Below are 96,409 nucleotides of genomic sequence, written 5' to 3' on the forward strand. Positions count from 1 at the left end.
AGCGGAGCGGACACCGTAGGTAGGCCCGAACGGGCCGGACGAGGTGAGCGAACGCGGTGTCCGGCGCCCGCGCGCCGGACCGCCAACGTGAAGCCCCCACGCAGCCACTGCCCCGCATCGACGTCCATAAATACTCAACTTCTCCCCCGACCGCAGCCCCTCATCTGCGCCTCTTGACTCCCAGCATGCCGATCAAAGTTCGCCCGCCAGCAAAGTAGCCGCCAGCAAGCCGCCGAGTTCTTCGCAGCGGGAGAGTGCGTCTTGAGGCACGGTCTTGGGGGCCAGGATGGCTGACGGCGTCTGGGCGCCGTTGCGTTCTATGAGGGGCGGCGCGATGGCCCTCAGGCGCCAGCCGGTGCAGATGCGTTCGAGTTGGCGTGCGGCGCCTGTGCCGTCCGTGCCGGCGCTGACGGCAGCCGCGTAGGGACGGCCTTGGATATGGTCGAGGACACCGTAGTAGCAGCGGTCCAGGCATTCCTTCATTTCGCCCGTGAGGCTGGCGAGGTTTTCAGGGGCGCAGAATAGATATCCGTCTGCATTGAGCAGATCGTCAGGGGACGTGTCCTGTGCACGTTGGAGATGTACTTGCAAGCTTGCGGCTTGTTCCAGCGCCTGGGCGGCGCCCCCGGCGCCACGTGCCAACGCCCGGGCCATTTGTTCGGCATAGCCAGTACGGGAATGCCAGATGATGAGGAGGTGTTTCATGGCAGGGCTCTGTGTGTAGCGATAGCGGGCGCTCTATGAAATGAAAGGCGAATGGTCTGGTATCAGGAACGTCCGGGCTGCTCAGTGCGCGCGTCAGGCGATTGGGGTTCCCCTTGTGTCGCCCGCGCTAACGGGTCTTGGCGATAGTAAGCCCGCAGCAATTCGTACCAATCAGGCAAGGCCAGGGCCAACGGCGCGGGATCGACGAAAAAATGCTCGGAACTGACGGCGAAGAATTCCGCCTCGTCGGTGGCGGCGTAGGGATCCAGGGGCAGTTGGCTGTACCAGGGAGCAGCTGCTTCGCTTTCGGGATCGATGTCGCCGGGGATGGCGGCCTCGATCGTGTCCAGGGCGACGGTGAACTGGTCCAGGCTGCTGCTCAGGATACGGCGCCAAGTGCGCTGGGACAGGCCGGGATGAGCGCTCAGATCGGGAATGCCATCAGCGTCCCCCGAGGAGAGGTCCAGTTTATGGGCGAACTCGTGAATGATGACGTTAAAGGCTGTGTCGCCAGGCAAGGTGTCCGCCCAGGAAAGGATGACGGGGCCTCCTTCCCAGGCCTCGCCCGCGGCTTCTTCGTCGTATTCGTGGACGACGCCGGCATCGTCCTGGTGGACGCGAGGGATGCTGAAACCTTCAGGGTAGACAATGATTTCGTCCCAGCCTTCGTAGAGGGTGGGCGATAAATTCAAAATAGGCAGGGCGGCCTGGGCGGCAATAGACAAGCGCATGAAGTCGCTGAGCATCTGGCCGCGTGCCCCGTTCATGGTCTTGCTGGCCAGAAGCCAGGCCGCGCGCGCTTGCAACTGTTCGGCTTCTTCGGCACCGAGCGTTGCCAGGAAGGGATAGGCTTGCAGAACGTCGCGCCACAGTTCTGGCGTAATGCGAGCTTGCATCTGGGCGACTGCCGAGGCGGCTGCGCCCCGGCCTTTGAGCCATCGCAACATGAGTCAAAATTCCTTATCTACCGCGTGGGAGAGCCGTCACCACGGCTGGGCTTAGTGTAGAGTGTAGGAAATTTCCGCTTCTTAGCTTGCTGGTCCGTTTCGTTTGCGATGTCCGTGATTCCTGATTCTGATGCGTTCTCGCCTTTTGACGACGCGTGGCACCAGATGGCTGGGGCCGGCCTTGACGCCGACGCGTCCGCGCGCATCGAGCATGCCGTCGCTTGGGCCTTGCCTCAGTTCGCTGATCAGCGCGCTGTGTCCGGTGAGCCCCTGGCTGCTCACGGGGCGGGCGTGGTGCGCATTTTGGCAGGGCTGCAGACGGATGTCGCAACACGTATTGCGGCGCTGGTGGCAGCGTTGCCTGCCGATTTGTCGGCGCCGGCTCCGCCTTTGCGCAATGATCCGCTGGCAACCGAGTTCGGCCCTGAGGTCGCCCGTCTCGTACAAGGGGCGCGTGCGCTGTTGCGTCTGGGGCTGGTGGCCCGTCACGCGAGCGACAGCGAAGCCGACACCGGCGACCAAAAAGAAATGCAGCGCAAAATGCTGCTGGCCATGGCCGCCGACTTGCGCATTGTGCTGATGCGCCTGGCCTCGCGGTTGCAGACTTTACGGTGGCATGCCGCCTCGAAAGAACCCTGTTCGGTGGCGTTCGCGCGAGAAACCATGGATCTGTATGCGCCGCTGGCCAATCGCCTGGGCATTTGGCAGGTCAAATGGGAAATGGAGGATTTGTCGTTCCGTTTTCTCGAGCCCGATCGTTATAAGCAAATCGCAAAGCTTCTCGAAGAAAAACGGGTCGAACGCGAGGCCTTTATCGAGGCGGCGATCGAGCGTTTGCAGTCGGCGTTGGCCAAGGCCGGCATCACCGCCGACGTGAGCGGGCGGCCCAAGCATATTTACAGTATCTGGAACAAGATGCGCCTGAAAGGGCTGGAGTTTTCACAACTCTATGACCTGCGGGCGTTGCGTGTGATCGTGGACGATGTGCGCGATTGCTATACGGCACTGGGTATGATCCACGATATGTGGACGCCGCTGTCCGAGGAATTCGACGACTACATTTCGCGCCCCAAGCCTAACGGTTATCGTTCACTGCATACGGTGGTGACGGACGATGACGGCCGGCCGTTCGAGGTGCAGATCCGCACCCGCGAGATGCATCAGTTTGCCGAATATGGGATGGCGGCGCACTGGCGCTATAAAGAGGCAGGAGCCAAGGGCGGCCAAGTCTCGGCGTCCAGCGATTATGACCGGCAGTTGTCGTGGATGCGGCAATTGTTGGCCTGGAATACCGATATCGAGGCAGGCGACGCCAATCAAGCCTCGGCTATACAGAACCCGCAGGCAGGCGCGGGCGGTAACGCGCGTGGCGCTCAAACGCCTGGCCTGGCCAATCGGGTGCGCGACGAGCGTATTTACGTGCTGACTCCACAGGCTCGCGTGATCGAATTGCCCGAGGGAGCGACGCCCGTGGACTTTGCCTATCATTTGCATACCGATCTGGGGCATCGCTGCCGAGGCGCACGCGTTGATGGCCAGATGGTGCCGTTGCAGACGCGTTTGGCGACGGGCCAGACGGTGGAGATTATTTCTGCCAAATCCGGCGGCCCGTCACGCGATTGGCTGAATCCGCAGTTGGGCTTTCTGGCCAGCCCGCGCTCGCGCGCCAAAGTGCGCATGTGGTTCAACGCCATTGAGCTGCAGCAGCGCATCAATACCGGCCAGGCGTTGGTGGAAAAGGAATTGCAGCGCCTGGGCAAGACGGCGGTCAATCTGGAACAATTGGCGCAGAGTCTGGGGTTTGCGCGGGCCGACGACCTGTATGTGGCCGCAGCAAAAGAGGAATTCAGTCTGCGCCAGATCGATGCGGTATTTCAGGAGCCCACGCCTGAGGCCGAGCCCGACGCGGCGGATCTGGCTCATGCGCATAGTGCGGATAGCGCGGCCCGCAGCGGGAAAAGCGGGGTGCTGGTCGTAGGCGTGGGGTCGCTGCTCACGCAGTTGGCGCGCTGCTGCCGCCCGGCGCCGCCGGACGAGATCGCCGGGTTCGTGACCCGTGGGCGCGGCGTGTCGATTCATCGCAAGGGTTGCCGTAGTTATCAGGCGTTGGCCGAACGCGAACCGGAGCGGATCATCGACGTCGCCTGGGGCGACACTTCCGAGACGTTTTATCCCGTGGATATCAGCGTGCACGCCCGTGATCGCTCCGGGCTTCTCAGGGATCTGTCCGAGGTGTTTGCGCGTCTCAGGCTGAATGTGGTGGGCGTGAATACGCAAAGCCGCCAGTCATTGGCGCACATGATTTTCACGGTCGAGGTGCGCGGCGGCGAGTCGTTGAACAAGGCATTGGCTGCACTGTCCGAGGTGTCCGGAGTCAGTTCTGCAGTTCGATGTTAGGCGCGGGCCGGGCGGCCGGCTGGAAATCTTCGATTTCTGGCCTACACTGATGCTTTACACATGAAGGGCCATCACATGGATACGCGCACTTGGCTTGAAACCTTGGTGGGGATCGATACCACCAGCCGCAATTCGAATCTGGGTTTGATCGAAACCGTGAGGGACAACCTCAAGGCGCAAGGGGTGCAAGCGTGGTTGGCGCATAACAGCGATGGCAGCAAGGCCAATCTCTTTGCCACTTTACCGGCCAGTGACGGAGGCGAGCAGGGGGGCATTGTGCTGTCGGGGCATACTGATGTGGTGCCGGTAGACGGACAAAATTGGTCTACCGATCCTTTCACGCTGTCGGAATCCAACGGCCTGGTGTACGGCCGCGGCACCTGCGATATGAAAGGTTTTATCGCTGCGTCGCTGGCGCTGGTGCCCGAGTTCCTGGCCATGCCGCGCAAAAAACCCATTCATCTGGCGTTTTCCTATGACGAAGAAGTCGGCTGCGTAGGTGCTCCCGTCATGTTGGCGGAGCTGCGCGATCGCGGTATTCGGCCCGATGGGTGTGTGGTGGGCGAACCCACTGGAATGCAGGTCGTGGTGGCGCACAAAGGGATCAATCTGTTTCGCTGCTGCGTTCAGGGCAAGGCCGCACATTCTTCGTTGACCCCGCGCGGTTGCAATGCTATCGAATACGCGGCCCGATTGATTTGCCGGATTCGCGAGGTGGCCGACGCCTTCAAGGCCAAAGGCCCGTACGATGAGTTTTACGACGTGCCGTATTCCACGCTGACGACCAATCTGATTCAGGGCGGGATTGCCGTGAACACGATTCCGGAGCGTTGCGAGTTTTCCTATGAGTTTCGCAATTTGCCGGGCACCCCGGCTGACGAGATTCAGGCTGAAATCGAACGCTATGTGCAAGACACGCTCCTGCCCGCCATGCGTGCGGAGTTTGACGGGGCTCGTATTGACATTCAGTCGGGTGCCCAGGCTCCCGGGCTGGATGCTTCCGAGGCGGCAGCAATTACGCAACTGGTGCGTGCGCTGACTGATGACCGTGCCACGCGCAAGGTTGCCTATGGCACCGAGGCCGGCCTGTTTCAAGGGTTGGGGATTCCCACGGTGGTCTGCGGTCCCGGACATATCGAGCAGGCCCATAAGCCGGATGAGTTCGTAGCGTTGGACCAGTTGGCCGCCTGCGAGAATTTCCTGCGTCGTTTGGGACAATCGCTGGCTTAGCCTGCACAGCGGTGATTGTGGCGACGCGGGCGTGATTGACGGCTCGGCCTGCCATGGTTCCGATCCGCGTGGCTCGGCCACGAGCAGGCGCGGTTGACAATTTCCGCCCGCTGAGGGGTACTGGCCGGACGCTGGGATGGGCAATTCTGCCGAAGCAGCCCGCCCGCGTACGGACGCTATCGCGCCCTCGATGGCGGGCAGGTCTCCATCGTTTCGGCGTCTATGGTGCGCTCGGGTAAAATAATGGGTTGCGAAGCGGGTTGAGCGGCGAATGCGGTGTTCGCCTCCTGCCCAGGAGAAACTTGGTGAATTCTTACGATCTTCCGGATGCCCAGGGCCATTTTGGCCCCTATGGCGGCGTGTTCGTAGCTGAAACGCTGATGCATGCGCTCGACGAGCTGCGTGCGGCGTACGACAGCTGCCGCGTCGATCCTGCGTTCATTGAGGCGTTCAACTACGAGCTCAAGCACTTTGTCGGACGCCCCAGCCCGGTCTACCATGCTGAGCGCTGGTCGCGCGAGCTGGGCGGCGCGCAGATCTGGTTCAAACGCGAGGATCTCAACCATACCGGCGCCCATAAGGTCAATAATTGCATTGGTCAGGCGCTCTTGGCTCGCCGCATGGGCAAGCCGCGCGTCATCGCCGAGACCGGCGCCGGCCAGCACGGCGTGGCGACGGCCACCGTCGCGGCCCGCTACGGCATGGAATGCGTCGTGTACATGGGCAGCGAGGACGTCCGGCGCCAGGCTTCCAACGTCTATCGCATGAAACTCCTGGGCGCGACCGTCGTGCCGGTCGAGTCGGGGTCGCGCACACTGAAAGACGCCCTGAACGAAGCCATGCGCGACTGGGTGACCAACATTGAAAACACGTTCTACATCATCGGCACGGTGGCAGGGCCTGATCCCTATCCGCGCATGGTGCGTGATTTCCAGACGGTAATCGGCAACGAATGCCTGCAACAAATGCCTCAGGACGCTGGCCGCCAGCCGGACTACGTGCTGGCCTCGGTGGGCGGTGGTTCGAATGCCATGGGCATTTTCCATCCCTATATTCCCTACGAAGACGTCAAGCTGATTGGCGTCGAGGCGGCCGGTGACGGCATGGAAACGGGCCGTCATGCGGCATCGCTGGCTGCAGGGCAGGTCGGGGTATTGCACGGCAACCGCACGTACATTATTCAGAACGAAGACGGCCAGATCCTGGACACGCATTCTGTCTCGGCGGGCCTGGATTATCCGGGCGTCGGCCCCGAGCATGCCTGGCTGAAAGACAGCGGCCGTGCCGAGTATGTCGGAATTACCGACGACGAGGCCTTGGCGGCGTTCCATGATTGCTGCCGCATTGAAGGCATCATGCCGGCGCTGGAGTCCTCGCACGCCATTGCGCAGGCCGTGAAAATGGCGCCTACGCTCTCGAAAGACAAAATCATTCTGGTCAATTTGTCGGGCCGTGGCGACAAAGACATGCACACCGTCGCAGAGCGCGCGGGCATTCAGTTCTGACACCATGACTAGCCGAACCGACCGTATCGCAGCAGCATTTTCCCGTGTGGCCGAATCCGGCCGCGCCGCTGCGTTGATTCCCTATATTGCCGCGGGCGATCCTTCACCCAGCGCCACAGTGCCTCTGATGCATGCCCTGACGAAAGCGGGGGCCGACGTCATCGAGTTGGGCGTACCGTTTTCCGATCCCATGGCCGATGGGCCAGTGATCCAACGTGCTGCTGAGCGCGCAATTGCCCAAGGTGTGGGACTGCGCCGGACCCTGGAACTGGTTGCCGAATTTAGGCGCGATGATGCCGAGACGCCGGTTGTGTTGATGGGCTACGCCAATCCGATCGAACGCATGGGCCAGCAGGCTTTTGCCCAAGCCGCTCAGGCTGCCGGTGTCGATGGCGTACTGGTCGTCGATTATCCCCCCGAAGAGGTCGATGCCTTTGCCGGCCAACTCGAGGCCTGCAACGTCGCGCCGATTTTCCTGTTGGCGCCGACGTCGACCGAGGAACGCATCAAAGCCGTGGCGCGTGTCGCGCGTGGCTATGTTTACTATGTTTCGCTCAAGGGCGTGACAGGGGCAGGCAGCCTGAACACAGATGATGTGGCCGAACGCGTGGCGTTGATCAAGCAGCACGTTCGCATTCCGGTGGGGGTGGGCTTCGGCATTCGCGATGCGGAGAGTGCCCAGCGTATCGCCCGCAAGGCCGACGCTGTGGTCATCGGTTCCAAACTGATCGAAACCCTGGAACAGGCGGTTGCCTCTGCGCCCGCCGGCCAACAGACCGAGTCTGCCGTTACCGCCGCCAGCCAGTGGCTGGCCGGTATCCGTCAGGCACTCGACCAAGTCAAACGAGACCGCGCGCCGGCCTGAGGCCGGCGCGCGGTTTCCTCATGGAAAAAGACAATGAGCTGGATTGATAAACTCCTGCCTCCTCGTATCAACAAGACGAATGACACCGGTGCACGCCGCGTGCCCGAAGGCCTCTGGGTCAAATGTCCGTCTTGCGAGTCAGTGCTCTACAGCGAAGACCTCGCTGCCAACCTGCATGTGTGCCCCAAGTGCGACCATCACATGCGCATTGGCTCGCGTGCACGTCTCGATTCCTTGCTGGACGTCGAAGGGCGGGTCGAGATCGGCCAGACCACGCGTTCGGTAGACTCGCTCAAATTCAAAGACACGCGCAAATATCCTGAGCGTGTCCAAGAGGCCATGAAGCAAACCGGCGAGACTGATGCGCTGGTCGTCATGAGCGGCGCCATTCGCGGCGTGCCGGCAGTGGTGGCTTGCTTTGAGTTTGAGTTCATGGGCGGCTCGATGGGCTCGGTCGTGGGCGAGCGCTTTGCGCGCGGCGCCCAGGCGGCGCTGGACAACAAGACCCCGTTTGTTTGTGTGGCGGCCTCGGGCGGCGCACGGATGCAGGAAAGTCTGCTGTCCCTGATGCAGATGGCCAAGACCAACGCCATGTTGACGCGTCTGTCGGCGGCGGGGTTGCCATTCATCAGTGTCTTGACCGACCCGACCATGGGCGGCGTATCGGCCAGTTTTGCCTTTATGGGCGATGTCGTTATTGCAGAACCCAAGGCGTTGATCGGTTTTGCCGGTCCGCGCGTGATCGAGCAGACCGTCCGCGAGAAACTGCCCGAGGGTTTTCAGCGAGCCGAGTTCTTGTTGCAAAAGGGCGCCATCGACATGGTGGTCGACCGGCGCCAGTTGCGCGAGGAAATCGCCCGTCTGTTGGCGCTGCTCACGGATCAGCCCGCAGACGTCGTCGCCGCTTGACGCTTTGTTTGTGCGAGATAGGTGCTGCTGGTGGCGCGAGATGCCTGGGCGATATTTCCATATTGAGCAGGAATGCGCCCGGTATTCACCACGAGATGTCGGATTTTCCTAGAGAACTGTTGTCTGGGTCATACATAGACTGCAGCCAATTGCCGAATTTCTGATAACTTAATCGGCGCACCCCATTCAGGAGCTTTCATGCTGAGTTTCAATAATAAAAACATGCTGGCAGCTGCGGCTGCCTTGTCGTTAGCTGGCCTGGCGTGCTCGGCCCAGGCTCAAAGCCAGGGCGGCATTGGCCTGCATTATGGCGTGGGCGACCATTATTCGCGCGCCGAGTTGGTCTATGAAACCCCCTCCCTCGAGCTGTATCGATTTGGCGGTAATTGGGGTCATATTGCGCTGAACGGCGAATTCGGCGCGGCCTATTGGTCTGCCAATGGTTCGCGTAATCCCAGCCACGTCTGGCAATTCAATGCGATTCCGATGTTCCGTTGGTGGATGAGCGATCGTTTCTATGTCGAGGCTGGTATTGGCGCGACAGTATTCACGCACACCAGATTTGCCGACGAGAATATCAGTACCGCATACCAATTTGGCGATCACCTCGGCTTGGGCTTCCTGGTCACGCCGAACAACCGCTTGGGTCTGCGTTATTCGCACTTTTCCAATGCCAGCATCAAACGCCCGAACCCGGGTCTGGACATCTTGCAGTTGACATACACGTATCAGTTCTGATGTTTGGTGAAGCAGGGTAGTTCCCTGCCTCGTTCAACGCGCTTGCCGCCGTCTGTGCGGGCTATGCCGCGACGGACCTGATAACGCGACCCCGGCCTCGGCCGGGGTTTTGTTTTTTTGCGTCGTTTCCGAATGAGCTGATGGCGGTCAGCAATAAAAAACGCCGGCATTGCTGCCGGCGTTTTGGGCCTCGCGTGACGCTGGTTTACTGGCGCTGCGTTTCTACTTGCACCAAGGGGGCGTTGGAGACCGGTGCTACCGGCTTGCGTTCGCGGCCTAGACGGACCGGGACATGGCCGGCAGCGATGCGTTGCTGCGTTTGCGCATGGCGCTCCGGATCGGTTTCCACCCATTTCAGACCCGCTGCGTGCACGACGTCGTGCAAAGACTGGGTCGACGACGTAGCAGGTGCTGCCGGTACGACGATGGGCTGCGAAGCCGCCGACGTTGCGGCAGCAGCCGTAGCAGGGGCTTGAGCGACGACGGGCGCAGCGGCCGCCGGAGCGGGCGTTGCAGCGGCTTCGCTCGCCGCGGATGCCGAGGTGGCTGTCGGGGCCTGGGGAACAGCGGCGCTGGCGAGAGTCTCTGTTGCAGTCGTATCCGCGATGGCTGCCGGGGCCGTCACCGGGGCGACAGACTCGGACGCGGCGGAAGCTGCTTCAGGGCTCACAGGCTCCTGGACGGGGGCCGGTGTCGAAGGCGCCGAGGTCACAGCGGCTTCGGTCGCTGTCGACACGCTTGCCACAGGAGCGGTGGGAATCGGCGTCGTCGTGTCGGGCTCCGTCGATGGTGCGGCGGTAGCGGACTCCACCTTGGCCGGCGTCGTTTGGACGGGCGCTTCGGTCGTTCCGGCTTGGTCTGCTGCTGCGGTAACCGCGGTTTCGCGTGCCACAGCTGGTTGAGCCGGTGCTACGTTCGCCGTGGCAGGTTCGGTCGTCTCCAGTTGCTCCGCAGTCGCCGCGCGGTCCGCGGAGCCGGGGGCGATGTCAACGGGTTTGGCCGTCTCGGCAGCGGCGACGTTGCGCACGGCAGCAGCGGCTGCCGCGGTCGTTGCAGCGGCTGCTGCCGTTGCAGCAGCCGCGGCTGCTGTCGCTGCGGTCAGCGGCTGCACGGCGGATTCCGACGGAGCCGTAGCCTGCGGAGCCGGTTGAGCGGCGGATGGTACGTCTTGCGTTGCAGTCACGGCCTGAGCGGCGTCGGCTGCTGCCGTGGCGGCGTCAGCCGCAGACGAGGCTTGCGTAGCCAGTGCTTCCGAGGATTCAACGGGATCGGCTTGGTCGTTACCTTGATCGTCGGCGCTCTGCAGGGCCTGATCCTCTTGGCTGCGACGGCCACGACGGCTGCGGCGGCGGCGGCGCTTGCGTTCCGGATCTCCCGTGCCTTCGGTATCGCTACCTTCGGTGGCGGCCTCGATCCCTTGGCTGTCCGTTACGACGGCGTCCGTTGCACTTTCGGGGACGGTCACCTTCGGAGCTTGAGCTGCGTCGGCCACGCGTTGCGTGTTGGCTGCGATGGCTTGGTCAGCCGCAGCGACGGCGCCCGTGGCAACGGCTGCACCGGCTGCCAGCGCGTTGTCCTGATCGTTCAAGGAGACGTCTTGCTGGTTGCTGTCGTCGCGACGGTTGCGGCCACGGCCGCGGCGATTACGGTTGCCGCGAGGTGCTTCATCTGCCGAGACGTCAGAGCCCTGAGCGCGATCCTGACGGGCGTTGTCACGATCGGCGCGTTCTGCGCGTGCAGTGGACTCGGCTTCTACGCGAGCATTGTCGCGCTCGGCACGGGCCGGGCGGTCTGCACGGTCGTCATGACGGCGATTGCCGCGCACGTGATGGCGGGCTGCGCCTTCGGAGGCCTCGCTGGCGTCCGTGCCTTGGCGAGCGTCGTTGTTACGGCGTTGGCGGTTGCGATCCGAGCCCTGGCGGTCGCCACGGCGTTCCTGGCCGTCCTGGCCGCGTTTGCCGCGAGCCTGGTTGCCACGCTTCGGTTCGTCTTTCGTTTCGGTCGGAGCCGGGGTCGAGCTGCCGCTCAGCCAGCCAAACAGGCGTTTGAACAGGCCGCCCAGGCTGAAGCCGGACGATGCCGCAGCAGGCGCCGCGGCGGGCGTCGACACGGGAGCGGGCTGCGAGGGCGTGATGCCCTTGACCAAGGCTTCGGGACGCGCCTTGATTTCTTGGTCTTTCGGGGCCCATGTCACGTCGGTCGACGGGGCCTCGGCCAGCTCGAAACTGGTTTTGACTTCTTCGAGGCGCGGATCGTCGTGACGCAGGCGCTCGATATGGTGGTGCGGGGTTTCCAGGTGCTTGTTGGGGATCAGCACCAGATTGACCTTGAGGCGGGCCTCCATCTTGGTGATGTCGGAACGCTTTTCGTTGAGCAGGAAGGTGGCCACGTCGACCGGCACCTGGGCGTGGACCGCCGCGGTGTTTTCCTTCATTGCTTCTTCTTGCAGCAGGCGCAGCACATGCAGCGCGCTGGATTCTGCGTCGCGGATCACGCCAGTGCCGTTGCAGCGCGGGCAAGTGATGTGCGAGCCTTCGTTCAGGGCGGGACGCAGTCGCTGGCGCGACAGCTCCATCAGGCCAAAGCGCGAGATCTTGCCCATTTGCACGCGGGCACGGTCGAAATGCAGAGCATCACGCAGGCGCTGTTCGACGGCGCGCTGGTTCTTGCTGTCCTCCATATCGATAAAGTCGATGACGATCAGGCCACCCAGGTCGCGCAGGCGCAACTGGCGGGCGACTTCGTCGGCGGCTTCGACGTTGGTGCGCAGCGCGGTTTCTTCGATATCCGCGCCCCGGGTCGAACGCGCCGAGTTCACGTCCACCGCGACCAAGGCCTCGGTATGGTCGATCACGACGGCGCCGCCTGAGGGCAACTGCACCGTACGCGAGTAGGCGGTTTCGATCTGGTGTTCGATCTGGAAACGCGAGAACAGCGGAATGTCGTCGCGGTAGCGTTTGACGCGCTGGACGTTGTCCGGCATCACCACGCTCATAAAGGCGGTGGCCTGGTCGGCGATCTCGTCGGTATCGATCAGGATTTCGCCGATTTCGGGCGAGAAATAGTCGCGGATGGCCCGGATGACCAGGCTGGACTCGAGATAAATCAGGATGGGGGCGGCGTTGTCGCGGGCGGCCGAATCAATCGCCGTCCAGAGCTGCATCAAATAGGACAGGTCCCATTGGAGCTCGTCGACATTGCGGCCGATACCGGCGGTGCGGGCGATGATGCTCATGCCTTGCGGCACTTGCAGTTGCTCCATCGTATCGCGCAGCTCTTGGCGGTCTTCGCCTTCGACGCGGCGGGAAACGCCGCCACCGCGCGGGTTGTTGGGCATCAGGACCAGATAACGGCCGGCCAGCGAGATGAAGGTGGTCAGGGCGGCGCCCTTGTTGCCGCGTTCTTCTTTTTCGACCTGAACGATCAGTTCCTGGCCTTCGCGCAGGGCGTCCTGGATCCGGGCGCTGCGAACGTCGACGCCTTCTTTGAAGTAACTGCGGGCGACTTCCTTGAAGGGCAAAAAGCCGTGGCGGTCTTCGCCGTAGTTGACGAAGCAGGCCTCCAGGCCGGGTTCGATGCGGGTGATGACGCCTTTATAAATGTTGCCTTTGCGCTGTTCGCGGCCGGCGGTTTCGATGTCGAGGTCGATGAGTTTTTGCCCATCGACGATGGCAACGCGCAGTTCTTCCTGGTGCGTTGCATTGAACAGCATGCGCTTCATGAGTGGTGTTCTCCGTTGTCATGACGCGCCGATATCGGCGCGTGACCCCGGGCCACTCGGGCTGCGGACTGAAGCAGGGCAAGAAAATCAAACGTCAAACGGCCGCCGGGCTGCGCCCAGGCAAGACCGCCGCCGGTCAGGCGGGCACATCGTGCCAGAGGGCACGGGGTTCTGTCAGCAGGGGAGTCAGTTTCACTAAGTGGTTGACGGAAAGGGTTGCTGTGAACGACAGATGCGGCGAACGATCAGCCTGCGCGCACCTGGTGCTTTAAATTACGCGATGATTCTTGCAGTGCTTCAGAGCCGCTTGCGGCATGCAACGACTCAGCCAGGACGGCGGGCAAAAAGTGCCACACCACCGTCCGGCAGAGCGCGGTTGCGCCGGCGACCGAGAGGCCCCGGAGCTGAACCAGCAGGCAGCGGTACAATGACGGCCCGCGCGCTCGACGGAGACGCGTTGTTGCATCTCTACGCCGGGCGGCTTGTTCAGCCCCGTTGTTCAGCCCCCGATGTTCAGCCCCTCAAGGCTGTCCCGATTATATGTCGCTTTCCGTAATGCGCAAAGAAACCCCTGTCTCGACCTCGTCTGCACCCGCTGTCCGCCTTGTCGAGGTGGACGCGGAGCACGACGGCCAGCGTATCGATAATTTTCTGCTCCGCCTGTGCAAGGGGGTGCCCAAAAGCCATATCTACAAGGCGATCCGTGGCGGGGAGGTCCGAGTAAATAAGGGACGCATTCAGGCGGACTACCGTGTCGTAGCCGGAGATCTGGTCCGCGTACCGCCGCTGCGGTTGCCGGCGGCGGGTGAGGCCAGGCCAGTTCCGGGGAGCGAATTCCCCGTGGTGTTCGAGGACGATGCTTTACTTGTCATCGACAAGCCCGCTGGCGTAGCGGTCCACGGGGGCAGCGGCGTCTCATTCGGCGTCATCGAGCAATTGCGGGCGGCCCGGCCTCAGGCGCGCTTCCTGGAATTGGTGCATCGCCTGGATCGTGAAACGTCCGGCTTGCTGATGGTGGCCAAGAAGCGCAGCGCGCTTTTGGCGCTGCACGCCATGCTGCGCGAAGGCAAAGGCGACAAGCATTACCTCGCCCTGGTCGAGGGGGACTGGGTCAATGACCGCCAGCATATTCGGCTGGCGCTGACTAAATGGACCACGCAGTCCGGCGAGCGCCGTGTGCGCCCCGATCCTGACGGACAATCTGCCCATACCATCGTCACGCTGCGGCAACGCTTCGGCCGTTACAGTCTGGTCGATGCGGAACTGCGCAGTGGGCGTACGCATCAAATCCGTGTGCACTTGGCGGCCAGCGGTTTCCCGATTATTGGCGACGATAAATACGGGACGGATGAGACGAGGGCACAATTTGCCCGTCAGGGCTTTAATCGCATGTTTCTGCATGCCCATCAATTGACTTTGCCGCATCCCTTGACCGGCGAGATCCTCAGGTTGACGGCCGAATTGCCGCCAGTCTGCCGTAAGCTGTTGCAGCAGTTGGAGAATCAATAACCATGTCGTCGTATTCGCTGGTGGTGTTCGACTGGGACGGAACCTTGATGGATTCCACCAACGGCATTGTTTCCGCCATTCAGGGCGCGTGCCGCGATCTGGATCTGCCCGTGCCGTCCGCCTCGGAGGCCAGTTGGGTGATTGGCTTGTCGCTGGAAAGCGCCTTGCGTCGGGCGGTGCCCGAGTTGACCCAGGCCATGTTGCCGCGATTCCTCGAGCGTTATCGTATTCATTATTTATTGCGCGACCCCGATTTGCAGTTATTCGAGGGGATCGAGCCTCTGCTGGGCGAGCTGGCCAACCAGAAAATTCGCTTGGCCGTTGCGACCGGGAAAAGCCGCGTCGGGCTCAATCGTGTGTTGGCCGCTACTGGCTTGCGCGATATCTTTGATGCGACGCGCACGGCCGACGAAACATTCAGCAAACCGCACCCGGCTATGTTGCATGAACTCATGCAGGAATTGGATGTCGAACCCGAACGCGTGATCATGGTGGGCGACACCTCGCATGACTTGAATATGGCGGCTAATGCCGGCGTGCATGGTCTGGGGGTCGCCTATGGTGCTCATAGCCCACAAGAGTTGCTGGGGTGTACGCCCCAGGCTGTAGTCGATACCGTGCCTGCCTTGCGAGAGTGGCTATTGTCTCGCGTAGGGGCTTGATCGGGGTCTGACGCGCATCCTGGCGCCGTTTGCTTGCAGTGGTGGTTAGTCTGTTGTCATCTGTCGCGTCGTGTGGAACGACGCCAGGAGATCTGGTCATGCTGATACGTAAGCCCCGTCACGAGCCCGCATCGTCCGAAATCACGCCCGAGGCGGTTTGGCAGTCGCGTCGCGAATGGATGGCACGCGCTGCCATGGCGGCAGCGGCCGCGGGTTTGCCGGCCTGGGCATCGCGCAGCGCGTTTGCCCAGAGCGGCGCCGAATTGCCAGGCCGGCCAAACCCCGCCTATTCGGTCATGGACAAGCCGACCGAATGGAAAGACGTCACCACGTACAACAACTACTACGAGTTCGGCGTCGACAAAGACGAGCCGGCAAAATATGCGGACAAGCTGCAAACCCGCCCCTGGACGGTGTCGGTCGAGGGCGAGGTGCTGCGTCCGCAAACCTTTGATATCGATACCTTGCTGAAACTGGCCCCTCTCGAGGATCGCGTCTATCGCCTGCGCTGTGTCGAGGGATGGTCCATGGTGATACCGTGGGTTGGGTATTCGCTGTCGACCTTGCTCAAACAGGTCGAGCCTACAGGTAATGCCAAATATGTAGAGTTCACCACGGTCGAGCAGCGGGAAAATATGCCCGGATTGCGTTATCCCGTCCTGGAATGGCCCTATGTCGAAGCGCTGAGGCTGGACGAAGCCATGCATCCGTTGGCGTTGCTGGTCTTTGGCTTATACGGAAAAGTCCTGCCGAATCAAAACGGCGCACCAATGCGCCTGGCCGTACCCTGGAAATATGGCTTCAAGTCGGCCAAATCGATTGTGCGTATTCGTCTGGTCGAGCGTCAGCCGACGAGCTCGTGGATGCAGGCGGCTGCCAACGAATATGGCTTTTATGCCAACGTGAACCCCGATGTGCCTCACCCGCGCTGGAGCCAGGCGACCGAGCGGCGGATCGGCGAGGGCGGTTTTTTCACGCCCAAGCGCAAGACACTGTTGTTTAACGGTTATGCCGACCAGGTCGCCTCGTTGTATCAGGGGATGGATTTGGCGGCGAACTATTGACGGCAAAATGGGTGTCTATGACTAAAGGCACTGCATCCATGGCTGAGCCCGCTGCGCGTCGGGCGCAATGGTCCGCGGCAGCGGTGGCGCGATTCAAGCCGCTCTTATTTATAGCGGGCTTGTTGCCATTTGCGCGCTGGTTCTGGCTCGGGTTCAACGATGGCCTGACCGCCAATCCGATTGAGTTTTTGACGCGTTCGTCAGGCACGTGGGCGCTGGTGTGTCTGCTGGTCACGCTGTCGATCACGCCTTTGCGCCGCTTGCTCAGGCAACCGGCGCTGGTGCGCTTGCGCCGGCCCTGTGGGCTGTTTGCCTTTTTCTACGGCGCTTTGCACTTCGTCGCCTGGGTATGGTGGGATCGTGGTCTGGATGTCGGGGCGATGCTGCAAGACGTATGGGAGCGGCCCTTCATCACGGCCGGCTTTGCGGCGTTCGTGTGCATGACCGCGTTGGCGCTCACCTCGACGCAGTGGGCTATCCGCAAGTTAGGCCGGCGATGGCAAACGCTGCATCGACTGGTGTATCTGATAGGCATCCTGGCCGTTGTGCATCTGTGGTGGCACAAGTCCGGCAAGAATGATTTTGAGCAACCCCTGATCTACGGCGCGATCCTGGCGGTGTTACTGGGCTGGCGCCTAGCGCTGCGGCTCAAGTAGCGCCATGATGATGGCCCCCGTTTCCGCGTCGGGTTTGCCGTCGTAGTTGCTGGGACGATAGTGCATCTGAAAGGCCGACAGCACGTTCTGGGTCTCGCGATCGAGTCGGCCGTGCTGGGGGCAGGCGTAGCCTAATTTGGCCAGCCGTTCCTGGAACCAGGCCACGTCGGGTGTGCCTTGGCGTTGCAGAGTGACCCAGTTCGTCGCAGCCTGCGCCTCGTTGTACCAACGCCCGATGCCAGCCTCGGCCAGTCGCTTCCATGGAAACAACGGACCGGGGTCGGTTTTGCGCTGCGGGGCGATATCACTGTGTCCCACCACGTTTTCCGCACGGATGCCGTACCGTTTGGTCAGATCTTTTAACAGCAGAATCAAAGTCTGGATCTGGTGTTCGGAATAGGGCGCCCAACGGGTCTGCCCGCGTGCCAGGTCGGTACGGCCGATATTGACCAGCTCGATGCCGATGGACACGGGGTTCAGCGACACCTGGTTGTACCACCGGCTTTCACCAGCGTGCCAGGCGCTCTGGGTTTCGTCGACCAGGCGATAGATGCGGGGGCGCGTGTCGTCCGTGATCAGGTAATGGGTACTGACTTTGCCCTGTGCCAATAGCCTCAGCGAGTTCTCGGTGTCCGTCGAGGTGTAGTGCAGCACGATATACCGCACCCGGCTGTCATGGCTGACGGCTTTGATCGAATCGTCGACGTCCAGGCGGGTGGGCACGGGCTGGGGCCCTGCACAGCCCGCCAAGGCGAGTGCCGCACTCGCCCACATCAGTCCCATATGGAGTCGAGGGCGTGCGTGGCGGGAACCTAGGGATATCGGCATAGGGCGGACGTACGTGCGTTGAGCAAGCGGCGATGGTTACGGGTAGCAGGGCCGTCGGTCGTCCCCTGGGACGAGTTTACGCGCGCTGAGCAAGATACAGGAATAAGGTCGGCTGTTTGTCCAGTTCTGGCGCGGGCTGTTTTTTCCAGTCGGCGATGCTGTAGGTGCGCACCCATTCCTCGTCTGTCGTCAGAGATCGGGCGACGCATAGCCGCGTGTCGCCGCGCAGTGTGGAGAGCAGGGTCGCGAACATGGCGGCGTTGCGGTACGGGGTTTCGATCAGCAGTTGGGTCTGGTGATGGCGGGCGGAGTGCTGCTCCCAGGCTTTCAGTTGCTTGGCGCGTTCGCCCGGGTCGACAGGGGCGTAGCCATGAAATGCAAAGCGTTGACCGTCCAGTCCGCTCGCCATCAAGCCCAGCAGAATCGACGAAGGGCCGACCCAGGGGCGCACCGGTATGCCGAGTCGGTGCGCCGCGGCGACCACCGTGGCGCCGGGGTCCGCGACGGCAGGGCAGCCGGCCTCCGATACGAGGCCGATGTCCTGTCCTTGGCGCACGGGGGCTAGCCACTGTTGTATCTGGCCCGCATCCGTTTTGGGGCTGAGGGTGTGGATGGTGATTTCCTGCAGCGGCCGTACCGTGCCGATCTGTTTGAGAAACGCCCGCGCGGTTTTGGCGTTTTCGGCGATATAGGTGTCCAGGCTACCGGCCAGGGCCCGGGCGTCCGCCGGTAACCAACGCTCGGGGCGCGCCGGTCCCAGTCCCACAGGGATGAGGTGTAGCGTGCCGCTCATGCTGCTTGCCCCGCGGGTTGCGCGTGCGTCAGTGGGTCCAGGCCAAAGGTGGCCAACATGCTGGTCAGTGTGATCAGGGGCAGACCGATGATGGCGGTAGGGTCATCGCTGCGGATATATTCCATCAATGCAATTCCCAGGCTTTCCGCTTTGGCGCTGCCTGCCGTGTCAAAGGGAGCTTCGGCACGCAGGTACGCGTCGATGGCCGCATCCGAAAGGGCGCGAAACCGGCATTGCGTGACGACATCGGCTTTTTCCACGCGCTGGCCATCGGTGACCGCCAGGGCGCTGTGGAACTCTACCGTTTGTCCGGCCAGCATCCGTAGTTGGGCTTGGGCCCGGCTAAAATCACCAGGTTTTCCGATAGGATTGCCATCGATGGTGGCGACCTGATCAGAGCCGATGACGATGCAACCCGGTCGTTGGCTTGCTATGGCCATGGCTTTGTCGACAGATAGGCGCAGCGCCAGTGCCGCAGGGGGCTCGTTGTCGTGCGGAGTTTCGTCCACATTTGGGGAAATTGCCTCAAAGGGCAGACGCAACCGGGACAGCAGTTCACGGCGGTATGGCGAGCTCGAAGCCAGGATCAGGCTAGGTGTGGAAATGGGCATGCGTTGTTTGACGGTTAGGCGTAAGTCACGGTATTATCTAACGTTTTGCGGGATTTTTGCACGGCGCCCGGGTTTCGGGCGCTGCGGGATGTCTGCGCTGCTATCGCGAAAATATGTTTTGCGATGCGTGCAGCACAGCTAAAACGACAGGGTTACGGAGTTCGCATGAATGACAAGCAACGGGCAGAAGCGGCATCGCCGCGCGCGTCCGTGTCGGCGGATACTGTGATCGATGCGTTTGCGCTGGCGAGGCAAGGCGATTTTGTTCAGGGCGAGATACCACTGGTACGTTTGACCCGGGCTGTGGAGGGGTTACCCGAGCAGCCCAGTGGCGAGGCGGGATTGGTCCGGTGGTCGGTCCAGGGCGAAATCGGCAAGGGTGTGATTGGAACAGGCTTTGCGTCCGGTCAGCCGCTCTTGCGCTTGCATGTGCAGGCGCATCCTGTGCTGATTTGTCAGCGATGCAATGCCCCGTTTGCTTTTGCAGTAGATTCCCAGGCAGTATTGCAGTTGGTCAAGTCCGAGGACGAGCTCGACGACGATCTGTCCTTTGATGCGCAAGACCCGGATGTTGCAGATTCGCTACCCGAAAAGGTTGTGGGTTCGCATCGTTTTGATCTGTTGGCCCAGGTCGAAGACGAGCTCATTTTGAGTATTCCATATGTGCCCAAGCATCCTGTATGCCCGGGCGCACAGGCCAAAGACGGCGACGCGCAGCAGGCGCCCGCCACCCAGCGTCCGTCGCCGTTCGCGGTGCTCGAACAATTAAAGCGTAAAGATTAGGTCAACATCGGGCGTGCATCGCGTACAATGCGCCCCGTTTCTAGGAGTCATCATGGCTGTTCAACAAAACAAAAAGTCCCCGTCCAAGCGTGGCATGCATCGCTCGCACGACTTTCTGGTCAACCCGCCCACCGCGATCGAGCCCACCACTGGCGAAAACCATCTGCGTCACCACATCAGCCCCAACGGCTTTTATCGTGGCCGCAAGGTCCTCAAGACCAAGGCTGACGAATAAGCCGCTGTAAAAGCGCTTTCGCACTCACGGCAGCAGCTGTACTGCACCTGTGATACGTATCGCCATTGACTGCATGGGCGGCGACTTCGGTCTGCCCGTTACGATTCCGGCCGCGATCGAGTTCGCCCGGCAGTTCCCCGATTCAAGGCTATTGCTGGTCGGGCTGCCTGACGCTATCGAAGCGGCTTTGAACGAACACAAGGCCGCCCCGCGCGATCGCCTGGAAATCGTCCCCGCGACCGAGGTCGTCACGATGGACGACCCAGTCGAGGTCGCGTTGCGTCGTAAAAAAGATTCGTCCATGCGCCTGGCGGCCCAAGCCGTCAAGGACGGGCGTGCCGACGCTTGCGTGTCGGCAGGTAATACCGGCGCGTGGATGGCGATCTCGCGCTATGTACTAAAGACCCTGGATGGCATCGATCGTCCAGCGATTGCCACGTCCATTCCCAACCAGACCGGCCGGGCTACGACCGTGCTCGATCTGGGGGCTAACGTCGATTGCTCGGCGCAACACCTGTTGCAGTTTGCCATCATGGGTGCGGCGTTGACCCAGGCTGTCGATCATCGAGACAACCCATCGGTGGGTTTGCTCAATATCGGCGAAGAAGTCATCAAGGGCAACGAGGTCGTCAAAGAAGCCGCCGAGCTTTTGCGGCGCAGTCCGCTGAATTTCTACGGAAACGTCGAGGGCAACGATATTTTCAAGGGCACCGTCGATGTGGTGGTTTGCGACGGTTTCGTTGGCAATGTCGTACTCAAGTCCGTCGAAGGGCTGGCGAAAATGCTCTCCAGCGTGATCCGCGAGGAATTCAAGCGCAATTTGGTCACCCTGCTGGCCGGAGCCATCGCCAAACCCGTGCTCAATCGCCTGCGCGGCCGCGTCGACAATCGCCGTTACAACGGGGCTGCCTTGCTGGGCTTGCGTGGCGTCGTGATCAAAAGCCACGGCTCGGCCGACGTGTATGCATACGGGTTCGCCTTGCAGCGTGCACGCGAGGCCGTGGTGAGTAAACTGCAAGAACGTACCGCCCAGGCCGTGGCGCTGATCACTCAGCGCGTCCAGATGGGCGAAGCAGCCTCCGGCGCGTCCGAAACGGCCGGAGATACCGTTTGATGGGTAATGCAATGACATATGCCGTGATCGCGGGCTCTGGCAGTTTCCTGCCCGAGCGGGTCGTTTCCAACGACGAGCTGGCTGCCGAGCTGGCTACGCGCAATATTTCCACGTCCGACGAATGGATCGTCGAGCGGACGGGGATACGCCAACGTCACTTGGCCGAGCGTGGTGTGACTACCAGCCACTTGGCAACCGAGGCTGCCAAGCGTGCATTGGCGGACGCGGGCGTTCAAGCGGCGGATGTCGACCTGATCATCGTCGCGACGTCGACGCCGGATTTCGTCTTTCCCAGCACCGCCTGTCTGGTTCAGGCCAATCTGGGCGCTAAAGGCGGGGCCGCATTTGATGTGCAGGCCGTCTGCAGCGGGTTTGTTTATGCGCTCAGTACGGCCGATGCCTTTGTGCGGGCAGGCCGGGCGCATTGTGCGCTCGTGATTGGCGCCGAGGTGTTTTCCAGCATCCTCGACTGGAACGACCGCAGTACATGCGTGTTGTTCGGCGATGGGGCGGGGGCGGTGGTTCTCAAGGCCTCGGATCAGCCGGGCATCCTGGCTGCTCAGTTGCATGCCGATGGCTCTCAAACCAAAATCCTGTGCGCCGCGGGCAACGTCGCCTATGGCAGCGTCGTCGGCGACCCGTTCCTGCGCATGGACGGCCAGGCCGTGTTCAAGCAAGCCGTGACGGTACTCGATCGCTCCGCCCGGGATGTATGTGCAGAGGCAGGCGTGGACGTATCGGATGTCGACTGGCTCATTCCCCATCAGGCCAACGTCCGTATTTTAAATTTCCTGGCTCGTAAATTGCACGTGCCGACTGAAAAGGTCGTCATTACGGTCGATTCCCATGCCAATACTTCTGCCGCCAGCGTTCCGTTGGCGCTGGATGCTGCGCGCCGTGATGGGCGAGTCAAACCGGGTCAGCTGGTGTTGATGCAGGGCGTGGGGGGCGGTTTTACCTGGGGCTCGGTGCTGGCGCGCATGTAGTGCGGCACGTTCCGGAGTTGCCGGCGCCGCGAGGGCGGTGGCAACCTCAGTCGTCGCCCGATGTCGGGTATTCTCCCAAATCTGAAATCTGTTGATACTTCCATCATGAAAATCGCGTTTGTCTTTCCTGGCCAGGGTTCGCAGTCGGTCGGCATGCTCGATGCCTGGGCCGGTAATGCGGCCGTGGCTGATGTCATTGCCCGCGCGGGTCAGGCGCTCGGCCAGGATATCGGTGCCTTGATCGCACAAGGCCCTGCGGATCAGCTCAATCTGACCACCAATACCCAGCCCGCCATGTTGACGGCAGGCGTTGCCGTATTCGCTGCCTGGCGTGCTGCCGGCGGTCCGCTGCCGGCGCTGATGGCCGGCCATAGCCTGGGCGAATATGCCGCCTTGACGGCTGCCGGTGCATTGACTCTCGAAGACGCCGTGCGCCTGGTGCGTGTGCGGGCCGATGCAATGCAAGCCGCTGTGCCCGTTGGCACGGGAGGCATGGCCGCGATCCTGGGCCTGGATGACGATGCTGTGCGTGCCGCTTGCGCTCAGGCGGCCCAGGGTGAAATCGTCGAAGCTGTGAATTTCAATGCGCCTGCTCAAGTCGTGATTGCCGGTCACAAGGCCGCCGTCGAACGTGCCTGCGAGGCTGCCAAGGCTGCCGGCGCCAAACGTGCCTTGCCGTTGCCTGTATCGGCGCCATTTCACTCCAGCTTGCTAAAGCCCGCTGCCGATGTGCTGGCCGGCGCGTTGTCGCAAGCCTCCGTATTGGCGCCGCAGGTGCCCGTCATCAACAACGTCGATGTCGCTGCGCCTGGCGAGCCGGACGCCATCCGGGATGCGCTGGTGCGCCAGGCATGGCATCCTGTGCGCTGGGTAGAAACCTTGCGCGCCATGAAAGCGCAAGGCGTGACTCACGTAGTCGAATGCGGCCCCGGTAAAGTACTGGCAGGGCTGACCAAGCGTATAGACAGCGAGCTCGTCGGGCTTTCAATCACCGATCCGGCCTCTCTCGAGGCCGCTCTGGCGACGTTGGGACAGGCCTGAGGCCGTTCGCGGCATCTTGCGCACTGACCGCCAGTCATTACGGAAACGGATATGGAAAAACAAACAGCAGAATTGCAGGGCAAGGTGGCATTGGTCACTGGCGCCACACGCGGCATCGGCAAGGCCATTGCTCTAGAGCTGGCACAGCGCGGCGCCATCGTCGTCGGCACAGCCACCAGCGAGTCCGGCGCCCAGGCTATCGGCGAAGCACTTGCTCCGCTGGGCGGGCGCGGCGTCGTGCTGGATGTTACGGACGCGCAGGCTTGCGATGCGCTGATCGATACCTTGAGCAAGGCGCCCGAGGGCGGCCCTCACATCCTGGTCAATAACGCCGGCATCACGCGCGACAACCTCGCCATGCGGATGAAGGACGAGGAGTGGTCTGCGGTGATCGATACCAACCTGGCTTCGGTGTTCCGTCTGTCGCGCGCCGTATTGCGCGGCATGATGAAAGCCCGTTGGGGCCGGATCATCAATGTGACCTCGGTGGTCGGCTCCAGCGGCAACCCTGGTCAGGCCAACTACGCGGCGGCCAAAGCCGGTGTTGCCGGGATGTCGCGTGCATTGGCACGCGAGCTCGGCAGCCGCAACGTGACCGTCAATTGCGTGGCGCCCGGCTTCATTGATACCGACATGACTCGCGCTCTGGGTGAAACCCAGACGGCGGCACTGTTGCAGCAGATTCCGCTGGGCCGTTTAGGCTCGCCGGCAGACGTTGCGCATGCCGTGGCCTTTTTGTCCGGCCCGCAGGCAGGTTACATTACGGGAACAACGCTGCACGTAAACGGCGGAATGTACATGTAAAGTCGGCCTTAAAGAGGGCGATTTTGGGGTGCGTCTCAGGGCGTACAGTTACTTTTATCACGGCCAGGCGTTTGCATTCCTCTACGCTTGGCTATAATTCGCGGGATTTTTCCCACTTGGAGATCTGCATGGAAAGCATCGAACAGCGCGTCAAGAAGATCGTCGCTGAACAACTTGGCGTTAACGAAGCCGAGATCAAAAACGAGTCCTCCTTCCTTGACGACCTCGGTGCCGATTCGCTCGATATGGTTGAACTGGTCATGGCGCTCGAAGACGAATTCGAGACCGAGATCCCCGACGAAGAGGCCGAAAAGATCACCACCGTGCAGCAGGCGATTGATTACATCAATTCGCACGGTAAGCAGTAAGCGCAGCCTATATTGTTCCCGGCGTTACCCCGTACAGGGGTGGCGATCGGGAGTCGGGGCGGTTTCAGAGGTGTCGTGCGGTTCGCATGCAAGAGTATTGTTACGATATTCTTGCTTGTCTGCCGTTCGCACGGCGCATCCGAAAGCCGCCTTTCTTTTGTCTTTTAGGAGTCCTCCGTGAAGCGACGAGTCGTCATTACCGGCCTGGGTATCGTATCGCCCGTGGGCAACGATATCTCCAGCGCCTGGGACAATATCGTCAACGGACGTTCTGGCATCAGCCGCATCTCCCGTTTCGATCCTTCAGCCATCACTACGCATATCGCGGGTGAGGTCAAAGATTTCGACGTCACGCAGTACATGCCCGTCAAAGAAGCCCGCCAGATGGATACTTTCATCCATTACGGCATGGCTGCGGGCATTCAGGCCTGGCAAGACAGCGGGTTGGACGTTACCGAAGCCAACGCTGACCGAATCGGCGTGATCGTGGGATCCGGCATTGGCGGTCTTCCCCGTATCGAAGAAACGCAGACCGAGCTGCTCGCCAAAGGTCCGCGACGTATTTCCCCCTTTTTCGTACCTGGCTCCCTGATCAACCTGATCTCAGGCCAGTTATCGATTCGATTCGGCATGAAGGGCCCGAGCTATGCCGTGGTGTCCGCATGTACGACGGGCTTGCATTGCATCGGTGATGCTGCGCGCCTGATCGAATACGGCGATGCCGACGTCATGCTGGCAGGCGGCGCCGAGTCCACGGTATCGCCTCTGGGCATCGGCGGTTTTGCTGCCATGCGTGCATTGTCCACTCGCAACGATGATCCGACGACGGCATCGCGCCCCTGGGACCGCGATCGCGATGGTTTCGTGCTGGGCGAGGGCGCTGGCGTCCTGGTCCTCGAGGAATACGAGCACGCCAAAAAACGCGGTGCTCGCATTTACGGCGAGTTTGCGGGCTATGGCATGAGCTCGGATGCGCATCACATCACCGCTCCCGACAAGGACGGTCCGCGCCGTGGCGTGATCAACGCTTTGCGTAATGGCGGCATCAACCTCGACGAGGTGGACTACGTCAATGCCCATGGCACCTCGACGCCGTTGGGCGACAAAAACGAATCCGATGCGCTGAAACTGGCCTTCGGTGATCACGCCAAAAAGCTGGTGGTGAATTCCACCAAATCGATGACGGGTCACTTGCTCGGGGCCGCCGGCGGTATCGAGGCCGTGTTCACCACGCTCGCGGTGTACCACCAGAAATCGCCACCCACCATCAACATCTTCAACCAGGATCCCGAGTGCGACCTGGATTACTGCGCCAACGAGGCCCGGGACATGAAGATCGATGTGGGGCTTTCCAATTCCTTTGGTTTTGGCGGCACCAACGGCTCCATGGCCGTTCGCCGGGTTTAATTTGGCCGACCTCTGGGAACCCGGCCTGCGGACGCTGTGCGTGCCGGTGCGCGCGACGCGTCACGCGGCCGTGCGCGCGATCCGCGCGGTCGCAGGCAGCCGCCGCTGGCAGATCCGCCAGGGGCGGCGCTGGATTCCAGCCGAGTTGCAAGATAGCCATCGCGGTCCGTGCTGGCTGAGTCTGCACCTGCAGGCCGATGCGTCCGCTGCCGGGCCTCGTGCGCACTATCGCGTTTCAATCTGGCAGCCGCGCATCTCTGCAACAGCCTGGCGTCGGCTTTGCCTGCTGGCTGGGGCTGCTCAGCGCCTGCGGGCGTCACCCGTGCAGGGGGCGTCATGAGCGAGCGCGATGTCGACGCCGAATTGGTCGCCCGCGTACAGCGGGGCGACAAAAAAGCATTTGATCTGCTGGTGCTCAAATACCAGCGCAAAATCCTGCGGCTATTGGGTCGCATGATCCGCGATCCCGCCGAAATCGAAGACGTCGCTCAGGAAGCCTTTATCAAGGCCTACCGGGCGCTGCCACAATTTCGCGGCGAGAGCGCCTTTTATACCTGGCTTTACCGCATTGCCGTCAATACGGCCCGCAATTGGCTGGCTTCTGCCGGGCGTCGTCCGAGCGCGCCAAATGCAATTGAAACCGAAGACGGTGAAACTTTTAACGAAACAGACAACCTAACCGATATCAGCACACCGGAATCCATGGTGGCTAGCCGGGAAATCGCCGAGACAGTGAACGCCGTCATCGAGGATTTGCCCGAAGAGCTCCGGACCGCTATCGTGCTGCGTGAAATCGAAGGTATGAGTTACGAAGACATCGCCCAAAGCATGGACTGCCCCATTGGCACGGTACGTTCGCGCATTTTTCGTGCGCGCGAAGCCATCGCCACCCGGTTGCGTCCATTGCTGGACACCGATGCCGAGCGTCGTTGGTAAGGAGCGGCAGTCATGCAGTCAACAGCAAAATCAGTGGTAGAGACCGAAGTTTCCCTCGAGGAATCGGTGTCGGCCTGGATGGACGGTGAGTCGTCCGATTTCAATTTTCCCGACCTTTCCACTGAGCAAGGCCGCCGAACCTGGGACACCTATCACCTGATAGGCGATGCCTTGCGCAATGCCGATCTGGCCGTCAGTCCTAGTGCAAATTTCCATGCGCGTCTGTCTCGTGCACTGGATGCCGAGCTGCCGATTGTTGCGCCGCAGCGACGCCGTTCTCCGTTACGTTTCGGGCTCTCCAGTCTGGCTGTTGCCGCCGCCGTTGCTACGGTGGCTTGGGTGGCGCAGCCTTACATCATGGGCGGCAGCAGCCGGCCGGCCGATACCCGTACGTTGGCGGATGCGTCCATCAACGAAACGCCGGCGCTACGTGACTACCTCGAGGCTCATCGCCAAATGGCGGGCCCCAGCGCGGTACGCCAGGTGTCGTTCGATGCCGGAGCTGGACGTTGATCGCGCAGTTACAACATTTCTGTCGCCCCGCATGGCATCGTGCCGGCCTATTCCGCCGGCCGATACAAGGGGCAGGGTGGGCGTTGACTGCCGTTTTCCTGGTCGCGCTTTCCTCTTTGCATGACGCCGCCCGGGCTGCTGAGACTGCGGCGCCGGACTCAGCAGTACAACTGCTCTACGATATCCAGCAGGCTGCACGCAAGCAGGACTATGCGGGCGTATTCATGTACCAGCAGGGCGAGGCCATCCAGTCATCTCGGCTCGTTCATGTCATTGATGGCACGGGCGAGCGTGAGCGTCTGGAAATCCTGGACGGCCAGCCTCGCGAATACCTGCGCCACAACGACGAAATTCAATGCCTCATTCCCGAGCGCAAGACCGTGTTGATGGAGCCGCGTCGCGGTGATCGCTTCCCTGGCTTGCTGCTGGGCAATCCGACCGAGTTGGCGCAACATTACGACATTCGGGTGCAAGACAAGCTGCACCGTGTCGCGGACCGCCAATGCCGGATCATCACGATTCAGCCGCGCGACGGGCAGCGCTATGGCTACCGGTTGTGTGCAGATGTGGCCACCAATTTACTGCTCCGCGCGCAGACGGTAGACAGCGACCAGCGCGTGGTCGAGCAGGTCTCGTTCAGCTCTATCCGCTTGGGCGACAAGGTCGATGCGAATGAGTTGACATCGCCGTGGAACACGCGAGACTGGAAGGTCTTGCAGCCCAAGATCGAGACCATCGATCTGGCGGCCCAAGGATGGCGTATTCCTGCGCCGGCCGGGTTTGTCTCGGTCATGCAGGTAGTGCGTTCGATGGGGCGCAGCAACGTCAGCCAACTGGTGCTGTCTGATGGGCTGGCCGCCATTTCCGTCTTTATTGAGCCCTATGATGATCAACGCGACCATCCCATGTCCAACGGAGCGGTGCGGCGCGGTGCGATCAATATCTATAGCACGCGCATCGCTGATTTTTGGCTGACCGCGCTGGGCGAGGTCCCGGCCGAGACGCTGGAGCAGCTTGCCACCTCTACTGAATACGTGCCTGTATCTTCTCAATAACAATAAAGCCTGCAAAAGGTATGGGGAGTTTTCGGAGTTCTCTCATGGAATCACTTTCAGTGTCGAAACCTTTTATCCGGCGCTTTGCCCCCGCAGTCATGTCAGCCGTTTTGCTGGCCGGCGCCTACGGGCCTGTTGCACAGGCGCAGACGCAAGCACCGGCCGCGGCTAGTCCCGCGGTAGTGCTGCCTGATTTCAGCGACGTCATTGCCAAAGCCGATCCTGCTGTGGTCAATATCCGCACGACGGCGAACGTGCCCGTGCGTTCGCCAGGCGGCAGCGGCGACCCCTACGAATTATTCCGCTGGTTCTTCGGCCCGGATTTCCAAGGTCCAGGCGTCCCGCAGCAACCGCATCCCACGCCCCGCCAAGCTCCCGAGGAGCGCAAAGTCCCCCGTGGTGTCGGTTCTGGGTTCTTTATCTCGGCCGATGGCTACATCCTGACCAACAATCATGTTGTCAGCGACGCGGCCGATATCTACGTCACGCTGACTGATGGGCGCGAGTTCAAGGCCAAGGTCATCGGGACGGACGAACGCACCGATGTGGCGCTGATCAAGATCGACGCCAAGGATATGACTCCGCTGGCGATCGGCGACCCCAAACAGCTCAAAAAGGGCCAATGGGTGCTGGCAATCGGCTCGCCATTTGGACTGGACTCTACTGCTACGGCAGGTATTGTCAGCGCCATGAGCCGCGATACGGGTGAATACCTGCCTTTCATTCAGACTGATGTGGCGGTCAACCCCGGCAACTCGGGCGGCCCGCTGATCAACTTGAAAGGCGAGGTCGTCGGGATCAACTCGCAGATCGTCTCGCGTAGTGGCGGTTTCATGGGTATTTCCCTGGCCATTCCAATTGACGAGGCCATGCGCGTTGCCGACCAGCTGCGTGCCAGCGGCAAGGTGACTCGTGGCCGGATCGGCGTACAGATCGGTGAGGTCGGCAAGGACGTTGCCAGCGCCATTGGCTTGCCCAAGGCCGAAGGCGCGCTGGTCAGCAATGTCGAAACCGACGGCCCCGCTGGGGATGCTGGCGTCAAGGCGGGCGACGTGATTACCTCATTCAACGGTGAAACCATCAAGCGCTGGTCCGATTTGCCTCGTATCGTCGGAGAAACCAAGCCGGGCACCCGTGCCGACATGGAAGTCTGGCGCCGCGGCAAAACCGTGACGCTGTCGGTCAAAGTGGGCGAACTCACTGCCAAGGCGGATGATTCCGAGGCGACCCCTCAGGAAGAGGCCCAGCCTGCCGGCAACGCCCTGGGATTGGGCGTAGTGAATGTTCCCAATGACGTTCAGCGCAAACTGGGCATCAAAGGTGGCGTTCAAGTGCGCACAGCCACCGGCCCGGCGGACGCTGCCGGTCTGCAGCCTGGGGATATCGTCCTGGCGGTCAATAACACCGATGTGACGGATGCGAGCCAGTTCAACAGCCTGGTCAGCAAGCTTCCCAAGGGCAAAGCGGCCGGTTTATTGGTCCGCCGTGGCGATCAAGCGCAGTGGGTGGCGGTCGAGCCGTCCAAATAAACGCCAAGACCGGCTAAAATGGCTGGTTGCCACAAAAGTGGCCGCCACGCCGTATCTGAGGTTTGTTGCTCTCGCAGGGGCTGCACATACCGCGGAACGGCCAGGCGGCACAGCAGGGGGCGCGATGCGCCCCCTCGTTTTTGGCTGGTTCTTTTCTCGTGACCCGAGTGATATCGGGCTCGGTATGGTGACCGCGGTCTTGTATGGCTTGCGTTTGTGTCTCTGTCGCGCACCGGCTTTACGTGCGTTTTGTCCCTAATAAATCCACTCTATGCAGCATATTCGCAATTTTTCCATCATCGCCCACATCGATCACGGCAAATCGACCCTGGCCGATCGCCTGATCCAACGTTGCGGCGGGCTGGCAGCGCGCGAGATGTCCGCTCAAGTGCTGGATTCGATGGACATCGAACGCGAGCGGGGCATCACCATCAAAGCGCAGACCGCCGCGCTGGAATACCGTGCCCAGGACGGAAAGGTCTACAACCTGAACCTGATCGACACCCCGGGGCACGTCGATTTTTCGTACGAAGTCAGCCGTTCGTTGTCTGCCTGCGAGGGCGCATTGCTGGTCGTGGATGCCTCCCAGGGCGTTGAGGCACAAACGGTCGCCAACTGCTATACCGCCATCGAGCTGGGCGTCGAGGTCTTGCCCGTACTCAACAAAATGGACTTGCCGCAAGCCGACCCGGATGCAGCTCGCCAAGAGGTTGAGGATGTCATCGGTATCGATGCGAGTCAGGCAGTGCTGGCTAGCGCAAAAACCGGGATGGGGATCGATGAAATCCTCGAAACCATCGTCTCGCGCGTGCCGGCCCCAGTCGGCGATCCGGACGCACCGCTACAGGCGCTGATCATCGATTCCTGGTTCGACAACTATGTCGGCGTGGTGATGCTGGTGCGTATTGTCAACGGTACGCTCAATCCTAAAGACAAAATCCTGCTGATGGCCTCGGGCGCCACGCATTTGTGCGAGCAACTGGGCGTTTTTACGCCAAAATCACAGCCGCGTACCAAATTGTCGGCCGGCGAAGTGGGTTTCATCATCGCGGGCATCAAAGAACTCGCCAACGCCAAGGTCGGCGATACCATCACGCTCGCGGGCAAGCCTGCTCCCACCCCGCTGCCCGGTTTTAAAGAGGTCAAGCCGCAGGTGTTCGCCGGCCTGTATCCGGTCGAAAGCTCCGAATACGATCAGCTGCGCGACTCGCTCGAAAAACTCAAGCTCAACGACGCGGCCCTGATGTTCGAACCCGAAGTCTCCCAGGCCTTGGGTTTTGGGTTCCGTTGCGGCTTTTTGGGACTCTTGCACATGGAAATTGTGCAAGAGCGCCTGGAGCGCGAGTTCGACATGGACATCATCACCACTGCGCCGTCGGTGGTGTACGAGGTCGAACAGCGCGATGGCTCGCTGGAGATCATCGACAGCCCGGCGCGCATGCCCGAGGTTGGCAAGATCACCGATATACGCGAGCCCATCGTCAAGGTGACCCTATTCATGCCCCAGGAATACGTGGGGCCGGTCATGACACTGTGCAATCAAAAGCGCGGCGTGCAGATCAACATGAGCTATCACGGCCGCCAGGTCCACCTGACGTACGAGATCCCTCTGGCTGAAATCGTGCTCGACTTCTTCGACAAGCTGAAATCCGTGTCGCGCGGCTATGCGTCGATGGACTATGAGTTTCTCGAATACCGCTCGGCAGATGTGGTCAAGGTCGATCTGCTGATCAACGGCGACCGCGTGGATGCCCTGGCCATGATCGTGCACCGGGCCAACGCCCGCTATCGCGCGCGCGACGTCGTGACGCGGATGCGTGGCCTGATTCCTCGCCAGATGTTCGATGTCGCGATTCAGGCGGCCATTGGCGCCGAAGTGATTGCACGCGAAAACGTCAAGGCCTTGCGCAAGAACGTGCTGGCCAAGTGCTACGGCGGCGACATTACCCGCAAGAAAAAACTGCTAGAAAAGCAGAAGGCGGGCAAAAAGCGCATGAAGCAAGTGGGTAGCGTGGAAATCCCCCAAGAAGCGTTCCTCGCTATTTTGCAGGTCGAAGACAAGTAGTAAGAAAAAGGCGGCAACCCTATGAGTTGGAATTTTGCACTGATACTTTTTGTGCTGTTGGTGGTGACCGGCATTATCTGGGCGCTGGATGTGTCGATGCTGCGCCGCAAGCGCGCTCAACGCGGCCGCGAGGCCGCCGACGCCGTCGATACCAGCTATGTGACGGATCCCCAGGAGGCCACTCGCATGCGCCAGGCCGCACTGGAGTCCGCGACGCGTGTGCCATGGTGGATCGAGTATGCAGTCAGCTTTTTCCCGGTCATTTTGTTCGTGTTCGTGCTGCGTTCTTTTGTGGTCGAACCTTTTCGCATTCCGTCGGGTTCCATGCTGCCCACGCTGCAATCGGGCGATTTGATCCTGGTGAACAAATTCAGCTATGGCGTGCGTCTGCCTATCGTTGACAAAAAAGTCGTCGACACCGGCTCGCCTCAGCGCGGTGATGTGGTCGTTTTCCGCTACCCCGTGGATCCCAGCGTGGACTACATCAAGCGTATTGTCGGCCTGCCGGGTGACGAGGTCGCCTATCTGGACAAAAAGCTCTACGTCAATGGCCAGTTGGTGCCCCACGTCCAGGACGGCGAATATTTCGAGCCGGATCGGGTGTCGTATATTGCTCAATACAAGGAAAAATTGGGCAATGTTGAGCACCAGATCCTGCTAGATGAGGGAAAAACACAGATGTACGGGCCAATTTGGCAGTTTCCCAACATGGGTAACTGCCAGTATGCCCGTAATGGAGTACGCTGCAAGGTGCCGGAAGGACAATATTTCGCCATGGGCGACAACCGGGATAACAGCGCCGATAGCCGTTACTGGGGGTTTGTCCCTGATGCCAATATCGTCGGAAAGGCGTTCTTTATCTGGATGAACTTCAGCGACTTAGGCCGTATCGGCAGCTTTCACTGACATGTCTCTCGCCACGCTGGAAACCCGCCTCGATCATCGCTTCAGCGATGCGGGCCTGCTTGAGCAGGCGCTGACGCATCGCAGCCATAGCGCGCGGCACAACGAGCGCCTGGAGTTTCTCGGGGACTCGGTGTTGAATTTCGTCGTGGCGGCACTGCTTTTCGAGCGGTTTCCAAAGCTGGACGAGGGCGATTTGTCCCGCCTGCGCGCCAATTTGGTCAAACAAGCTTCCTTGGCCGAAATCGGCCAGCGTCTCGAGCTTTCCCAGCATCTGCGTCTGGGCGAAGGCGAGCTCAAAAGCGGCGGCTTTCGCCGTCCGTCCATTCTGGCTGATGCGGTCGAGGCCATTTTTGGCGCAGCCTTTCTGGACGGTGGTTTTGAGGTGGCTCGCAAGGTTATCGCACGGCAATATCAGCCGGTGCTGGCCAGCGTAGATCCCAAAACCCTGGGTAAAGACGCCAAAACCCTGTTGCAGGAGTTTCTGCAGGGCCGGAAACTGGCTCTGCCGCTCTATACGGTTGTCGCCACGCATGGTGCGGCGCACAGCCAGCAATTCGAGGTCGAGTGTTCCATCCCGGCCCTGGAAATCAAAATCGTAGCCGCCGGCGCCAGCCGCCGTGCCGCCGAACAATCCGCCGCCAAGCTGGCCCTGGAGGCCGCCCAGGTCGCGAGTCCGCCAGGACGCCCGGCCCGTAAATCGGGCAAAGCCCGTAAAACAGCGCAATTGTCACTGCCCGTGGCAGTGGCTCAAGAGGTCAAATGAGCGATACCCCTTTCCGAACCGGTTTCGTGGCTGTGGTGGGCCGCCCCAACGTGGGCAAGTCCACCCTGACCAATGCCTTGATCGGCTCGAAAATCTCCATCGTCTCGCGCAAGGCGCAGACGACGCGTCACCGTATTCACGGCGTGCTCACGCGCGAGCATGAGCAATTCGTTTTTGTCGATACCCCCGGTTTTCAGACGCGCCATGGCGGGGCGATGAACCGCATGATGAATCGTGTCGTGACGCAGGCACTGGCTGACGTGGACGTTGTGGTGCATGTCGTCGAGGCCGGCAAATGGACTGACGGCGATGCCAAGCTGCTGCCTCTGTTGCCCGATGCCAAGCGCACCATTCTGGTCGTGAGCAAGATCGACGCGATCAAAAAGCGCGATGACTTGTTTGCCTTTGTCTCCAAGATCGTGGCCCTGCATCCCTATGATGCCGTGGTGCCGGTCAGCGCGCTCAAGGCTCAGCAACTCGATCAGTTGCTGCAGGAAATCGCCGCTCGCTTGCCCGAAGGCGAGCCCATGTTCGAGGAAGACACGCTCACCGATCGGCCCGTGCGCTTCATCGCGGCCGAATTGCTCCGCGAAAAGATCTTTCGTCTGGTGGGTGACGAATTGCCGTATGCGTGCACCGTCGTCATCGAGCAATGGGAAGAAAACGATCAGGCGCTGCGCATAGCGGCCTGCGTAGTGGTCGAACGCGAGAGTCATCGGCCTATCCTGCTGGGCGCCGGCGGCGAACATATGAAGCGCATCGCGACCGAGGCGCGCCAAGATATCGCCAAGCTGGTCGACAAGCCTGTGCATCTCGAGGTCTATATCAAGGTGCGCAAAGGCTGGTCCGACCGCGAAGGTGCGTTGCGCGATTTAGGCTATGAGTAAAAGGGCGCATCGCGTCCAGGATTGCCCTGCCTTTATGCTCCACGCCACGCCGTGGCGCGAAACCTCTCTTATCGTTCAGAGTTTCTCCCGCGATCACGGCTGTGTGGCCTTGGTCGCCAAGGGGGCAAAGCGGCCGTATTCGGTGTTACGGCCGGTGTTATCCGCGTTTCAACCACTGCTGTTGTCGTGGAGCGGTGCGGGCGAAGTCAAAACCCTGACTCGTGCCGAGGTCGTAGGCCTGCGGCCGTTGAAAGGCACGGCACTCATGTCCGCCTGGTACATGAACGAGCTGCTGCTGCGCCTGCTGCCGCGCGAGGACGCGCATCCTGCCTTGTTCGATGCCTACGACACGGCATTGCAGCAATTGGCGGGCGGAACACGGGCAGCCGGTGCGTTGCGGCGCTTTGAATGGACCTTGCTCAGTGAAACCGGCTATGGCATCGACGAGGCCGCGCCGGATTTCGATGACCCAGCGATTGAGCCTGCATTACGGCGAGATCTCCGTGAGCGCTTGGCCGCCAATTTGGTCGGCCGTCCCTTGTCCACGCGCCGCGTATTACTGGATTTGCAGCGCTTGTAACCATCGCGCTTGTCACACGATTCGTAAAACGGATCTGGCAAATCGAGCCGCCGCCCTGCTATGACTGCCTGAGGGGCTTGTGTCCCGCGGGAATGGATCTTGCGCAATCATGGCGTCTGCCTACGGAGGACGCGTCATGGCTCTTTCAGCGATTGCCATTAATTGCACACTCAAAAAATCTCCTGCCGCCTCATCGTGTGAAAAGCTGCTTGGCCAGGTCGTCGAGGCGCTTCGCAAGCAGGATGTTCAATGTGACGACGTGGTACGTGCCGTCGACTTGACCATTTCACCCGGCGTCACGTCGGACGAAGGCGCGGGCGACCAATGGCCGGATCTGCGGCGGCGCATTCTCGCGGCCGACATTCTGATATTGGGAACACCGATTTGGCTCGGCCATCCTTCCAGCGTATGCCAGCGCATTCTCGAACGTATGGACGCTTTTTTAGGCGAGTTGGATGACGCCGGGCGTATGGTGACTTACGGCCGAGTAGCTGGGGTCGTCGTCGTAGGTAATGAGGATGGTGCACACCATGTCAGTGCCGAGCTGTTTCAGGCCTTGAATGATGTGGGTTTCACATTGCCGGCGAGCGCAGTGACCTATTGGGTCGGCGAAGCTATGCAAAAAACGAACTTTGACGACTTGCCTGTTACGCCGCAAAAGACGGCTCAGACGACGACAGAGCTGGCGCTCAACTGTGCGCACCTGGCGAATCTCTTGCGTGTATCGCCTTATCCGCCTCGTTAATGAGCCGCTGCGGGAGGGGCTTCTGAGCGCCGCGCTACTGTCTCAGGCCGATCGATACGCCGTTCGGCGACGTGTGGTCGGACAGACAGAAAAATTTGCTCGTTACGAGAAAATATACCTATATCCGTATGCAGCAGAGCAGCTTGCATGCAGCCGCGCGATCGTGAGCAGCACTCCCTCGGGCACAGCCAGCCAGGCTTAAGACTTGCGGGCTCCTGAGACGCCGGACGGGGCGTATATAGCCCGCCCAGGCGACTCATTCAAGACGACTTAACCGAGGAGGCCGATATGGCGAAGTGTGATTCATGTGGAAATGAATATGACAAATCTTTTGAAATAGCTATCCAAGGAAAGTCATATACGTTCGATAGCTTTGAATGCGCCATTAAAACGCTGGCGCCCACTTGCGAACATTGCGGCGTCCGGATCATTGGGCACGGGCTTGAGAAAGAGGGAAGCATGTATTGCTGCGCGCACTGTGCCGAGGCGATGGGTGTGCCCGAATTGAAAGACCGCGCGAGTTAAAGGGCGGTCGTCGCGCTTACAGCGGTTATAGGCCGTAGCGCTTGTAACGCCTTTGCCAAGGTTTTTCGGCGCCATGGTGCTGGCGCTGGTGGTATCGTTGGCCCCGGAATCTGGGGGCGATGAGCATCGCCCCCTCTGACGGAGGCGAATCTTGAACGGCGCAGCATCGACGTATAAAACCCGCTTGGCGACACGCCGATGGCTAGGGTTGGCCGTCTGCTGCGTCTTGCTGTCGCCTCTCGCTGTCAAAAGCGCCGATGTTCCAACACTGGCCGCAAAAAGGGACTTCTGGACGGCGGAGGATCTATATACGGATTTTCTCTCCGAGTTTGGGGAGTCTGCCGATGCCTGCTATTCAGACTATCGCCTGCATGCGGGGCCGCCCCTGCCGGATGCACCTCAGACACTGGGACAACAGTGGAACCAAGCCGTCATCGCCCTTGACGCCTCGGGCTCGATGCGAGGCCGCGCGGGTGGCAAGCGCAAGTTGGACGCTGCCAAAACCGCTACGCGCGCGTTTCTGCAGACGGTCCCGAGCGATGCCGAGGTGGGTTTATTAGCGTTTGGCCATCGCGGTAGCAATGACGAACGAGACAAGGCGATGTCGTGTGCGGCAGTAGAGATGCTTTCGGATTCGGCTCGCGTGGATGGGCCGAAACTCGACAAGGCATTAGATGGCTTGCAAGCCAAAGGCTGGACGCCTTTAGCTGCAGCGATTACCCAGGCAGGAGCTGCGTTCAAACCCGACACGAATAAGAAAAAAGGCCATAGGGTCGTCTTCGTCGTGTCGGACGGGCTGGAAACGTGTGGCGGAGACCCGATTGCCGCTGCACAGGCGCTGCATAATTCCAATGTGAAAGCGGTGGTGAACATCATCGGCTTCGACGTTTCCAAAAAGGATCGCCACACGCTCGAGCAAGTCGCTCACGCAGGCGGCGGTGTATATGTGCACGCCGCGAATCAGCGCGAACTGGAAAAGCACCTGCGTGTCAGGTATTCCAACCCGGAAAAAAAGGCCGCGTACGAAACAGCGGCCCTGCATGTGAAGGACGAAAATACGCAGCAAGCGCTACACGCCTCAAATCACGCCAACACGTGTGTCTCAAATATCATCAATCGCGAGTCGGCCCAGTTTCTGGACATGACACACCGCATGATTGAGGACGGACAAACTGATGCTCAGTCCGCGCGCGACGCGTATAACGAATTGAAGATACATCATGATGACCTGCACGCCGACATGCAGGCGTTTCGTGACCAGGCCAAGGCAGAGCTTGCCGAGATGAATGCGCGTATTGATGCAGACAGAGCTCGCGTCAACGCGGCCTATAGCGACCATTCGCACTGACCGCTCACGCGCTAAATCCGCCGTCCACGTCGATTTCGGCGCCCGTGATATAGCGTCCGCTCTCACCTGCCAGATGAACCACCGTGGCAGCAATGTCATTGACATGGCCATAGGCGGGCAGGGCCAATGCCGCTGCTGCCGAGGCCGCTGAGGCTCCATCGGCAGGGTTCATGTCGGTATCGATCGGCCCAGGATGGATCACGTTGACCGTAATGCCACGCTTGCCCAAGTCACGTGCCACGCCTTTGGTCAGGCCGACCAAGGCCGACTTGCTCGCAGCATAGAGACTGATCCCGCTGCGCCCCGCACGCCGCGCGAGACAACTGCCAATAGAAATAATGCGTCCGCCATCGGGCAGGTATTTTGCCGCCTGTAGTGTGGCTGCGAACACCGCGCGCAGATTCACCGACATGGTGCGATCAAAGTCATCGAGCGAGAGCTGATCGATGGTGCCGGTCAGAAAGTTGCCGGCATTGTTGACCAGGATGTCGAGCTTGCCGAGCTTTGCAACCGTCGTGTCCACCGCTGCGACGACCTGCGCTGCATCGGAGGCATCTGCGGCGATGACCTCGGCACGGCGGCCTAGCGCCCGAATCTCCATGGCGACAGCTTCCGCTTTGTCGCGCGATACGCCATAGGTAATGGCGACGTCTGCGCCTTGCTCCGCCAGGGCTCTGGCAATAGCAGCCCCGATACCGCGGCTGCCGCCGGTGACCAGAGCCGTCTTGCCTGCGAGTGCATTCTTCATAACAAAACTCCTTTTATATCGATCGGTATAAATGTAGATGGGATCGTCGTGCCTGGTCAATGGGTTTTGTATCGATTAGTATGTATATGGTCAAACAAAGGAATCCGATATGGCACAGATGGGTCGTCCGCGTACGTTTGATCGGGACGCGGCCATCGAACAGGCCATGCATCTGTTTTGGGAGCATGGCTACGAATCTACTTCCCTGGCTTTGCTGAAAGCCGGTATAGGCGGGGGGATTACCGCGCCGAGTTTCTATGCGGCCTTTGCTTCGAAAGAAGCATTGTTTCGAGAGGTCGTGCAGCGTTATGCCGCCACGCATGGCCAGGTCAACGCTTGCTTATGGGATGACGCTCTCTCCCCGCGTGATGCTGTTGAGTTGGCGCTACGCCGCTCCGCGGCAATGCAGACGGAACGCGGTCATCCCAAAGGCTGCTTGCTCGTGTTTGCGGCAAGTACATGCGGACCTGAGAATGGCCATATGCAGAAGGCGCTGGCAAAGCAGCGCGCACGAACACGCGAAGGCTACGAGCGTTGCGTGCGGCGAGCGGTCGACGCCGGCGAACTTCCCTCGGACACCGATGTCCGCGCTTTTGCTGCGGTCTTTCACGGTTTTCTTGTTGGCCTGTCTGTGCAGGCTCGAGACGGTGTGCCTGTCGGCGTATTGGACAGGGCGATTACCAGTCTGATGACGGTCTGGGATCAAGCCGCCGCCCGATCCTCGCCACAGCTGAATCAACCCTAAAAAAGCCTGCAATGAAAAAGGCCCGCACAAGGCGGGCCTCAGGATGCCGAGCTGCGGACGGTTTATTCGCGATTACCGCCAAAGATGCCCAACAGCATCAGCAGGTTCGAGAAGACGTTGTAGACGTCCAGATAGATGGCCAAGGTCGCCGACACGTAGTTGGTCTCGCCGCCATTGACCACACGCTGCAGGTCCACCAGCATGAAGGCCGAGAAAATCACGATGGCCAGGACCGAGATGGTCAGCATCAGTGCCGGCATCTGCAGGAAGATGTTGGCTAGTGCGGCGACCAGAATGACCACCGCGCCGGTAAACAGCCATTTCTGCATGCTGGACAGGTCGCGCTTGATGGTGGTGGCCAGCGTTGCCATGGTACCGAACACCACGGCCGTACCGCCGAAGGCGGTCATGACCAGCTGAGCGCCATTACCCATGCCGAGCACAAACCCCAGCAGGCGCGACAGCATCACACCCATAAAGAACGTAAAGGCCAGCAGCAGGACGACGCCCAGCGAGCTGTTTTTGTTCTTTTCGATGGCGAACATCAGGCCAAAGGCGCCGACCAGAAAGATGATGGCCGACATGCCCGGGCTGGCCATCATGACCTGGTTGATGCCGCTATACAGGCCTACCGCCGCGCCCAGCACGGTGGGGATCAGCGACAGCGCCAGCAGCCAATAGGTGTTGCGCAGGACTTTATTGCGGACGACTTCACCCGGCGCGCCAGCATAGGCGCCAGAGCGGTTGAAAGGGGAAGGACGGTAATCGTTCATGGACGGCTCCTGTGTACGGCAAACGGGGGTTGCCCAACGTATTAGAGGGATAGGATACCTTACAGTTCCCTGAAAAATCTACTTCTAGGCAAGATTTGTCGGTATCAGGGTTGCCTTGAGCCCAATATATGGGGGCCATATAGCACGAAACAAGGGGTAAATACCGGCGTCCAGGCTCGCACGTTGCCCAGCCAGGGCAGACTTTGCCATGGCTGTGATACACCGCCTGTTCCGGTCGAAAGGCTTTCTGACCTCACCCCGGCCGGACTTTGCTCAGCGCGCGTGTGATCAACGTGGGCAATTCCGCTTCCAGGCGGGCGCGCACGCCTGCCGCTGCGTCGTCCAGTGCCTCTTGCAGGGCTTGTTCGAGTTCGGCCTGCAGGGCCGCTCTGAGGACAGCCGTGTTGGCATCTGTGCCGCCGGCCGTGGTGCTGAAGGCCGCCTGCGGCAGGCCGACGCCGCCAGCAGCTCCGGCCGTGGTTTCCGATGCGGAATATCCTGCATCATCGTCGTTTGCGATTTCGGTCAACACAGGGAGCTCGTCTCGGTCCTGACGCTCGGATGCGGGCGGGCGGGGCGTGGCCGTCACAGGTGTTGAGCGGGCGATGTCAGTCAAGACCGGAAGGTCGTTGTCGTCCTGTCGTACGTCCGGTGTTGTCCGGGAAGGGGGCGACGCCGGGGTCAAATCGGCGACATCGGTCAGGACTGGCAAATCAGCGTGATGATCTGGCGTGGTTTGGCCCTTGTCCGGCTGCGCAGGAGTCAAAGTCGGCTCGACGCGTTGCGTCAAAGTAGGGATGCCAGGGTCTGAATAGTGGGGCATAAGGGCTCCTGAATCAGCCCTTATGCTAAACGACCGGCGAGATCGTGGCCGTGCAGATCGTGTCCGGCAGCCTGATAAGTCCGCCAGCGCTGGCGCGCTGCCTGACGGTCGTCGGGCTCTCCAGACACAATCTCCAGCACTCGGGGGAATGCTTCGTAGCCGGGCGGGCAATCATCATCGAGATTCATCAGCCACGGTCCCTCGTCATTATCCGAGGAGGGCGGGGCCGGCGGAGATGCCGTCAGGATCACGGGCGTGCTGGCAGCCAAGGGGTCGCTTGCCAGCACGTGCGGCACGAAAGAAATATCGTCAAACGCCCAAAGCAGACGATCGAACGCGGACAGGCGGGATCCGTTGGCGCAGTACACCACCAGCCGCTGGCCTGCCAGATAACGCTTGCGCGCTACCTGGCAGGCGGCACGCAATCTGTCGTTGGCCCCAAAAGCAAAATCGATGCGCGTCATGAATGAACGCAGTTCTGAAGTCTGCGCCAGGGCAGGGCAAGGCCCTGCCGCCCCTCCATGAGGAGGAAGCCGTCTCGAGAATGGCCGGCTTCTCCTGGCGCGGGAATGTTAATAAGCATGCAGCAGACTCAGGCCTGATCCAGCAGGTACTGCATCAACAAGGGCACGGGGCGGCCGGTGGCTCCCTTGTCCTTGCCGCTGCGCCATGCGGTGCCGGCGATGTCCAGGTGCGCCCAGGGATAGGCCTTGGTAAAGCGCGACAGGAAGCACGCCGCCGTGACCGCACCCGCAGGTGGGCCGCCAATGTTGGCAATGTCGGCGAAGTTCGATTTCAACTGGTCTTGGTAGGCGTCATCCATCGGCATGCGCCATGCCGTATCGAGCGACTGTTTGCCTGCCGACAACAAGGCACTGGCCAGGCTGTCGTCGGGCGAGAATAGCCCGGTGTTGACATGGCCCAGGGCGACCACGCAAGCGCCGGTCAAGGTGGCGATATCGATGACAGCCGAGGGTTTGAAGCGTTCGGCGTAGGTCAAGGCATCGCACAGCACCAGACGGCCTTCGGCATCCGTGTTCAGGATTTCGATGGTCTGGCCCGACATGCTGGTTACGACGTCGCCAGGCTTGTTGGCTTTGCCGCTGGGCAGGTTTTCGCAGGCGGGAATCAGGCCGACGACTTCGACCGGCAGCTCCAGTTCGGCCAGGGCGCGGAACGTTCCGAGCACGCTGGCTGCGCCGCACATGTCGTATTTCATTTCGTCCATGGTGGCCGCCGGCTTGAGCGAGATGCCGCCCGCGTCGAACGTGATGCCCTTGCCGACCAGCACGACCGGTCCGGATTTTGATTTCTTGGCGTTCTTGATCTGATGGCGCAGCACGATGAAGCGCAGCGGTTCCTCGGATCCACGGGCAACCGACAGGAACGAACCCATGCCGAGCGCCTCGACTTGTTTGCGATCCAGGACTTCGGCCTTGAGCGACTGGAACTCGCGCGCCAGTTTTTTGGCGGTTTCACCCAAGTAGGTTGGTGTGCAAACGTTACCGGGCAGGTTGCCCAGCGTGCGAGTCAATTCCATCCCGTGGGCAATGGCGGCGCCTTCGCGCAAGCCTTGCTGAGCCGCTGCGGCGTCGGCGCGCTCGACGACCTGCACGATTTTTTTCAGTTTTGGACGGTTCTCCCGGTCAGGCGAGCCGAACGTGGTGTCATAGTGATAAGTAGCTGCGCCGGCGGCAATGGCCGCGGCACGCGCACGGGCGCGCAGATCGACCTCGGCGATCGGGTTGGCGGCCAGGGTGGATACCCCCTCGGTCAGGCGGGCAGCGACGCAGGCCGCGGCAAAGCCTTGCTCAGCCGATGCATGTGCGCGGGCGTTGTATTCGCTTTGCTTGCCCAGGCCGACCAGCACGACGCGTTGCGCGCTGACACCCGGCAAGGCCCGCAAGACCAGCGTAGCGCCTGCACGCCCACGGAACTCGGTTTTGACGACATTGCGCACGGCGTGATTGCTCGCGCGGTCGATGACGTCGGCGGCGGGACTGAGCTCGCCGTCAGCATAGACGCCTATCGCCAGTGCGGCTGTCTTGATTTGGTGCAAAGAGGCGGTGGTCTGTGTGCTAAATTCCATGGAGGATTCCCGTGTGCGTGGTGCAGTGCGGTTGATTATCCCGCATATTCTCACATGTCTCTATTCAAACGGTCTGTCGTTGCTGAGATCACCAGCCATGCTGGGGTCGTGTTTTCCACGTTGGTCGTGGTGTGGCTTAGCGTCCTCTTGGTACGCCTGTTGGGCGAAGCCGCGGGCGGAACTATCGGCGCAGATGTCGTCCTGGGGCTGGCCGCGTTTTCCACCATTACTGCGTTGCCTACCGTATTGGCGGTATCCCTGTTCATCGCTGTGTTGACGACGGTGACCCGCAATTATCGCGAATCCGAAATGGTGGTCTGGTTCGCCAGCGGGTTGTCACTGGCCGATTGGCTGCGTCCCGTCTTGCGCGTGGCGATACCAGTGTCGATTCTTGTCGCGGTCCTGACGCTAGGCGCCTCTCCGTGGGCGTATCGCCAGATTGCGGAATATCGCGAGCGCTTCGAACAGCGTTCTGACCTGTCGAAAGTCGCGGCCGGCCAGTTTGCCGAATCCAACGGCGGAGAAAGAGTCTTTTTTGCTGAAGAACCCACTCAGGCCAGTGATGAGCTGGGCGCCGTATTCGCTCGCGAAACCGGCCCCGAATGGCACAGCGTCATGACCGCCAGCAGTGCACGTATCGAGACCGAACCCAATGGCGATCGTTTCCTGGTCCTGGGTAAAGGCCATCGTTATGATCTGAAGCCGGGTACCCCCGAAATTCGCCTGGTGGACTTTGAGGGATATGGTTTTCGCCTGGAGAGCAAGTCCGGCGATCCGGTCGCCGAGGCGCGAGCTGCGGCAGAGCGTTCGAGCAAGGCGCGCCCGACGTTGCAGTTGGTGGCCGATGACACGGATAGTTCATGGTCACAGATCATGTGGCGGATTTCCCTGCCCATCGCGGCCCTGAATCTGGCGCTGCTGGCGATTCCGCTGGGCGCTGTGAATCCGCGCCTGGGCCGTTCGGGCGATCTGCTGATTGCGGGTCTTGTCGGCTTGCTCTACATGAATCTGATCAACCTGTCGCGAGCCTGGATCAGCAGCGGCAAACTGCCATTCGGTGTCGGGGTGTGGGTCATCCATGCCGTTGTCGCCGGCTTGGCGCTGTATTTGCTGATGCGCCGTTTACGGGTCAAGGCGCCAAAAGGCGCGTGAGCTGCCAGGGCTCAGGGCAGATAACGCATTACCCCTTGTTTGCCCGCTAATAGCTTGGCATTGCGCATCACGGATTTGCGCATGAAATCCCACAAAATCGCCATTCGTTTGAGTTTGTGCAGGTCTTCGTGGCAGTACATCCAAAAGCTGCGCGTGATGGCGATGTCATTTTCCAGCACGGGCACCAGCCGTGGATCTTGGGCGGCGATAAAGCAGGGCAAAATAGCCAGCGACCTGCCTTGCAGCGCGGCGTGATATTGGGCAATCACGCTTGTGCTGCGCAAGACGACCCGGCTCTCGGGCAGCAGGTCTTCCAGATATCGCAGCCGCTCGCTGAACAGCAATTCATCCACATAGCCGATGAACGTATGCTCGGTCAGATCCGCGCGGCGCGTGATCGGCGCGTGATCGGCCAGATATCCCGGCGTGCCATATAGCCGCAAGGTGTAGTCGCACAGTTTGGTGCACACATACGGTCCGCGTTGCGGCCGTTCAATGGTGATGGCCAGATCCGCTTCGCGTTTGGACAGGCTGACAAAACGCGGCACCGGCAGGATGTCCAGCGTGATATGGGGATAGCGCCGCTGAAAGTCCGCCGCCAGTGGCGTCAACACATAGCTGCCAAAGCCCTCGGTCGCCCCGATGCGCAGATGGCCCGATAGGGCTTGTCCGATTCCCGACAAATTTTCTCGCGCCGTATGCACTGCGCTTTCCATTTGCTCGGCGTAGACGAATAGCCGATGACCGTCTTCGGTCAGCAGGAATCCCGTGTTGCGCGATTTTTCGAACAGCAGAGAGTCGAGTTCGGCCTCCAGTGCGCGTATGCGCCGCGACACCGTCGTGTGCTCCACACCCAATTTGCGTGCGGCAGCGCTGACGCGCTGCGTGCGGGCGACCTCCAGAAAATAGCGCAGACTGTCCCAATCCAGCATCGTGCCTTCCTTGTGTATTCATGCACAACGAATGTGCAATTTGTGCTGTTGCTGGATGATTTTTACACATCTACACTAGACCGGCAGGTCCGAACGGTGCATCGGCCTGCAAACAAGATAAATAATCACCGGAGACAATCATCATGACACTGCATGCGCGCGGCCTGGCCGCTAGTTTGTGCCTGGGCGCCATCTTGACCGCCCCAGCCTTAGCCGCGGACAAGCCGCCCGTCAAAATCGGGGTGCTGACAGATATGTCGGGTACCTATGCCGCAATGGGCGGCCCCGGCTCGGTGGCCGCGGCACAGATGGCGATTGACGACTGTCTGGCCGCCGAATGCAAGGGCATGAAGATCGAACTGGTGTCGGCCGACAATCAAAACAAGGCTGACGTCGGCGCCGCCCGTGCCCGTGAATGGTTCGACCGCGAAGGCGTCACCGCGATCGCCGACCTGACCAATTCCGCCGTCGCCCTGGCCGTACAGGGTATTGCCCGCGAAAAAGACAAGGTCGTGATGTTCTCCGGGCCGGCGACGACCGCGCTGACCAATAAAGAATGTTCGCCGGTCGGTTTCCACTGGATGTTCGATACCTATTCGCAATCGGCGGGCGGGGCCAAAGCCACGGTACGGGCGGGCGGCAAGTCCTGGTATTTCATCACCGTGGACTATGCCTTCGGCCATTCCCTCGAGGCCGACACCGCCAAGGCCGTGAAAGCCCTGGGCGGCACCGTGGCGGGCTCGGTGCGTCATCCCTTGAATGCGCCCGATTTTGCCTCCTATCTATTGCAGGCGCAGAGCTCCAAAGCCCAAGTCGTGGCCTTGGCCAATGGCGGCCAGGACACCGTCAATGCCGTCAAGCAGGCTCGCGAATTCGGCATTGTGGCGGGTGGCCAACGGCTGGTGTCGTTGTTGATATTCCTCTCGGATCTGCGCGCCTTGGGTCTGGATAACGCGCAAGGCCTGTCCTATGTCGACGGCTTTTATTGGGACTACGACGACGCGACACGCGAATGGTCAGCTCGATTCGAAAAAGCGTTTCGCGGGTTAAAGCCGACGATGACGCAGGCAGGCGTGTATTCCAGCGTCTTGCATTATCTGCGAGCAGTCGCCGCCACAGGCAGCACCGAAGGGCGCGCAGTGGCCGACAAGATGCGCGAGCTACCCATCAAAGATCCGATCATGCGCAACGCCAGCATCCGGCCCGACGGTCGCGTGATTCACGACATGTACTTGTATGAGGTCAAAAAACCGGACGAATCCAAAGGCGGTTGGGACTATTCCAAGTTGATCGCCACGATCCCGGCCGACGAAGCCTTTCAGCCGTTGGCGGACTCCAGCTGCCCGCTGCTCAAGAAATAGCTTTTATTTTTATCCCAGGCCCGCCATGCAGGAACAGTGCCAGTTCAGGCGCAGCATCCCAACGTAGCGGCGGGCGTGGAGTCTTTTCAAATCACGGGCTGCGCGGGAGCGCAGCGGATTTTTTCGGAATAAGGAGTCATCATGAGTGAAGTTCCCAACGTCCCGCTACTGATCGGCGGCAAGCTCGTGCAGTCCAAGACGACAGAATGGCGCGACGTCATTGACCCCGCCACGCAGAAAGTTGTCGCCCGCGTCCCCTTTGCGACGCGTGACGAGCTGGATCTCGCGGTAGCCAATGCCAAAGAGGCCTTTCAGACCTGGCGTAATGCCGGGCAGGGCGCACGCATGCGCGTCATGCTGAAGCTGCAGCAACTGCTGCGTGAAAACACAGGCAAGCTCGCCGAAATGATCACGCGCGAGCACGGCAAAACCCTGCCTGACGCCGAGGGCGAAGTAGGCCGCGGCCTGGAGGTCGTAGAGCACGCATGCTCGATCGCCAACCTGCAACTGGGCGAATACGCCGAGAATGCAGCGGGCGGCATCGACGTCTATACCCTGATTCAACCGCTGGGCGTGTGCGCCGGCATCACAGCGTTCAACTTCCCCGTGATGTTGCCGTGCTTCATGTTCCCCATCGCGGTGGCGTGCGGCAATACCTTTGTGCTCAAGCCCTCGGAACAAGACCCAACGTCATCACTGTTCCTCGCCCAATTGGCCCTGGAGGCAGGCTTGCCGCCGGGCGTACTGAACGTTGTGCACGGCGGCCCTGAAATCGCCAACGGCCTGTGCGAACACCCCGACATCAAAGCCGTATCCTTCATCGGCTCGACCCGGGTAGGTTCAGAGATCTATCAACGAGCCTCCAACGCCGGCAAGCGTTGCCAGGCCATGATGGGCGCCAAGAACCACTGCGTGATCTTGCCGGACGCCGATCCCGAAGTCGCGCTCAACCAACTGATCGGCGCCGCGTTCGGCGCAGCTGGTCAGCGCTGCATGGCCGCATCGGTTGCCGTGCTGGTGGGCGAGGCCCGCAACTGGCTGCCTGACTTCGTCGAGCGCGCCAAACGCCTGAAAGTCAACGCCGGTACCGACCGCGAGGCCGATCTGGGCCCGCTGGTATCGCCCAATGCCAAAAAACGCGTCGAGAGCCTGATCCAGAAAGGCGTGGACGAAGGAGCCAAACTGTTGCTCGATGGCCGTAACCTGAAAGTCGCCGGCTTTGAAGAAGGCAACTTTGTCGGCCCGACCGTGTTCGACGGCGTGACCGAAAACATGACCATCTACACCGAGGAAATCTTTGGCCCCGTGCTATGCGTGGTAGGCGTCGAAACCCTAGAGGACGCCGTAGCGTTCATCAACCGCAATCCCAACGGCAACGGTGTCGCGCTATTCACCCAAGACGGCGGCGCCGCCCGTTATTTCCAAAACAATATCGACGTAGGCCAAGTCGGGATCAACATCCCCATCCCTGTACCCGTAGCATGGTTCAGTTTCACAGGCTCTCGCGGCTCAAAACTGGGCGACCTGGGCCCGAACGGAAAACAGGCAGTCCAGTTCTGGACCCAAACCAAAACAGTCACAGCCCGCTGGTCCGCGCACGGAAGAACGGTAAACACCACGATCTCAATGCGCTGACTCCCAGTTTGGTCACAGGGCGGGCTCCACCCCATGGAGCCCAACCAGCCACAGGAAACCTCCGCGAGCCCTCTAACGCGAGTTTGCCGCAGCCGGGCAAGAGGGGTGGGCGGGCCTGTTGGGAGCTGCCGAGTCCGCGAAGGATCGGCGGGGGAAGTCCGGGGGCCATGTCTGAGCGAAGCGAGTTTGGCCCCCGGCCCGCCGATCCTTCGCGGACGTAGGCCGAGTCCCCGTTCAGGGGACGAGTCAGCGGACCAGGCCCGCCCATCCCTCTTGCCCGGCTGCGGTAAACGTCTTAAGAACGCCGACTAATGCCCCGCAACAGCCAAACCCCATGCACCAATGCAGGGACACATCCGCCTCTAAGTTTATAAATACAAGTAATATAAAACACCTTCTATATAACCTATAATGCCCCAATCTATCCGGGGCCATTATGAACCTGCAACAATTCCGTTTCGTCCGCGAGACCATCCGCCGCGACTTCAACCTAACCGAAGCAGCCCGGATGCTATACACCTCACAACCGGGTGTATCAAAGGCCATCATCGAGTTCGAAGACGAACTCGGCATCAAGATCTTCGAACGCCATGGCAAGCGCATCAAAGGCCTGACCAAGCCCGGCCTGGCAGTGTCCCAAGTCATCGACCGCATCATGCGCGAAGTCGACAACCTGAAAAAAGTCAGCGACGAGTTCGCCCGCCGCGACGAGGGCGGCCTGGTCATTGCATGCACCCATACCCAGGCCCGCTACCTGTTGCCGCGCGTAATCCCGGACTTTCGCAAACAATTCCCCAAAGTGCACCTATCCTTGGCCGAAGGCAGCCCCGCCCAATTGGCCGAAATGGTGTTGCACGAACAGGCCGACCTGGCACTGGCGACTGAATCATTGGCGCTGACGCCAGGCTTGGCGACCTTGCCCGTCTACGCCTGGGAACACACCGTCGTCGTCCGGCCGGATCATCCCCTGGCTGAACTGACCTCCAGCGCCGCAAAAAACCTGACCCTGGCGCAATTGGCCGAATATCCCATCGTGACCTACGACCGCGCCTTTACCGGCCGCAGCACGATCGACGAAGTATTCGCCAGCCAAAGCATCCATCCCGATATCGTGCTCGAGGCTATTGACGCCGACGTGATCAAAACCTACGTCGACGTCGGCCTGGGCATAGGCATCATTGCCGGGGTCGCCTACGATCCACGCCGCGACGGCAATCTGGTCGGCCTGCCGGTAGGGCACCTGTTTGGTACACACACCACGCGCGTAGGCGTCAAAGCGGGCGTATTCCTGCGCGACTACGTCTACACCTTCCTGGAAATGATGGCGCCTGCGCTGACGCGTCAGGTCGTCACCGACGCAGTGCAGGGCAGTCGCGAATAAACGCGGATTTCCTTGTGTTGCAGATATACCGGCCCGGCTTCATGCCGGGTTTTTTTATCGCATTTCCTGTCATTTCCGGCTTAGCTTATTACCGATTTATGTGACTTCTTATCACGTTTGAGAGCCTTGCTATGCCAGATCAAAAGCCGATAAAAATATTAAATAAGAACCGATCTCATTTGTGTTGACTAAAAAATAGGAATCATTATCATTAACTCCACTTCCTCAACGATCTGGAGTACACATCATGACAGCAGCGCTTAGCGCAGTGGTAGTAGGCGCCGACAGGCTGGGCAATATTCCAGACCTGCTGAAAGGGCACAACATATCGATCACGCATCACATCAGTGGTCGCGATCCGTCTCACCAGAAAAAAACCCTGCAACTGCCTTCGGGCACCCAGCTGGTCATTTTGCTGACAGATTTTCTGGGGCACAACGTAATGAAGACCTTCCGGAACGCGGCCCAGCGCGGTGGTATCCGGGTGGTGGCATGCCGCCGTTCGGTCTGCAGCATGCAGCAGGCTTTGCAGCAGTGCGGCCTGTGCGGCCTGCATTGATGGCGCGCCTATTCGGGCCCGATGTCAGCTGTTGCCGATCGGGCCTGTTTTCGTTTGATGGCACGTAGCGTGCCGAGCGGTATTCACGCAACAGATGGCGGGGCCTGACACTCCCGCTTGGTTTGTACCAGCGCTTTCTATGGCGCGATGATTCACCGAGATGGAGTCATCAACGCCGTGTATTACCGGCTGCCGCCACCAGATTGCCATCGAGACGCCGGGCCCCGTTATAGCGTTTGGCCCAATATTTCATAGTCATTTTCTCGATGCGAACCACGCCGCCTGCGCTGGGCGAGTGCACGAAACGGTCATCGCCCAGATAGATTCCTACATGCGAATAGCGCCGCCCTAGAGTATTGAAAAACACCAGATCACCGGGCCGCAGTTCTTGTTTGTCGATCGACGTGCCTACCAACGCAATGGCCGATGCGTTGCGGGGCAGTTTCAACCCTAAACCGTGTTCGGCACTGTAGGCCACCAAGCCGCTGCAATCAAAGCCCGTGTCGGGCGATGAGCCACCGAAGCGATAGCGTATGCCAAGCTGATCCAAAGCTGTGTCGATCAATGGATTGGCAATAGCCTGCTGCCGTTCGGCACTGATGGTACGGCGAGTGGTGGTGGAAGTGGCCAGCGCCCCGATGGGATCGCTCGACAATGACGCGAGTTCGATATCCTGTTCATCCAGGATGCCTGCGTCAGCATTGTGGCGAGTGGTGCTCGCGCAACCCGCTAGCACCACGCAAAGCGCAGCAATCAGTAAACCCGGAATACGATAAGTAAAGCGGTCGCTTTGCGTGTGGTGCGCGCGCGTCATGAGTGCCGGTGTGGGCCGCCCCGCAGAAGGGCATCGCCGTAAAAATGTGGGATGCCGCGATTCTAGCAAATGCTTGGTTTCAAATTGGGTAAATACTTACACCAAATAGCCTATTTATTTTCTATTTCCCGCAGAGCAGCGCCAAATCAGCCCGATATCTACGGGAATACCCCAGGTTCAGCGGCAAGTCTGATGCAAGCTTTGACCGCGACAATAGCGCAAACGAGACCAAAGCGTCCGCATATCACCGGAGACAGGTATGCAAAGAACCCGCGATTTTCACCGCCGTTCCATTGACGACCGCGATGCCTTCTGGCGTGCCGAGGCCGAGCGCATTCATTGGGAAACGCCTTTCGAACAAGTGCTGGATTTTTCCCGTCCGCCTTTTGCCCGCTGGTTTGTCGGGGGGCAGACCAATCTTTGCTACAACGCCGTTGATCGTTGGGTGCCGCAGCAGGCCGACCAGCCCGCACTGATCTGGGTGTCTACCGAGGTCGATAAAGAAATCACGTACACGCGCCGGCAACTGTATGACGAGGTCAATGCCGTGGCCGCCATGCTGCGCGAGCAGGGCGTGGGCCGTGGCGATCGCGTGCTGCTTTATATGCCGATGGTGCCCGAGGCCGTGTTTACGATGCTCGCCTGCGCGCGTCTGGGGGCGGTGCATTCGGTGGTGTTTGGCGGGTTTGCCTCGGTGAATCTGGCACAGCGCATCGATGACGCGACGCCGAAAGTCATCGTCTCGACCGATGCCGGCTCTCGGGCAGGCAAGGTCGTGCCGTACAAGCCTTTGCTCGACAAAGCGCTCAGCCTGTGTACGCATCCGCCGGGCGCGGTGATCGTGCTGGATCGCGGCTTGGCGCCGTGCGATCGTCAGCCGGGCCGCGACCTGGATTATGCCGAGCTGAGGCAGCGTCACGACGACGCCCAGGTGCCGGTGCAATGGCTGGAGTCTTCCGAGCCCAGCTATATCTTGTACACCTCGGGTACGACCGGCAAGCCTAAGGGCGTGCAACGCGACGTGGGTGGTTATGCCGTGGCGCTGGCGTCGTCCATGGAATATCTGTTCGATGGCAAGCCGGGCGACACCTATTTTTGCACCAGCGACATAGGCTGGGTCGTCGGGCATTCCTATATTGTGTATGGGCCGCTGATCGGCGGACAGGCGACGGTCCTGTACGAAGGCACGCCAGTACGTCCCGATGGGGCAATATTGTGGAAGCTGGTCGAGCGCTTTGGCGTCAATACTCTGTTTTCGGCCCCGACGGCGGTGCGCGTGCTAAAGCGCCAGGCGCCCGAGTTGCTGTCGCGGCACGATCTGTCGTCGCTGCGTGCGGTCTATCTGGCCGGCGAGCCGCTCGATGAGCCGACGGCACAATGGATTTCGCAAGGGCTGGGCAAGCCTATCATCGACAATTATTGGCAAACGGAGTCGGGGTGGCCAATCCTGTCGGCCCAGCCTGGGGTTGAGCGGGTACCGACGCGCTTTGGCAGCCCTTCATTCCCCGTGTACGGCTTTGATGCCCGCATTGTCAGCGAGCAAACGGGTGAGGATCTGGGCCCGGGCGAAAAGGGCGTCGTTGCGATAGCGCCGCCTCTGCCGCCCGGTGCGATGTCGACGATCTGGGGCGATGACGAACGGTTCGTGCAGACCTATTTCACCTCGATTCCCGGCCGGCAGTTGTATTCGACCTTTGACTGGGGGCGGGTCGATGAAGACGGTTATTGGTTCATCCTGGGCCGTACCGATGATGTGATCAATGTGGCGGGTCATCGCTTGGGGACGCGAGAGATCGAAGAGTCCATCAATAGCCATGCGGGGATTGCCGAGTGTGCAGTCGTCGGCGTCGCGGATTCCTTGAAAGGCCAGGTGGCGATGGCCTTTGCTGTACTGAAAAATCCCGCGGCCGCAGAACGGCCCGACGATGCACGCGCGCTGGAAGGCGATATCATGCGTGTGGTAGAGGATCAGTTGGGCGCGGTGGCGCGCCCGGCCCGTATCCGGTTCGTGTCTGCATTGCCGAAAACGCGCTCGGGCAAAGTCCTGCGCCGCGCGATCGTCGCGGTGTGCGAGGGCCGGGACCCGGGCGATCTCACTACGATCGAAGACCCGACCTCTCTTGAACAAATAAAGGATTCGTTGCAATGAAAAGCAAACCCGTATTGACCGCCGAAGACGTCAAGAAAATCCTGGCGGCCGCCGAAGCGCATGCCGTCAAGAACGGCTGGGCGGTGACCATCTCCGTGGTGGACGACGGTGGGCATACATTGGGTCTGCTGCGTCTGGACGGCGCCGCGCCGATTTCCAGCTACATTTCGCCGGCCAAGGGCAAAACCGCTGCGTTGGGCCGCCGCGAGTCCGCCGGCTATGAGGACATCATCAACAATGGCCGCTATGCCTTTCTGTCGGTTCCGCAACTCGAAGGCCTGTTGGAGGGCGGTGTGCCCGTGATCGTCGACGGCGAAGTCGTAGGTGCGGTGGGCGTGTCCGGGGTGAAATCCTCCGAAGACGTCGAAATCGCTCGCGCAGGTATCGCCGCGCTGGGTCTGTGACACAGCCTTTACCGCCACAGGCTGGCGCAACCGAGAGCACGCCGGGTAAGGTCTCGAGCGCGTTGAATCCTGGCGTGGCGCGCCGCGAGGTATGGGCCTGGGCGATGTATGACTTCGCCAATTCGGGCTATACCACCGTGATATTGACCACGGTGTTCAGCACGTATTTCGTCAGCGTGGTGGGCCAGCGCGCCCATTGGGCCACGCTGGCGTGGACGGCAGCGTTGTCGTTGTCATATTTGTTGATCATGTTGACCATGCCGCGGTTGGGCGCCCGTGCCGATGCACGGGCCGCCAAGCGGCGATTGCTCTATACCAGCACCATTGGCTGCGTCGTGGCCACTCTGGTGCTGACCCAGGCCGGACCGGGCGACGTGTGGCTGGCACTCGCAGCGCTGGCCGTGTCCAACTACTGCTATTGCATCGGCGAGTCCGTCGTCGCCGCCTTCTTGCCGGAGCTGGCGCGGCCCGATGCGCTCGGCCGCGTGTCGGGATGGGGCTGGAGCTTTGGCTATTGCGGCGGCATGCTCACGTTGGGCCTGTCCCTGGCTGCGGTCACCGTAGGCGAATCGCGCGGATTGACCGCGTCCGAGTACGTGCCGTGGGTCATCGTCATCACTGCGGCGGTCTTTGCCCTGGCTGCTTTGCCCTCGTTTTTCCTGTTGCGCGAGCGGGCCAGGCCGCAGGGCATGGCGCTCAATGCGCCGGGGATGCTGAGCCAGCTGGCCGCCGTCTGGCGCGATACCGGCATCCACTATCCCGAATTTCGCCGATTGCTGATGTGCGGCGCCTGCTATCAGGCCGGCATCGCCGTCGTCGTCACCCTGGCTGCCGTGTATGCGGACCAAGTCATGGGCTTTACCATGCCGCAGATCATGCTGCTGGTATTCACCGTCAACATCGGCGCCGCCGTCGGCGCTTTCAGTTTTGGCTACGTACAAGACCGTATAGGCCACAAACGAGCGTTGGCCATCACCCTCGTCGGCTGGATCATCATGGTGTTGGTGGCCTATGCCGCCGTGACCGTTGCCGTATTCTGGGTCGCTGCCATCCTGGCTGGCCTGTGCATGGGCACAAGCCAGAGCGCCGGCCGCGCGATGGTAGGCGCACTCGCACCCGGCAAACGCCTGGCCGAATTCTTTGCCCTCTGGACCTTCGCCGTACAACTGGCCGCCGTCGTCGGACCATTGACGTATGGCCTGGTCACCTGGTTGACGATGGGCAATCATCGCCTGGCCATCCTGGTCACAGGCATCTTCTTTGTCGGCGGCCTGTTGCTACTGACCCGCGTCGACGTACGCCGCGGCCTGGCACGCCGCGCCCAAGAACCCGCGTAAATCGTCACTGCACAAACATCCGCGAACAGCAGAAATCGCGAGCCAGAGGCTGCCGTGTAAAAGCCCCACCGGCCCGTAGAGCGGCGATTCAGCCTCGCGCAGCGAGGCCGAGGCCCCTGCTCACGGGCCGAGTCGCCGCGATAGGGCCGGTGGGGCTTTTACACGGCGGCCTCTGGCGCCAAAAGAACTCTACAGGCTGCAGTAACGCAATCCCGACCCCCCCTCAAATCCACCCCACGCGTTCTCATCCCATGCTGCACCGCCATAAAACAGCCCTCACCAGACTGTTATCCTTACACCAACAGCCGTGCCCCACGCATCCGCGCAGGCTCGAAAGCCCCAAGCGATCCGCACCATCGTAAGGTGCCCGTAAGAGCACGGCGATACGGTTAGGTATAGCCAGCATCGCCATACCTAAAACACCATGCATTCGGAGACAGAACCATGTCCAACACTATCGAGTCCGTCCTGGTCGAAACGCGCGTATTCCCGCCGCCCGAGCGGGCAACAAAAGGCGCCCGCATCGACAGCCTCGATGCCTATCGGGCCCTGTGCCAGGAAGTCGAACAGGATTTCGACGGGTTCTGGACCCGCCATGCGCGCGAACATCTGACCTGGACCAAGCCCTTTACCGAGGTCCTGGACGAATCCAACGCACCGTTTTACCGCTGGTTCGGCGACGGCGAACTCAACGTGTCCGCCAACTGCCTCGACGTGCACCTGACCAATGGCAATGCCGATAAAACCGCCATTATTTTCGAGGCCGACGACGGCAAAGTCACCAAAGTCACCTATCGCGAACTGCTGGCGCGAGTCAGCCGTTTTGCCAATGGCCTGAAATCTCTCGGCTACAAGACTGGCGACCGCGCCATCATCTACATGCCCATGTCGATCGAGGCCGTCGTCGCCATGCAGGCCTGCGCACGCCTGGGCGTCACCCACTCCGTCGTGTTCGGCGGTTTCTCCGCCAAGAGCCTGCAAGAGCGCATCGGCGATGTGGGCGCATCGGTCGTGATCACTGCCGACGAACAGGTGCGTGGCGGCAAGACCATCCCGCTCAAGCCCGCCGTCGATGAAGCCATTGCCATGGGCGGCTGCGACGCCGTGACCAAGATCGTCGTCTATCGCCGTACCGGCGGCAACATCCCCTGGACCGAAGGGCGCGACCTGTGGATGCATGACGTCGAATCCGGCCAGTCCGACACCTGCGAGCCCGTGCCGGTCAACGCCGAACATCCGCTCTTCATCCTGTATACCTCCGGCTCTACCGGCAAACCCAAGGGCGTGCAGCACTCGTCGGCCGGTTATCTGTTGTGGGCCTTGCTGACCGTCAAATGGACCTTCGATGCGCGTAAAGACGACGTCTATTGGTGCACCGCTGACGTAGGCTGGGTCACCGGCCATACCTACATTACCTACGGGCCGTTGGCCGCGGGCCTGACGCAAATCGTCTTCGAGGGCGTGCCCACCTATCCGGATGCGGGCCGTTTCTGGGACATGATTGCGCGGCACAAGGTCACGACCTTCTATACGGCGCCGACGGCCATCCGTTCGCTGATCAAGGCCTCCGAGGCCACGCCATCCACGCATCCGAGCAACTACGATTTGAACAGCCTGCGCATCATCGGGACAGTCGGCGAACCGATCAATCCCGAGGCCTGGATGTGGTACCACAAGAATGTGGGCCAGGAGCGTTGCCCCATCGTGGATACCTGGTGGCAAACCGAGACAGGCGGTCATATGATCAATCCGTTGCCAGGCGCCACGCCTACCAAGCCGGGTTCGTGCACTTTGCCGTTGCCGGGGATTGCTGCGGCGGTCGTGGATGAGACCGGCAACGATGTCGAGCCGGGCAATGGCGGATTCCTGGCGATCAAGCGCCCGTGGCCATCGATGATCCGCACGATCTGGGGCGACCCCGAGCGCTTCAAGAAAAGCTATTTCCCGCCTGAGCTCAACGGCTGCTATCTGGCGGGCGACGGCGCGCAGCGCGATGCCGATGGTTATTTCTGGATCATGGGCCGTATCGACGACGTGCTGAACGTGTCAGGCCATCGCCTGGGGACAATGGAGGTCGAGTCTGCGCTGGTCGCGCATGAGTTGGTCGCCGAGGCCGCTGTCGTCGGCCGTCCCGACGACACGACCGGCGAGGCCGTCGTGGCCTTTGTCGTGCTCAAAGGCGCACGCCCCGAGGGCGATCAGGCGCAAGCGATTGCCAAGCAATTGCGCGACTGGGTTGGCAAGGAAATCGGCCCCATCGCCAAACCGAAGGACATCCGTTTCGGCGACAACCTACCCAAGACCCGCTCGGGCAAGATCATGCGCCGTTTGTTGCGTGTCGTGGCCAAGGGCGAGGAAATCACGCAGGACGTTTCCACGCTGGAGAACCCCGCCATTCTGGGTCAGCTGTCGAAATCCGTGTGACTGTGACGCCAGCGCCTCATCCGGCGCTTTCTCCGACAGGAGTATCATCGAGTGCGCTCGATCCGATTGACATCGGACCGAGCGCTTTTTATTTTCTTTGACGAGTTTTCCAGTGAGTAGCAGCAATTTCGATAGGGCCGGCCTGGTTTTGATGTTCACCACGATTGTGGTGTGGGCGGGAAGTTGGATATCGATGAAGCTGCTGGTCGCGTACATGGGGCCATTTCAAGTCGTGGCCGCACGGTATTTGATTGGCGCGGCGGTGTTGTTCGCCTTGCTGATCGTGTTGCGGCGGCCGTTGGCGATGACGCCATGGAAATTGACCTTGCTCACGGGGTTGACGCAAACGGCAGGATTTCAGACATTGGTTCAATTGGCCTTGCTCAGCGGCGGTGTAGGCAAGGTCTCGGTATTGGCGTACACCATGCCGTTCTGGGTAATTCCGTTTGCATGGCTTATTCTGAAGGAGCGGCCGACGGCGCGTCACGGCGTGGCAATTGCGTTGGCCGCGGCGGGCTTGGTTTGTTTTCTGCAGCCGTGGAGTGGGATGGGGGATTGGGCTTCGGCTGTCCTCGCGCTCGCCGGGGGCCTGAGCTGGGGATTGGGAACCGTGCTGTCCAAACGCATGTTCGATCTGCACGCACCGGATTTGATGACCTTTACGACGTGGCAGATGTTGCTGGGAGGATTGCTGACAGTGCCTGCCGCGATCTGGGTGCCTCATGCGCCGGTGGTGTGGGGATGGGAGGTCGCTCTGGGACTGCTTTATACCGGCCTGATTGCCACCGCAGCGGGATGGCTGCTGTGGTTGTCGGTGGTGCGCCGTGTGCCCGCATCGATCGCGGGCTTGTCCAGTCTGGGCGTGCCCATCGTGGCGACACTGCTGGCCTGGCTGCTGCTGGGCGAGCAGCCGGCGATGGTGGAAATAATGGGAATGGCGCTGGTCATGGTGGGTTTGGTCGTAGTGAGCCGAGCGCCTCGTAGTAAAACCAAGTAAACGATCGGCGGCCTGGTGGCCTCGCCTCTTTTTCCTGGCGCAGTGACGCTGGGGTATATCGGGAGCTCTTGATGATTGATCTGCGTAGCGATACCGTCACCCGTCCGACCGCAGCCATGCTGCAGGCGATGGCCAATGCACCGGTGGGTGATGATGTGATGGGGGCGGATCCTACCGTTCAACGGCTGCAGCAAACGCTGGCCGAACGCGTAGGCAAGGAAGCGGGATTGTTTTTTCCGTCGGGCACGCAGAGCAATCTTGCGGCGTTGATGGCTCATTGCGGGCGAGGCGACGAATATTTGGTGGGCCAGTTGGCGCACACCTACAAATACGAAGGCGGCGGGGCCGCGGTGTTGGGCAGTATCCAGCCGCAGCCGATCGAGCATGCCTCTGATGGCAGTCTGCCGTTGGAAAAGTTGGCAGCAGCGGTCAAACCCAAAGGCGATCCGCACTACGCGCGTACGCGCTTGTTGGCGCTGGAAAATACCTTTCAAGGCAAAGTGATTCCCGCGGCCTATATCGACGAGGCCGCTCAGTTTGCGCGTGAGCATGGATTGGGGTTGCATCTGGATGGCGCGCGTGTTTTCAACGCGGCGGTTGCGTCGGGCCGTACTGCGCAGGAAGTGTGTGCGCCTTTCGATAGTGTGTCGATCTGTTTTTCCAAAGGCCTGGGCGCGCCCGTGGGGTCTGTGCTGGTGGGCAGCAAGGCCCTGATCGATGAGGCACGCCGTTGGCGCAAAGTGCTGGGCGGCGGAATGCGGCAGTCTGGCTTTCTGGCGGCGGCGTGTTTGCATGCCCTGGATCATCATGTCGAGCGTCTGGTGCAAGACCACGAGAACGCTGCGTTGCTGGCAGAGGGGTTGCGCGGCATTGAGGGGGTCAAGGTGCTGGCCCAGAATACCAACATGGTGTTTGCCGAGTTCGCGCCCGAGCACACCGAAAAGCTATCGCTAGCCTTGCAGGAGCAGGACATCATCATCCGCGCGGTCTATCGCGGTCCAACACGTATGGTGACGCACTTGGATGTGTCGCAAGATGATATCCGCAAAGTCGTCCATGCTGTCCGGGCGTATTTTGGTTGATGTGATCAATTGGGGCGTGGTGGAGAAAACACCACGCACCCGTTAGCAGGTTGATGTGGATTGACGCGATCGATCATGCACGCGGCGCAGAAAACCCAAGACCCGTTCATTGAATTCGGCCGGCTTTTCAAAATAAGCAGAATGCCCGGCTGCCTCGACCACAAATAGATCACTGCCGTTGATCTGCTGCTGGACCTCTTGCATCACGGCAACAGGCACCAAAGGATCGACACTGCCGACAACGAGCAGGGTGGGGCAGGCGACCTCTCGCAGGCGGTCTACGGCGAGCAGATACTCCGGCTTCATCAGATTCATCATTGCTGCGCCCCAGGCCTCTCGAGAGTATGTGTGCGCACTGGGGTTGAAGTGATTGATCTGCGCGTACAGGGCAGCCCTGTCCGGATGATGGGCCAGAAACCAGGCGCCTAATGATCGTTGTTCGACGGTCAGCGCTTGTGTGGTGGTGACGCGTTTGGCCAAAAGGTCCAACAGGACAGGATGATCAATGGCCAAGGTCGTATCGCAGGCGACAAAAGCCGAGATGCGTTCTGCATGGTCCAGCGCCAAGCGCAGGCCCACCATGCCGCCCAGCGATTGGCCCACGATACTGACGCGTTCAATGTTCTCCGCATCGAGGATGGTCAATACATCGTCGACAAACAGATGGAACTGGAATTCCTCCAGCGGCGCGACGGAGCGGCCAAAGCATCGCTGATCGAGTGTGATGCAAGTGAATTCAGTCGAGAAAACTGGCAACTGCTGCCACCATGTGGCGGCGTTCGAGCCGGCACCGTGGCAAAACATCACGGCAGGGCCGTTGCCGTGAAGCTCATAGTAAATCTCGCGGCCGTGGGAAACAACGAAAGGCATGATGGGCTCGTGAACGTGAACGTGAAGGGACGAGGGTGGCGGCTCGTTGGCCGCCAAGCATGAGAAACGCAATGGCCTAGTTGGCCTTGATGTTCAGGCTGTGGGTCAACTGCCCCCAGCGTTCGGTGTCGCTGCGTACCAACTCGGCGTATTGCGCGGGGCTCATCGTCATCGGGACCATGCCCAGGGCAATCAACTGCGATTTCAGCTCGGGGTCTTGCATGGCTGTTGCAATGGCCGCATTGATTTTATTGACGATCTCGATGGGCGTGCCTTTGGGAGCCGACAGCCCGACCCATGCGCTGACCGTAAGCTGGGGATAGTTCAGTTCTTTGAATGTCGGGACGTCGGGCAGCGCGGGATCTCGTTCGGCCGATGAAATCGCCAGAACCTTCAGCGTGCCTTGTTTCACATAAGGTATCGCGGTATTGGGCGGGACCACAATGGCGGGGACGACGCCGCCGAGCACGTCCTGCAGGGCTGGCGCGCCGCCTTTGTAGGGGACATGGGTGAGCGAGATGCCAGCCGTTCGTTGCAGCGATTCCATCAACAGATGTGCGGTGCTGCCTACCCCCGAACTGGCGTAATTGATTTTGCCGGGCGACTGTCGTGCCTGTTCGATCAGGGCCTGCAGGCTGCCAATGCCGGCATCGGCGCGGACGACGAGCCATTGCGGGCCCGCGCCGATCGAACCGATATGAGTGAAATCCTCGTTGATATCGAAGGTCAAGTTGTCGTAGATGCCCGCCGAAATCGTGTTGACCATGCCCGTCATCGTCAGGGTGTAGCCGTCGGGTGCGGCGCGCGCGCCAGCTTGTGTGCCTATGATGTTGCCGCCACTGGCTTTGTTTTCGATCACGACAGGCTGTTGCAGCGTCTGGGACAAGGAGCGCGCCACGGGGCGAATGGTGGCGTCGTAAGCGCCGCCCGGCGGCGAGGGGACGATGATGCGGATGGTTTGAGTGGGCCAGTCGCCGGTTTGGGCTGCAGCGGCCATTTGCGTCCATAGCAGACCGGCAGCCAGCAGGCAGGCTGCGCGGCGGATGCGCGAGTGCATTGAATGTCTCCGTCTCGGTTTTATGTGTGTCGCTTGCCCAAAGGCGTGCGGTCTATTGTGTTTTGCGATTTGCAGGCTATCTTGCCTTTGCCAGGCTATAAACGATAATTAAAATTTTGCCGAAGATATTAGTGTGACTAACCCATCAGCCAGCTCAGCCTCGATCCTGCTCAACCGGCTGCTGGCGCGGGGCAAGTTTCGCCACATCCAGATCTTGATCCGGCTGGCAGAGCTGGGCAGCCTCGGGCGTGCGGCAGAGGCGATAGGCGTGACTCAATCGTCGGTCACGCAGACGTTGGCGCATCTCGAGGATCTGTTGGAGACGCCGCTATTTCATCGTCATGCCCGGGGAGTGCACCCCACCGATGCTTGCCGCGATCTGCTGCCGCTGGCCACACAGGTGTTGCTCGGCGTGACCGAAAGCGCCGAGGCTATCGCGGCGCGCCACCGTCATGGCGATGGCCGGGTGAGGCTGTTGGCGTCGCTTGCCGCGATCAACGGGCTGTTGATGAAAGCGATGGGTGAATTCAATCGCCAATGGCCGGGGATTCAGATTCATCTGCAAGAGGGGGAGCGCGATGAGCAGCTCAATGCGATTGCGCGCGCCGAGGTGGATCTGATTGTCTGCCGGCGGCCGCCCGTCATTCCGGGAGGCTGGGAGTTTCATCCCTTGTTGGCGGATCACTTCGTCATCGTATGCCGCGCCCAGCATCCGTTGGCGCACCTCGCCGCCAGGGGCGAGACGCCGTCACGGACCGCCTTGCAGCAAGCGGTATGGCTGGCGCTGCCAGCCGGCTCGGCTGCACGTGTACATCTGGATGAGTTCGCCGCGTCACGCGGCGGTGATTTCCGGATACACCCGCTCGTGACTCGCACCCCTACGATGATGTGGTGGCTGTTGTTGCAACATGACCTGCTGGCGATTTTGCCCTACACCCTGGTGTCGCCACTGTTGCAATCCGGGGAAATGAAGGCTTTGCCGATGGAGGGGCAGACGGCGTTGGAGCCTCTGGGATTGCTGCAGCCAGAAAATGAACTGGTGCCGTCGGCGGAAGTGTTCAGCGCCTTCATGCGGGGCAGGCGCTTTGATTCGGAGGCCTGAGCCATGCAGCGATGGCCGATAGATTCAGCGCAATAGTGCCGCGTAGCCAGCGCGCGAGTCGGGCCATTGCGGCGTCCAGCCGCTGGCTTTGAGCCGCGCATTGCTGAGTTTTTTGCTGCCCACATTGGCGGGCGCGGGGCCTTCGCCAGGAGGCTGTGCATGAATCAACGCTGCCAGATGCTCGTAAAGCTCATGCAATGGCAACGGCGTATCGTCGCCGCCCAGATATAGCGCCTCCGGATGTGGCAGTGCCAGCAGATGCACCACTGCCGCGGCAGCATCGTCGATGTGCATTCGATTGGCCCAGTGCGGCGGATGCCGGGGTGCGCGCGCCGATCCTGCGCGGATCCGTTCGATCAACTGCAGACGGCCCGGGCCATACAATCCGGCCAGACGCAGGCTGACCGAGGATACGGACTGCGCGCCCAGCCAGCGTTCCGTGTCGAGCAAAATGCGACCGTTAAAGCCCGCAGGATCGGTGGGCGTTGTTTCATCGATCCACTCGCCATGGTGTTCTCCATACACGGCAGTCGATGATACGAACAAGACCCGTTGCAAGGCCGTGTGATCCAGCGCAGTCAACAGTGCGGGCAATCCCTCTTGAAAGACCGCGCGATAGACATCGGGATCGCGCGAATCCGGTGCGGGCAGGTAGGCGACATGCGTGATGCCAGCAGGTAGTGTGGTGAGTGTTTCCGGGCGCGTCAAATCACCTTGCAGCCAACGTATGACGGGCTCGAGCCCGTCATCGCGTGGGGGCTGGCGGCGCAGTGCCCAGACTTCGGCGCCGCGTGCCGACAGGCGCTGTGCCACACGCAAGCCCAGATCTCCGCAACCTGCCAGCAGCATGCGCTCGGTCATGGATCACATCCCGCTGTAGACGGGGCCTTCGCCGCCTTGAGGTGCGACCCAGACGATGTTCTGCGTCGGGTCCTTGATATCGCAGGTCTTGCAATGCACGCAGTTCTGCGCATTGATCTGTAGACGGTCGTCGCCATGGTCGTCTTTGACGAATTCATACACCCCGGCCGGACAGTAGCGCGATTCCGGGCCGCCGTATTTGGCCAGGTTGACCGCCACTGGTACGTTCGGGTCTTTCAGCGTCAGGTGGACGGGCTCGTTTTCATCATGGTTGGTGTTCGAGATGAAGACCGAGCTAAGTTTGTCGAACGTCAGCTTGCCGTCCGGTTTCGGATAGTCGATGCGCGCGCATTCCGAGGCAGGCTGTAGGCAGGCATGGTCGGGCTTGGTGCGGTGGATGGTCCAGGGAATATTGCCCTTGAGGACGAACTGCTCGATGCCTGTCATGATGGTGGCGATCGTGCGGCCTTTTTTGAACCACTGCTTGAAGTTGCGCGCCTTGTTCAATTCGGTGTGCAGCCACGACGATTCGAAGGCAGCCGGGTAGGCAGATAGCTCGTCTTGTTTGCGGTCGGCGACGACGGCGTCAAACGTGGCATCGGCTGCCAGCATGCCGGTCTTGATCGCGGCGTGGCTGCCCTTGATGCGCGATGCGTTCAAGAAGCCCGCCTCGCAGCCGACCAGCACGCCGCCCGGGAATGTGAGCTTGGGCAACGACAGTAATCCGCCCGCCGTGATGGCTCGTGCGCCGTATGCAATGCGTTTGCCGCCCTCGAAGGTGGGGCGGATCGCCGGGTGCGTTTTGTAGCGCTGGAATTCGTCGAAAGGCGACAGCCACGGATTGGCGTAATCCAGACCCACGACCATCCCGACGGCGACCAGGTTGTTATCCAGGTGATACAGGAACGAGCCGCCATAGGTATCGGCATCCAGCGGCCAGCCCGCCGTGTGCACCACGAGGCCCGGGCGCGATTGCGCGGGATCGATTTCCCACATTTCCTTCAGGCCGATCCCGTAGGACTGGGGATCGCGGCCTTCGTCGAGCTTATAGCGTTCGATCAACTGGCGGCCCAACTGGCCGCGCGCGCCCTCGGCAAAGATGGTGTAGCGCGCCAGCAGTTCCATGCCGGGCTGGTAGTGTTCGGTATGCGAACCGTCGCGTGCCACGCCCATGTCGCCCGTGGCCACGCCACGCACGGCGCCATTCTCGTCGTACAGCACTTCAGCAGCGGCAAAGCCAGGGAAAATATCGACGCCAGCTGCCTCGGCCTGTTCGCCCATCCATTTCACGACGTCGCCCAGGCGGACGATGTAATTGCCGTGATTCTGGAAACAGGCCGGCAAGAGCCAATTAGGCGTGCTGCGCGCGCCCGTCTGGCTCAGGAACAGGAACCGGTCCTCAGTGACAGGTACATTCAGCGGCGCGCCCTTGTCTTTCCAGTCAGGAATCAATTCGGTCAGTGCCTGCGGGTCCATGACCGCGCCAGAGAGGATGTGAGCACCGAGCTCGGCGCCTTTCTCCAATACGCACACGCTCAGCTCGTGATTTTTCTGGGTGGCCAGTTGCTTTAAACGCAGCGCTGCGGCCAAGCCAGCCGGCCCGCCACCCACGACGACCACGTCATATTCCATCGACTCGCGTTCGGACATTACTCCAATCCCCTCTAATGGTGCCTTCTGATGTTGCAAGGAAGTATTATCATCGATTGTATTGCAATGCTGCGGTGCAGTAATTTTCTAGGAGTTCACTCCGTGAGTCAGGAGCTTTCGGGCCCGCGCACCCTTCAGGTGGGCGATTGCCATCATGTCGAGTTGCCCATGCGCTGGGGCGATGCCGACACGCTCAATCATATGAACAACACCGTCTACTTTCGCATGATGGAAGAGGCGCGTATGAAGATGCTTTACGGCAGCGGCATGGTGCTGCCGTCCGATCAGGGCTTTATCCTGGCACATGCATCCTGTGATTTTGTCCGATCTTTCACGTACCCCTGTGACGTGCGCGTCACGCACAAAGTCACCCGCATTGGCCGCTCCAGTCTGGAAACGGACTTGATCCTGTGCAAGGCCGGCGACGACACCGGTCTTTACGCTAAGGGCCGTACGGTGATGGTCTGGATCGATTATGGCGCGAATTGCTCTGCGCCGCTGCCGGATGAGGTGCTGCGGGCATTGGCCGCCGTATGCGTGCCCGCAGAGCGGGCCTAGCGTCTCACGCCCGCCAAGCCGCTACAATCGACGCAAACATCAAAAGCAGTCAATAGTTCGACCGGGCGCGCCACCCCTTGCAGCCGCGCCTATCCAATTTGGAATGTCATTAGGAGTTGGAGAGATGGACAAAGTGTATGCAAGCGCCGCCGAGGCGCTGGCAGGTGTCGTCAAAGACGGCCAGATGATTGCCGTGGGCGGGTTTGGCCTGTGCGGCATTCCCGAGGCGTTGATCGCTGCACTGCGCGATTCGGGTGTGAAAAACCTGACCTGCATCAGCAACAATGCCGGGGTGGACGGGTTTGGCTTGGGCCAGTTGCTCAATACCCGCCAGGTGCGCAAGATGATCGCCTCGTATGTGGGCGAAAACAAGGAATTCGAACGCCAGTACCTGGCAGGCGAACTCGAGCTGGAATTCACGCCGCAGGGCACGCTGGCTGAAAAACTGCGTGCTGGCGGTGCGGGTATTCCGGCGTTTTTCACCCGCACGGGCGTGGGTACGATCGTGGCCGATGGCAAAGAGTTGCGCGAGTTTGACGGCCAGCAATACGTCATGGAACGTTCCTTGGTGCCCGATGTGTCGCTGGTCAAGGCGCATATCGCCGACCGCAGCGGCAATCTGGTGTTCCGCAAGACCGCACGTAACTTCAATCCGAACGTGGCGATGGCGGGCAAGATCACTGTGGTCGAAGTCGAGAAAATCGTCGACACAGGATCGCTCGATCCCGATCAGATCCATCTTCCGGGGATTTACGTGCATCGCATCGTACTGAATGCGAATCCGGAAAAGCGCATCGAACAACGCACCACTCGCCCGGCCTAAGGAGAAGACGACATGGCATGGTCCCGCGATGAGATGGCGGCACGCGCCGCGCGCGAGCTGCAAGACGGCTTTTATGTGAACCTGGGCATTGGTCTGCCCACCCTGGTTGCCAACCACGTGCCTGCGGGCATCGAGGTGTGGCTGCAATCCGAGAACGGTCTGCTGGGCATCGGCCCGTTTCCGACAGACGATCAGGTCGATCCCGATTTGATCAACGCCGGCAAGCAAACGGTCACGACTTTGCCCGGCTCGTCGATTTTTTCTTCGGCCGATTCTTTTGCGATGATCCGCGGCGGCAAGATCAACCTCGCGATCCTGGGCGCGATGCAGGTCTCGGAAAAGGGCGATCTGGCCAACTGGATGATCCCCGGCAAAATGGTCAAGGGCATGGGCGGCGCGATGGATCTGGTTGCCGGCGTCGGCAAGGTCGTGGTCCTGATGGAACACGTGGCCAAGAAAAAAGACGGCACCGAAGACATCAAACTCTTGCCCGAGTGCAATTTGCCTTTGACCGGTGTCGGCGTGGTCAATTTGATCATTACCGATCTGGGCGTGATGGAAGTCACGGACAATGGTTTGAAACTGCTGGAACTGGCTCCTGGCGTGACAGTGGATGAAATCCAGAGCAAGACACAAGCCAAGCTGGATGTCTCCGGCGTCTAAACCACGCTGGTAGCGGCGTTTTAAAACCCTGCTTGGTGAGCGGCCCTCGGCGGTTGGAAAAGATCCAACGCCGAGGGCCGTTTTTCACTGAGTCCGCCTATTGGCGCAGTCGTGCCTGGAGATAGCGCTCCACATCAATGGTCTCGTAGCCATTGCGTTCGTTGAACGTTGTTGATTTGTCCCACCACATTCCGTCTCCCAGGGCAAAAGCCGCTCGGTAGCGAACCATCACGTCGTCCGCCATCGTATCGAGATCGGTGCGCAGTTTGTCCAAGGTCCATAGCGTTCTCTCGAACGTCGCCCCGGTCACTCGTTCGACAATATCCGCGAGCTGTCCATACGAAATCGTATCTCCTGCCAGGTAAACCACTTCATTGGCAATCAAGGGTTGCGCCAACAGAATTTCCGTTGTGAGTTTTCCGATGTCTTCAGGCGTGGTGACGGTCACTTTCGTATCCCAGCTGCCCAGACCATGAATCACGTGACGATCGAAATCCACAATGTCGAACGCAGGCTCGAACAGGAAACTGGTGAACATTCCTGTAGAGACAATCACCCAATCCGTTGTGCCTTGGCTGCGTAATAGCTGTCTGACTTCGTATTGTTCGTCGAAAACCGGCTGTCCACTGCCCCGGCCTACAACGTCGTAATCCACACCGAACTGCCATGGAAAATACCGCCGCACTCCTGCCGACAGTACAGCCCTGGTGATTTTGAGTTGAGTTCCCGCTCCCGCAACGAATCCGGTGCAGTTCACCACGGTTTTATAGCGTCGGAATAGCGAGGACAGCATTTGTTCGTCGGCCGAGAGATCAAAGCCGAGGGCTTTCACACCGAGCGCGTCGAGCTCCGCTAGAACGACGGCGTCTTGTGCTGAGGGATTGTTGACGGTTCTTGGAGACACCAGCACCGTAATCGGTGTTTGCGCAGCTTTTGCGCGAGGCGCAAGCGCACGGAGGACTGCCATTCCAAGCTGTCCGGCGCCCAGGACAATCGTGTCCTGCAAGATCGTTTTTGCATCATTCATTGGATATCTATTCATTTTTTTGAACTAATTCGTACCTAAGAAATAAGATTCAACGTATTCGTTTTTTCATCGTTGCTTATTTTTAAGCAGAAATGGCTGTCAAAAGGCTCCTTTTTCATGACTTGATAATTTGAATATTTGCAATAATCAGGCTATGTTTCGTCGTTCAATGAATGGGTGCATCGCTGTCTCCTCAGTCCGCGCCTTACCCATCTCACCCAGGCATCAGGGAATTTCGAATGGATCGACTACAGGCCATGGAAACTTTCGTTCGCGTGATCGAAGCCGGCAGCTTCAAGAAGGCCGCAGAGACGATGCGCGTGCTTCCGTCTACGGTGACGAGGACGATCAAGGAACTGGAATCGCATCTGAGCATCCGGCTGCTGAACAGAACGACGCGGGCCTTGAGCATTACCGATGCGGGGCTGCGCTACTACGACAGCTGCAAAGCGATTTTGCGTGAAGTGCAAGTCGCAGAAGAGGCAACGGGGCAGGAGGGAGGGGCGCTGCGCGGAAAAATTCGAATCAGCGCTACACCGTCGTTAGCCAAGGGTTTTCTCATTCCGAAACTGCCCCGCTTCGCCGAGCGCTACCCAGACATCGGCCTTGATTTTGATTTGAGCGATGCCACTGTTGACGTCATTCAGCGTGGCGTCGATTGCGCCATCAGGGCAGGGGAATTGCAATCGTCTCGTCTCATCGCCCGCCGCCTTGGCACATTCCACTGGTACGTGTGCGGTTCGCCTGACTATTTCCGGCGATACGGAACGCCTCACAGCATCGAGTCTCTCAGAGACCATTCGGCGGTCGGGTACATTCACAGCCGGACTGGCCGGCCCGTAAACTGGGCATTCCGGCAGGGAAATGAGATTGTCTCCATTCCGATGGGGCAGCATATCAGCGTCAACGACACTGACGCCTACGTCGAAGCCGCTGTAGCTGGCCTGGGGCTGATCCGTGTCGCCAGCTATATGGTCCGTCAGCAGTTGGCTGACGGACGCCTGGAAAGAGTGCTTTCCGATATCGAAGCTCCGTTGGAGCCGATTTCCATCCTATATCCGCATAGCCGGCACCTTTCCCCCACCGTTCGAGCCTTCATTGACTGGTGCATAGATGTGATTGGACATAATGCCAGGGATTGGTGAACGGGAGGCAGTTGCCACGGCAATGTAGCTATGCGTTTTTTCGAGGCTCACGCTCAAGGGATTGAGGAAAGAGCAGCGTTCAGAATGCCGAGACCCATCGTGGAAAATACGGTAGTCCATGACGATCTCGGGTGATGGCTGATATGTTGGAACGGTCGCAATGTTCCACCACTATTTCTCAAAGTGTGTTGGAGTTTGATGGGTTGTCGAAGTATGTTGGATTGGGCGGTTTTTCTGGATAATCCATCCAGCCGCAGCGGATTTATCGATATTGCCTTGCTGTATATGCTGAAACTCCTTTCCATCCGAGCAGGAGTTTTTCCATGGCAGACCATTCCATCAAGGGTAAAGTCGCGTTGATCGCGGGCGGTGCAAAGAACCTGGGCGGCTTGATTGCGCGTGATCTGGCTGAACAGGGCGCGAAAGCCGTGGCCATTCACTACAACAGCGCAGCGAGCAAAGCCGATGCCGACGCCACGGTGGCCGCGATTCAGGCCGCGGGGGCCAAGGCCGTGGCGATCCAGGCAGATTTGACGACGGCTGGAGCTGTCGAGAAACTTTTCGCCGATGCGATTGCTGCAGTAGGCAAGCCCGATATCGCGATCAATACCGTGGGCAAGGTTCTGAAAAAACCATTCACCGAGATCACCGAGGTCGAGTACGATGAGATGACGGCGGTGAATGCCAAGTCCGCCTTTTTCTTCTTGAAAGAAGCGGGGAAACACGTCAACGATAACGGCAAAGTCGTGACGCTGGTGACGTCGCTCTTGGGCGCATTTACGCCATTCTATGCAGCGTATGCCGGTACGAAGGCGCCGGTTGAACACTTTACGCGGGCCGCTGCCAAGGAGTTCGGTGCTCGCGGCATCTCCGTCACGGCCGTCGGCCCCGGCCCGATGGACACGCCATTCTTCTATCCTGCCGAAGGCGCCGATGCCGTGGCGTACCATAAGACAGCTGCGGCGCTGTCGCCGTTTTCGAAAACGGGCTTGACGGATATTGAGGATGTCGTACCCTTTATCCGTCATTTGGTCAGTGACGGCTGGTGGATCACGGGGCAGACGATTTTGATCAACGGTGGCTACACCACCAAGTGAGGGCACAATGCGTACGGTGATTTTTATCGTGGTGGGGCTGGTTGTGGCAGCAGCGCTGCTGCGTTGGGTCCCCGTACCATATCGGACCTGGGCCGCGGGTTTGTTTACCGCAGCCTGGTTTGGTGTGTCGGCCTGGAATCTGCGTACTGGCCTGTCACACGGATATACCTTGGCCGAAGAGCTGCCTATTCACGTGGCGCTCTTTGGTATTCCGGTTGCAATGGCCTGGGGGGTATGGTGGTGGTTACGACGTTAAACACATGGCGGGCCGATGCGCAGGATCTGCCGGACGAGGCGCTAGCGGTCGTGCGATTTTGGCGTGACGCCGGCGCCGATCGCTGGTTCAACAAGTCAGAGGCGTTTGACGAGGAATTCCGCGGGCGCTTTCTGTCTCTGCATGAGGCGGCTGCACGCGGCGAACTTGATGGTTGGGCGCGGACAGCCGAGGGGGCGTTGGCGCTGCTGATATTGCTGGATCAGTTTCCGCGCAATGCCTTCAGAGGGACGGCTCGTATGTACGAGACCGACGCGCGGGCCAGAATGATCGCGCACCAGGCTGTCGATAATGGTCTGGACGAACAGGTAGAAAAGGCCCTGCGGGTTTTCTTTTATCTGCCATTTTCCCATTCCGAAAATATCCAGGATCAGCGCCGTGGGGTCGAGCGGAATCAGCGCTTGGGACAGCCCTGGTTGACGCATGCCTTGGGACATGCCGATATCATTGAACGCTTTGGCCGTTTTCCTCATCGCAATCCGCTGCTAGGGCGCAGTACGACGGCGCAGGAACAGGCTTTTCTCGATGCGGGCGGTTTTGCCGGCTGATTACTGGACTCTTTCACGCCCATAGGCGAGCTGCGTGGATAAATTCGATCAATATCGCGTGTTTGTCCAGGTGGCGGAAATGGGCAGCTTTATTAAAGCGGCTCACGCGCTCGATTTGCCTCGAGCCTCTGTCTCTGCGGCCGTTCAGCAGTTGGAAACGCGAATGGGGGCTCGTTTGCTGCACCGGACGACGCGCCATGTGCGGCTGACGGCAGACGGCGAGCAACTGCTCGAACGCGTGCGGCCTCTGCTGACCGAGATCGAAAGCATCGATCAGTTGTTCGAACTCAGTGAACGCCAGGTGTCAGGCCGACTGAATATCGACGTGCCGAGCCGCATCGCCAGACGCCTGATCGCGCCGGCGCTGCCCGCTTTGTTGCGTCGCCATCCTCGCCTGCAATTGGCGCTGGGATCGTCCGATCGTGCCATTGATCTGATTCAAGAAGGGGTAGATTGCGCCGTGCGTATCGGTACGTTGCACGACAGCAGCCTCGTCGTACGGCCTCTGGGACGGATCGCATTGATCAATTGCGCCAGCCCTGCGTATTTGCGAGAGCAGGGCGAGCCTACGCATCCCGATGACCTGGCTGCCGGCCATTGGGCGGTAGGGTACGCCTCCGCGACGACGGGGCGGGAAATGCCATGGGAGTATGTCGGGCCGGACGGCGACGAACATGCGCTCGTATTGCCTAGCAGGGTGGTCGTAAACAACGCCGAGAGCTACATCGCCTGCTGCCTGGCAGGGATGGGATTGATACAAATTCCCCGTTTCGACGTGCAGCACTTGTTGGACTCCAGCGCGTTGTGCGAGGTCCTGCCCGACTATCGTGCCGCGGCCATGCCCGTGGCCTTGCTTTATCCCCATCGCCGCCAGCGCTCCCGGCGGCTGGCCGTGTTTCTGGAGTGGTTCGAGCACCTGATGCGGCCGTATTTGGGGTAATCCCTCGGTATGAAAATTAATTTTCTTGAATACAATTACAATGTAAATTAATTTACATGCACCGGCGTATCGCCGTATTCTCTACGTAGCACCCTCCCGATTCATGACTCAGGCGCCTTTGTCTGTTGCAGCGCGGATAGCCCGTGCGCAGCCCTCGTTCAGCCCCATCCAGCACCAGATGGCGGAATACGTGCTCGCGCATCAGTTTCGCGTGGCGACCATGACGATCGATGAATTCGCCGCGGCGGTCGGGGTCTCGGTGGCGTCGGCCAACCGGTTTGCCCGTGCGCTGGATCTGCCGGGGTACCCCCAGTTTCGGGCTGAATTGGCGCGTGGATTCGAGTCTGCTCTCGAACCCGTAGAGAAAATGCGCGTCGAGCTGGCCCATTCCGCCACGGCAGCGCAGGTCATGGCCTCCGCGCTGGAAGAAGACATCCGCAATGCGCAGCGTACGTTGCAGGAACTGGATCCAGAGGCCTGTGAGCGCGCGGTGGATATGGTGTTGGCTGCCGAGCGGGTATTCATTATCGGTTTCGGGTCCAGCGGCTTCTTGGCGGGGCTCTTGCAGCGTGGTCTGTACATGCATTTGCACGCCTGCGAGTCGCTGGCCGGTCCGGGCGGGGTGTCGCATGCCGCTCGCCAGATGGTCCGCATGACGTCACGCGATCTGGTGATTGCCATTGGGTTCCCGCGTTATCTGGCCGATACCGTGACCTTGAGCCGGGCGGCCCAGCAGGCCGGTGTGCCGGTGCTGGTATTGACGGACAAAGCCACCTCCCCGCTGGCACCATTGGCAACTGTGGCGTTATACGCGCATTCCGCGCGCCAGTTGTCCTCCAATTCGGAGACGGCTGCATTGGGGCTGATAGAGGGGCTGTCCGCCGCAGTCGCCCATCGTTCCAAAAATTCAATTCAAGCCGCTGCAGGCGTGACGCAGTCCGTCATGCCGTGGCTATTTCATGGTGCAGGAGCAGGAAAAAGATGATTCAGCCGGTGATCGCCATTCACGGCGGAGCGGGGGCTATGTCGCGGGCCGCGATGTCGCCCGAGAAAGAGCAAGAGTATCTGCAGGCGCTGCGCAGCATCGTGCAGGCTGGCCAGACTGTGTTGGCTCAGGGCGGCAGCGCATTGGATGCCGTGACTGAAGCAGTGCGTTTGCTCGAGGACTGTCCCTTGTTCAATGCGGGCCACGGCGCGGTGTTCACCAGTGCCGGTACGCATGAGCTGGACGCGTCGATCATGGACGGCGCGACGTTGCGCTCCGGCGCGATCGCCAACGTCAATTGCGTGCGCAACCCGGTGTTGGCCGCACGCAAGGTCATGGAAAACAGCAAGCACGTGTTCTTTGTCGGTGAGGGCGCCGTCGATTTCGCCCGCAGCGAGGGCCTGGAAATCGTCGATCCGTCGTATTTCTCCACCGAAGCGCGGCGCGAGCAATTGTTGCGCGTGCAACGCGAGAGCCCCGAGGCTGCCGTGTTGGATCACGACGGTCAGGCGCTGGTGGCGCGTGGCCAGCCGGCTCCGGCAGACCCGCTGGATGCTGACAAGAAATTCGGCACGGTGGGCGCCGTCGCTGTCGATGCGCAGGGCAATGTCGCTGCAGCAACGTCGACCGGCGGTATCACCAACAAACAAGTCGGCCGCGTCGGCGATGCACCAATGATCGGTGCGGGTTGCTACGCGAACAATCGTACCTGTGCAGTGTCCACCACCGGTACAGGCGAAATGTTCATCCGCATGGTGGCGGCCTATGACGTGTCGGCGCTGATGGAATACCAGGGCGCTTCGCTCGAGGCCGCGGCCAGCCGCGTGGTGCACGAAAAATTGCCGACCATCGCGGGCAAGGGCGGTTTGATCGCCGTGGACGGCCAGGGCAATGTGACCCTGCCGTTCAACACCGAAGGCATGTATCGCGGCTACGGCCGAGTGGGCGAAGACGCTGTCGTCGCCATTTACCGATGACACTGACGTCATCACGCATTTAGTTAGGAACGGAATTCAATATGGTTGATCGCGCTCAGACGCTGGCGATGCCGGAAAACCGCGTGGTCCAGGTCGATGACCTGACGGTGCGCTTTGTGACCTCTGAACGAACGGTAGAGGCGGTGCGCAATCTGTCGTTCCATGTCGATCGTGGCGAGACCTTGGCTATCGTTGGCGAGTCGGGGTCGGGCAAGTCCGTGACGTCGCTGTCGCTGATGCGCCTGGTCGAGCATGGCGGCGGGCGCATCGCTCAGGGCCGCATGGCGCTGCGCCGCCGCAATAACGAGATCGTGAACCTGGCCGGCGCTTCGCAACGCATGATGCGCAGTGTACGCGGCGCCGATATGGCGATGATTTTCCAAGAGCCGATGACGTCGTTGAATCCGGTGTTCACGGCGGGCGACCAGATTGCGGAAACGATTCGTCTGCACCAGGGCATGGACGCTGCTGCGGCGCGTGCCGAGGCTTTGCGCATGCTGGAGCAGGTCCGCATTCCCGAAGCCAAATCCGTGCTCGATCGCCACCCGCATCAATTGTCCGGCGGTATGCGTCAGCGTGTGATGATCGCAATGGCGTTGGCCTGCAAGCCTGCATTGTTGATTGCGGACGAGCCGACCACGGCGCTGGATGTGACCATCCAGGCACAGATCCTGCAACTCATCCGTCAGTTGCAAGACGAGATGCACATGGGCGTGGTGTTCATCACACACGACATGGGCGTCGTAGCCGAGGTGGCCGATCGTGTGCTGGTCATGTTCCGCGGCGACAAAGTCGAAGAAGGTTCGGCTGATCAGGTGTTTGCAGCGCCTCAGCACCAATACACCAAGGCCTTGCTCTCTGCTGTGCCGCGATTGGGTGCGATGCAAGGCACGGATCTGCCGGCGCGTTTTCCGCTGTTGCAAGTCGATGGCCAGGCGCAACCTGTGGCAAAGGACGGCGATGCCAGCACGCAGGAAGTGCCGCGCGCAAAACAGGATCCTGTTCTCAGCGTGCGCGATCTGGTGACGCGTTTCGATCTGCGCGGCGGCATATTCAGCCGCGTGCAACGCCGTGTGCATGCCGTTGAAAAAGTGAGTTTTGATCTGTATCCGGGCGAGACGCTCTCGCTGGTGGGCGAGTCCGGTTGCGGGAAATCTACGACCGGCCGTTCGCTGTTGCGCCTGGTTCAAAGCCAGAGCGGCCAGATCCTGTTTGGCGGCCGCGACATCATCAAACTCAAAAATACCGAACTGCAGGCATTGCGTCGCGATATTCAGTTCGTATTCCAGGACCCGTTTGCTTCGCTGGATCCGCGTGTGACGGTCGGCTTTTCCATCATGGAGCCGCTGTTGGTGCATGGTGTGGCCTCGGGCCGCGAAGCCGAGGCGCGTGTGGCCGAGTTGCTCGAACGCGTCGGTTTGCCTGCCGAGGTTGCGCAGCGCTATCCGCATGAATTTTCCGGCGGTCAACGTCAACGCGTGTGTATCGCGCGGGCACTGGCGTTGAATCCCAAGGTCGTGATCGCCGACGAATCCGTGTCGGCCTTGGACGTGTCCATCCAGGCGCAAATCGTCAACCTGCTGATCGATCTTCAACGCGACCTGGGCGTGTCGTTCCTGTTCATTTCGCACGATATGGCAGTGGTCGAACGCATCAGCCATCGTGTCGCGGTGATGTATCTGGGACAGATCGTCGAGATCGGTCCGCGCCGCGCCATTTTCGAAAACCCCCAACATCCCTACACCAAGAAGCTGATGTCGGCCGTGCCGATCGCCGATCCGGCGCGTCGCCATCTCAAGCGCACCTTGTTGTCCGATGAAATCCCGAGCCCGATCCGCAAGGTCGGCGACGAGCCCGTCGTCGAGTCGCTGGTGCAGGTCGGCCCGGGGCATTTTGTTGCGCGTCATGCAGTGGGTGGCGCGTATTGATGTTGCCGGCGGCGGCATGCCGCCGGTCTGTTTTGTTCACTAAACCGTCTCTCCTTTTTGATTTCAGGAGCTGCAATGATGAAAGTACTGCGCCCCACTAAGCTGATGGCCGCCGCCGCGCTGGCCTTTGGCGTGCTCGCTTCGCCCTTGGCTCACGCCAGCAAGGACGTTACCTTCGCGGTATCGATCGCGCTGGAAACGCTCGATCCGTACAACACGAACAGCACCCTGAACCAGGCTGTCGGCAAGGCCTATTACGAGGGTCTGTTTGAGTTCGACAAAGACCTGAAGATTCAGAAAGTCCTGGCCACTGACTACTCTGTCAGCGAAGACGGTCTGGTCTATACCTTCAAGCTGCGTCCTGGCGTCAAATTCCAAGACGGCACCGATTTCAACGCCGAAGCAGTCAAGATCAACTTCGACCGTCCCGCCAATCCGGACAATCGCCTGTCGCGCTACATCCAGTTCAGCGTGATCGATCACATCGATGTGGTGGATCCCCTGACGGTCAAGATCACGCTGAAAAAGCCGTTCTCGGCTTTCTTGAACGCCTTGGCTCACCCGGCTGCCATGATGATTTCGCCTGCCGCGTTGAAAAAATACGGCAAGGAAATCGGTTTTCACCCCGTGGGCACCGGTCCGTTCGAATTCGTCGAGTGGAAGCCCGCCGAATACCTGAAGGTCAAGAAGTTCGACGGCTATTGGAACAAGGGCAAGCCGAAAGTTGATTCGATCACGTTCCGCACCGTGACCGACAACAACACGCGTGCTGCCGTGGTGCAGACGGGCGAAGCCCACTTCGCGTTCCCCGTGCCGTTCGAGCAAGCGGCAATCCTGGCCAAGAACGACAAGCTGGACGTGGTCGATCACAAGAACTCGATCATGGCCCGCTACCTGTCGATGAACACGCAGGTCAAGCCTTTCAATGACCCCAAGGTTCGCCAAGCCATCAACTACGCCATCAACAAACAAGCGTTGGCGAAAGTGGCATTCAACGGCTATGCCACCATCGTCGATGGCGTTGTGCCCACTGGCGTGGATTACGCACACAAGACGGGTCCGTGGCCCTACGATCCCGCCAAGGCGCGTCAACTGCTGAAGGAAGCAGGCTACGAAAAGGGCTTCGAGACGCAGTTGTGGTCGGCTTATAACGACGGCACGTCGGTCAAGGTGGTCCAGTTCCTGCAGCAACAGCTCGCTCAGGTCGGCATCAAGACCTCGGTAGAAGTATTGGAGTCGGGCCAACGCGTGCAGCGCGTGCAGCAAGTGCAAAAGCCTGAAGACGCCAAGGTTCGCCTCTACTACGCGGGCTGGTCGTCCTCGACCGGCGAAGCAGACTGGGGCCTGCGTCCCTTGCTGAGCACCGGTGCTTTCCCGCCTGTGCTGAACAACGTGTCGTACTACTCCAACAAGTCTGTGGACGATGGCATTCAAGAAGCCCTGGCCACGACGGATCGTGCGAAAAAGACCGAGATCTACAACAAAGTTCAGGAAACCATCTGGAATGACGCCCCCTGGGCCTTCCTGGTGACCCAGAACAACGTGTACGTGAAATCGAAGAACCTGAGCGGTGTGTATGTCGAACCCGACACCTCGTTCTGGTTCGGTGACATCGATCTCAAGCAGTAATCGCAAGCAAGGCTCGGCGGATGCATGGGGCATCCGCCGACGTCTCAGGAATTTCAATGCTGACCTATATCGTCAAACGTTTATTGGGCATGATCCCGACCCTGTTGTTGGTCTCGGTGGTCGTGTTCTTGTTTGTGCACATGCTCCCGGGCGATCCGGCGCGCCTGGCCGCGGGCCAGGATGCCGACCAGGCCACGGTCGAGCTCGTGCGCCAGGAGCTCGGGCTGGATCTGCCCTTGCCGCAGCAATTCGTGCGCTACTTCAGCCATATGCTGCAAGGCGATCTCGGCCACTCGCTGCGTACCAAGCGGCCCGTGGCGACTGAAATCGCCGAGCGCTTCATGCCCACGATGTGGTTGACGATCGCCAGTATGATCTGGTCAGTCGCCTTCGGGATGGTCTTCGGTATCGTCTCTGCCGTCTGGCGCAATCGTTGGCCTGACCGTGTCCTCATGACGCTGGCCGTGTCGGGGATTTCGTTCCCGGCATTTGCTTTGGGCATGATGCTGATGCAGGTCTTCTCGGTGAATCTGGGATGGCTGCCTACCGTGGGCGCCTCGAGCTGGAAACACTATATTCTGCCGTCCATCACGCTGGGTGCCGCCGTGGCGGCAGTGATGGCGCGATTCACGCGGGCATCGTTCGTCGAAGTCATCCAAGAGGATTTCGTGCGTACGGCACGGGCCAAGGGCCTCACAGAAAACCGCGTGGTCATCAAGCACACGCTGCGCAATGCGCTGATTCCCGTGGTCACCATGATGGGCCTGCAGTTCGGCTTCTTGCTAGGCGGCTCAATTGTGGTCGAGACAGTGTTCAACTGGCCAGGGCTGGGCCGGCTGCTGGTCGATGCCGTGACGCAGCGTGACTATCCTGTGATTCAGGGGCTGGTGCTGCTGTTCTCGCTGGAATTCATTTTGATCAACTTGATTGTCGACGTGCTCTATGGCGTCATCAATCCCAGTATCCGTTATAAGTGAGGCGGGCATGAGCAATACGACTACCGCCACTACCGTGCAGGCTGCCAAACAGAACGAGGTGCGCACGCCGCTGACCGAGTTCTGGCGCAAATTCAAAAAGCAGAAACTCGCCGTGGGCGCAGGGATTTTCGTCCTGCTGCTGGTCTTGGTGGCGATTTTTGCGCGCTGGATTGTTCCTTTTGATCCGGAGAACTTCTTTGACTATGACGCGCTGAATGCGGGACCGTCTGCGACCCATTGGCTGGGCGTGGATTCGCTGGGCCGGGATATCTTCAGCCGCATCATTGCGGGGGCACAGATCTCGTTGGCCGCAGGTTTCCTGTCGGTCGCCATGGGTGCCGTGGTTGGCACGTTGATGGGTCTGATGGCAGGGTACTACGAGGGCTGGTGGGAACGCATCACCATGCGTATTTCGGACGTGCTGCTGGCATTTCCCGGCATGTTGCTGGCGATCGGCGTGGTAGCCATTCTGGGCTCGAGCATGGTCAACGTGATCGTTGCTGTGGCCGTATTCAGCGTGCCGGCGTTTGCGCGCCTGGTACGCGGCAATACGCTCGCCATCAAGCAGATGACCTACGTTGAGGCCGTGCGCAGTATCGGTGCGTCGGACTGGACCATCATCATGCGCCATATTCTGCCCGGCACGATCTCACCGATCGTGGTCTATGGCACGATGCGTATCGGCACGTCAATCATCACGGCCGCCAGCTTGTCGTTCCTGGGGATGGGCGCGCAGCCGCCCACGCCGGAATGGGGCGCGATGCTGAACGAGGCACGTGCCGATATGGTGCTGGCCCCGCACGTGGCGATTTTCCCGGCGCTGGCGATTTTCCTGACCGTGTTGGCGTTCAACCTGTTGGGTGATGGTCTGCGCGATGCCTTGGATCCGAAAATCGATCGCCGTTGAACCGCGAGCGTGATCCGCAGTGAATCGAAAAAGCCCCCACGCCGCGCCTTCGGCTTGCTGCCCCCCAAGGGGGCTTTTTTGTCTTGGGACGGCCCGGCGACAAAAAAGGGCACGGCGCAGGCTGTGCCCTTTTTTCCTGGTCGACGACCCGTCAGGACTATTGTGTGTTTCCGCGTTGCCCGCGCAACGCAGGTGTGAATAAGGAGGCCGCCTCGCAGCGGTGATGCCATGACAAAAATTGATCCGGCTTTTCCGATGCCGCGTGTCGGCCGATTGCCCAGCGGTGCGCGTGATGCGATCAGCGACGTGGCGGGCGTGACTGTAGGTCACGCGACCTTGGCCGATGGCGATTGCCAGACCGGTGTGACGGTGGTGCGCCCGCATGCAGGTAACGTCTATACCGACAAAGTGCCTGCTGCCGCCAGCGTCATTAACGGCTTTGGCAAAAGCATAGGCCTGGTGCAAGTCAGCGAGCTCGGCGTTTTGGAAACGCCGATCGCATTGACCAATACGTTCGGCGTGGGCACCGTGGCCAATGCGCAGATACGTCAGGCGATTGCGGCCGACCCCCAGATCGGCCGCGAATGGGCAACGGTGAACCCGTTGGTATTCGAGTGCAATGATGGCTATTTGAACGACATCCAGACATTGTCGGTGTCGGAGGCCCACTATCTGGCGGCATACGAGGCCGCCGGCGTCGATTTCGCGCAAGGGGCGGTAGGCGCCGGACGTGGCATGTCGAGTTTTTCTTTCAAGGGCGGCATCGGCTCGGCATCGCGCATCGCCGAAATTCAGCCTGGACAGCGTTATACCGTCGGTGCGCTGGTGCTGTCGAACTTTGGTCGCCTCCCACTGCTGACGATTGCCGGCCGGCCGTTCGGCAAGCGTTTCATCGAGCAACAAGCGAGTGAAACGGGGCCTGAAAAAGGTTCGATCATTTTGCTGCTGGCCACGGATGCGCCATTGGATGCACGCCAACTCGGCCGCTTGTCATTGCGTGCCGCGGCAGGACTGGCGCGTACCGGTTCGGTATACGGCCACGGCAGTGGCGATATCTCGATGGCGTTTTCTACGGCCTATACCGTACCGCATCAGGCCGACCGCGCGATGCCCGCACAAGCCATGCTGCATGAGGCCCGCATCGACAAGCTGTTCGAGGCTGCTGCTGAAGCCTGTGAGCAGGCCATTGTGGCCGCGCTGTGGCGCGCCGAGACGGTGCAGGGCCGCGATGGCCATGTGCGTCAGGCGATCACCGAGGCGATTCCTGATTGGCGGCGGTGGCTCGACGATCGAGACTTGTGATCGTCCGGGCATGACGTTGATTCCAGGCGCCCGACGGACTGTATTTTTTTACCGAGTTTTTGAACATTCATGAAGATCTTAATTTCTACCGACATCGAGGGCGTCGCTGGCGTTTTTCATTCAGAACAGGTGCGCGCGGGTAACGGCGAGTATGAACGGGCGCGAGTCTGGATGACCAAAGAAGCCAACGCCGCCGTGATCGGCGCGTTCGCGGGCGGCGCGACAGAAGTGCTGGTGAATGATTCCCATGGCGGCTTTCGCAATCTGTTGCCCGACCTGCTGGATCCGCGTGCGCGTCTGGTGTTGGGCAAACCTCGCTATCTGGGCATGATGGGCGGCCTCGAGGAACCGTGCGACGCCGTGATCATGATCGGCTACCACTCGCGTGCACAGGGGCGCGGAATTCTCGCGCATACGATCAACAGCTTTGCGTTTGCCCGCGTTCTGATCAATGGGCTGGAACTCGGCGAGGCCGGTTTGTATGGGGCTTTGGCAGGCGAGCTGGGCGTGCCGGTCATCATGGCCAGCGGCGATAATGTTTTCATCGAAGAAACACGGCCGTTGTATCCCAATGCCCAGTGGGTACAAACCAAAGTCGCACATGGGCAGGGCAGTGGGCTGACCCTGTCGCCCGAGGCGGCTCGCCAGGCAATTGCGGCCGCGGCGGAAACGGCAGTGCGCGCTGCGGTCGACCACACAGGCGGTACGGCTCCCCTGCAGATCGCGGCGCCTATAGAATGCCAATTGCAGACCCAGACCACGGCGCTGGCCGATCTGTTCTGCATGTGGCCCACGCTCGAGCGCGTGGACGGCGTGACGCTGCGGTTTACGGTCGATAGCATGCAAGCAGCGGTACGCACGCTCAATAGCTTGTCGGCCATGTCGTCCATGCTCCGTTAAGGCGTCTTGGTCGTCCGGACGGACGGCAAATCGTTCGTCCCCACGAAGTGCTTTCGAGATTGAATCGCCTATGTATTCCGTCAATAAACGATGGCTTCAAACCCTGTGGTGCGCATGCCTGGCCGCAATCGTGAATCCCGCGTCGGCCGGCGCAGTGCCCGAGTCTCCTGTCAATATCAGTCAGGCGGCCGAGCAAGTCATGCGAGAGTACAAGGTGCCGGGTATGGCGATTGCCGTGACCGAGCATGGGAAGCAAACGTTTTATAACTTCGGCGTTGCGTCAAAAACGACGCGCCAGCCAGTCACCAGCGATACGCTGTTCGAGATCGGTTCGGTCAGCAAGACGTTCACCGCGACACTTGCAACGTACGCTCAGACGCTGGGACGCCTTTCTTTAGACGATAGTCCCGCTCAGTATCTGCCTTATCTGCGCGGCAGCAATCTGGACAACGTCAGCCTTGTTCACCTCGGCACTCACACAGCCGGGGGCTTTCCACTGCAGGTGCCGGACGATATCACCAACGAAAAACAGTTGAAGCGGTATTTCGAAGCGTGGACGCCGCAATACGCGGCAGGCGCCGCGCGGACCTATGCCAATCCCAGTATCGGTTTGCTGGGCGTAGTTGCAGCGCAGGCGTTAGGTCTGCCGTTCAAGACTGCGATGGAACGACAGCTGTTTCCGCTGTTGGGGCTGCATGGCACCTATATCGACGTGCCATCGGCAAAGCTGGAAAACTATGCCCAGGGTTACAACAAAGCCGACGCGCCAGTGCGTGTGAACCCAGGCATCCTCGCGGACGAAGCCTACGGCGTCAAAACCACCGCCAGAGATCTGATTCGCTTCGTGCAGTTGAATATCGATTCGTCCCGAGGCGGGAGCGATCTCGACAAGGCGTTGCGCAACACCCGTGTCGGGTATTTCGCGCTGGGCGCCATGACGCAGGACCTTATCTGGGAACAGTACGAGGAATCCGTCGAGCTCAAGGACCTGCTCGACGGAAACTCCGCCAGGATTGCGTATGAGACCCATCCCGTCGAGGCCATCGTGCCGCCTCGTCCCCCTATGCCGGCGGCTTGGGTCAATAAAACCGGATCGACCAACGGGTTCGGGGCTTATGTCGCGTTTCTGCCTGCTCAGCAAAAGGGTATCGTCATCCTGGCAAACAAGAATTTTCCGATTGAGGCCCGTGTCCGGCTCGCCTATCTCATCTTGATGCGTTGACGCGCATTGGGACGCGCGTAGTATCGGTTGCCGGTGATGATCCCGGCGATACGATCGCCGTCGCATCCCCGGCTCGATAAAATGCCGGCAGACACTCACTCACGTTGCGTTAAGGAATCTCATGTCTTTCACTGATACCCGCATTGCCCAGTTGCGGCAGGCCATGCGCCGCCTAGGCCTGGATGCTTGCATCGTACCGTCTGCCGATCCACATCTGTCTGAATACCTGCCTGCGCGTTGGCAGGGCCGCCAATGGCTCAGTGGTTTTACGGGCTCGGTGGCGACGCTTGTGGTGACGGCAGATTTCGCAGGGCTGTGGGTCGATAGCCGCTATTGGGTGCAGGCAGAAACGCAGTTGGCTGGCACGTGTGTACAACTGATGAAAATTGCCACGGCCTCGACGCCGAGTCATATCGACTGGTTGGCCAGCAATCTGACGGCGGGGCAATGCGTCGGTGTAGACGGCCACGTACTAGGCCTGGCGTCGTTCCGGGCCTTGTCTGCAGCCTTGTCGCCGGCGGGTGTGTACCTGGACATCCAGGCCGATCCGCTTGCCGAGATTTGGCAGGATCGCCCCGGCTTGCCTGACGCGCCGGTCTATGAGCACACGGCGCCGCAGGCATGTGTCGCGCGGGCCGACAAGCTGGCTCAAGTGCGCAGCGTCATGCAGGCCAAAGGGGCCGACGTGCATCTGTTATGCACGCTCGATGATATCGCCTGGCTGTTTAATCTGCGCGGCGCGGATGTATCGTATAACCCCGTGTTCCTGGCGCACGCGTTGATCGGGGCCGACTATGCCACGTTGTTTGTGGCCGATGGCAAAATCGACGAGTCCCTGCGCGCGGTATTGGCCGCTGATGGCGTGGACGTTGCGCCGTACGACCAGGCGGCAGAGGCCCTGGGGTCTATCGCGCTGGATCAAACGCTGCTGATCGATCCCGCTCGCGTGACCTGCGGCGTGTTTCATGCCATGGACCCTGCGGTGCCACGCGTCGAGGCGATCAATCCGTCGACCTTGTTCAAGTCGCGCAAGACCGAGGCCGAGCTGGCCCAGGTCCGCCAGGCCATGGAGCAGGACGGCGCGGCGCTGTGCGAGTTTTTTGCGTGGTTCGAGCAGGCGGTCAATGGCGGCGGTTACGCGGCTCCTCTGGCCGGTCCACAGGCTCATCAGGCCGGCCAACAGGACGGGGGAGATGCGTCTGCCGTTTCTGCGGCCGCCAATCGCGATGTCACCGTGACTCAGGGCCGCGCCGCAGAGCCTGTCACCGAGTTGACTATCGATGAGCAAATCACCGCCGCCCGCGCTCGCCGGCCGGGATACGTCTGCCCCAGCTTTGGCACGATTGCGGGCTTTAATGCCAACGGCGCGATGCCGCACTACCGTGCAACGCCGGAGTCGCACGCCGTCATCGAAGGTGACGGCCTGTTGTTGATCGATTCGGGCGGCCAGTACCTCGGCGGCACCACCGACATCACCCGCGTGGTCGCAGTGGGCACGCCCAGCGCCGACCAGAAAGTCGATTTCACGCTGGTGCTCAAGGGCATGATTGCGCTCTCGCGCGCGGCATTCCCCCGCGGCACGCCGTCGCCGATGCTGGATGCCATTGCCCGTGCGCCCATTTGGCAAGGCGGCGTGGAATACGGCCATGGGACCGGTCACGGCGTGGGATATTTTCTGAATGTACACGAAGGGCCGCAGGTGATTTCCTATCGGGCAGCTCCGGGGCCGCACACGGCCATGGAGCCTGGGATGATCACCTCCAATGAGCCCGGACTTTACCGTGCGGGCCGTTGGGGCGTGCGCATCGAAAACCTGGTTGCCAATCGCAGTTGGCTGGAGGGCGAGTTCGGCGAGTTCTTGTGTTTCGAGACCTTGACGCTGTGCCCCATCGACACCCGCTGTATCGACGTCTCGTTGCTGCGCGAAGACGAAATCGCCTGGCTGGACGATTATCATCGCACCGTCCGTGAGCGCCTGGCTCCGCTGGTCGAGGGGGCTGCCCTGGCTTGGCTGCAGGCCAGCACGCAGCCCTTATTGGGTGCGTGAACGCAGTCCTTGCTGGCCGAAGCGGCCCTGCTGTCCAATGCGGCGGGCCGCTTCGATCAGCGCCGTGCTGTCAGGCGTGTTTTCTCGGGCAAAGGCATAGAACCGCGCCTCAGGCAGCTGCGGCAATCCATCTTCGACACCGAGCACGCGCAAATTTGCGCTGCGCTGGCTATCGGCAACCACCGTCACCGCAAAGCCCGAACGCGCCGCAGATAAGCACCCGGCCATACTGCTGCTTTCAAAAACGATACGCCACGGGCGGCCCATGTTGCCCAGCGCGGCGACGGCTGCCTCGCGATAGACGCACGGTTCTGGAAAAACGGCCAATGGCAACGATTCGTTCGGTGGCAAGGGCTGATCCGCCGCAAAAACCCAGACTAGCGGTTCTTCCCACAACAAAGTGCCGTGGCTCTCGACGCGGCTGCATTGCTTGCCAAAAACGAGATCGAGACGGCCACGCTCTTGCTGACGCAACAGGTCCGCGGTGATGCCGACTTTCAGCTCGATCGTTGCGTCCGGATGCCATTGGCGAAAGCGCTGCAGTACTTGGGGCAGCCAGGCTCCGGCAAAATCTTCCGAGGCGCCGACTCGCAACCGCCCGCACAGCGGGGCGCCTCGCAGCTTGGCGCGCGCCTCCCGTTCCAGATCGAGAATATTGCGGCCGTAGGCATACAAGGTATTGCCCGCTTGCGTCAGTTCCATACGGCGCGTCGTGCGGGTCAAGAGATTCGCGCCCGCAATCTGTTCCAGCCGTCGCATATGTCCACTGACGGCCGATGGTGTCAACGCCAGGCGTTCGGCTGCCGCGGCGAAACTGCCGCTGTCTACGATTTCGAGAAAGGTGCGTAGCAACACCGTATCCAGCGGAGGCCCGTCGGCCAGGAGAGGGTAGTCCATTCTGATTGGATGCAAAAAATCATTAATTGGAGAAGATTATTTGTTAATCGAGTTGAGTAGTCCAGCTACGCTGATTTTTCTTCCCTGATGCGAGACTCGCCATGAATTCCTATCTTTACGTCGCTACTGAGCGGCTCGACATTGCCTATCTCGAGTGGAACCCGCAGGGCAGCCCCACGGCGATCCTGCTGCATGGATGGCCGGACAGCCCCGAATGTTGGAAAGACGTGGCCCCCGTCCTCGTTGGCGCTGGCTACCGTGTGCTGGCGCCGGCATTACGGGGCTTCGCTCCCACGCGATTCCGTGATCCTGCCACGCCGCGCAGCGGCCAGTTGTCGGCGCTGGGCCGTGATCTGCTGGACTTTATCGATGTTCTCGGACTCGATCGTCCGATACTGATCGGACATGACTGGGGCGCACGTGCTGCGGCCAACGCCTGCGGCCTGCGCGGCGACGTCGCCTCGCATCTGGTCCTGCTGTCGGTCGGCTATGGCACCAATGATCCGAATCAGTCGCTGCCGCTGCCGCAGGCCCGCAACTACTGGTATCACTGGTACATGGCGACGCCGCGCGGCGCCCGCACGGTGCGAGAGGATCGTGAGGCATTCGCCCGCATGATGTGGGATACCTGGGCGCCTCCCGGCTGGTACGATGCCGCGGATTTCCACGAGGCAGCGCGCGCATTCCAAGGGCAGGACTGGCCCGAGATTGTGCTGCATTCCTATCGGCATCGCTGGGGCTTTGCCGAGGGCGATCCTGCCTATGCGGCGGACGAGGCGCGCCTGCATCCTGCTCCTGTGCTGTCGGTGCCCACGCTGGTCCTGCATGGAGGAGCCGATACCTGCAACCATCCCGACACCTCAAAAGGGCGGGAGGCTTTTTTTCACGGGACTTATGAACGGCAGGTGCTGGAGGGAATAGGGCATTTCCCGCAGCGCGAGGCTGCACAGGAGGTTGCCCAGAACATCCTGAGGTTTTGCCGATCGGCATAGGCGGGCACGCGCGAGCACACGGCCGTGTTGCGCGGGTAACGGGGCCGGGCGTTGTGTTTTTTCGAGTTGTTACGTGACAACGGTCAGGGAAAACCCCTGATCTGGTCCGCGCCCGGCTATAATCCAAATTTCCCGCATGCGCCCCTTCGCCCGGGCGCCTATTACGATGACCAAATACGTATTTGTCACCGGCGGTGTGGTGTCATCCCTGGGCAAGGGGATCGCCGCCGCGTCCCTCGCCGCGATCCTCGAATCGCGCGGCCTGCAAGTCACTCTGCTCAAGCTTGACCCCTACATCAACGTCGACCCCGGCACGATGAGCCCGTTCCAGCACGGCGAGGTGTTCGTCACGGAAGACGGCGCCGAAACCGACCTGGATCTGGGCCACTACGAGCGCTTCATCTCGGCCAAGATGCACAAGGTGAACAACTTCACCACCGGCCAGATTTACGAATCCGTGCTGCGCAAAGAGCGCCGCGGCGACTATCTGGGCAAGACCGTGCAGGTGATCCCGCACATTACCAACGAGATCCAGGACTTCGTCGCCCGTGGCGCCGATGCCGCCTGGAAAGGCGCCACCGATGTGGCGATCGTCGAGATCGGCGGCACGGTCGGCGATATCGAATCGCTGCCGTTCCTCGAGGCTGCCCGTCAGATGAGCCTGCGCCTGGGCCGCAATAATGCTGCCTTCGTGCACCTGACCCTGGTACCGTTCATCGCCTCGGCCGGCGAGCTCAAGACCAAGCCCACGCAACACTCGGTACAGAAACTGCGCGAGATCGGTATCTATCCCAACGTGCTGCTGTGCCGCGCCGATCGCCGCATTCCCGACGACGAGCGCGCCAAGATCTCCATGTTCTCGAATGTGCCGCTGGATGCGGTCATTTCGGTGTGGGATGCCGACTCCATTTACAAGATCCCCGCCATGCTGCACAAGCAAGGCGTGGACAACATCGTGTGCGAGGCCCTGGGCCTGACCCCGCCGCCCGCCGACCTGTCCATGTGGGACAACCTGGTCGACGCGCTGGAACACCCGCAGCACGAAATCACCGTAGGCATGGTCGGTAAATACGTCGACCTGACCGAATCGTACAAGTCGCTGTCCGAGGCGCTGGTCCACGCCGGTATTCACACGCGTTCCAAGATCAACATCGAATACATCGATTCCGAGGATCTGGAAACGCGCGGCACCGATCAGCTCAAGCATCTGGATGCCATTCTGGTGCCAGGCGGTTTTGGCAAGCGCGGCACCGAAGGCAAGATCGCCGCAATCCGCTACGCCCGCGAGAACGGCGTCCCGTACCTGGGGATCTGTCTGGGCATGCAATTGGCCGTCATCGAGTTCGCGCGCCATGTCGCGGGCCTGGGCGGCGCCAACAGCACCGAATTCGATCCTTCGGCGCCGCATCCCGTCGTGGCTCTGATCACCGAATGGATGGACCGCGAAGGCAAGGTCGAAAAGCGCGACAACAGCTCGGATCTGGGCGGCACCATGCGCAAGGGCGCTCAACGTTGCCCCATCAAGCCGGGCACTCGCGCCCAGGCGATCTACGGCGACGACGTCAACGAACGCCACCGTCACCGTTACGAGGTCAACAACGTCTACGTGCCGCGCCTCGAAGAAGCCGGTATGGTGATCAGTGCGCGTACGCCCACCGAAAACCTGCCGGAAATCATGGAGTTGCCGAATCATCCGTGGTTCGTCGGCGTACAGTTCCACCCGGAGTTCACCTCCACGCCGCGTGATGGCCATCCGCTGTTCTCGAGCTTCATCGAGGCAGCCATCGCTCACCACGGCGCACGCAAGGAAGTCTGATGAAAGCCTGCGGTTTCGATATTGGTCTGGATCACCCGTTTTTTCTCATTGCGGGCCCGTGCGTCATCGAGTCGCGCGAACTGGCCTTCGACACCGCGGGGCGATTGAAAGAAATCACCTCGGCGCTGGGGATCCCGTTCATCTACAAAAGCTCGTTCGACAAGGCCAATCGCAGTTCCGGCAAATCGTTTCGCGGCCTGGGGATGGACGAGGGGCTCAAGATCCTGGCTGATGTGCGGGATCAGGTGGGCGTGCCCATCCTGACCGACGTGCACGAGACCGAGCAGGTCGAGCCAGTGGCCGCGGTGGTCGATATGTTGCAGACGCCGGCCTTTCTGTGCCGGCAAACGGATTTCATCCGCGCCTGCGCGGCCTCACTCAAGCCTGTCAATATCAAAAAGGGCCAGTTCCTGGCGCCGCACGATATGGTGCAGGTCGCCCAAAAGGCGCGCGACGCCGCCATCGAGGCCGGTGGCGACGGCAGCAACATCCTCGTCTGCGAACGCGGTGCTTCTTTCGGATACAACAACTTAGTGTCCGACATGCGTTCGCTGGCTATCATGCGAGAAACCGGTTGTCCCGTCGTTTTCGACGCCACCCATTCGGTACAGTTGCCGGGCGGGCAGGGCACGTCTTCGGGCGGACAACGCGAGTTCGTGCCTGTGCTGGCGCGTGCTGCAGTGTCTGTCGGGATATCGGGCCTCTTTATGGAGACTCACCCCAACCCGGCTTGCGCATTGTCCGATGGCCCGAATGCGGTGCCGCTGGATTTGATGTCTGCGCTGCTCACGTCGCTGGTCGAGCTCGATCGCGTGACCAAACGCAACGGCTTCATCGAAAATCAGTTCGTATGAACTGGGCTGATGCAGCCGGCATGAATTTGTTTATCGTTCAGGGAATCAAAAAATCATGAGTGCAATCGTCGATATCATCGGTCGCGAAATTCTCGACTCGCGTGGCAACCCCACTGTCGAATGCGACGTGTTATTGGAATCCGGCGCCATGGGCCGTGCTGCCGTTCCGTCGGGCGCGTCCACAGGCCAACGCGAAGCCATCGAGCTGCGCGACGGTGACAAGTCCCGCTATCTGGGCAAAGGCGTGCTGCGCGCCGTGGAAAACCTCAACACCGAGATTTCCGAGGCCTTGATGGGGCTGGATGCGCAGGAACAGACCTTTGTCGATCGCACTCTGATCGAGCTGGACGGCACTGACAGCAAAGAGCGCCTGGGCGCCAATGCGTTGCTGGCGGCCAGTATGGCCGTGGCTCGTGCTGCAGCCGACGAGTCGGGTCTGTCGCTGTATCGCTATTTTGGCGGCAGCGGCCCCATGAGCATGCCCGTGCCGATGATGAACGTCATCAACGGCGGTGCGCACGCCAACAACACGCTCGACCTGCAAGAACTGATGATCCTGCCGGTGGGCGCAACGAGCTTCCGCGAGGCGCTGCGCTGGGGCGCCGAGGTGTTCCACAGCCTGAAGAAAATCATTCACGGCCAGGGCATGTCCACCGCTGTGGGCGATGAGGGCGGTTTTGCCCCCAACGTGCCCAATCACGAGGCTGCCATTCAGCTGATCCTCAAGGCCATCACCGAAGCCGGCTACGAGCCGGGCTCGCAGATCGCGCTGGGCCTGGATTGCGCCAGCTCGGAATTCTTCCGTGACGGCAAGTACACGCTGCAAGGCGAAGGCGGCCTGTCGCTATCCTCGCAAGAATTCGCCAACCTGCTGGCCACCTGGTGCGACAAATACCCGATCATCAGCATCGAAGACGGCATGGCCGAAAACGACTGGGACGGCTGGAAACTGCTGACCGAGCAATTGGGCAAGAAAGTGCAATTGGTGGGCGATGACCTGTTCGTCACCAACACCCGCATCCTGCGCGAAGGCATCCAGAAGGGCATCGCCAACTCGATCCTGATCAAGATCAACCAGATCGGTACGTTGACCGAGACCTTTGCCGCCATCGAGATGGCCAAGCGCGCCGGCTACACCGCCGTCGTATCGCATCGCTCTGGCGAAACCGAGGACTCGACCATCGCCGACATCGCAGTGGCTACCAACGCCATGCAGATCAAGACCGGCTCGCTGTCGCGCTCGGATCGCATGGCCAAGTACAACCAACTGCTGCGTATCGAAGAAGAACTCGCCGAGGTCGCTTCGTATCCCGGCTTGGATGCGTTCTACAACCTGCGTTGATCTGATGGGGCCGGGCATTGCTACCCCGGGTGTCTGGCCCTTTCGTTGAGTTGAACTCCGTCACGGTATTCCCATAAGGGTTTTTGCATATGCGCCTGTTGTTCCTGGTGCTGTTGGTTCTGCTGGCCTTGATCCAGTATCCGCTCTGGTTGGGTAAGGGCGGCTGGTTCACGGTCTGGGACTCGCAGAAACAGATCGCCGCGCAACACGAAACCAATGAGGGCCTGCGCGCGCGCAACGCGGCGCTGGAAGCCGAGGTCCGTGACCTGGAAACAGGCTCGGGTGCGATCGAAGAGCGCGCCCGCAACGAGCTGGGCATGATGCGTGAAGGCGAGGTCTTTGTGCAGATCGTGCCGCCGGGCAGTCCGGCTGTAAATAATCCTCCGCCAAGCGGTACCTCCGCGAATACGCCTGCGCCCGCTGGCGCAACGGCAAATCGTCCTGCGTCGAATCCTGCGCGAGCCAATACTTCGCGTCAATGATGGGTTGGCGGTGGTTTCTTAAGTGCCGTTTCGATGTGATCGGCCGACGAGGGCATTCCGGGCGTTGTGCTGATAATCGCTAGCCACCGCAATTCCATGCGCCGTAGACGACTCTGTCGTGGCGTGCGGGCGGTGTGACTGCCCATTGCATCGGGTCCGAGTGCATTTCAATGCGCAAATCCAATCGGATCGCCATGAATCCGTGTGCCAAAGCGGCGCGCGCAGCACAATCACCTATGAGAGGCGCGACGCGGCGCAATAACGGCCGTATCAACGGCATCAACGGTTCGTGCAGATAGGTCAGCCGCGCGTGCAGCGTAGGCGTGCGATCCGGCGGCAGTACTTCGATCCGCCATGCCGGGAGGTCGGTCAACTGCTGTACGCGATTCCAGGTACGCTGCTGCGCCGCGCGTGCATGACTGCCGGCATAAACGAAGCGCGGCAAAAACGATTGCGTAAACGCCTGCTCAATCACGTCCCTGCGGGCATGCTGAGTCGCACCTGCGCGGGCGCTATCCAGTAACGCCACGTACGCCAGTTGCCGCACGATTTGCCAATGGGCAGCTTCGATAATCAGCAGGCTCAATAACAGTAATGAGATGGCAACAATGCCGAACTCAACCATCGCCGCCCCGAGTTGGCGCGGCGGTGCGGCCGGGTGTGCGGCGTACCGGCCTGATGCCATGCGGATTTTGGCAGGCAGCTCGGTGTACGGGGAAAAACTAGAGCGGTAGGGCATGGCCAGGCAGTGTGCCTGGCTCATGCCGCAACGTCGATTGTGGGAACTACGACTGCGGCAACTACGACTACCCACGCGAGGCGAGGCGGGGAGGCGCCATTCAGCCAGTCACTGGCCGATGCCGGCTTCCGATCAATGCACCGTGGGCGGATCCTGCTCCGGCATTGGCTTTGCCGCGGCAAATAGCCCCGAGCAATCCACGGCATCGAACGTATAAGGCTTACCACAGAAATCGCAGGTCACCTCGACCTCTCCGCGCTCTGCCAGGATGTCGTTGAGCTCGGTTTCACCTAGAGACCGCAGCATATTGGCCACGCGTTCGCGCGTGCAGGGGCAATGCCAGCGTACCGTCGACGGGTCGAATGCAATTAGCGTTTCTTCCCAATACAGCCGATGAATCACGGTGTCGATATCTGCGGCCAGCAGTTCGCCGGGCTCCAGCGTTTCTGCCAGCACAATTGCACGTGCCAGAGAGTCTGACGTATCGGATTCATGAGGCTTGCCGCCTTCGCCGGGCAGGCTTTGCACCAGCAGTCCGGCCGCATACTGGCCATCGGCCTGCAGCCACAGTCGGGTGTCCAGTTGCTCCGAGGCTTTCATATAGTGCTGCAATGCTTCGGCTACCGTGTCGCCTTCGAGCGGCACAATGCCTTGATACGTCTGCTGGCCCGGCACCTTGCGCCGCGGATCCAGCACCACGATGAATCGCCCTTCGTCATTCGTATTGAGCAGGCTTTGCATGGTGCCATCCTCAGGGACATCGTGGCCGTCGCGGATCTTGACCGTGGCGCGCAGGCTCAGATCCGACTGACATTCCACCACCAGCAATGCTATGGGCCCCGATCCCTGAATCTGCAGGACCAGCGATCCTTCGAACTTGATATTCGCCGCCAGCAATGCCGCGGCCGCCATCAATTCACCCAGCAGTCGCTGTACGGCGGGGGGATAGTGATGGTGTTCCTGGGCCTGCAGCCACGTATCGTGTAACCGTACGGCCTGGATGCGCACCGAGCGGTCTTCGAAGAGGTATTTCTTGAGTTGATCAGTCATGCATGAATGTTAGCCGATCAACTCGATTCGGAGCTATTTTCCCGCTCATATGCCGGGGTAAAACCGCTCAGCCGATCCGCTTGAGCGCCTGCTTGTAATGCTGAGCTCGCGTCTGGTAGTGGACGTTGTTCTTGTGCATAGTGGCAATTTCTTCTGCAGACAGCTCCCGCACGACCTTGCCCACGCCGATCACGAGGGAGTTGTCGGGAATGATTTTTCCCTCGGGAATGATCGCGCCGGCGCCGATCAGGCAATTGCGCCCCACCACGGCGTTATTCAGCACAATGGCCTGCATGCCGATCAGGGCGCCCTCGCGGATCGTACAGCCGTGCAGCATGGCCTGGTGGCCTACCGTCACGCCAGGGCCTATGGTCATCGGGCAGCCCTCGTCGACATGCAGGACGGAGGATTCCTGGATATTGCTGCCTGTTTCGATCACGATGGGAGCGTTGTCGCCGCGGATCGAGACGTGCGACCAGATACTGACACCGGCTTGCAGCGTGACGTTGCCGATGATATCGGCACTCTCTGCAACATAAACACTGGGGTCAATGGTCGGGATCAGGTCATCAAGTTGGTAAATAGGCATACAGCAGTCGTCTCTGGCAGTGTCAGGCTGGATTTGCGGCGCGGGTTTCCTCGCGCAGGCGCAGCACGCGGCGTTGAATCTTGCCTGTGGTCGTCATAGGGAGTTCATCAATGAACTCGATTTCTTTCGGGTATTCGTAGGGTGCCAAACGGTCCCGTACGTGTTCTTGCAGGGCCTGAATCAGCTCGGCGGGATCGCGCCCGGCATATTCCGGCGTCAGTACGACATAGGCTTTCACCAGCGCTCCCCGTTCGGCATCGGGCTTGGGAACGACGGCGGCGTTAGCCACGGCGTCGTGACCCAGCAGGCAGTTTTCGATTTCCCCCGGGCCGATACGGTAGCCGGCGGACTTGAACACATCGTCGGCCCGGCCGGCATACCAGAGGTAGCCGTCCTCATCGACGCGCGCGAGATCACCGGTGCGGCACCAGTCGCCGGTGAATTTTGCCTGGGTGGCGGCCTCATTGCGCCAGTAGCCCAAGAACAGGATAGGGTCGGGAAAACCGCTAATATCGTAGCGATTCAACGCGATTTCGCCGGTTTCGCCGGCAGCCACGGGTTGACCATCATCATCGATCACTGCGACCAGGTGGCCCGGGTAGGGGCGCCCCATGCTGCCGGGTTTGGCTGGCCAGCGCAGATGGCTGTTGCCCACCACGTAATTCAGCTCGGTCTGACCGAACATCTCGTTGGGCGTGATCCCCAGCGCGGTCTGGCACCATTCGAATACCGTTTCGCCCACGCTTTCCCCGGCGCTCATGATGGCGCGCAGTGCCAGCCGATATTGCTTGGCAGGCTCCGGCACCGTCTTCATCATCATTTTGAGCGCAGTGGGGAACAAGAACGTGTTTGTGACCTGATAGCGCTCCATCAGCTCAAAGGCGCGCTCAGGGGAAAACCGTCCACGCGTGCCGACGATAGGGTGGCCGAAATACAGGGTGGGCAGCAGGGCGTCCATCATCCCACCCGTCCAGGCCCAGTCCGCGGGCGACCAGAACACGTCGTTGGTTTTGGGAAACCAGTTTTGCGAGGCGACAAAGCCAGGCAGATTGCCGATCAGGACGCTATGCGGCAGCAAAGCACCCTTTGGGGCACCCGTGGTGCCGGATGTGTACAGCAAAATGGCAGGGTCGGTGGCGCGCGTCATCACCTGTTTGAATTCACCTGGCTGGCGTGCCAGCAGGCTGCGCCAGGGCAGGACACGTTCATCGACAAAACCGATCCCGATGATTTGATTCAAATTCGGGCAGTTGTCGCTAATAGCCAGCAAGTTGGCGCTGGAAGCGTAGTCGACCACAGCGACCCGGGCATCGGAGTCGCGCAGCCGGGTTTCCAGGGCCTCAGGGCCGAACAAGGGCGACAGCGGTACGACGATGGCGCCGACACTGTAGATCGCCATATGGGCCACCACGGTTTCCGGCCGTTGTCCTAAAACCACACCGACCCGGTCGCCGCGCTCCACACCCATCTTGATCAGGCCATTTGCCAACTGATTGGCGGCTTCACCTAATCGTGCATACGTCCAGACTTCGCGATTACCCGCTTCGTCTTCGTAGTAAATGGCAATACGCCGGGCGTCCGACGAACTTGCCGCCCAGCGGTGGCAGCAGGCTTCCGCAATATTGAATTGGGTCGGAACCAGCCAGCGGAATGATTGGTAGAGCGACTGATATTGGTCGTTCATGGCCCTATTTTGTAAGCGCGCTGGCGACCACCCCGAAGGGTGCCGCCCGAGGGCCGGAATGCCCCCAACAGGTGCAAGCATGACCTAGAGGGCCGCGAACTGCAATATCCCTGTGCCAGTAAAGGGGACGTATACGGGTTATTACGGATGCTTGCTTTGCCGGCGCAGGGCCGAGGGCAGGGCAGGCAAAGACAGGGGACGCCGGGGCCGTGTCGAGGGAGATCCCGCCTCGCGCTGAGCGTATTGTTCTGCCCAGTTCAACAGGACCAGTTTTCCATCGTGGTTTTCTGCCAACGCCGAGAGACTCTCTACCCAGTCGCCGTCATTGCAATACAAAATGCCGCTGACGTCGCGCATTTCCGGTTTATGGATGTGGCCACACACCACGCCGTCCAGACCCCGGCGCCGCGCTTCGCCTGCCAGGGTTTCCTCGAAATCGGTAATAAAGGACACCGCGTTCTTCACCTTGTGCTTCAGGTATTGCGACAGGGACCAGTAATGCAGGCCCATGCGATGGCGCAGGCGGTTGAAATGGTGATTCAGCCAGAGGGCGCTCTGATACAGCGTATCGCCCAGGCGAGCCAGCCATTTGCTGTGCTGAATGACGCCGTCGAATCGGTCGCCATGCAGCACCAGCAGCCGCTGCCCGGTGGCGGTGACGTGGACGTCTTCGTCCAGGACTTCGATATCCCCAAAGGCATAACCCACGAACTCCCGGGCAAATTCGTCATGATTGCCGGGGACAAACACCACGCGCGTGCCATTGCGCGCCTTGCGCAGGATGCGCTGAATCACGTCATTGTGGGCGCGAGGCCAATGCCAATGTTTGCGCAATTGCCAGCCGTCAACAATGTCACCCACCAAATACAGCGTCTCGGATTCGTTTTGATCGAGGAAATCCAATAGAAAATCCGCCTTGCACCCGGCCGTACCCAGGTGAAGATCGGAAATCCAAAGTGTGCGCCAATGCGTCGGTCGGGTCTCGTTCACGTGAGCATCCCTCTGGCTGTGAAGATGCCCAGAATGTAACCATGGCGCCGTGACGCCTACGTGACCAAAACATGACGCAGTTGTGACGGTGGAGGCTTTTTTGCCGCCGGGCCGCCCCGAGGCAAAAACGCCCCCTTTGGGGGCAGCAAGCCGAAGGCGCGGCGTGGGGGCTTTTTTTACGCCACGGTTGTAGTCTGTGGCATGCGTAGTGCGGAGTTCTTTTGGCGCAGGAGGTCGGCGTGTAAAAGCCCCGCCGGGCCTATCGCCGCGACTCGGCCCAAGACCAGGGGCCTCGGCCCGCTTCGCGGGCTAAATCGCGGCTCAACGGCCCGGCGGGGCTTTTACACGCC

89 protein-coding genes are annotated in these 96,409 nt (G+C 60.5%); 65 read left to right on the top strand and 24 right to left on the bottom strand.

Annotated features, from left to right (window positions below; translation table 11 throughout):
- Positions 1–192: 192 nt before the first annotated feature.
- A complete protein-coding gene (locus CAL20_RS07490; RefSeq protein ID WP_094820211.1) occupies positions 193–705 on the bottom strand; it encodes a flavodoxin family protein in 513 nt (170 codons plus the stop codon).
- A 62-nt stretch (positions 706–767) separates the two neighbouring features.
- On the bottom strand, positions 768–1,652 hold the full coding sequence (locus CAL20_RS07495) for a zinc-dependent peptidase (protein WP_094820212.1): 885 nt from the start codon (positions 1,650–1,652) through the stop codon (positions 768–770).
- Between the two features lie 108 nt (positions 1,653–1,760).
- Between CAL20_RS07495 and CAL20_RS07500 the strand changes: the two genes are divergently transcribed.
- The 6 genes from CAL20_RS07500 (at position 1,761) to CAL20_RS07525 (ending at position 9,296) form a co-directional block, all read left to right on the top strand.
- Complete coding sequence (locus tag CAL20_RS07500; RefSeq protein WP_094837535.1) at positions 1,761–4,049, top strand: RelA/SpoT family protein; 2,289 nt, start codon at positions 1,761–1,763, stop codon at positions 4,047–4,049.
- Positions 4,050–4,124: 75 nt separating this feature from the next.
- Entirely contained in the window at positions 4,125–5,279 is a 1,155-nt protein-coding gene (argE, locus tag CAL20_RS07505; RefSeq protein ID WP_094837580.1) for an acetylornithine deacetylase, read from the top strand.
- 305 nt (positions 5,280–5,584) lie between these two features.
- A complete protein-coding gene (gene trpB, locus CAL20_RS07510; protein ID WP_094837536.1) occupies positions 5,585–6,784 on the top strand; it encodes a tryptophan synthase subunit beta in 1,200 nt (399 codons plus the stop codon).
- A 4-nt stretch (positions 6,785–6,788) separates the two neighbouring features.
- Entirely contained in the window at positions 6,789–7,649 is an 861-nt protein-coding gene (gene trpA, locus CAL20_RS07515) for a tryptophan synthase subunit alpha (protein ID WP_094837537.1), read from the top strand.
- A gap of 33 nt (positions 7,650–7,682) precedes the next feature.
- Positions 7,683–8,558, top strand: a complete 876-nt coding sequence (gene accD / locus CAL20_RS07520; RefSeq protein ID WP_094820216.1) for an acetyl-CoA carboxylase, carboxyltransferase subunit beta — start codon at positions 7,683–7,685, stop codon at positions 8,556–8,558.
- 198 nt (positions 8,559–8,756) lie between these two features.
- Entirely contained in the window at positions 8,757–9,296 is a 540-nt protein-coding gene (locus CAL20_RS07525; protein WP_094820217.1) for an acyloxyacyl hydrolase, read from the top strand.
- 205 nt (positions 9,297–9,501) lie between these two features.
- Here the strand turns inward: CAL20_RS07525 and CAL20_RS07530 are convergent, their stop codons facing one another.
- Positions 9,502–13,017, bottom strand: coding sequence for an Rne/Rng family ribonuclease (locus CAL20_RS07530; RefSeq protein WP_094837538.1), 3,516 nt, complete (start codon positions 13,015–13,017; stop codon positions 9,502–9,504).
- Between the two features lie 540 nt (positions 13,018–13,557).
- Here CAL20_RS07530 and CAL20_RS07535 point away from each other — a divergent pair.
- The 4 genes from CAL20_RS07535 to msrQ all read left to right on the top strand — a co-directional run bounded on the left by CAL20_RS07535 (position 13,558) and on the right by msrQ (position 16,908).
- The gene (locus tag CAL20_RS07535) at positions 13,558–14,526 is read left to right on the top strand and encodes an RluA family pseudouridine synthase (protein WP_094837539.1); all 969 of its coding nucleotides are present in this window, start codon (positions 13,558–13,560) and stop codon (positions 14,524–14,526) included.
- Positions 14,527–14,528: 2 nt separating this feature from the next.
- Positions 14,529–15,188: an HAD family hydrolase gene (locus CAL20_RS07540; protein ID WP_094820220.1), complete on the top strand. Its 660-nt coding sequence runs from the start codon at positions 14,529–14,531 to the stop codon at positions 15,186–15,188.
- Between the two features lie 98 nt (positions 15,189–15,286).
- The gene (msrP, locus tag CAL20_RS07545) at positions 15,287–16,252 is read left to right on the top strand and encodes a protein-methionine-sulfoxide reductase catalytic subunit MsrP (RefSeq protein WP_094820221.1); all 966 of its coding nucleotides are present in this window, start codon (positions 15,287–15,289) and stop codon (positions 16,250–16,252) included.
- 38 nt (positions 16,253–16,290) lie between these two features.
- Complete coding sequence (msrQ, locus tag CAL20_RS07550) at positions 16,291–16,908, top strand: protein-methionine-sulfoxide reductase heme-binding subunit MsrQ (protein WP_094820222.1); 618 nt, start codon at positions 16,291–16,293, stop codon at positions 16,906–16,908.
- Here msrQ and CAL20_RS07555 read toward each other — a convergent pair.
- The 3 genes from CAL20_RS07555 to CAL20_RS07565 form a co-directional block, all read right to left on the bottom strand.
- Entirely contained in the window at positions 16,888–17,685 is a 798-nt protein-coding gene (locus tag CAL20_RS07555) for an N-acetylmuramoyl-L-alanine amidase (protein ID WP_373558283.1), read from the bottom strand. The two genes, msrQ and CAL20_RS07555, sit on opposite strands and share 21 nt — an antisense overlap.
- A 127-nt stretch (positions 17,686–17,812) precedes the next feature.
- Positions 17,813–18,529 (bottom strand): SAM-dependent methyltransferase, encoded by a 717-nt coding sequence (locus tag CAL20_RS07560; protein WP_094820223.1) that lies wholly within the window; start codon positions 18,527–18,529, stop codon positions 17,813–17,815.
- Positions 18,526–19,140, bottom strand: coding sequence for a Maf family nucleotide pyrophosphatase (locus tag CAL20_RS07565; RefSeq protein ID WP_094820224.1), 615 nt, complete (start codon positions 19,138–19,140; stop codon positions 18,526–18,528). Before CAL20_RS07565 ends, CAL20_RS07560 begins: the two co-directional genes overlap by 4 nt.
- A gap of 165 nt (positions 19,141–19,305) precedes the next feature.
- Here CAL20_RS07565 and CAL20_RS07570 point away from each other — a divergent pair, with 165 nt between their 5' ends.
- The 19 genes from CAL20_RS07570 (at position 19,306) to CAL20_RS07670 (ending at position 37,730) form a co-directional block, all read left to right on the top strand.
- The gene (locus CAL20_RS07570; protein ID WP_094837540.1) at positions 19,306–19,923 is read left to right on the top strand and encodes a YceD family protein; all 618 of its coding nucleotides are present in this window, start codon (positions 19,306–19,308) and stop codon (positions 19,921–19,923) included.
- Between the two features lie 52 nt (positions 19,924–19,975).
- Complete coding sequence (gene rpmF / locus CAL20_RS07575; protein WP_094820226.1) at positions 19,976–20,158, top strand: 50S ribosomal protein L32; 183 nt, start codon at positions 19,976–19,978, stop codon at positions 20,156–20,158.
- A gap of 49 nt (positions 20,159–20,207) precedes the next feature.
- Positions 20,208–21,272 (top strand): phosphate acyltransferase PlsX, encoded by a 1,065-nt coding sequence (gene plsX / locus CAL20_RS07580; RefSeq protein WP_094820227.1) that lies wholly within the window; start codon positions 20,208–20,210, stop codon positions 21,270–21,272.
- A complete protein-coding gene (locus CAL20_RS07585; protein ID WP_094820228.1) occupies positions 21,272–22,258 on the top strand; it encodes a beta-ketoacyl-ACP synthase III in 987 nt (328 codons plus the stop codon). Before plsX ends, CAL20_RS07585 begins: the two co-directional genes overlap by 1 nt.
- A gap of 105 nt (positions 22,259–22,363) precedes the next feature.
- On the top strand, positions 22,364–23,299 hold the full coding sequence (gene fabD, locus CAL20_RS07590) for an ACP S-malonyltransferase (protein ID WP_094820229.1): 936 nt from the start codon (positions 22,364–22,366) through the stop codon (positions 23,297–23,299).
- Between the two features lie 51 nt (positions 23,300–23,350).
- Entirely contained in the window at positions 23,351–24,103 is a 753-nt protein-coding gene (fabG, locus tag CAL20_RS07595) for a 3-oxoacyl-ACP reductase FabG (protein WP_094820230.1), read from the top strand.
- A gap of 128 nt (positions 24,104–24,231) precedes the next feature.
- The gene (gene acpP, locus CAL20_RS07600) at positions 24,232–24,471 is read left to right on the top strand and encodes an acyl carrier protein (protein ID WP_003813816.1); all 240 of its coding nucleotides are present in this window, start codon (positions 24,232–24,234) and stop codon (positions 24,469–24,471) included.
- Between the two features lie 177 nt (positions 24,472–24,648).
- Positions 24,649–25,878, top strand: a complete 1,230-nt coding sequence (gene fabF, locus CAL20_RS07605) for a beta-ketoacyl-ACP synthase II (protein ID WP_094820231.1) — start codon at positions 24,649–24,651, stop codon at positions 25,876–25,878.
- Between the two features lie 336 nt (positions 25,879–26,214).
- A complete protein-coding gene (gene rpoE, locus CAL20_RS07615; protein ID WP_094820233.1) occupies positions 26,215–26,814 on the top strand; it encodes an RNA polymerase sigma factor RpoE in 600 nt (199 codons plus the stop codon).
- Between the two features lie 12 nt (positions 26,815–26,826).
- Positions 26,827–27,327: a sigma-E factor negative regulatory protein gene (locus CAL20_RS07620; protein WP_094820234.1), complete on the top strand. Its 501-nt coding sequence runs from the start codon at positions 26,827–26,829 to the stop codon at positions 27,325–27,327.
- Complete coding sequence (locus CAL20_RS07625) at positions 27,324–28,382, top strand: MucB/RseB C-terminal domain-containing protein (RefSeq protein ID WP_373558281.1); 1,059 nt, start codon at positions 27,324–27,326, stop codon at positions 28,380–28,382. Before CAL20_RS07620 ends, CAL20_RS07625 begins: the two co-directional genes overlap by 4 nt.
- Positions 28,383–28,426: 44 nt before the next feature.
- Positions 28,427–29,911: a DegQ family serine endoprotease gene (locus CAL20_RS07630; protein ID WP_094837542.1), complete on the top strand. Its 1,485-nt coding sequence runs from the start codon at positions 28,427–28,429 to the stop codon at positions 29,909–29,911.
- A gap of 271 nt (positions 29,912–30,182) precedes the next feature.
- Positions 30,183–31,976 carry a translation elongation factor 4 gene (gene lepA, locus CAL20_RS07635; protein WP_094820236.1) on the top strand — a complete coding sequence of 598 codons (1,794 nt, stop codon included), beginning with the start codon at positions 30,183–30,185 and terminating at the stop codon, positions 31,974–31,976.
- Between the two features lie 21 nt (positions 31,977–31,997).
- Positions 31,998–32,882 carry a signal peptidase I gene (gene lepB / locus CAL20_RS07640; protein ID WP_094820237.1) on the top strand — a complete coding sequence of 295 codons (885 nt, stop codon included), beginning with the start codon at positions 31,998–32,000 and terminating at the stop codon, positions 32,880–32,882.
- Position 32,883: 1 nt separating this feature from the next.
- The gene (gene rnc / locus CAL20_RS07645; protein WP_094837543.1) at positions 32,884–33,645 is read left to right on the top strand and encodes a ribonuclease III; all 762 of its coding nucleotides are present in this window, start codon (positions 32,884–32,886) and stop codon (positions 33,643–33,645) included.
- On the top strand, positions 33,642–34,532 hold the full coding sequence (gene era, locus CAL20_RS07650; RefSeq protein ID WP_094837544.1) for a GTPase Era: 891 nt from the start codon (positions 33,642–33,644) through the stop codon (positions 34,530–34,532). The genes rnc and era overlap by 4 nt, the downstream gene beginning before the upstream one ends.
- The gene (gene recO, locus CAL20_RS07655) at positions 34,525–35,112 is read left to right on the top strand and encodes a DNA repair protein RecO (protein WP_094820240.1); all 588 of its coding nucleotides are present in this window, start codon (positions 34,525–34,527) and stop codon (positions 35,110–35,112) included. The genes era and recO overlap by 8 nt, the downstream gene beginning before the upstream one ends.
- A 136-nt stretch (positions 35,113–35,248) precedes the next feature.
- Positions 35,249–35,857 carry a flavodoxin family protein gene (locus CAL20_RS07660; protein WP_094837545.1) on the top strand — a complete coding sequence of 203 codons (609 nt, stop codon included), beginning with the start codon at positions 35,249–35,251 and terminating at the stop codon, positions 35,855–35,857.
- Positions 35,858–36,533: 676 nt separating this feature from the next.
- Positions 36,534–37,730 (top strand): vWA domain-containing protein, encoded by a 1,197-nt coding sequence (locus tag CAL20_RS07670; protein ID WP_094837547.1) that lies wholly within the window; start codon positions 36,534–36,536, stop codon positions 37,728–37,730.
- Positions 37,731–37,734: 4 nt separating this feature from the next.
- Here the strand turns inward: CAL20_RS07670 and CAL20_RS07675 are convergent, their stop codons facing one another.
- Positions 37,735–38,478 (bottom strand): SDR family NAD(P)-dependent oxidoreductase, encoded by a 744-nt coding sequence (locus tag CAL20_RS07675; protein WP_094837548.1) that lies wholly within the window; start codon positions 38,476–38,478, stop codon positions 37,735–37,737.
- Between the two features lie 109 nt (positions 38,479–38,587).
- Here CAL20_RS07675 and CAL20_RS07680 point away from each other — a divergent pair, with 109 nt between their 5' ends.
- Positions 38,588–39,223: a TetR/AcrR family transcriptional regulator gene (locus CAL20_RS07680; RefSeq protein WP_094837549.1), complete on the top strand. Its 636-nt coding sequence runs from the start codon at positions 38,588–38,590 to the stop codon at positions 39,221–39,223.
- A 62-nt stretch (positions 39,224–39,285) separates the two neighbouring features.
- On the opposite strand, the gene CAL20_RS07685 is transcribed toward CAL20_RS07680, so the two are convergent.
- The 4 genes from CAL20_RS07685 to CAL20_RS07700 all read right to left on the bottom strand — a co-directional run bounded on the left by CAL20_RS07685 (position 39,286) and on the right by CAL20_RS07700 (position 42,908).
- Entirely contained in the window at positions 39,286–39,996 is a 711-nt protein-coding gene (locus tag CAL20_RS07685; protein ID WP_094820246.1) for a Bax inhibitor-1/YccA family protein, read from the bottom strand.
- 253 nt (positions 39,997–40,249) lie between these two features.
- Positions 40,250–40,819, bottom strand: a complete 570-nt coding sequence (locus CAL20_RS07690; RefSeq protein ID WP_094820247.1) for a hypothetical protein — start codon at positions 40,817–40,819, stop codon at positions 40,250–40,252.
- 20 nt (positions 40,820–40,839) lie between these two features.
- Entirely contained in the window at positions 40,840–41,283 is a 444-nt protein-coding gene (locus tag CAL20_RS07695; protein WP_094820248.1) for a DNA polymerase III subunit chi, read from the bottom strand.
- 128 nt (positions 41,284–41,411) lie between these two features.
- Entirely contained in the window at positions 41,412–42,908 is a 1,497-nt protein-coding gene (locus CAL20_RS07700; RefSeq protein ID WP_094837550.1) for a leucyl aminopeptidase, read from the bottom strand.
- Positions 42,909–42,962: 54 nt separating this feature from the next.
- On the opposite strand from CAL20_RS07700, the gene lptF reads away from it, so the two are divergent.
- A complete protein-coding gene (lptF, locus tag CAL20_RS07705) occupies positions 42,963–44,060 on the top strand; it encodes an LPS export ABC transporter permease LptF (protein WP_094837551.1) in 1,098 nt (365 codons plus the stop codon).
- A gap of 11 nt (positions 44,061–44,071) precedes the next feature.
- On the opposite strand, the gene CAL20_RS07710 is transcribed toward lptF, so the two are convergent.
- Positions 44,072–44,992, bottom strand: a complete 921-nt coding sequence (locus CAL20_RS07710; protein ID WP_094837552.1) for a LysR family transcriptional regulator — start codon at positions 44,990–44,992, stop codon at positions 44,072–44,074.
- Positions 44,993–45,135: 143 nt separating this feature from the next.
- On the opposite strand from CAL20_RS07710, the gene CAL20_RS07715 reads away from it, so the two are divergent.
- The 4 genes from CAL20_RS07715 (at position 45,136) to CAL20_RS07730 (ending at position 49,928) form a co-directional block, all read left to right on the top strand.
- Positions 45,136–46,353 carry an ABC transporter substrate-binding protein gene (locus tag CAL20_RS07715; protein ID WP_094820252.1) on the top strand — a complete coding sequence of 406 codons (1,218 nt, stop codon included), beginning with the start codon at positions 45,136–45,138 and terminating at the stop codon, positions 46,351–46,353.
- Positions 46,354–46,494: 141 nt separating this feature from the next.
- Positions 46,495–47,988 carry a CoA-acylating methylmalonate-semialdehyde dehydrogenase gene (locus CAL20_RS07720; protein WP_094820253.1) on the top strand — a complete coding sequence of 498 codons (1,494 nt, stop codon included), beginning with the start codon at positions 46,495–46,497 and terminating at the stop codon, positions 47,986–47,988.
- 436 nt (positions 47,989–48,424) lie between these two features.
- Positions 48,425–49,369, top strand: coding sequence for a CysB family HTH-type transcriptional regulator (locus CAL20_RS07725; RefSeq protein WP_094820254.1), 945 nt, complete (start codon positions 48,425–48,427; stop codon positions 49,367–49,369).
- A 247-nt stretch (positions 49,370–49,616) separates the two neighbouring features.
- A complete protein-coding gene (locus tag CAL20_RS07730; RefSeq protein ID WP_094820255.1) occupies positions 49,617–49,928 on the top strand; it encodes a DUF2325 domain-containing protein in 312 nt (103 codons plus the stop codon).
- A 169-nt stretch (positions 49,929–50,097) separates the two neighbouring features.
- Here the strand turns inward: CAL20_RS07730 and CAL20_RS07735 are convergent, their stop codons facing one another.
- Positions 50,098–50,742 carry a C40 family peptidase gene (locus CAL20_RS07735; RefSeq protein ID WP_094820256.1) on the bottom strand — a complete coding sequence of 215 codons (645 nt, stop codon included), beginning with the start codon at positions 50,740–50,742 and terminating at the stop codon, positions 50,098–50,100.
- A gap of 259 nt (positions 50,743–51,001) precedes the next feature.
- Between CAL20_RS07735 and CAL20_RS07740 the strand changes: the two genes are divergently transcribed.
- The 6 genes from CAL20_RS07740 (at position 51,002) to ltaE (ending at position 59,135) form a co-directional block, all read left to right on the top strand.
- A complete protein-coding gene (locus CAL20_RS07740) occupies positions 51,002–52,891 on the top strand; it encodes a propionate--CoA ligase (protein ID WP_094837553.1) in 1,890 nt (629 codons plus the stop codon).
- Entirely contained in the window at positions 52,888–53,295 is a 408-nt protein-coding gene (locus tag CAL20_RS07745) for a heme-binding protein (RefSeq protein WP_094820258.1), read from the top strand. Before CAL20_RS07740 ends, CAL20_RS07745 begins: the two co-directional genes overlap by 4 nt.
- A complete protein-coding gene (locus tag CAL20_RS07750) occupies positions 53,292–54,632 on the top strand; it encodes an MFS transporter (RefSeq protein WP_373558282.1) in 1,341 nt (446 codons plus the stop codon). Before CAL20_RS07745 ends, CAL20_RS07750 begins: the two co-directional genes overlap by 4 nt.
- 444 nt (positions 54,633–55,076) lie before the next feature.
- On the top strand, positions 55,077–57,056 hold the full coding sequence (gene acs, locus CAL20_RS07755; protein WP_094837554.1) for an acetate--CoA ligase: 1,980 nt from the start codon (positions 55,077–55,079) through the stop codon (positions 57,054–57,056).
- A 112-nt stretch (positions 57,057–57,168) separates the two neighbouring features.
- Positions 57,169–58,053 carry a DMT family transporter gene (locus CAL20_RS07760; RefSeq protein WP_094837555.1) on the top strand — a complete coding sequence of 295 codons (885 nt, stop codon included), beginning with the start codon at positions 57,169–57,171 and terminating at the stop codon, positions 58,051–58,053.
- Between the two features lie 71 nt (positions 58,054–58,124).
- Complete coding sequence (ltaE, locus tag CAL20_RS07765; protein WP_094837556.1) at positions 58,125–59,135, top strand: low-specificity L-threonine aldolase; 1,011 nt, start codon at positions 58,125–58,127, stop codon at positions 59,133–59,135.
- Between the two features lie 42 nt (positions 59,136–59,177).
- Here ltaE and CAL20_RS07770 read toward each other — a convergent pair whose 3' ends face one another.
- Together CAL20_RS07770 and CAL20_RS07775 are read right to left on the bottom strand one after the other, a co-directional pair.
- A complete protein-coding gene (locus CAL20_RS07770) occupies positions 59,178–60,005 on the bottom strand; it encodes an alpha/beta fold hydrolase (protein ID WP_094837557.1) in 828 nt (275 codons plus the stop codon).
- Positions 60,006–60,081: 76 nt separating this feature from the next.
- Positions 60,082–61,062 carry a Bug family tripartite tricarboxylate transporter substrate binding protein gene (locus CAL20_RS07775; protein WP_094837558.1) on the bottom strand — a complete coding sequence of 327 codons (981 nt, stop codon included), beginning with the start codon at positions 61,060–61,062 and terminating at the stop codon, positions 60,082–60,084.
- Between the two features lie 133 nt (positions 61,063–61,195).
- Here CAL20_RS07775 and CAL20_RS07780 point away from each other — a divergent pair, with 133 nt between their 5' ends.
- Positions 61,196–62,164 carry a LysR family transcriptional regulator gene (locus CAL20_RS07780; RefSeq protein WP_094837559.1) on the top strand — a complete coding sequence of 323 codons (969 nt, stop codon included), beginning with the start codon at positions 61,196–61,198 and terminating at the stop codon, positions 62,162–62,164.
- A 24-nt stretch (positions 62,165–62,188) separates the two neighbouring features.
- Here the strand turns inward: CAL20_RS07780 and CAL20_RS07785 are convergent, their stop codons facing one another.
- Positions 62,189–63,025 carry an NAD-dependent epimerase/dehydratase family protein gene (locus CAL20_RS07785; RefSeq protein WP_094837560.1) on the bottom strand — a complete coding sequence of 279 codons (837 nt, stop codon included), beginning with the start codon at positions 63,023–63,025 and terminating at the stop codon, positions 62,189–62,191.
- Between the two features lie 3 nt (positions 63,026–63,028).
- Positions 63,029–64,675, bottom strand: a complete 1,647-nt coding sequence (locus CAL20_RS07790; RefSeq protein ID WP_176456457.1) for an electron transfer flavoprotein-ubiquinone oxidoreductase — start codon at positions 64,673–64,675, stop codon at positions 63,029–63,031.
- A gap of 102 nt (positions 64,676–64,777) precedes the next feature.
- Here CAL20_RS07790 and CAL20_RS07795 point away from each other — a divergent pair, with 102 nt between their 5' ends.
- The 3 genes from CAL20_RS07795 (at position 64,778) to CAL20_RS07805 (ending at position 66,719) form a co-directional block, all read left to right on the top strand.
- Positions 64,778–65,233 carry an acyl-CoA thioesterase gene (locus tag CAL20_RS07795; protein WP_179266631.1) on the top strand — a complete coding sequence of 152 codons (456 nt, stop codon included), beginning with the start codon at positions 64,778–64,780 and terminating at the stop codon, positions 65,231–65,233.
- A 124-nt stretch (positions 65,234–65,357) separates the two neighbouring features.
- Positions 65,358–66,056, top strand: a complete 699-nt coding sequence (locus tag CAL20_RS07800) for a CoA transferase subunit A (protein WP_094820263.1) — start codon at positions 65,358–65,360, stop codon at positions 66,054–66,056.
- 12 nt (positions 66,057–66,068) lie between these two features.
- A complete protein-coding gene (locus tag CAL20_RS07805; protein WP_094837561.1) occupies positions 66,069–66,719 on the top strand; it encodes a CoA transferase subunit B in 651 nt (216 codons plus the stop codon).
- A gap of 97 nt (positions 66,720–66,816) precedes the next feature.
- Here CAL20_RS07805 and CAL20_RS07810 read toward each other — a convergent pair whose 3' ends face one another.
- Complete coding sequence (locus CAL20_RS07810; protein WP_094837562.1) at positions 66,817–67,746, bottom strand: aromatic alcohol reductase; 930 nt, start codon at positions 67,744–67,746, stop codon at positions 66,817–66,819.
- Positions 67,747–68,003: 257 nt separating this feature from the next.
- Here CAL20_RS07810 and CAL20_RS07815 point away from each other — a divergent pair, with 257 nt between their 5' ends.
- The 15 genes from CAL20_RS07815 to CAL20_RS07885 all read left to right on the top strand — a co-directional run bounded on the left by CAL20_RS07815 (position 68,004) and on the right by CAL20_RS07885 (position 84,624).
- Positions 68,004–68,891: a LysR substrate-binding domain-containing protein gene (locus CAL20_RS07815; protein WP_256981383.1), complete on the top strand. Its 888-nt coding sequence runs from the start codon at positions 68,004–68,006 to the stop codon at positions 68,889–68,891.
- A gap of 323 nt (positions 68,892–69,214) precedes the next feature.
- On the top strand, positions 69,215–69,988 hold the full coding sequence (locus CAL20_RS07820; protein WP_094820267.1) for an SDR family oxidoreductase: 774 nt from the start codon (positions 69,215–69,217) through the stop codon (positions 69,986–69,988).
- A gap of 7 nt (positions 69,989–69,995) precedes the next feature.
- Positions 69,996–70,244, top strand: a complete 249-nt coding sequence (locus CAL20_RS07825) for a hypothetical protein (protein WP_094820268.1) — start codon at positions 69,996–69,998, stop codon at positions 70,242–70,244.
- Positions 70,223–70,810, top strand: a complete 588-nt coding sequence (locus CAL20_RS07830; protein WP_094837564.1) for a DUF924 family protein — start codon at positions 70,223–70,225, stop codon at positions 70,808–70,810. Before CAL20_RS07825 ends, CAL20_RS07830 begins: the two co-directional genes overlap by 22 nt.
- 34 nt (positions 70,811–70,844) lie before the next feature.
- Positions 70,845–71,750, top strand: a complete 906-nt coding sequence (locus CAL20_RS07835; protein WP_094820270.1) for a LysR family transcriptional regulator — start codon at positions 70,845–70,847, stop codon at positions 71,748–71,750.
- A 103-nt stretch (positions 71,751–71,853) separates the two neighbouring features.
- Positions 71,854–72,735 carry a MurR/RpiR family transcriptional regulator gene (locus CAL20_RS07840; RefSeq protein ID WP_094820271.1) on the top strand — a complete coding sequence of 294 codons (882 nt, stop codon included), beginning with the start codon at positions 71,854–71,856 and terminating at the stop codon, positions 72,733–72,735.
- Positions 72,732–73,712 (top strand): isoaspartyl peptidase/L-asparaginase family protein, encoded by a 981-nt coding sequence (locus CAL20_RS07845; protein WP_094837565.1) that lies wholly within the window; start codon positions 72,732–72,734, stop codon positions 73,710–73,712. Before CAL20_RS07840 ends, CAL20_RS07845 begins: the two co-directional genes overlap by 4 nt.
- A gap of 41 nt (positions 73,713–73,753) precedes the next feature.
- The gene (locus tag CAL20_RS07850) at positions 73,754–75,640 is read left to right on the top strand and encodes a dipeptide ABC transporter ATP-binding protein (protein ID WP_094837566.1); all 1,887 of its coding nucleotides are present in this window, start codon (positions 73,754–73,756) and stop codon (positions 75,638–75,640) included.
- Positions 75,641–75,715: 75 nt separating this feature from the next.
- Positions 75,716–77,269, top strand: coding sequence for a glutathione ABC transporter substrate-binding protein GsiB (gene gsiB / locus CAL20_RS07855; protein WP_094820274.1), 1,554 nt, complete (start codon positions 75,716–75,718; stop codon positions 77,267–77,269).
- A gap of 56 nt (positions 77,270–77,325) precedes the next feature.
- Positions 77,326–78,246 (top strand): glutathione ABC transporter permease GsiC, encoded by a 921-nt coding sequence (gene gsiC, locus CAL20_RS07860; protein ID WP_094820275.1) that lies wholly within the window; start codon positions 77,326–77,328, stop codon positions 78,244–78,246.
- A gap of 7 nt (positions 78,247–78,253) precedes the next feature.
- Positions 78,254–79,153 (top strand): glutathione ABC transporter permease GsiD, encoded by a 900-nt coding sequence (gene gsiD, locus CAL20_RS07865; protein WP_094837567.1) that lies wholly within the window; start codon positions 78,254–78,256, stop codon positions 79,151–79,153.
- Positions 79,154–79,381: 228 nt separating this feature from the next.
- Positions 79,382–80,455 (top strand): DmpA family aminopeptidase, encoded by a 1,074-nt coding sequence (locus tag CAL20_RS07870; RefSeq protein ID WP_094837568.1) that lies wholly within the window; start codon positions 79,382–79,384, stop codon positions 80,453–80,455.
- Positions 80,456–80,524: 69 nt separating this feature from the next.
- Positions 80,525–81,355: a M55 family metallopeptidase gene (locus CAL20_RS07875; protein WP_094837569.1), complete on the top strand. Its 831-nt coding sequence runs from the start codon at positions 80,525–80,527 to the stop codon at positions 81,353–81,355.
- 70 nt (positions 81,356–81,425) lie between these two features.
- Positions 81,426–82,577, top strand: coding sequence for a class C beta-lactamase (gene ampC, locus CAL20_RS07880; RefSeq protein ID WP_094837570.1), 1,152 nt, complete (start codon positions 81,426–81,428; stop codon positions 82,575–82,577).
- A 121-nt stretch (positions 82,578–82,698) separates the two neighbouring features.
- Complete coding sequence (locus CAL20_RS07885; protein WP_094837571.1) at positions 82,699–84,624, top strand: aminopeptidase P family protein; 1,926 nt, start codon at positions 82,699–82,701, stop codon at positions 84,622–84,624.
- Here the strand turns inward: CAL20_RS07885 and CAL20_RS07890 are convergent.
- Complete coding sequence (locus CAL20_RS07890; protein ID WP_094837572.1) at positions 84,610–85,521, bottom strand: LysR substrate-binding domain-containing protein; 912 nt, start codon at positions 85,519–85,521, stop codon at positions 84,610–84,612. The two genes, CAL20_RS07885 and CAL20_RS07890, sit on opposite strands and share 15 nt — an antisense overlap.
- A gap of 101 nt (positions 85,522–85,622) precedes the next feature.
- Here CAL20_RS07890 and CAL20_RS07895 point away from each other — a divergent pair, with 101 nt between their 5' ends.
- From CAL20_RS07895 to ftsB, 5 genes are all read left to right on the top strand, one after another.
- The gene (locus tag CAL20_RS07895) at positions 85,623–86,513 is read left to right on the top strand and encodes an alpha/beta fold hydrolase (protein ID WP_094837573.1); all 891 of its coding nucleotides are present in this window, start codon (positions 85,623–85,625) and stop codon (positions 86,511–86,513) included.
- Positions 86,514–86,679: 166 nt separating this feature from the next.
- A complete protein-coding gene (locus CAL20_RS07900; protein WP_094820729.1) occupies positions 86,680–88,329 on the top strand; it encodes a CTP synthase in 1,650 nt (549 codons plus the stop codon).
- On the top strand, positions 88,326–89,183 hold the full coding sequence (gene kdsA / locus CAL20_RS07905; protein ID WP_094820283.1) for a 3-deoxy-8-phosphooctulonate synthase: 858 nt from the start codon (positions 88,326–88,328) through the stop codon (positions 89,181–89,183). The genes CAL20_RS07900 and kdsA overlap by 4 nt, the downstream gene beginning before the upstream one ends.
- Before the next feature lie 55 nt (positions 89,184–89,238).
- The gene (gene eno, locus CAL20_RS07910; protein WP_094820284.1) at positions 89,239–90,525 is read left to right on the top strand and encodes a phosphopyruvate hydratase; all 1,287 of its coding nucleotides are present in this window, start codon (positions 89,239–89,241) and stop codon (positions 90,523–90,525) included.
- Positions 90,526–90,614: 89 nt separating this feature from the next.
- On the top strand, positions 90,615–91,007 hold the full coding sequence (ftsB, locus tag CAL20_RS07915; protein WP_094837574.1) for a cell division protein FtsB: 393 nt from the start codon (positions 90,615–90,617) through the stop codon (positions 91,005–91,007).
- 79 nt (positions 91,008–91,086) lie between these two features.
- Here the strand turns inward: ftsB and CAL20_RS07920 are convergent, their stop codons facing one another.
- The 5 genes from CAL20_RS07920 to CAL20_RS07940 all read right to left on the bottom strand — a co-directional run bounded on the left by CAL20_RS07920 (position 91,087) and on the right by CAL20_RS07940 (position 96,059).
- Positions 91,087–91,746, bottom strand: coding sequence for a pilus assembly protein (locus CAL20_RS07920; RefSeq protein WP_143277051.1), 660 nt, complete (start codon positions 91,744–91,746; stop codon positions 91,087–91,089).
- A gap of 132 nt (positions 91,747–91,878) precedes the next feature.
- Entirely contained in the window at positions 91,879–92,796 is a 918-nt protein-coding gene (hslO, locus tag CAL20_RS07925; protein WP_094837576.1) for an Hsp33 family molecular chaperone HslO, read from the bottom strand.
- A gap of 67 nt (positions 92,797–92,863) precedes the next feature.
- A complete protein-coding gene (locus CAL20_RS07930) occupies positions 92,864–93,385 on the bottom strand; it encodes a gamma carbonic anhydrase family protein (protein WP_094837577.1) in 522 nt (173 codons plus the stop codon).
- 22 nt (positions 93,386–93,407) lie between these two features.
- Complete coding sequence (locus CAL20_RS07935; protein ID WP_094837578.1) at positions 93,408–95,069, bottom strand: acyl-CoA synthetase; 1,662 nt, start codon at positions 95,067–95,069, stop codon at positions 93,408–93,410.
- 141 nt (positions 95,070–95,210) lie between these two features.
- Positions 95,211–96,059, bottom strand: a complete 849-nt coding sequence (locus CAL20_RS07940; protein WP_094837579.1) for a UDP-2,3-diacylglucosamine diphosphatase — start codon at positions 96,057–96,059, stop codon at positions 95,211–95,213.
- Positions 96,060–96,409 lie beyond the last annotated feature (350 nt).

Origin of the sequence: Bordetella genomosp. 4, assembly GCF_002261185.1 — a bacterium.
GTDB lineage: Bacteria > Pseudomonadota > Gammaproteobacteria > Burkholderiales > Burkholderiaceae_B > Bordetella_A.

Coding starts and splice junctions, on each gene's coding strand:
- CAL20_RS07490 (WP_094820211.1), bottom strand. CDS start 705: ATGAAACACCTCCTCATCATCTGGCATTCCCGTACTGGCTATGCCGAA.
- CAL20_RS07495 (WP_094820212.1), bottom strand. CDS start 1,652: ATGTTGCGATGGCTCAAAGGCCGGGGCGCAGCCGCCTCGGCAGTCGCC.
- CAL20_RS07500 (WP_094837535.1), top strand. CDS start 1,761: ATGTCCGTGATTCCTGATTCTGATGCGTTCTCGCCTTTTGACGACGCG.
- argE (WP_094837580.1), top strand. CDS start 4,125: ATGGATACGCGCACTTGGCTTGAAACCTTGGTGGGGATCGATACCACC.
- trpA (WP_094837537.1), top strand. CDS start 6,789: ATGACTAGCCGAACCGACCGTATCGCAGCAGCATTTTCCCGTGTGGCC.
- accD (WP_094820216.1), top strand. CDS start 7,683: ATGAGCTGGATTGATAAACTCCTGCCTCCTCGTATCAACAAGACGAAT.
- CAL20_RS07525 (WP_094820217.1), top strand. CDS start 8,757: ATGCTGAGTTTCAATAATAAAAACATGCTGGCAGCTGCGGCTGCCTTG.
- CAL20_RS07530 (WP_094837538.1), bottom strand. CDS start 13,017: ATGAAGCGCATGCTGTTCAATGCAACGCACCAGGAAGAACTGCGCGTT.
- CAL20_RS07535 (WP_094837539.1), top strand. CDS start 13,558: ATGTCGCTTTCCGTAATGCGCAAAGAAACCCCTGTCTCGACCTCGTCT.
- CAL20_RS07540 (WP_094820220.1), top strand. CDS start 14,529: ATGTCGTCGTATTCGCTGGTGGTGTTCGACTGGGACGGAACCTTGATG.
- msrP (WP_094820221.1), top strand. CDS start 15,287: ATGCTGATACGTAAGCCCCGTCACGAGCCCGCATCGTCCGAAATCACG.
- msrQ (WP_094820222.1), top strand. CDS start 16,291: ATGGCTGAGCCCGCTGCGCGTCGGGCGCAATGGTCCGCGGCAGCGGTG.
- CAL20_RS07560 (WP_094820223.1), bottom strand. CDS start 18,529: ATGAGCGGCACGCTACACCTCATCCCTGTGGGACTGGGACCGGCGCGC.
- CAL20_RS07565 (WP_094820224.1), bottom strand. CDS start 19,140: ATGCCCATTTCCACACCTAGCCTGATCCTGGCTTCGAGCTCGCCATAC.
- CAL20_RS07570 (WP_094837540.1), top strand. CDS start 19,306: ATGAATGACAAGCAACGGGCAGAAGCGGCATCGCCGCGCGCGTCCGTG.
- rpmF (WP_094820226.1), top strand. CDS start 19,976: ATGGCTGTTCAACAAAACAAAAAGTCCCCGTCCAAGCGTGGCATGCAT.
- CAL20_RS07585 (WP_094820228.1), top strand. CDS start 21,272: ATGGGTAATGCAATGACATATGCCGTGATCGCGGGCTCTGGCAGTTTC.
- fabD (WP_094820229.1), top strand. CDS start 22,364: ATGAAAATCGCGTTTGTCTTTCCTGGCCAGGGTTCGCAGTCGGTCGGC.
- fabG (WP_094820230.1), top strand. CDS start 23,351: ATGGAAAAACAAACAGCAGAATTGCAGGGCAAGGTGGCATTGGTCACT.
- acpP (WP_003813816.1), top strand. CDS start 24,232: ATGGAAAGCATCGAACAGCGCGTCAAGAAGATCGTCGCTGAACAACTT.
- rpoE (WP_094820233.1), top strand. CDS start 26,215: ATGAGCGAGCGCGATGTCGACGCCGAATTGGTCGCCCGCGTACAGCGG.
- CAL20_RS07620 (WP_094820234.1), top strand. CDS start 26,827: ATGCAGTCAACAGCAAAATCAGTGGTAGAGACCGAAGTTTCCCTCGAG.
- CAL20_RS07630 (WP_094837542.1), top strand. CDS start 28,427: ATGGAATCACTTTCAGTGTCGAAACCTTTTATCCGGCGCTTTGCCCCC.
- lepA (WP_094820236.1), top strand. CDS start 30,183: ATGCAGCATATTCGCAATTTTTCCATCATCGCCCACATCGATCACGGC.
- lepB (WP_094820237.1), top strand. CDS start 31,998: ATGAGTTGGAATTTTGCACTGATACTTTTTGTGCTGTTGGTGGTGACC.
- rnc (WP_094837543.1), top strand. CDS start 32,884: ATGTCTCTCGCCACGCTGGAAACCCGCCTCGATCATCGCTTCAGCGAT.
- era (WP_094837544.1), top strand. CDS start 33,642: ATGAGCGATACCCCTTTCCGAACCGGTTTCGTGGCTGTGGTGGGCCGC.
- recO (WP_094820240.1), top strand. CDS start 34,525: ATGAGTAAAAGGGCGCATCGCGTCCAGGATTGCCCTGCCTTTATGCTC.
- CAL20_RS07660 (WP_094837545.1), top strand. CDS start 35,249: ATGGCTCTTTCAGCGATTGCCATTAATTGCACACTCAAAAAATCTCCT.
- CAL20_RS07675 (WP_094837548.1), bottom strand. CDS start 38,478: ATGAAGAATGCACTCGCAGGCAAGACGGCTCTGGTCACCGGCGGCAGC.
- CAL20_RS07680 (WP_094837549.1), top strand. CDS start 38,588: ATGGCACAGATGGGTCGTCCGCGTACGTTTGATCGGGACGCGGCCATC.
- CAL20_RS07685 (WP_094820246.1), bottom strand. CDS start 39,996: ATGAACGATTACCGTCCTTCCCCTTTCAACCGCTCTGGCGCCTATGCT.
- CAL20_RS07690 (WP_094820247.1), bottom strand. CDS start 40,819: ATGCCCCACTATTCAGACCCTGGCATCCCTACTTTGACGCAACGCGTC.
- CAL20_RS07695 (WP_094820248.1), bottom strand. CDS start 41,283: ATGACGCGCATCGATTTTGCTTTTGGGGCCAACGACAGATTGCGTGCC.
- CAL20_RS07700 (WP_094837550.1), bottom strand. CDS start 42,908: ATGGAATTTAGCACACAGACCACCGCCTCTTTGCACCAAATCAAGACA.
- lptF (WP_094837551.1), top strand. CDS start 42,963: ATGTCTCTATTCAAACGGTCTGTCGTTGCTGAGATCACCAGCCATGCT.
- CAL20_RS07710 (WP_094837552.1), bottom strand. CDS start 44,992: ATGCTGGATTGGGACAGTCTGCGCTATTTTCTGGAGGTCGCCCGCACG.
- CAL20_RS07715 (WP_094820252.1), top strand. CDS start 45,136: ATGACACTGCATGCGCGCGGCCTGGCCGCTAGTTTGTGCCTGGGCGCC.
- CAL20_RS07720 (WP_094820253.1), top strand. CDS start 46,495: ATGAGTGAAGTTCCCAACGTCCCGCTACTGATCGGCGGCAAGCTCGTG.
- CAL20_RS07725 (WP_094820254.1), top strand. CDS start 48,425: ATGAACCTGCAACAATTCCGTTTCGTCCGCGAGACCATCCGCCGCGAC.
- CAL20_RS07730 (WP_094820255.1), top strand. CDS start 49,617: ATGACAGCAGCGCTTAGCGCAGTGGTAGTAGGCGCCGACAGGCTGGGC.
- CAL20_RS07735 (WP_094820256.1), bottom strand. CDS start 50,742: ATGACGCGCGCGCACCACACGCAAAGCGACCGCTTTACTTATCGTATT.
- CAL20_RS07740 (WP_094837553.1), top strand. CDS start 51,002: ATGCAAAGAACCCGCGATTTTCACCGCCGTTCCATTGACGACCGCGAT.
- CAL20_RS07745 (WP_094820258.1), top strand. CDS start 52,888: ATGAAAAGCAAACCCGTATTGACCGCCGAAGACGTCAAGAAAATCCTG.
- acs (WP_094837554.1), top strand. CDS start 55,077: ATGTCCAACACTATCGAGTCCGTCCTGGTCGAAACGCGCGTATTCCCG.
- ltaE (WP_094837556.1), top strand. CDS start 58,125: ATGATTGATCTGCGTAGCGATACCGTCACCCGTCCGACCGCAGCCATG.
- CAL20_RS07770 (WP_094837557.1), bottom strand. CDS start 60,005: ATGCCTTTCGTTGTTTCCCACGGCCGCGAGATTTACTATGAGCTTCAC.
- CAL20_RS07775 (WP_094837558.1), bottom strand. CDS start 61,062: ATGCACTCGCGCATCCGCCGCGCAGCCTGCCTGCTGGCTGCCGGTCTG.
- CAL20_RS07785 (WP_094837560.1), bottom strand. CDS start 63,025: ATGACCGAGCGCATGCTGCTGGCAGGTTGCGGAGATCTGGGCTTGCGT.
- CAL20_RS07790 (WP_176456457.1), bottom strand. CDS start 64,675: ATGTCCGAACGCGAGTCGATGGAATATGACGTGGTCGTCGTGGGTGGC.
- CAL20_RS07800 (WP_094820263.1), top strand. CDS start 65,358: ATGGACAAAGTGTATGCAAGCGCCGCCGAGGCGCTGGCAGGTGTCGTC.
- CAL20_RS07805 (WP_094837561.1), top strand. CDS start 66,069: ATGGCATGGTCCCGCGATGAGATGGCGGCACGCGCCGCGCGCGAGCTG.
- CAL20_RS07810 (WP_094837562.1), bottom strand. CDS start 67,746: ATGAATGATGCAAAAACGATCTTGCAGGACACGATTGTCCTGGGCGCC.
- CAL20_RS07815 (WP_256981383.1), top strand. CDS start 68,004: ATGGAAACTTTCGTTCGCGTGATCGAAGCCGGCAGCTTCAAGAAGGCC.
- CAL20_RS07820 (WP_094820267.1), top strand. CDS start 69,215: ATGGCAGACCATTCCATCAAGGGTAAAGTCGCGTTGATCGCGGGCGGT.
- CAL20_RS07825 (WP_094820268.1), top strand. CDS start 69,996: ATGCGTACGGTGATTTTTATCGTGGTGGGGCTGGTTGTGGCAGCAGCG.
- CAL20_RS07830 (WP_094837564.1), top strand. CDS start 70,223: ATGGTGGTGGTTACGACGTTAAACACATGGCGGGCCGATGCGCAGGAT.
- CAL20_RS07840 (WP_094820271.1), top strand. CDS start 71,854: ATGACTCAGGCGCCTTTGTCTGTTGCAGCGCGGATAGCCCGTGCGCAG.
- CAL20_RS07845 (WP_094837565.1), top strand. CDS start 72,732: ATGATTCAGCCGGTGATCGCCATTCACGGCGGAGCGGGGGCTATGTCG.
- CAL20_RS07850 (WP_094837566.1), top strand. CDS start 73,754: ATGGTTGATCGCGCTCAGACGCTGGCGATGCCGGAAAACCGCGTGGTC.
- gsiB (WP_094820274.1), top strand. CDS start 75,716: ATGATGAAAGTACTGCGCCCCACTAAGCTGATGGCCGCCGCCGCGCTG.
- gsiC (WP_094820275.1), top strand. CDS start 77,326: ATGCTGACCTATATCGTCAAACGTTTATTGGGCATGATCCCGACCCTG.
- gsiD (WP_094837567.1), top strand. CDS start 78,254: ATGAGCAATACGACTACCGCCACTACCGTGCAGGCTGCCAAACAGAAC.
- CAL20_RS07870 (WP_094837568.1), top strand. CDS start 79,382: ATGACAAAAATTGATCCGGCTTTTCCGATGCCGCGTGTCGGCCGATTG.
- CAL20_RS07875 (WP_094837569.1), top strand. CDS start 80,525: ATGAAGATCTTAATTTCTACCGACATCGAGGGCGTCGCTGGCGTTTTT.
- ampC (WP_094837570.1), top strand. CDS start 81,426: ATGTATTCCGTCAATAAACGATGGCTTCAAACCCTGTGGTGCGCATGC.
- CAL20_RS07885 (WP_094837571.1), top strand. CDS start 82,699: ATGTCTTTCACTGATACCCGCATTGCCCAGTTGCGGCAGGCCATGCGC.
- CAL20_RS07890 (WP_094837572.1), bottom strand. CDS start 85,521: ATGGACTACCCTCTCCTGGCCGACGGGCCTCCGCTGGATACGGTGTTG.
- CAL20_RS07895 (WP_094837573.1), top strand. CDS start 85,623: ATGAATTCCTATCTTTACGTCGCTACTGAGCGGCTCGACATTGCCTAT.
- CAL20_RS07900 (WP_094820729.1), top strand. CDS start 86,680: ATGACCAAATACGTATTTGTCACCGGCGGTGTGGTGTCATCCCTGGGC.
- eno (WP_094820284.1), top strand. CDS start 89,239: ATGAGTGCAATCGTCGATATCATCGGTCGCGAAATTCTCGACTCGCGT.
- ftsB (WP_094837574.1), top strand. CDS start 90,615: ATGCGCCTGTTGTTCCTGGTGCTGTTGGTTCTGCTGGCCTTGATCCAG.
- CAL20_RS07920 (WP_143277051.1), bottom strand. CDS start 91,746: ATGCCCTACCGCTCTAGTTTTTCCCCGTACACCGAGCTGCCTGCCAAA.
- hslO (WP_094837576.1), bottom strand. CDS start 92,796: ATGACTGATCAACTCAAGAAATACCTCTTCGAAGACCGCTCGGTGCGC.
- CAL20_RS07930 (WP_094837577.1), bottom strand. CDS start 93,385: ATGCCTATTTACCAACTTGATGACCTGATCCCGACCATTGACCCCAGT.
- CAL20_RS07935 (WP_094837578.1), bottom strand. CDS start 95,069: ATGAACGACCAATATCAGTCGCTCTACCAATCATTCCGCTGGCTGGTT.